Here is a 112,198-nt window from a genome sequence, read left to right on the forward strand (position 1 = left end):
CGAAAGCCGCGACTGTAAACGATGCGAGCAGCATCTGACGTGGTGACGAATGGCGTATGTGTCTCATGCTCCAGGACTGGTGCCAAGGGGAAAGCTCCAGTGCGACCTCCTCCTTTACGGAGGATGGCAGGTGGTTGGAGGATGGGCGACCGCTTCTGGTGGTCAGGTCTGGGGAAATGCGCAAGAACGGTGTGGTGATCCGGGGGTTCGGATCATGGGGTTGTCAGAACGGACGAGAGAGGCCGGATCGGGATCCTGGTCATTCCTTATGGCCGTGTAACCTGCCGAAATCCTGGTGTAACGGGGCGGTCGTACAGTGGGCCGGCATGAGGATCGTGGTGGATGATCTGTCCGGGGCGGGGATCGGCGAGTTTCTCGATGAGCATGTGCGGCAGATGCGGGCCCTATCGCCGCCGGAGAGTACGCATGCGCTCGATCTTGACGAGCTTCGCCGGCCGGAGATCACTTTCTGGTCCATGCTCGACGGTGAGACGGTGGTCGGCTGTGGGGCGGTCAAGAGGCTGGACGCGGGGCATGCCGAGTTGAAGTCGATGCGGACCGCGGTGGATCGTCAGCGCGGTGGTATCGCGTCTCGGTTGCTGGAGCACATTCTCGGTGAGGCCAAGGGCATGGGGTTCGGGAGGGTGAGCCTGGAGACGGGGTCGGAGGAGTTCTTTCTTCCGGCGCGCAGGCTCTATGAGCGGTTCGGGTTCCGTTATTGTGATCCGTTCGCCGGTTACCGGCCTGATCCCAACAGCGTGTTCATGACCCGGCTTCTCCTCGGAAGCCTGTCGTCGTGATCGGGAAGGACGCCGCAGGAGAAGAAGCTTCTCGAACAGCGTCCGGTACTCCTCGTACGCGGCGAGGTTGGCCGTGATGATCTGGGGGTTGTGGCGCATCGTGCGCATTGTCGATCGTGACTATGTAACCGTATAGAAGAGCGAGTACTGACTGCCGGAGCCGGTGAATTTCGCCTCGCGCTGTCCCTGGCCCTGCTCGGATGATCGTACTGTGTGCGTGCCGAGGCTATCGTCCGGATCGATGGGCTCGGTATCTTCGTCGACCAGTTCAATGGTCATGGTGTCCTGGTCCAAATGGAAGCTCTTGGAGATCGTGACCGTGTGCCCCGGTGAAATCGGGGTCGCACTGGAGTTCGGCCACACTCGCGAGCCGTTTACTTTGATGTACACCTCGTCTTCCTCACTGTCCTCCGTGCGAAGACACGACAGATGTGTCAGATTAACCGAGGTCATGATGGAATTCCCTTCTTGCCTGCCGGTGAAAAGTGCCGAGAGTGTCCCTCGTCCGAGGGTGGAATACCCTGCACTCGCCATGGCAACGCCCAACGAACTCGACTATCGAATCGAATCGAATGAGAAGTGGCCGCTGCTTGACTGTCGGGCTCCAGATGGGAGCACTCCTTGACCTGGCAAGAGCTCTATGCGAGCTAAAACAGAGGCCGTGCCTGGGTTGTGGTCAATAGGCCAGACGCGCGGAGGTTCTTCGCTATCGTCGTGATCGGGAAGGACGGTGTATGAGGCAGAGGACGCCGCAGGAGAAGAAGCTTCTGAGCTACGCCAAGGACCGGCGCAACGCTTACGGTGAGAATGACAAGAGTTCTCGCAAGAACATCCGCCGCAACAAGCGCATCCCCCACCGGGCCAACAGGCACCGGGCCCACCAGATCCTGGAAGCCGCCATCGGCGCTGTGGACCAGGTCGTGGAGGAGCAGGTCGAGCTGCGTGTCGGGCGGCGGCGTCCCAAGGGGTGGCGGAAGGTGGCGGACGTTCCGCTGGGGGAGATCGTGCGGGCCAAGCTGCCTTGAGGAGTGCGCACACGATCGAGATGGGACCTGGCGTGGTCGTCAAGCGCTACAGGTCCGTCGAGCATGGGGCAGCCGGAGCGGGAGTGGCGGGCGCTGGGGTTGCTCGACCGGTACGCGCCCGCGCTGGTGAGCGCCCGATCTGGACAACGAACCGCCGGGTGGGGTGACGTCCCGGATCGCCGGCTGCTCAGCCTGCTCTGGTGGGGACGAGGGTCCAGCCGGCGGCCTGTTCGCGTTGCCGCCAGTAGCCGGCGAAGCGGCCGTCCAGGGCGAGGAGTTCGGGTAGGGTTCCCGACTCCACCACGCGGCCGGCCTCCAGGAACACGATCTGGTCGGCGCGGGCGATCGTGCTGAGGCGGTGGGCGATGATGAGCGTCGCCCGGTCCCGGCCGGTGGACTCCAGGGCGCCGATGATGGCGCGTTCGTTGTTGGTGTCCAGCGCGGCGGTGGCCTCGTCGAGCAGGAGCACGGGCGCGTTCTTGAGCAGGGCGCGGGCGATGCTGACGCGCTGGCGTTCGCCGCCGGACAGGGAGGTGCCGCGTTCGCCCACGCGGGTTTCCCAGCCGTTCGGGAGACGGGCGATGACCTCGTCGAGCTGGGCGGCCGTGGCGGCGGCGCGGATCTCGTCCTCGGTGGCGGCGGGGTTGCCGAGGCGGACGTTGTCGTACAGGCTCGCGTCGAACAGGTACACGTCCTGGAAGACGATGCCGAGCTGGCCCATCAGGACGGCGGGGTCGTAGTGGCGGACGTCGTGCCCGCGGACGTGGACGGCGCCCGCGGCCACGTCGTGGAAGCGGGCGATCAGCGCCAGCAGGGTGCTCTTGCCGGCGCCGGAGGGGCCGACCACCGCGGTGGTGGTGCCGCGTTCGACGGTGAAGGAGACGCCGTCGATCGTGTCCTGCCCGGGTTCGTAGCCGAAGTGGACGTCGCGCAGCTCCAGTGCGGCGGCGTCGTGGCGGGGCAGGATCTCCGCGTCGCCGTGGAGCGGGTCCAGGGCGGGGGCGTCGAGGATGGCGTGGACGCGGGTGAGGGTGCCGCGCATGTTCTGCAACGCGGGGGACAGGTCGGCCAGCGTCGTGAACGGCTCGATGAACCGGACGATGACGATGATGACCGCGACCACCTCGGCCGCGTTCAGCTCGCCGGAGACGCCCAGGGCGACGGCGGTGGCGGCCAGCCCCAGGAGCGCCGCCTGCGTGGCGAATCCGAAGACCAGCTGGCCGGGGATGCCCAGTCCGATCAGCCGCAGTGCGGCCTTGCGCTGGCGGGTGAGTGCCCGTCCGATCGCGGTGCCTTCGACGCCGGTACGGCCGGCCGTACGCAATGCCGGTTGTGACTGCGCCAGCTCGATGATGCGCTGAGCGACCTCACCGGAGGCGGCGTCGTAGGAGGAGTCGGCGGCGCGCAGCCAGCGCCCGCTCAGCCACAGCGCTCCCAGCAGCAGCGGGACGGCGGCCAGCGCGACCAGGCCCAGCGGCCACGCGACGAACAGCAGTCCGGCCCCGATCAGCGCTGGCAGGGCGAGGGCGTTGACGGTCGGAGTGAGCAGGTGCGTGATGCCCTGGCAGAGTTCGCGGCCGGAGGAGGTGAGGGTGCGCTGCGCGCCGGTCCGGCGCTCACCGGTGAACCAGCCCAGCGGGATGCGCTGGAGCCGGTCCACGATCCGCGCCTCCAGGTTGTTGAGCAGGCCGAAGCCGATGGCGAAACCGGCCCCGGTGACGGCGTAGTCACTGGCCCATCCGGCGGCGACGAGCACGGCCAGGGCGGCGATCCACGGGAGCGCGCCGGCGGGGGTCGCGGAGAAGAGCGCGGACAGCAGCGGCACCAGGCTCAGCATGGCGCCGGCCCGGAGGAGAGTGCTCAGCGTGAGCAGGCAGGCGTAGCGCACGGCGGCGCCGCGGTCGCCGGCCAGGCGGAGGGTCTGGAGGATCATGCGGAGGCCTTCGGCTGCTCGATGATGGAGGTGGCCTGCCACAGCTCGCGGTAGAGGCCGGGTTCTGTGACGAGGCGCGTGTGGGCGCCCTGCTGGACGATCCGCCCGCCGTCCAGCACGACGATGGTGTCGGCGCCGGCCACGGTGTGCAGGCGGTGCGCGATCACCAGCACGGTACGGCCGGCCACCAGGTGACTCAGCGCCTCCTGAACCTGGTGCTCCGATTCCGGGTCGGCGTAGGCGGTGGCCTCGTCGAGCACGAGCACGCCCGGGTCGGCCAGCAGCGCCCGCGCGATCGTGAGGCGCTGCGCCTCGCCGCCGGACAGCCGGGCCTCGTCGCCGAGCACGGTGTCGTACCCGCCGGGCAGCCGGATGATCCGCTCGTGGATCTGGGCGGCGCGGGCCACCCGCTCCACCTCCTCGCGGGTGGCGTCGGGGCGGGCGAGCGCGATGTTGTCGTGGACGCTGCCGCGGATCAGCGCGACGTCCTGGAAGACGAAGCCGACCGTCCGGTACAGGTCGGTGAGGGGGAGTTCGCGCAGGTCCACGCCGTCGATGGTGATACGGCCGGCCGTGACGTCGTGGAAGCGGGCCAGCAGCGCGGCGAGCGTGGACTTCCCGGCGCCGCTCGGGCCGACGAGGGCGGTGACGGTGCCCGGCCGCAGTTCGAGGTCGATACCGGACAGGACCTCGTGCTCCGGGGTGTAGCCGAACGAGACGCCGGAGAAGCGCACCGGGCGGCCTTCACCGGCGGGGAGGGGCCGGGGCGCGTCGGGTTCCGGGAGTTCGGGCTCGTCGAGGAGCAGTCCGATCCGCTGGGCGGCGCCGAAGCCCTCGCGGGCCGAGCCGAGCCCGTACCCCGCGGCGAGGAGCTGCGCCCCGAACGTGACCCCCAGCAGCAGGAACGGCAGCAGATCGGCGGCGCTCAGCACCCCGCCCGCCACCATCAGGCCGCCCGTCACGATGATCAGCAGCAGCGAGGTCAGTGGCCGGGTGACCAGGTCGACCACGGTCTTGCGGCCGCCGAGCGGGCGCTGCCACGCGTCGAGAAAGCGGGCCCGCTCCTCCAGCGTGGCGCGGAAGCCGCCGGCGGGTCCGGCGTCGTAGGCGCGCACGACGGCCAGCCCGTCCACGTACGCGACCGCCTCCGAGGCGACCCGCGTCTCCCAGATCGAGAACCGCGGCAGCGCCGCGCTGGAGGCGGCCACCATGCGCCCGGTCAGGACGCCGTAGAAGGCCAGCGGCACCAGCAGGATCGCGGCCAGCCCCGCGGAGACGGAGAACAGGTAGCCCAGGACGGCCAGCGGCGTGACCACCGCCGCCACGATGTCGAGCACCGCGTGCGTGACCAGGTAGTGCACGCTGGCCGCGTCGTCCTGCACGGCCTGCTTGATCTTGCCGGAGGTGCGGTCGGTGAACCAGCCGAGCGGCACCCGTGCGAGCTTGCGCACCACGCTCGCCCTGACGTGGTGGCCGAATCCGGCGTCGAGCGCGTGCATGGCCACCACCAGCACCCCGGCCAGCGTCGTTCCCACGCCGAGCAGTACCACCGCGAGCAGTCCGAGTTCCGTCACGCCCGCGGCCACGGCGCCGCCGGCCAGCAGGCGGCGGCACAGCTCGGCCAGGATGAGGTACGGCGCGAGCTGCAGCAGCGAGACGACGGCCTGGAAGACACCGGCCAGGATGAGCCGCGACTTCAGCGGCGCCAGCAGCCGGGCGCCGGCCCGCGAGCGCCACTTCCCGGTCCGCTTGGGGGCGGGAGGCGGCGTCTGCGGACGTTCCTCGCTCTCGGTGGGGCGGTCCACGCCCATGGCCTTGCCCTTGATCCAGTACGCCCGCGACTTCACGTCGGTCTTCGGGAAGCCGAGCTCCTTCAGCCGTTCGCGCACCCGCTTGGTGGCGGCGGACTCGGCGGTCACCCACGCGTACCAGTCGGACCAGTCACGATCCTCCACGGCGCGGGCGAGCACGGAGTCGTCGCCGGTCGCCGGCACCCACGTGACCCGGGCGCGGGGGTGGGCGGTGAGCGGGATGTCCAGGTCGTCGTCGTGGAAGCGCTCCAGGATGACCTCGACCGGAGTCGTCTCGGGCACCGCCGCCAGGATCGCGTTGATCCCGGGCAGCGCGGCCGCGTCGCCGACCAGGAGATAGCCGTCGGGCTCCGGCGTGGGCACGGTGAACTGGCCGGAGGACCACCGGCTCACCTGGACGGTGTCGCCGATCTTCACCTGGCGCGCCCAGACGCAGGCGGGGCCGGCCGGCTCGTGCAGGACGAACTCCAGGCTGACCTCGCACGTCTCCGTGTCGGGGGCGACCAGGGTGTAGCCGCGCTGGTGTTCGCGGCCTTGGCGTTCCGGGTCGGGGGCCCACATGCGTACCCAGCTCGCCGGCTCGATCGGCGGGCCGTCGAACAGCGTCGGCGCGTGGAAGGTGATGCGCCGGAAGTGCGGGGTGATGTCGGCGTACGACACGACGGTGAGCGTGTGCTCGTCGGCGCCGAACGCCTTCATCACCACCCCGCCGTAGCCGCGGGCCATCTCAGTGTTCCTCTCGTAGTGTGGCGGCGAGTTCGGCCACGTCGCGGCCGGGCGGCAGCTTGGCCACCAGCCCTTCGGCGAGTGAGGCCAGGACCAGCTCGAAGTAGTCGTCGGCGGTGTGGGCGGGGATGCCCGAGGTGGCCGCCCGCACCAGCGGCGAGCCGGCCATCGCGGCCAGGGCCTCGCGGGTGTTCTCCTCGGTGCCGGGAGGGTCGAGCCGGGCTTGTGCGTCCTGGGCCTGTTCGGCAGCGACGATCCCGATGGTGACCGTGGCCACGGCGGAGCTGAGGACGGTGGCGGCGGCGGGGGCGTACCCGCGCCCGGCCAGGGCTCTGATCTGCGTTTCGAGCAGCCGGACGCCGGACGGGCCGCGTGGGAACAGCCGCTGCAGGTACTGGGCGGTGCCCGGGTGGGCGAGCGTGAACTGCCGCAACTGGCGGCCGAACGCCACCAGATGCGCGGCGGTGGGGCGCTCCGGGTCGTCGTGGAGCGTGAGCTCGTTCAGGATGGCCTCGCCGACCAGGGTCTCCAGCGCCGCGCGGCTCGGCACGTGCCGGTAGACGGCGGTGGGGGTGACGCCGAGGGCCTCCGCGACCGCCTGGACCGTCAGCTCGTGCAGCCCGATGCGCACGCCGGCGGCGACCACGTCCTCGTGGCTGAACGTGGCCGTCCGCCCACCAGTCCGCATCGCTCACTCCCTAGGTAAGGCTAACCTTAGTTATGGCCCATAACTTAGGAGACGGGCAGGCGTAGCGCAAGAGGCGCGGACCGGGGATTACAGTGTGGCCATGCCTCGTTTCCGCGCCATTTTGGACACCATGCCCGCGTACAAGGCGGGCAAGGCCGTCGTCAGCGCCGACGGCCGCTCCCACAAGCTGTCCTCGAACGAATCCCCCTATGACCCGCTGCCTTCGGTCGTCGAGGCGATCGCGGAAGGCGCGCGGCAGATCAACCGCTACCCCGACCCGGCGTCGGCACGGCTGACCGAGGCGCTCGCCGGGCGCTTCGGCGTGCCGGCCGGGCACGTGGCCCTGGGGCCGGGCTCGGTCACAGTGGCGCAGCAGCTGTTCGAGACCGTGAGCGAACCGGGCGCCGAGGTGATCTACGCCTGGCGTTCGTTCGAGGCCTACCCGCTGCTGGCCGACCTCGCCGGGGCGGTCTCGGTACGGGTGCCGCTGGTGAACGAGGAGCACGACCTGGACGCGATGGCCGACGCCATCACCGACCGGACCCGGATGATCTTCGTCTGCACCCCGAACAACCCGACCGGCGTGCCCATCGGGCGGGCGCGGCTCACGGCCTTCCTGGACCGGGTGCCCACGAACGTCCTCGTGGTGCTGGACGAGGCGTACCGCGAGTACGTGCGCGACGAAGACGTCCCCGACGGGCTCGACATCTACCGCGAGCGGCCCAACGTCTGCGTGCTGCGCACCTTCTCCAAGGCGTACGGCCTGGCCGGGCTGCGGGTCGGCTATCTGATCGGACATGAGCCGGTGGCCGCGGCCGTACGCAAGGTCACCATCCCCTTCGCCGTCAACAGCCTCGCCCAGATCGCCGCCCTCGCCTCGCTGGAGGCGGAGGACGAACTGCTGGCCAGAGTGGACGCGGTGGTCAAGGAACGTACGCGGGTGCGGGAGGCGCTCATCGCCCAGGGATGGGAGGTACCGCCCACCGAGGCGAACTTCGTGTGGCTGCGGCTGGGAGAGCGGACGTTGGACTTCGCTTCGGCATGCGGGCTGGAGGGCGTGGCCGTCCGGCCGTTCGCGGGGGAGGGGGCACGCGTGTCCATCGGGGACCCGGAGGCCAACGACACCTTCCTCAAGGCGGCTGCCGCGTTCCGCTGACAAAGGCAAAGGGCGAGGTGCTTCGCTTCGCTCCGCGCGTGTTTCCAGCCGGGCCGTGGCCCCGGCCCCTGCGGGTCCTCGCTCCGCTCGGGCTGCCTGTCTTTGCGCCTCCGGCGCGCGGCTCGCGCGAGGCGGAGAGGGCAGAGCCGCTGGTCAGCCGAGGGCGGCGGCTCGACCACACTCCGAAGGTGCTGGCCCGCGAACCCGGCACGCAGTCCAGGGCCACCGCGTCGTAGCGGCCCGCTGGTCGGCCAGCATGCTCGGCTTGCGCCGCGCCGGGGTCGGGGGCATGCCGCAGCCGCGGCGTCGGAGGAAGGGCAGTTCGTCGAGTTCGCCACGGGTGGCTGGGCGAACATGAGCGGCTGCCCTCCCGACGCGCGAGCCGCGCCGCAGGCGCGCGTCATCAAGGCGCCCGAGCGAAGCGAGGACCCGCAGGGGCCGGGGCTACGGCCCGGCTGGAAAACACGCGCGGAGCGAAGCGGAGCACCTCGCACTCTGGGCGGGCTCCAACTGCCCAACCACTTGGCTGGGTAAGGGGTGGGGCCCTCGGTAAAGCGCCCGACCGCAGGGAGGACCTTGCCCTTAGCCTCGGGCGAGCAGGCGGGACAACGTGATCAGGTGGGAGGAGCTGGTGGGTGTGAAGTTGGTGTACTTGGCTGCCACCAGCGCCTTCACCTGCGGGTCCCACTCGGTGAGCTCGATCCACGAGTGCAGGAAGTAGTCGGTTCCGTTAGCCGCTCCGGTGCCGTCCACTCGCAGGCTGAAGACCGGCGCCGTGGCGGAGCCGTTCCACATCTTGAGTTTGAGGGTGTTCTTGAGGGCGATCATGTCGGCGGTGGTCATCACCTGCCCGCGCCGGTAGGACTCCAGGAACGCCGACAGGTCCACGTTCGCGTGTGAGAGGTCCTCTTTCATGGTGGTGTAGGTGCCGTAGTTCCAGATGTACGCGCCACCGGAGTTGACCAGGTTCGATTTGGCCCACTGGGTGACCGCGTTCGCCCGGGACAGGTAGGCGGGGTCGCCGTTGATGCTGTGCAGGACCGTCAGCAGGTTGGCGAAGCCGAGGGCCATGTTGAAGGGCAGGTCGTTGCCGGTGCCGGTGTGGGAGAGGGTGTCGACGTTCGGGGGCTGGCGGAAGGTGGTGCCGTTCCACGTGTTGCCCAGGTAGGTGCTCTGTTCCCAGCGGGGCACGATCTCTGTCTCCAGGAAGTCCCGATACACCGCCGCTTTCGCGCTATATCCGGACAAGGCGGGGGTCTGGGTGACGAGCCTGGAGAACTCGGCCATGGGGATGCCGATCATGGCGTCGTGCACCATGTACGGGAAACGGCCGCTCAGCTTCACGTCGTCGAAGGACGCCGATCCGGCCACCGTGTAGGAGGCGTGCTCCAGCCACACCCGAAGCTGCGGCCCGCCGGTCGGCAGCTTGCACTCGACCTGCTTGAACGTCCAGCTCGTCGAGGTGTAGTCGAGCGCGCAGATCGTGGTCGACCCGTTGCGCAGCACGATCCGCCCGGTCACCGACCCGGCCTTCTTGCCCCAGCCGCGCAGAACGTAGGTGGATCCGCCCTCGTAGGCGCTGTTGACGTTCTGGTAGAGCTTCTTCCACTTGGTCTGATCGGAGACCACCCGCACCGACTGCGTGCCCACGACCGCGTCGGTCGTGCGGTGGACATGGCTGCCGGTGTCCTGAAAACGGGTCCACGAAGTGGGAAGCGCACCGTCACCGCTCTCGAAGCCCGTGTTGGCGATCTCGACCGGCGAGTACCGCTCGGTGCTCCACCCGAGGAACCCGTCACCGTCCACGTCGTCGGCGTTGGCGATCACCGTGTCGGCGTGGGTGACGAGCTTGTCCAGCCAGGCGGTGTCCTGGGTGACCCGGTAGACGTCGAGGTAGCTGCGCATGATGTAGCTCTCGCCCCAGGCCAGGGTGGCGCTGCTGCGGTCGTTGTAGACGGACGCGCCGATCTGCGCCTCAAGCGCCTTGTACTTGGTGAGCCAGACGCTCTCCAGCGAGAGCGAGTGCGCGCCGCTCAGCGCGAGCGTCCCCGCCATGACCAGGTTGAGCAACACTACGACCCCCTTCGGGCGTGCCAGTTGAGGTAGGCCACACAGCCCAGATAGGAACCGAGCTGCGGCTGTACGGCACGGCCGTCATAGATGGCCCGCGAGTGCGTGAACACGGTCTCGTCCCACTGCGCCACCGCCATCCACCGCGGCGCCTGCAAGTACTGCCCGGCGGAGGTCGTGCTGCCGGTGCCGTCGACGCGCTGGTAGGCGGTGGCGATGCCGTCCGCGCCGGGTGGCGCGACGAGGTTCTTGCCGTAGGTACGCGCGAAGCGCGCCATGTCGGCGCCCTTGTAGAACAGCCGGTTGCGGAAGACCGCGGCGGCGAACTCCACGTCGATCGCCCCGTGGCTGAGGTCCTCGATCTGCCGCGCAGGCCCGCCGGAAGGCGTGAACTCCGAGACGCCGTCGGCCTTGGCGAACCCGTTGTAGGTCCGCCCGAACGCCGGCCAGTACGACCACACGTAGGCGTCGTCGGCGTCGGCCTTGACCTCACGCAGGAAGGTCCTGGCCATGCGCCGCGCCCGGTCGGCGTAGAAGGGGTCGCCGGTGGCGGCGGCGAGTTCGGCGTAGGTCTGGCCGAGCGCGAGACCCTGGTTCGTGGGCTGCTCGGTGCCGTCGTAGGCGAGCGGCGTGCCCTTGTTCCACACGAAATACCCCCGGCCGTCCTCGGTCTGCCGCCACTCGTCGTCGTGGATGGCCGCCGCGTCCCGCGCCGCCTTCAGGTACTGCAGCGCCTTGTGCCGATATTTCGGTACGGCCCGCAGCCGCGGACTCCGCAGCACGAGCTTGGCGAACGACGCCATCGGATAAGTGATCATGCCAGTGTGCACCGTGAAGATCACCGGTTGCGACACGAAAGGCGTGGCCCCGAGCGCGGGTACCGCGTTCCCCGCGGGCGCGGCCCGCAGTTCCCGGGCCGTCACCAGCGTCGGCGTCGGATAGGCGTCGAGGATCCGCCGGGCCGCGTAGTCGGGCGCCGCCGGATCCAGCGAAAGGTCGGTGAAGGTCGCCACCAGGTTCGTCCGGTTGTTGCGCACCTCCAGCGTGAACCGGTCGGCGGAGCTGCCCGCCCGTACGGTCGCCACCGCGTTGTCGGCGTAGGTCAGGGCAGTGCGGATCTCGATCAGCGCCTGCCCGCCCGCGTCCTTCAGCGTCACCAGGCCGACCGTGTAGGGCGCCATGGCCCGCCAGCCGGGCAGCGAGCGGCCCCGGTGGTCGGTGACGCCGCGCACCGAGTCGCGCCCGGCCAGCACCAGGTCGATGTTGTGGATGAGCCGGTCGAGGTAGTGGGTGTCCTGGTAGGCCTCATACATCCGGACGAAGCCCGCAAGCACGTACGACTGGCCCCATGCCAGGCCGCCGTGCTCGTTGGTGTCGGACGGCTGGCCGGCGCTGCCGCTCTCGTGGAAGGTCCGGTCGAACAGGTCGAAGGTCTCGCGGGCGGTGTAGTCGTGGGCTGCGGCGGCGCGAGCCGTACCGGGGAAAACAGCCGTGCCGGGGAAGACGGCCGTGCCGGAGAGGGCGAGGGCGCCGAGCGTGAACTGGCGGCGGGACAGACGCATCAGGACCTCCGGGCGAACCAGTTGAGATAGGCGACGCTCAGCAGCGTGGAACCCGCCTGGGACTCCACGGCGTGGTCGTCGTAGACCTTGCGGGCGTGCGTGAAGAGGCCGGGGTCCCACTGAGCGACGGGCATGAAGCGGGGCGCCTGCAGGTACTGCCCGGGCGGGGCGAGGCCGCCGCCGCCGTCGACGTACAGGAACGTGGTGGCGACGCCGTTGTCGCTCGTGGCCAGGTTGCGGGTGTAGGTGCGGGCGAGGCGGGCCATGTCGCGGCCGCGGAAGCCGAGGCCGGCGCGGTGGGCGGCGCCGGCGAACTCGATGTCGATTCCGGCGTGGCTGAGGTCCTCCATCTGCTGGGCGCCCACGGGCGGCCTGCCGTACGACGGTGTCCATTCCGAGATGTCGTCGGCCCGGGTGTAACCGCGGTACATCACCCCGGACGCCGGCCAGTAGGGCCAGACGTAGGCGTCCTTGTCGTTGGTCCGCAGGTCGCGGCCGAACGTGCGGGCCATGGCCCGGGTGCGCTCGCGGTAGCGGCGTTCGCCGGTGGCGGCGGCGAGTTCCGCGTAGGTCTGGCCGAGGCCGAGCGACTGGTTGTGGGGCTGCTCTGTGCCGTCGTAGGGGACCGGCATGTGCTTGGGCCAGATGAAGTAGCCGCCGTCGTGCCACTCGCGGTCGTGGATGGCCGCGGCCTCGCGGACGGCCTGGAGATACTCACGCGCCTTGTCCCGATATTTCGGGATGCGTTGGAGTCTGGGGCTCTGGCGGACCAGACGGACGAAGGCGGCCATCGGGTACGTGATCATGCCGGTGTGCACGGAGAAGTGCACGGGCGCCGCCGCCATCGGGAACGTGCCGTGCGCGGGCGGGCCGGCGGCCAGCCGTCTGGCGGTGACCATGTTGGGGGTGGGGTAGGCGGCCAGGACACGCTCGGCCGCGTCGTCCATGGTCAGGTCGGTGAAGGTGGAGACGCGCTTCTTCTTCGGGTTGTCCACCACGATCGTGAAGCGTTCGGCCGAGCTGCCCGCCTTCACGGTGACGACGGCGTCGCTGACGTTGGTGAGCGCGCTGCGCACCTCCAGGACCGGCGTGCCGGCGGCGTCGAGCAGGCTCACCCCGCCCGCGGTGTAGCTGGTGTTGCGCCAGCCCGGCAGCGACAGCCCCCGGTAGTCCGTCACGCCGCGGACCGAGTCGCGCCCGGCCAGCACCAGGTCGGCGTTGTGGATGAGCCGGTCGAGGTAGTGGGTGTCCTTGTAGGCCTCATACATCCGGATGAACGCGCACAACACGTACGACTGGCCCCAGCCGAGGGCGCCCAGTTCGTTGGTGTGCGTGGGCTGCCCGGTCAGCCCGCTGTCGTGGAAGACCTTGTCGAACAGGTCGAACGTCTCCCGGGTGGTGTAGTCGTAGCCTGCCGGGCGTGCGGTGAGGGGTAACCCCAGCGCCATCGCGCCCAAACCGAACTGCCTGCGGGTCAACATCGCGGTCAGCCTTTCACTGCGCCTCGCATGCCTTCGAGGACGTGGCGTTGCATGAGCATGAAAACGACGACCACCGGGATGATCGAGATGATCGTCCCGGCGGCGAGGGTCCTGACGTCGGTGCCGGTGATCCCGGCCAGATAGGCGATCCCGAGCGCGATCGGGTACTTGGCCGAGTCCTTGAGCACGACCAGCGGCCAGATGAAGCTGTTCCAGACGGAGATGAAGCCGAAGATGGCGAGGATGGCCAGCGTGGGCCGGGCGGCGGGCAGCATCACATGCCAGAAGATGCGCAGCTCGTGGCAGCCGTCGGTGCGGGCGGCGTCCACGATCTCGCGCGGCACCCCGGCGAACGTCTGCCGGAGCAGGAAGATCCCGAACGCCGACAGCAGGCCGGGCAGGATCACCCCGGCATAGGTGTCGGCCATGCCGAGCTGCGAGACCACGAGGAAACGCGGGATGAGCATGACCTCGCCCGGCAGGAACATCGTGGACAGGATCGCCAGGAAGATCAGGTTCCGGCCGCGAAAGCGCAGCCGCGCCAGCGGGTACGCGCACAGCGCCGAGACCAGCACGTACGCCGGGACCATCGCGCCCACGTAGATGACCGAGTTGAGCAGATAGCGGGGGAACGGGATCGCCGTCCACGCCTCCTTCACCCAGTCCAGGACCGGCGGCCGGGGGATGATGTCGGGCGGGAAGGCGAAGACCGCCTGGCCGGACGGCTTCAGTCCCGACGACAGCAGGATGAGGAACGGGCCGACGAAGACCAGGGCGATCGCAGTGAGCAGGACGTACATCCCGATGTTGCGTGTTCTCACGACTTCCCCCTGGTGAGGCGGTGGTTGAGTATCGCCAGCGCGATCATGACCACCCAGAGGACGAGGCCGATGGCGCTGGCGTAGCCCATCTCGTAGTGCTCGAAGCCGGCCGACCAGATGTAGTAGCCGAGGGTCAGCGTCGCGTCCTGCGGTCCGCCCCGGGTCATGACGTACACCGAGGTGAAGGCCTGCATCGCGTCGAGCATCTCCATCGTGAACGCGACGGCGATGTACGGGATCATGAGCGGCACGGTGATGCGCCGCAGCCGGTCCCAGGCGGTGGCGCCGTCGACGCGGGCCGCCTCGTAGAGCGAGGTGTCGATGGTCTGCAGCCCGGCGAGGTAGATCATCATGTAGAAGCCCATGCTCTTCCAGCCCTCGACCAGGATGAGCGCGGGCAGCGCCCAGAACGGGTCGAGCAGGTACTGGATCGGCTGGTCCAGCAGGCCGGCGCCGGTGAGGATCCAGTTGAGCACGCCCTGCTGGTTGAAGACGTACTCCCAGGCCACGGCCACCGCGACCATCGAGGTGACCACCGGCAGGTAGTAGAGCATCCGGAAGGTCCTGATCCCCGGCAGCTTCTGGTTCACGAGTACGGCCAGCAGCAGCGGCAGCACGACCAGCAGCGGGAACAGCCCGATCAGGAACAACACCGAGTTGAGCGTCGCGGTCCAGAACTTCTCGTCGCCCAGGAGGCGCACGAAGTTGTCCACTCCGACGAAGGCCGGCGGCGAGACCACGTCGTACTTCATGAACGACAGCTGGATCGCGGTGACGGCGGGCCAGACGAAGAAGACCCCGAACAAGGCCAGGGCCGGGAGGGCGAAGAGGTAGGGGGTGTACCACCGCTGTCCGGGCATTGGTAGTCCTAAAGATGGATAACGGCGGGCCAGAATTTTCTGCAGCGTACATAGCCCGGGGATTGACGGCAAGAGCGCGTCCTGCCATTGTGCCGAAAGTAGCGATTAAGGACGGCCACATGTCAAGCAGAAGCTTCTTAGTAGCGGCTCTCGCGTTGTCCCTCTTCGCGACCGGCTGCGTCGCCGGTACCTCCGGAGCCGCGGAAGGCGGCGACGACCAGCCCTTCGAGGGCGAGGTCGAGTTCTGGACGATCAACCTGAAGAAGAACTACAGCGACTACATCAACGGCCTGATCGCCGACTACCAGAAGCAGCACCCCCAGGTCACGGTCAAGTGGGTCGACGTGCCCGGCCAGGAGAGCGCCACGAAGCTGCTGGCCGCCGTGGCCAGCGGCGAGGTGCCCGACGCGGTCAACGTCAGCTCGATCGAACTAGGCCGTTTCACGCCGTCGCTCGAACCGCTCGACACCTACTTCACCCAGACCGACCTCGCCGACTTCCAGCCGAACCTGGTCGAGCCGCTGCGTACCGGCGGAAAGCTCTACGCCGTGCCCTGGTACAACGGCGGCGCGCCCGTCGCGATGTACCGCAAGTCGGTGATGGACAAGGTCGGCTTCGACCCCGCCAAGCCTCCGGCCAGCTACGACGAGGCCCTCGCACTGGCCGACAAGGTCTACGGGAAGACCAAGGTCAACGGGTTCAACGCGATCCCCGACCACAACACGCTGCGCTACTACGGCGTCGAGCTGCTCAGCCCCGACAAGAAGAAGGCCGTGTTCAACACGCCGCAGGCCGCCGAGGTGCTGGAGAAGTTCAAGAAGAGCTACGCGGCCAAGGGCATCGCGCCCGGCGCCGTCTCCAAGGACATCCGCAACCTCCCGCAGACGCTGGAGAACGGCCAGGTCGCCTTCAAGGCGCACGCGAACGCCGCCGAGCTGCTCAACGTGCAGAAGAACGCGCCCGACGTCTACAAGGACCTGCTCGTCACGGCGCCGGTCCAGATGAGCACCGGGGGCAACCTGCTGCTCGCCCAGCAGGCCTTCTCCATCCCCAAGGCGTCCACGAACAAGAAGGCCGCCGCGGAGTTCATCAAGTACTTCACCAACGGCGCCAACCAGCTCGCCTTCTGCAAGATCGTGCCGATCTATCCCTCGACGGTCTCCTCGACCAAGGACACGTTCTTCACCGGCGTCTCCGGCGACGACCCGATGGCCATGGCCAGGAGCGTGATCGTGAAGGGGCTGCCCCAGCTGAAGTACACCCCGATCGGCACCAACAAGGACGCGGAGCTGGGCGAGCTGCTCTCCGAAGAGGTGAGGGCCTTCCTCACGGGTACCAAGAGCGCGAAGGAAGCGCTCGACACTGCAGAGAAGCGATGGAATGACGCACTTGCCTAAGCTCAGAGTAGGGATCATCGGCGCCGGGATCATGGGCCGCGGGCACGCCGAGGTGCTCACCGCCCACCCCGACGTCGAGCTCACCGCGGTCTCCCGCAGCCCCCTGGGAGAGGCGGCCGTCTACTCCGACTACCGCGACCTGATCGCCTCCGGCACGGTCGACGCCGTCTCGATCACCACGCCCGACCACCTGCACGCCGACATGATGGTCGCCGCCGCGCGGGCCGGGCTGCACATCCTGGTCGAGAAGCCGTTCACGACCACCGTCGCCGACGCCGACCGCGCGGTCGCCGCCATCCGCGAGGCGGGCGTGGTCGCGATGTGCCTGTTCAACCACCGCTGGGTGCCCGCCTACGCGCAGGCCAAGGAGCAGATGGCGCTGGTCGGCGAGCCGGTCGTGGGGTACGCCCGCAAGGACGACACCATCTACGTGCCCACCGAGATGATCCGCTGGGCCGACCAGACCAGCTGCGCCTGGTTCCTGTCCAGCCACGACATCGACCTGCTCAGCTGGCTCTACGACGACCGCGTGGTGGAGGTGTTCGCCACCGCCCGCCACGGCAAGCTGCGCGGCATGGGCATCGAGACCCCCGACGCGATGCAGATCCAGGCCCGCTTCGGCCGGGGCGCCGTCGCCACCTTCGAGTCCGCCTGGATCTACCCGAACACCTTCCCGACCATGGTCGACAGCTACGTCACCGTGGTCGGCGAGGACGGCGTCATCCAGCTCGACCGTCAGAAGGAGAACATCCAGGTGGCCACCGCCAAGGCCTACGCCTACCCGCGCAACATGCTCCAGCGCGTCGTGCACGGCGTGCCCGCCGGAGCCTACCGCGACGCCATCCACCACTTCGTCGACTGCGCGCGCACCGGGACCGAGCCGCTGATCAGCGTCGAGAGCTCGCGCGACGTGACCGCCGTGCTGGCCGCCGCGCACGAGTCCGCCCGCACCGGGCTTCCGGTGAGGCTCGCATGACCGCCTATGTGGAGAAGCCGCCGCATGTGCACCCGACCCGGATGCGCCACATTCCCGACGCGGATCTGCCGGAGCTGGGCCGTACCTGGAGATGGCGGGCGCCCGTCCCCGCCGGCATGCCCGCGGACGCCGCCGACGACCTGATCGGCATCGAGGTCGACTTCCTGGACAAGGGCCACGGCCGCTCCCGCCTGTACGGTTTCCACTACCTGCGCTGGATGACCCCGCTGATCGCCGCCTACACCGAGACCGGCGAGCAGCGCTACGCCGACACCTGGGAGCGTCTGTTCCTGCAGTGGTACGCCGACCGCGACCGGGTGCGCGGTGACTGGCCCGGTCTCGACGTGGTCTGGTACTCGCTCGGCGTGTGCGCCCGCGGCATGTACCTCACCCACGCCCTGCACGTCTTCGGCACGGCCCTGGGCGAGCGGTGCAGAAGGGAGATGCTGAAGACGGTCATCGGCGGCGCGCGCTGGTCGGCCGAGGAGCACGACGAGTTCCGCCACGGCAACTGGCAGTTCGCGACCGTCTGCGAGCTCCTGCACCTGGCCCGCGTCTTCGCCGACCTGCCGGAGGCCGAGTCGTGGGCGGAGGTGGCGCTGGCCCGCATCCACGAACACCTGGAGCGCGACGTACGCGCCGACGGCGGCCACCACGAACGCTCGCCCGGCTACCACGGCATGTGCCTGGACGCGCTCAAGCGGGCCGCCGCCGTCGAGCCGTCGCTGGCCGCACACCCCCGCTACCCGCTCATGCACGACTGGCTGGCCGCGCTGACCACGTCGGGCGGCTGGGTGCCGCACCTGCAGGACAGCGGTGTGGTCTGGCCGGTCGGCATCGACCCTTTGCCCGGTCCGGTCAACCTTGAGGCCAGCGGGTACGCGGTGCTGCGGGGCGGCGGCTTCCACACCGTGATCAACTACGGGCCGTATGTCGGGCATGAGCTGGAGCCGCACAGCCACCACGCCGCGCTCGACTTCGTCATCGAGGGATGGGGTGTGCCGCTGGCGTGGGAGGGCGGCGGGCCGCCGTCGTATGACGACCCGGGCTACTACGACTGGTATCAGGCGACCAGGGCGCACAACACGTTGCTGGTGCCCGGACAGGAGTACGAGGAGGATCGGCGGGCTTCGTGCGACCTGTTCCGGATTTTTCGCGATAGGCAGGTCTTCGAGGGACATCATTTCGGCTACGGGCAGCGCCACGACCGGCAAATCGTCTTCGTACCCGACCCCGGCTACTGGGTCGTCTCCGACCGCATCGACACGGAGGCGATCTGGCAGCTCCACGCCCTGTCGCCCTGGCGCCGCCACGGGGACGGGTTCGTGACGGAGAAGGGTCCCGGGCTGCTGGCCGTACCCCTGGAGGCGCCCGACGAGGTCCTGCACGGGAACGGTCCCGCGCGCATCCCCGACCCCAAGGCCAGGACCGCCGAGTACGGCGAGATCCACACCCTCGGACTGCGCCGCGCCGACGGCCGGTTCACCGTCGGCCTCTTCCCCTTCCGCGACCAGCCCCCCACGATCCCCGACGGATGGACGGTTCATGCTGATCGACGCTGACGCGATGCTCGGCCGGCACCCCCGCAGGGACGTCGGCCAGGGCACGGTCACGCAGGCGCTGGCCAGAATGGACCGCTTCGGCATCGCCGAGGCGCTCGTGAGCCACAGCTGGTCGTGGCTGCACGACCCGCACCAGGGCAATCTCAAGATCGTCAAGTTGACCGAGGGACAGCCCAGGCTGCGCCCCTGCTGGGTGATGCTGCCCGACACCTGCGACGAGACCGCGAACTTCGTCACCTCCGCCCTGGACAACGGCGTCGCCGCCGTCCGCGCCTACCCCGCCGACCACGGCTACGACCTCGCGGGCAAGGACACCGCCCGCGTGCTCGACGCCCTCGCCGAGGCCGGGCTGCCGCTGCTGCTCGACGCGCCGCAGGCCGGCTGGCCCACCGTCGAGGCCGTCGCCGCCGCCCGCCCCGGCCTCGCCGTCGTCGTGGGCGGCCTCGGATACCGCCTGCTCAGGCAGGCGGCGGGCGTGCTCGCCCGCACACCCAACGTCCATCTCGGGCTGGCCAACCTCTCCTCCCATTGCGGCCTCGAATGGCTCGTCGAGAGGTACGGCCCGCGCCGCCTCGTCTTCGGCACCGGCGCCCCCACCAGAGACCCGGCCGAGGCGCTCACCCGGCTCCTCTGGTCGGAACTGGACGACGAGAGCGTGGCCGCCATCGGCTCCGGCAACGTGCTGGGCCTGCTGCGTCAGGAAGCGAGGGCCGCGTGAGCATCGAGACCGCCGTGTGGAGCCGCCGTCCCCAGACCGGGGTGCGGATCGTGGACGCGCACGCGCACGCCGGGCCGTACAGCCTGTTCTTCATTCCCGAGGCCGGGCCCGAGGCGATGGTGCGGGTCATGGACCGGTGCGGGGTCGCGCACGCGGTCCTGTCCAGCCACCTCGCCATCCAGCTCGACGCCACCGAGGGCAACGAGCGGACCGCCGAGATCGTCCGGGGCGCGCCCGACCGGTTCACCGGGTACCTGACCGTCAACCCCTGGCAGGATCCCGTGGGGGAACTCGGGCGGTGGGGGGACGATCCGTGCTTCGGGGGGATCAAGCTCCATCCCGACCTGCACGACTATCCGCTCACCGGGCGGCGGTACGCGCCGGTGTGGGAGTTCGCGCAGCGGACCGGGTGCCCGGTGCTGACGCACAGCTATGACGGCTCGCCGTACAACGATCTCGGGCAGGTGGAGGAGGTGGCCGCCCGGCATCCCGGGGCGACCATCCTGGCCGGGCATGCCGGGGCCACGCCGCTGGGCTTCGACCTCGCGATCGAGGCGGCGCAGCGACAGCCCGGACTCATCCTGGAAGTCTGCGGCTCCTTCAACAGCGGGCCCGACATCGTCAGAATGGTGTCGGAGGTCGGAGCGGGCCGGGTGGTCTACGGCTCCGACTTCCCGTTCATCGATCTTCGCATGTCGCTCGGCCGGGTAATCTTCAGTGGCCTCGCCGAGGAGGACCGTGCGGCGGTCCTCGGCGGGACGATGACGCGACTCCTGCAGTGGCGATCCGGACTGGAGAGATAACGATCATGGATCGGTTGCGATCCGAGACGCGGTCGAGGGTGGCCATCGGGGTCGTCGGGCCGCCCGACCTGGTCGAGCAGATCATGATGATCGGCGCCGACCTGCCCGCCGCCGCCGACTGGCGGCTGGTGGGCGCGCCGCTGGCCGGTGAGCACGAGACGTACGAGAAGTTCTCCAAGATCGCCGACAGTATTGACGTGGCCCTGTTCACCGGGCCGCTCCAGTACGACCTCGCCCGGCAGGGCGGCGAACTGCCCATGCCGGCCACGTTCGTGCCCATGAGCGGGGCCAGTCTCTATGCCGCCCTGCTGCGCGGGGTGCTCGCCGACGGCATCGATCCGGCCAGGGTCAGCATCGACTCGTTGCCGGCGGCCGACGTCGAAGAGGCCTACGGGGAGATCGGCGTCAGCACCGCGGGGGTGCACCTTTCCGAGTACGACCAGCCGGAGTCCGCCCGCGGGTTCATCGGCTTCCACGAGCAGCTTCATCGGCAAGGGGTGACCACGGCCGCGCTCACCACGATAAGGAGTGTGGCCAAGGCGCTCACCGCCGCCGGGGTGCCGGTGCTGCGGATGCTGCCCACCTCCCACACCTTGAGGCTGGCGCTGAACACGGCGGCACTTCTCGGTACGGGGAGCCGGCTGGAAGAGGGGCAGATCGCCATCGCCGTGGTCGAACTGGCCGCCTCCGCTCGGCCCAGCTACTCAGGGCCCGGCAACTACTGGCAGCAGGAACTGAAGCTCTCCCTTCACCAGTCGCTGCTGGCAGACGCTCGGGTGATGGGTGCCACCGTGGTGCCGCGCGATGAGAACAGCTACGTCGTCACCGCCACGGTCGGTGCGCTCGCACAGGCCACCGATGGGTTCCGGGTCGCACCGTTCATGGACCGGGTGCGGTCGGAGGCGGGGGTGCCGGTCGAGGTGGGGATCGGGCTCGGTACCACCGCGCGGGACGCCGACGCCAACGCGCTGGTCGCCGTCGAGAAGGCCAGGAACGCCGGGGCGGCGGCGGCCTACATGGTCAGCGGAGACGGGACCGTTCTTTCCCTGCCGCTACGGCAGCGCAGACGGGCCGAAAGCGAGCCGGTCACCGCGACCAAGGGGGGCAAGCTCCTGGAACGCCTGGTGGCGGGGCTCGGCGATGGGCCGGAGGCGCTGGTGGTGGACGCCGAGATCGTGGCCGACGTGCTGGCGGTGGCGCCGCGATCGGCCCGCCGGGTTCTGCAGAGTCTGGCGGAGGAGGGGCTGGCTTGGCCGATGCCGCCGGTAAAGGGCTCCCAAGCGGGCCGCCCCCGCCAGCCGTACCGGTTGGTCCGCCCCTGAAGGACAAGGTCCTCGCTCCGCCCGGGCGTTCTGCCTGGCCCACCCGTTGCCTGCTTGGGTGGTCGGCCAGTTGGATCCCGCCCCGGCCGAATGGTCCTCGCTCCGCTCGGGCGTTCTGCCTGGCCCACCCGTTGCCTGTCTGGGTGGTCAGCCAGTTGGATCCCGCCCCGGCCGATAGGTCCTCGCTCCGCTCGGGCGTCCTTGATCGAGCGCGCCTTCGGCGCGCGGCTTGCGCGTTCTGTTGAGCAGGGAGCTTGAGACGCCGCCTTGGCCGACATCAGGCTGACTCTCACCGGCCGAACCACCATGGGACCTACGACTGGCCAGATCCCGCCATCGGCAAAACGCTCTAGTTGGAGGCCTTGCGCAGCCCGGAAAGCAGCCGGATGCCCCAGCCTTCCTGGTGATCACCGCGAACGCCGATGTCCTCGGCCTTTCCCTCGGCGAGGTGTGGGGCAGGGATCAGCCGGCCCGGCGGCGGGGCCGACCCGTGCCCGGCCGGCTTCGTGAGACGCCTATTCGAGCTGGTGGTCGGCCCAGACGTAGCTCGCGGGCAGGAGTTCGGTGATGGGCACCGTCCGCAAGCCGTTCTCGCCGCCGATGATCACCCTGATGCCGGGGAAGTAGTCGAGGAGGACCTGACGGCACCGGCCGCATGGGGGCACGACGCCGCGCTCGCGGTCGCCGACGGCGACGATGGTGTCCAGCTCGTACGCGCCCTGGGCGGCCGCCGTCCCGATGACGACCAGCTCGGCACATGGTCCGCCGGTGAAGTGGTAGGCGTTCACCGCAGTGATGATCCGGCCGTCCCGGGCACGGGCCGCGGCGGCCATGGTGTGGTTGTCGCCCCGGCAGTGCGTTCGGGCCACGTGCGCGGCCGCCTGGATGAGTTCGTCGTCGATGCCGTGAGTCTAGGTCAGGCGTCGCCCAGGCGCGCCGCCCCGCCAGCCGTACCGGTTGGCCCGTCCCCAAAAGGGCAAGGTCCTCGCTCCGCTCGGCCGCCTTGTACGGCCGTTGCCTGCTTGGGTGGTCAGCCAGTTAGATGCCGTCCCGACCGATAGGTCCTTGCTCCGCTCGGGCGCCTTGCCTGAGGCCCACCCGTTGCCTGTCTGGGTGGTCAGCCAGTTAGATGCCGTCCCGACCGATAGGTCCTCGCTCCGCTCGGGCGCCCTTGATCGAGCGCGCCTTCGGCGCGTGTGGTGAGGCACCCAGGTTCACCGGGAGCCGGCCGACTTTGCCAGACCGAATCGCCCTGAAGACCACGGGCGGCTACGGTGCGTCACCGGAGCCTGTGCGGCATGCGGACCCGAAGACGAGCCGCGCGGCTTCTCGGCTGGTCGATATCGGGGACTCACATGGGCAGCCGGATCATCGGGTAGAGATCGCATGCGTCCCCGCACATCGTTCTCTAGGCTGTGGCTTGAAGGGAGGTGGCAACGATGGTCGTACGCGGCGGCAGGCCCGGTCCTGGCCTGATCAATGACTTCCGCTACGTCACTCCCTTGTACACCAAAGGGCAGGCAGCTGACCTTATCGGCGTGCCTCGGCAGTCGTTCCGCAACTGGGCGGTGGGATATGCCTACAAGCATGTGGACGGCCTGGTCGTGGCGGCCGATCCGCTGGTGACGACCGCGGGCGCGAAGGGGCCGACCGTCCCCTTCGTCGGCCTGGCCGAGGCGTACATGCTCGCTGCCTTCCGCAGTGCCAACGTACCCATGCAGCGGATCCGTCCGGCCATCCGCTGGCTGGAGGAGAACATCGGCCTCGGGCAGGCGCTGGCGAGCGAGAGGCTGATGACCGACGGTGCCGAAGTGCTGTGGGACTTCCGGGAGCGAACGGATGATCCCGCCGAGCGGGAAGCGATCGACGGGCTTGTGGTCATCCGCAGCGGCCAGGGGGTGTTCCGGCCGGTTGTCCGGGACTATCTACGTCGTGTCACGTACCAGGATGGATGGATGCGGGTGATCCATCTCCCCGCGTACGAGCGTGTCGATGTGACCGTCGACCCCTGGATCAACGGTGGTCAGCCCACTCTGGCGCGGCGCGGTATTCGCGTTGCGGACGTACTGAGCCGCTTGGAGGCCGGAGAGGACAGCCGAGAGGTCGCCGAGGACTATGACCTGCGTCTGAACGAGGTTAACGCGCTGCTTTCCCGAGCCGCTTAGGAGACGAATGGCGGGCGAGGCGAGAGAGTCTGGGCTGACCTTCTTCCTCGATCGAGGTTTAGGTTCACGGATTGTGCCGAACGCCCTTCGCGCCGCCGGGTGGGTCCTTGAGACCATGGACGAGCGGTACGGGAAGGATGAGTCTCAGCAGATCGAGGACGTGCGGTGGATTGAGGAAGCCACACTGCGCGCAGACATCCTCCTGTGCAAGGACTTGGCTATCACGCGTAACCTCGTCGAAGCGCGGGTGATCTATATGAGTGGTGCTCGAATTTTTGCCCTCTCCAATGCCGGCGTTGTCGGAAAGGAGATGGCCGGGATCTTTCTCGCCAACGAAGCGAAGATCATCCACATGGCGCAGAGGGTAGCTGAACCCTTTGTATTCGCCGTGGGAGCCGATGGCCTTCGGCGGGCCCGAGTGCGATACCCGGTCGAGGGTTCTGATCTTTGAGCCGCCTTGCCGCCGCACGGTGAGGATGCGCCGGCCGTTGTCGCGGAGCCGCACGATTCCGGTGATGATCCGGAGCCCGATACCGCGGCCGTAGCCGTAGCGGATGCGTGAAGCTGGTGAGATCGAGCGGGCGACGCGGGTCATGGAGCTAAGGCGCACACGTCTCGCCCAAGCACTCGAAGTGCGGCTCAACGTCCAGTTCCAGCCACTCCAGCAGGCATGCTGACCCCGGCCCGCGCCGGATCCTCTCCGCATCCCTGATCAAGGTGCCCCTGTGACAACCGTTCACCCACCTCGTGGACCGTGGACTCGTGCGGCGCGGGTCAGCCATCCGGGCCGTCCGGGAGGGGTCAGGCGTCGCCCAGGCGGACTCGGGGGCCGTAGGTGCGCAGAAGCGCCGCGTTGTGGGCGTCGCCGCCCGGTGTGTTGGCTGAGCGGAAGATCGGGGGAGCTACTCCGGCGTTCAGGTGGTGGCCGACGACTTCGGCCACCAGCATCTGGGCTGCCAGTACGCCGGTGAGGTTGGAGATCGGGCAGATCGTGGTGCCGTCGGGCAGGGGGAGGGCGGCGTCGCCGTACGGGGCGCCGTTGTCGATGGTGACGTGTGCGAGGTCGGCGAGGCGCGGGCCGGAGGGCAGGCGGGTCGTGTGCGCGCGGGAGGTGATCGCGATGACCTGGTGGCCGTGGTTCACCGCCAGCTGGGCCATCTCGACGATGGCGGCGTTGCCGCCGGAGTTGGAGATGATGACGAAGATGTCCTCGGGCCGGATGGGGGCGAGGGCCCAGATGCGGGCGGCGAGGCCGGGTTCGCGTTCGATCTTCGGGTCGAGGATGTCGGCGGGGGAGGCGTCGCCGTAGTAGGCCACGTCGCGGATGCCGAGCTGGTTGGCGGGGACCAGGCCGCCGGCCCGGCCGACGAGTTCGAGGGCGATGGAGCGGGAGTGGCCGGTGCCGAACGCCTGGAGCACGCCGCCTGCCCGCAACGACTCGTAGATCAGGGTGCCGGCGCGGGCGATCGTGTCCCGTTCCTTGGTCACCAGCCGGTCGATGGCCGATCTGGCGACCTCCGCGTACGCGTCCTGATCGATCACGCTTCCTCCAGTAGCTGTCGTGCGGTGTCGGCGAGCGTCTCGGCGCTGCCGGGGGCGACGGCGCTGACCAGCACCTCGTAGTCGGACCGCCCGTACGCCTCGGCGGTGGGCAGGTAGCCGGGATAGCCGTTGACGTAGCCGAGCACGGCGGTCGGGCCGCGCCCGTTCCTGATGCTCTCGGCCACTCCGAGGAACGGCTCGCCGGGCAGCCCGACCAGCCCCAGCGCCCCGACTCTGGCCACGCTCACGTCCACGGGGATGGTGTCGGTGTTTGACGGGGTGCCGAGGGCTCTGGCGCGTACGCCTTCCAGCCTGCTGCGCGCCAGCCGGGCGGCCACCGGGTCACCCGCGGCCGTGGCGTGCTCGTAGGCGGTGGCGAGCGAGCCGGGGTCGGCGTCCCGCCGGGCCCGGCGCAGGTCGCGGCGTGCCCGTGCCGTCCCGATCCGGTCGGTACCCGTCCAGGCCCGGTCACCCGGCTGTGCCAGCAGTTCGACGCAACGGTCGGCGACCAGGCCGCCGAGGCGGTCCAGTTCGGCGGCGTCCTGGCCGAGGCGGGTGAAGCGGGTGCTGACGTTCCCGGCCGCGCCGGTCGCCACCATCACCCACGTGCCGTCCCCGAGCCGCGCCCGCAACGCCCTGCGCACCGCCCCCGCCAGGTCCGCGCTGACCAGGAGGTTGCCGGCGGGCAGCACGGTCGGATGCACCGGCAGCACCACGACGACCCCGGCCGGCCCGCCGTCCTCCCACACCGCGATCACGTCCAGCGGCACCGTCCTGGCCGCGTCCGGCCGGCTGCGGTCGGCGCCGACGCCGTGCAACTCACCGCGATGAGCCGTCCCGTCCGCCGCCCGCTCACTTTCCACAGCCCTGTGTACGGCGGCGCGCACCGCCCCGGAAACCCGCTCCAGCCACGGCCCGGGGGTGACCCCGCCTCCGGGCACACACCCGGTCTCGGGACCCGCGTGGGTGTGGCTGGCCGCCAGCCAAAGCTCACACGCAGTGGTCCGCCGAGCGTGCTCGTCCAGGTTCACGGCCCGGCGGGCGTACTCGGCCAGGTCGGTGTTGACGCAGATCACGTCGGCCACGGCCAGGGCGAAGCGGCGCTCGCCGTCGGACCAGGTGACCGCGCTGACCCGGAGCGGGTCGAGGGTGCCGGTGGAGGGGCCGGGGCGGTCGATGTACCCGCCCATCGGGGTGCCGCCGGGCACGGGCAGTTCGGCGAAGCCGTATCCGACTCTCACCGCGCCGCCTCGCGGTGGCCGACGGTGGCCAGGGGCGCGTAGGGGCCGAGGTCGGGGGCGGCGGCCAGGTGGGCGGCGCCGGTCAGGCTGTCACCGGCCGCCCGGCCGATGCGGGCCAGGGGCAGACGGGCCGTCAGCGCCGACTCGAACCCGGCTCGCAGCCGTTCGTCGCGCAGCAGGCGTCCGGTCCAGGCGACGGGTACCTCGCCGGTGAAGTGGCGTGCGGCGGCGGCCACGGTGCCCGCCAGCTCCGTGGCCGCCGAGTCGACGATCGCGCCGGCCACCGCGTCGGTGGCGGCCAGCTCGAACACGTGCGGGGCGAAGCGGGCGATCCGCGCCACCGCGTCGGGTGCGAGGTAGAGGCGGTGGGGCAGCGTGGCGAGGTCACCGAAGACCTCCCGCGCCCGCGCCGTCAACGGCCCCGCCGGCCCCCGCCCGTCAAAGCCCCGGTAGGCGGCGTCCAGCGCTCGCCGCCCGATCCAGAACCCGCTCCCGGCATCCCCGAACAGAAACCCCCACCCATCCACCTGCACAGCCCCGCCCGGCTGCCGGCGGGGTGGGATGCCGAGGGCGATCGCGCCGGTTCCGGCGGCCAGGACCACGCCGGTCCCGGCCGGAAAGGCGCCCGCGTGCGACGTGACCACGTCCGTGGTGATGATCACCCGCCTCGAACGCTCCAGCAATCGCCGGGCCAGCCGATCGGGCGAGTCCAGGAGGGTGGTCAAGCCGAGGCAGACGGTGTCCACACCTTCGGGGACCTCCAGGCGGGCGAGCACGGCGTCCACAGGCGACCCTTCGGCGTACGAGAGCCCGGCCAGCTCCCTGACCTCTCCTACCCGCCCCCGAGAGGCCAGCGCGACACGCAGCCCGGTCTGCCCGCCGTCGATCGCCAAGTCCATGACACCCCACCCTAGTTACGGTCCGGGCCGAAATCTAGCCCTGCGATACTCCGTGGGCGAACACCCCACATGCCGCCGAAACGCGCTGCGCAATGCCTTCGTGCTCGGATACCCGGTATGCGCGGCGATGACGTCGACAGGCAGCCCCGAACTGGTCAGCAACCGCCGCGCATGCCGTAGCCGCAACCCGGTCAGGTGCCGCAGAAACGTGGTCTGCCGCTCCTCCGCGAACAGATGCGAGATATAGAACGGGCTCGCGCACACGGCGGCCGCCACGTCAGCCAGCCGCAGCCCCGGATCGGTGTAATGGTCGGCGAGGTAGGCCTCGGCCAGCCCGAGGATGTCGCGCCGCGGGGTGGCGGGCAGCAGCCTGCCGAGCCGTTCCTTCAGCCAGATGTGCAGGTAGGAGCGTTCGTGGATGTCGCCGACCGTCACGATGTCCTCGATCGGCAGCCGCGCGCTGGCCTCCACCCAGTCGGTCGAGCCGTCGGCCAGCCGCGCCGGCCCCGCCACGTCCACCACGAACAGCAGTTGGCCGATGAGCCAGTTGCGCAGAATACGCGGGTCCACGCCGGGTTCGCGGGCGCACCGGTCGATCCATCCGGCCAGCAGCCCGGCGGCGCCGTCGCGGTCGCCGGCCCGCACCCGGCGGGTCAGCTCCTGCTCGATGCGCACCGGCGGCGAGGGATGGTCGCCGTCGAAGGCGGGCAGCGTGATCACGCGGTCGCCGCCGAGCACGAGCTTGTAGTCGTTGGCCCGCCTGGCCTCGCGCTCGGCCTCCAGCGGGCCCGATCGGGGCGGGCCGATGCTCACCGTGGCGGTCCAGGCCGTTTCGCGGACGATCCGCGCGCGTACCTCCTCCGCGAGTGTCGCCGCCTCGGACATCAGCGCGTCGGGGTCCGCGCCGGTGAGCAGCACCAGCCACTCCTCCGGCGGTTCCGGGCGCCACGTGACGCCCGGACGGCAGGTCGCCGCCTCGGCCACGGCCCGCGAGGCCCGCCTGAGCTGGCCCTGCGCCCATGGCCGGCCCTGGGCCTGCTCGGAGGCGATGAAGTCGTCGATGTCCACCAGGGCTGCGACGGCGTAGGTCATGCCCCTACTTTAGGCGGACCGAAATTTGACCGTATTGACGAGCGTGCCGACGCCCTCGACCGTGGCCCGCATGGTGTCGCCGTCCTTGAGCGGGGCGATGCCGGCGATCGTCCCGGTGGCGATGAGGTCGCCGGGCATGAGCGTCATCCCGTCCGACAGGTCAGCGATGAGCCGCGGGATCCCGAAGACCATCTGCTTGGTGTTGGCCCGCTGCCTGACCTCGCCGTCCACCTCAAGCGTCAGTTCCAGCGCCTGCGGGTCCTGCACTTCGTCCACGGTCGCGAGGTACGGCCCCGCCGGCGCGAACGTGTCGAACCCCTTGGACTGGTCCCAGGGGACGTTCCTGGAGATGTTGGCCAGTTGGAGGTCGCGCGCGGTCATGTCGTTGATCACGGTGTATCCGGCGACCGCCTCCTTCCAGCGTTCGGCGGGCAGGTCGCGGGTCCGGCGGCCGATCACCACCGCCAGCTCCACCTCGTGTTCGAGGTGCCGGGTGCGGGCGGGCGCGATCACCGGCTGGTTGTGCCCGGTCAGCGCGGAGGGCGGCTTCAGGAACAGCACCGGCTCCGGCGGCACCTCCATGTTGCTCTCCTCGGCGTGCGCCGCGTAGTTGAGCGCCAGGCAGCAGATCTTGGTGCACGTGGCCACGGGCGGCTCGAACAGCACGCCGGCCTCGTCCAGGACCGGCCGGCGCCGTGCCACCTCCTCGGTGAGGCGGTCGAGGCCGTAGGAGTCCAGGAGCGCGACGGGGTCGTCGGTGCCGAGGTCGGCCAGGCTGATCAGGGCGCCGTCGCGCTGGGCGACCAGCTCGACGGGGGCGGAGGCGGTCCGCCGGATGCGTCCAAGGAACATGGTTCTTACCCCATCAAGCCCGCTGGCCGCCCACAAGAACCGAAATTTGCGGTGACGACCCGCTTCTTGCCCTCTTACTGGTGGCCGGAGGGGAGCATCCCCTTTGATGGTCGGCATGAGCCGCACCCTGGACGCCAGCCGCGACCTCTACGCCACCGCCCGGCAGTACATCGCCGGAGGTGTCTCCAGCGACGCCCGCCGTACCTCGGGAGTGCCCCTCTACGTCGAGCGCGCGGCCGGCTCGCGGCTGTGGGACGTGGACGGCAACGAGTACGTCGACTACGTCCTCGGCCAGGGCCCCGCCCTGCTCGGACACTGCCCGCCCGAGGTCGTCGAGGCCGTCGGCGCCCAGGTCGCCCGCGGCATCGTCTACTCCGCGCAGCACGCCGCCGAGGTCCGCGTGGCCGAGCGCCTGTGCGCGATGATCCCCTCGGCCGAGCGCGTCCGCTTCAACACCGTGGGCTCGGAGGCCGCGCACGCCGCCTGGCGCCTGGCGCGCGGCCACACCGGCCGCCGGAAGATCCTCAAGTTCGAGGGCCACTACCACGGCTGGCTGGACCCGGTCCTCTACAGCGTGCACCCCGCCGTGGATCTCGCCGGCCCCGCCGACGCGCCCGTCCCGGTCTCCGGTACGGCAGGCCAGCCCGAAGCCGCCGACCTGGTCATCGCTCCCTGGAACGACCTGGAGACCCTGACCAGGATCATGGACGCCCACGCCGGTCAGATCGCCGCCGTGGTCTGCGAGCCCGTGCTCTGCAACACCGGCGCCATCGCGCCCGAGCCCGGCTACCTGGAGGCCGTACGCGAGCTGTGCGACCGGCACGGCAGCCTGCTCATCTTCGACGAGATCATCACCGGCTTCCGCCTGGCGCCCGGCGGCGCGCAGGAGTACCTGGGCGTCACCCCCGACCTGTCGGTCTTCGGCAAGGCGATGGCCGGCGGCATGCAGGTATCCGCGCTGGCCGGACGGGCCTTCGTCATGGACTCCATCTCCGGCGGCAAGGTCGCGCACGCCGGCACGTTCAACTCCCAGCCCGTCGGCATCGCCGCCGCCGAGGCGACCCTGCGCATCCTGGACGAACGGCGCGAGGAGGTCTACGGCACCCTGTACGCGAGGGGGCGGGCGTTGATGGAGGGCATCCGCGAGGTCGCGGAGAAGGCGGGCGTGCCGCTGCTGGTGGACGGCCCCGGTCCGGTCTTCCAGACGTACTTCACGGACGCGCCGGCCGTACGGGACTATCGGGACTTCGCCCGCACGGACCGCGCCAGAATGGCGCTCCTACACGCGGCGCTGCTCGAGCGGGGGGTCAACATGGTCCCCAGGGGGCTGTGGTTCCTGTCCACCGCGCACACCGAGTCCGACCTCGCCTTCACCGTCGAGGCCTTCGACGGCGCGCTGCGATCGCTTCCGCTCGGTTGAGATCACCAGCGCGACGCCGACCAGGATGACGAGGCCACCGACCATGATCTGGGGCGTGATCACCTCGCCCAGCACGAGGGCGCCGAGCGCGACGGCCACGGCCGGGTTGACGTAGGCGTAGGTGGCGACGAGCGAGATCGGCGCGTTGCCCAGCAGCCACGAGAACGCCGTGAACCCGATCAGCGACCCCACGAGGATCAGGTAGACCAGCGCCAGCCACGACCGGGAGCTGACCGCGGTCACGTCGAGCCGCTCGCCCAGCCCGGTGCCGAGGATCGCCAGCCCGATCCCGCCCACGAGCATCTCCACGGTGGAGGTGGCGAAGGCGTTGGCGGGCATGGCGATCCGGCTGGACAGGAACGACCCGATGGCCCACGACACGGAGGCCAGCAGCACGATCACGATGCCGCCCGTGGCGGCCGCCTCGCCGCCGGTCAGCGAGAGCGCGGCCACACCGCCCAGGCCCACCAGCACGCCCGCGAGCGTCAGGGCCTTGGGCCGGTCGCGCACCACGAACCTGAACACCACCAGCCACAACGGCACGGAGGCGACGAGCAGCGCCGCGAGTCCGGTCGAGATGTACTGCTCGGCGACGGCCAGCATGCCGTTGCCCAGCGTGAGCAGCAGCAGGCCCGCGACCGCGGCGCCGGTGAACTCACGCCCGGTCATCCGGAACGCGCTTTTGCCCTTGCGCAGAAGCAGGAACCCGCCCAGCAGCACCGCCGCGGTGATGAACCGCATGGACCCGCTCAGCATGGGCGGAAGAGTCTCGACCGCGATGCCGATGCCCAGGTAGGTGGATCCCCAGACCACGTAGACAATCGCGAGTGCGCCCCACACCAGGAGCGAGGCACGCCGGTCAGTGGCGTTTGCTTGCATAGCTCATGACAATAGCGCCGCCGACCGACATTTCGGGCCTTGGCGGGATATTAGCGGTAAGAGGCATCTGCGCCACTCGTGGGGTCGCGCGTGGACCGGCAGGATTTCGGACATCGTCCCGAGAAAGGAACCCCGGAGATGTCCGCCGTCACCAGCGTCGCGCCCGCCCCGAACGCCGCCGCCCTCGCCCACTTCGCCGCCCGCCTGGCCTTCGAGACCGACGTCTCCGACGTGGCCGCGGACCTGGAGTCGAGCGCCCCGGGCGTGGCCGTGATCGACTCCCGCAGCGGGGAGAGCTGGGACCAGGGCCACATCTCCGGCGCCCTCCACCTGCCGACCGCCGAGATCGCCACCCGCGCCCGCACCCTGGTCCCTGAGGACGTGACGGTCGTGACCTACTGCTGGGGACCGGGCTGCAACGGCGCCACCCGGGCCGCGCTGGAGTTCGCCAAGCTCGGTTACCGGGTCAAGGAGATGATCGGCGGCTTCGAGTACTGGGCCCGTGAGGGCTTCCCGGTGGAGACGTCCGATGGGGTGGTCCGCAACCCCGTGGACGCACTGACCGCACCGGTCTCGGGCATCGCCTGCGCCTGCTGAGACGGGCGGAGAAGGATTTGGTGCCCCCGTCCGAATCAGTCGATCGGGGGCGAAGAAAACATACCCCACCCGGCCGCAATCAACCCCGATCATCCCCTCGGCGAGTCGCCAAAACCCTCACCCCAAACCCCTGAAACCCCACCACCAGGCAAGACCCCCAAACCGGCCCACCCCGAAACCCCGCACCAGCCCCGCGAACCGAGCTCCGGAGCCTCCCACGCCCCGCGAACGGACCTCCACCTCCCCGCCAGTCCCGCCGGGCCGGCCCCCGCGCCCCGGCGAGTCGCCAAAACCCTCACCCCAAACCCCTGAAACCCCACCACCAGGCAAGACCCCCAAACCGGCCCACCCCGAAACCCCGCACCAGTCCCGCGAACCGAGCTCCGGAGCCTCCCACGCCCCGCGAACGGGCCTCCACCTCCCCGCCAGTCCCGCCGGGCCGGCCCCCGCGCCCTGGCAAGGGCAAGAGACGGGACCCCGCCTCCCACGCCTCGCGAACGGGCCTCTACCTCCCGGCCAGCCGTTGGCCGCGCGTTGCCTCCTGGCATGGGTCGTTGGCGGTGCGACGCCTCCTGGCGTCGGTCGTTGGCCTCGCCTTGCCTTCCGGCCGGAGCCGTAGGTGGGGCGCTCCTGGTTCATGCCACGTCTGTGGGTCGGGCTCCCGGCATGTCCGTGGGGCTGGGCTCTGTGTCCTGGCGGCGGCGATGGGTGGGCATCGGCCGTAGAAAGGGGCTCTGCCTCTGGGTGAGGGTCAAGCCGGTTCTCTGGGGGGTGAAAGGCCGATCCCGCCTCCTGGCAGATGGGCCGGGAGGCGGGATCGGGTTAGGGCCGGGTCCGCCGGTGACGGGGGCCGTTGCGGTGGGGATCACGTCCGACGTGAGAAGCGATCCCCCCGATCGGCGCCCGCCGACGTCGGCGGGTGGCGTGGGCGGTGGCGGCGCCGTAACGGAAAAGGCTCGTTACGAGCAGAACGCCAAGCGGCGCCGTGACGGAACTGCGCGTCACAAGCAGGCCGCACCGAACACCTCAGAGAAGGAAGAAAGGCACCTCCAGGAGATCGTCGGGGTCCGCCGTCCGCGAAAGGGGGAAGGGGGGACGGCGGACCGTTCAGCGGGGACCGAGCTTTTCCACGATCAGCCGGTAAAGCTGGCGGGGACGGCCAGGCTGTGGAGTGCGGTTGGGCGGGAGCGGCCACGCAAGCCCCTCGTCAACCAACGTGCGCAGCAACCGCCGGGCGGTACGCGGCGTGACGCCGAGCATGCGCCCGGCTCCCTCCGCGTCCACCACTGTGTCCCCGCCCTCCAGCTTGGCCGCCAGCCGCGCCAAGACCTCCACGCCCTTGGGTTTGAGCGTGGTGGATCCCTGCGGCGGCATCCTGGGCGCCGGGATCAGCGCGCGGCCCTCGCGGTCCACGGCGAATCCCTGCGCCTGTTTGCCCGCCTGCGTGCGCGCCAGGGCTGCCCTGGCGTGCGACTCGGCGTCATGCGTGGTGCGCCCCATCCCGACGCCCACCTCTACCGCCAGCCCCAGTTCCTCGCGGATCCTGGAGGCGAACGGCAGCACCCTGAATCCGTCTGTCGCGGCCGTGATCGAGCCTCTGGTGGCGGTCACCAGGTAGGCGTGATCGTCGATCGGCCAGACGGTGGCGTTGATCCGGTTCGCTTCCTGGACCAGGAGCCGGTGCAGTGACAGGCGTAGCTCGTCGCGCCAGTAGCGGGGTGCCGCGCGCCGCACGGGTTCGCGCAGCGTAGGCACCTCCACCAGCACCACGGTCAGTTGCGACTCCTCGAGGCGGTGGTGCGCGCCGAGGAGTGCGGCGGTGTGCAACGCTGTGCGCACCGCGCCCGAGGTGGGCCTGATCCTGATGACCGGGACGCCTGCTGTCTGCAGGCGTTCGGCCACTGTGGGCAGGCAGGTCAGGGCGCCTGTGGTGGCGCCCTGCCGCAGCAGACGCTCGTGGTAGGCCGCGATCGTCCCGGTGGCTCCGGGTTCGTCGCGGCTGTGCACATCTGTGGCTGCGATGCCGAGGTCGGTGTAGGCCTCTTCGACCTCGGCCCGTGAGACCACGTCGATGCTGACCCGTTTGGGGTCGATCCGAGTGTCCAGCGCCGCCTTGGCCAAAGCAGCCACCAACGCGCTGCCGCCAAGCTGCACGTAGGTCGCCGGCATGGTCAACACGCCTGATCGCCGGGCCAGGTCATAAGGGACCGGGCTGGCGAACAGGCACGCGTCCACACCGGGACCCAGCCGTGTCACCTTGTCGGGCGCCTCCTGCTCATCTCGATAGGCGGCGGCCACAAGGCGGCACGGCAAGGGCGCGGCTGCGTGACCCATCAGCATGACCCGCTCGACCAGATCGTGCGGGCCGACCACGCCAATGGTCAGATCCGGTGTCATGGCGCCCGGGCGTGACACTCGGGGAGTTTCTTCGGCCCTCTCGACCAATGTTCGTCCCATCCTGCCGTCCGTTGCAGTGCTCTCTTTTGGAACGATCGCTCGCGGGGGCCGTAATGTCACGCCCGACTTTTCCGGAAAGCCGTTCTGGTTGACCGCCCGGTGAGCTGTTTTAGCAGCTCACAGCGTATTTCACTGGCTTTTTCAGCGTCCTGAAATCTCTCGCGTAATGTCCGCTCCCAGGGCCCGCATTCGCTCGGCGAGATGGGCGTGGCCGCGGTCGATGAGGTATCCGGACTCGATGACCGTCTCGCCCTTCGCGGCCAGTCCGGCGAGAACCAGGGCGATACCGGAGCGCAAGTCATGGGCGGTCACCTGTGCGCCGGTGAGCGGGGTGGCGCCGCGCACGATGGCTCTGCTGCCCTCGACCTCGACGTCGGCGCCCATCTTGTTGAGCTCGCCGGCCAGCGCGAAGCGGCCGTCGAAGATGCGCTCGTGGATGTAGCTGACGCCCTCGGCCAGGCACGCGACGGTCATCATCGGCGACTGCAGGTCGGTGGCGAAGCCCGGGTAGGTGTCGGTGATGATGTTGATCGGCCGCAGCGGCTGGCGGTCGCAGCGCACGTGCAGCACGGCGCCCTGCGTGGCGAACTCGACGCCCATCTGCTCCAGCTTGTAGCGCACGACGCCCAGGTCGAGGCCGGTGCCGACGAGGCTGACGTCGCCGCCGGTGAGGGCGGCGGCCATGGCGAACACGCCCGCGTCGAGCCGGTCGGGCATGACCGTGTGCTCGACGGCGTGGAGTTCTTCGACGCCTTCGACGGTGATGAAGCCGGTGCCGCCGCCGCTGATCTTCGCGCCCATCTTGGTGAGCATGTCGATGACGTCGAGCACCTCGGGCTCCAGCGCCGCGTTCTCGATCACGGTGGTGCCCTTGGCCAGGGCGGCGGCCATGATGAGGTTCTCGGTGCCGGTGTGGGAGGGCGTGTCGAGGTAGAGGGTGGCGCCGGTCAGGCCGGAGGCCTTGACGTGGATGACGGTCTCGCCCTCGTCCACGATGGCGCCGAGGCGCTTGTAGCCGAGGTAGTGGAAGTCGAGGTTGCGGCTGCCCAGGTTGCAGCCGCCGACGCCCTCCACGATGGCCTCGCCCAGCCGGTGGAGCAGGGCCGGGGTGAACAGCACGGAGCCGCGGAAGCGCCGCGCGATCTCGGCGGGAAGCACCGGGCTGGCCAGGCTGGAGGCGTCGATGACGAGGGTCCGCTCGGACTCGTGCAGCTCGACGTAGGCGCCGATGGCCTCCGCGAGCTCCACTGCCCGGCGTACGTCCTCGATGATCGGCACGTTGCGCAGGACCGTACGGCCCTTGGGGGCGAGAAGAGCCGCACCGATCATCGGCAGCACGGCGTTCTTCGCGCCCTGGATGAAGGCGGTTCCACGCAAAGCGTTGCCACCGCGCACGCGGTATCGGACCATCCGTGCGGCTCCTCGGGAAGTTATGGGTCAGGCTTGAACGGGCCAACAGTAGCCGCTCGCCACGCCTGCCCCGGCCGAATCACCCGCTAAATGGCGTACCAGTGAGCCGCTCGTATGCCTCGAGATAACGCGCTCTGGTGCGATTGACTACTTCGTCCGGCAATGCGGGGGGAGGGTTTCCAGAGGATTTGTCCCAGCTTGAATCGGGTGACGTCAACCAATCACGGACATACTGCTTGTCAAAGGACGGTTGAGGACCGCCGGGCTTCCATTCAGAGGCCGGCCAAAATCGCGAGGAATCGGGTGTCAGGACCTCGTCGGCGAGCGTGAGAACACCGTCGTGGTCGCGGCCGAGCTCGATCTTGGTGTCGGCCACGATGATGCCGCGCTCGCGGGCGATCTCGGCGCCGCGGGTGTAGACGTCAAGCGTGATCCGGCGCAACTCGTGCGCGGTCTCCTCGCCGACCTTTTCCACGACCTGCTCGAAGGTCATCGGCTCGTCGTGCTCGCCGACCGGCGCCTTCGTGGTGGGGGTGAAGATGGGCTCGGGGAGCTTGGAGCCGTCCTCCAGGCCGGGCGGCAGCCGTACGCCGGAGACCTCGCCCGTGCGCCGATAGTCGAGCAGGCCCGAGCCCGTCAGGTAGCCGCGCGCCACGCACTCGACCGGCACCATCTCCAGCGGCCTGCACACCACGCTGCGCGCGTCCGGACCGTGGGTCACCAGGTGGTTGGGCACGACGTCCTTGAGCTGCTCGAACCACCACAGCGACAGCTGGGTCAGGATCGCGCCCTTGTCCGGGATCTCGGGTTCGAGGGCGTAGTCGTAGGCGGAGATGCGGTCGGAGGCGACCATCATCAGCAGGCCTTCGTCGGTGACGTAGAGGTCGCGTACCTTGCCGGAGTGCACGTGCTTCATCGGGCGATGTCCGTCCTGTAGTGCGAGCCGCGCAGGTTCACCCGCGCGACCAGGTCGTAGGCGTTGGCTCTGGCGCTCTCCTGGTCGGGGCCGGTGCCGACCACGCTGAGGACCCGCCCGCCCGCGGAGACCACCTGGCCGTCGACGAGCTCGGTGCCGGCGTGGATCACGTAGGCGTCCGCCGTCGGCTCAAGACCGGTGATCACGTCGCCCTTGACCGGATCGGCGGGATAGTTCTCCGCCGCGACGACCACGGTCACCGCCGCGCCCTCGCGCCAGGCGAGCTCACCGGCGGCGCCGAGCGCGCCGGTGGCGCAGCTGAGTAGCAGCCCGCCCAGCGGCGTGGCCAGCCGGTCGAGGATCACCTGGGTCTCCGGGTCGCCGAAGCGCGCGTTGAACTCGATGACCTTCGGCCCCTTGCCCGTCAGGGCCAGACCCACATAAAGCACTCCCCGGTACGGCAGGCCGCGCCGCCCCAGCTCCGCGATCGTCGGGTGCACCACCTCCCGCATGACCTGCTCGGTGAGGTCGTCGGGCACCCAGGGCAGCGGCGTGTAGGCGCCCATGCCGCCGGTGTTGGGCCCTTCGTCGCCGTCGTAGGCCCGCTTGAAGTCCTGGGCCGGCCGCAACGCCACCGCGTCGTGTCCGTCGCACAGCGCGAACAGCGACACCTCGGGCCCGTCGAGGAACTCCTCGATCACCACCCGCTCGCACGAGGCGGCGTGCTCCAGTGCCGCCTCCAGCGAGCCGGTCACCACCACGCCCTTGCCCGCGGCCAGCCCGTCGTCCTTGACCACGTACGGCGCGCCGAACTCGGCCAGCGCGGCGGCGGCCTCCTCCGGCGTGGCGCAGGTGCGCGAGCGGGCGGTGGGCACCCCGGCCGCGGCCATGATCTCCTTGGCGAACGCCTTCGACCCCTCGATCATCGCCGCCTCGCCGGAGGGCCCGAAGACGGGGATGCCGGCCGCCCTGACGGCGTCGCCGACGCCCGCGACCAGCGGCGCCTCTGGCCCGATCACGACGAGGTCGGCGCCGAGGCGGACCGCCAGCGCGGTGACCGCCGCCGGATCGGTCGCGGCGACGGGATGGGTGGTGGCGACCTGCCGGACACCCGCGTTGCCGGGGGCGCAGTGAAGGTCGCTGACCTGGGGATCGAGGCTGAGAGAACGGCACAGGGCGTGCTCACGCCCGCCGGAGCCGATGACTAGAACGCGCACGAACCCCATTGTCCCAGGCCCGCGCCGTCCTGGCCGCCGAGGGCAGACTTAGGCGGCAGCATGGGGAAGTTTTGTGGAGTTCTGCCGGTTCCCCTGGGCTGTTGGCGAGTATCGTCGGCTGGGTTGACCCCCCTGTGGTAAGTTAGGGCGGCTTTGCGGTGTCTCTTGTGATTGGAGGTGGTCCGGGATGAATCCTGGTGATCCCAGCAGTACGTGCTCGTCCACGTACGCCGTGCATACCCCCGACCACTCCAATCCGGCAGCCTGATCGTGCCACCACGCCATTTCCTTGATTGAGGTGACTCTTCACTACGCGTGGGCAGGCCCAGGTCGGGCGGAAAGGGACTGCCATGCGCTCGTCCACCCTTTTCCGTCGTATCAACCGCCACCCCGTCAAGAAGCCCCACGTAGCGCGCCAGCTCACCAAGCCCGTGCGTGAGGCCTGTGTGCCACCGGTCGACTCCATCGTCGAGTACGGCGCCTACATAGGCGGCGAGAAGGTCGTCGCCCCGGGCATCGTCGAGTCCCTTGAGCTGGTGCGCGAGCACAACAAGACCGGGTCCAGGGCGTTCGTCTGGGTGGGCCTGCACGAGCCGGAGGCTCCCGAGGTGGAGTGGCTGGCCGAGGTCTTCGGCCTGCACCCCCTGGCCGTCGAGGACGCCGTCAAGGCGCACCAGCGTCCCAAGGTCGAGCGCTACGGCGACTCGCTGTTCCTGGTGCTCAAGACCATCGCCTACCTCGACCACGACGAGCTGACCGCCACCAGCGAGATCATCGCCACCGGCGAGATCATGGTCTTCCTCGGCACCGACTTCGTGGTCACCGTGCGCCACGGCGAGCACTGCCCGCTGACCGAGGTGCGCGACAAGCTGGAGAGCCGCCCCGACCTCCTGGACCGCGGCCCCGCCGGTGTGGTGCACGCCATCTCCGACTACGTCGTGGACCGCTACCTTCAGGTGGCCGACCTGATGCAGCTGGAGCTCGAAGAGGTCGAGGCCACGGTCTTCGCCGACGTCAGCTCCCGCGACATCAACCGGATCTACCAGCTCAAGCGGGAGATGCTGGAGATGAAGCGGGCGGTCACCCCGCTGCAGTCGCCCATGGCGGCGCTGCCCCAGCGGCGGGTGATCCCCTCGGAGATGCGCGAGTACTTCCGCGACGTCAGCGACCACCTCGCCCGCGTGTGCGAGCAGGTGGAGTCCTCCAACGAGCTCGCCAACTCGATCCTTCAGGCCGCCCTGGCCCGCTCGAACACCCTCGCCAACGAGGACATGCGCAAGATCTCCTCATGGGTGGCCATACTGACCGTGCCCACGATGATCGCCGGGATCTACGGCATGAACTTCGACTTCCTGCCGGGCTCGGACCAGATCTGGGGCTATCCGGCGATCGTGACCCTCATGATCACCGTCTGTACTCTGCTCTACCGCGGCTTCCGGCGTAACGGCTGGTTGTAGAGCTACCCTGTTGCCGGTGTCAGTGCAGCGAGTCCAGACCGAGCGCTGGTTCGTCCGCCACGGTGTCCCCACGATGATCGAGGGCTACGCCTTCCGGCGCGACGTCCTGCCCCGGATGATGCCGCCGCTGGTGTTCGTCGCCCTGGTCTCGTTGCTGTGGCTGGTGCCGCTCAAGAGCATGGGGTCGGGCCTGTGGCTGCTGCTCGGCTGGGTGATCGTCGTGGCGGTCGCCGTACGCCTGGCCGGGGTGGTCTCGGCCCGGAGGCTGACGCTCATCTCGCCCAGGATCACGGTCGTGGTCCTGGTCGTCTACGCGCTGATGCCCGTGGCCGTGCCGCTGCTTCAGGTGGCCGTGGACGGCGACGTCACACCGCCGGCCGGGCGGTGGCTCGGTGTGCTCGGGTTCGTGCTCTTCTTCGCCGCCGCCTTCGCCGCGACCCTGCTGGGCACGACGTACGGCTTCGGCGCGCTGCTGGGCCGGACGGTCCGGCGTACCCTCTCCGACCTGGGCAACAGCGTCCACCTGCTGGGCCGGGCGCTGCCCGCGCTGTTGTTCGTCACGTTGTTCCTGTTCTTCACCGGTGAGCTGTGGCAGGCCGTCAACCGCCTGGAGTGGTGGCGCCTCGCCCTGGTCGTCGTCCTGTTCGCCTCGGTCGCGGTGCTCGCCTCGGCCTCGCGGCTGCGGGAGGAGATCGGCCGGGTCGAGCAGGACTTCAGCGCGTCCAGGCTGGCGTCGGCCTGCAGGAACACGCCGCTGGCCGAGGCGCCGTTCGAGGAGCTGACGCGGGACGGGCCGCTGCGCCCGGTGCCGCTCACCGGCCGTCAGGAACGCAACGTGCTGCTGATGCTCGCCGTCCGCCAGCTCGTGCAGGCGGCGGTGCTGGGCGTGGTGCTGTTCGGCTTCTTCCTCATCCTCGGCCTGCTCATGGTCACGCCGGAGACGGCCGAGCAGTGGATCGGCTCGCGGCCCGTCCCCTCGCCGCTGATCCCCCTGCTGCCGGTGGCACTGCTGCGCATCGCGACGCTGTTCGCCGGGTTCGGCAGCATGTACTTCGTCGTCACCTCGATGAGCGACAGCGACCACCGCCGGCAGTTCTTCGCGCCGATCATCGACAAGATCGAGCGGGCGCTGGCGGTACGCGCGGTCTACCTGGCCATCGGCAGGTGAGGAGCCCGGTCAGACGGCGACGGGCTTGAGCGGGCGGACCGGCTTCGGCAGGTCCAGGCCACGTTCGGCCCACAGCGTCCGCATCCTGTCGGGGTAGTCGGTCACCACGCCGGCCACCCCCAGGTCGAGCAGGCGCGCGGCCAGGGCGGCGTCGTTGACGGTCCAGACCGCCACGTCGAGCCCGGCGCCGGCGCACTGGGCCATCAGCGCCTCGTCCACCATCACGTGCTCGGGCGAGAGCGTCGTCGCGCCGGCCGCGGCCGCCGCGGCGGGGATGTCGTCGCCCAGGCAGCCGTGCCAGTGGAGCGTGTCGAGTTCGATCAGCGCGAAGCGCCTGGTGTCCTGCGCCTTCTTCGCGGCGTGGGCGATGATGCGCCAGTCGAAGCTCAGGATCGCCGCGTTGCCCAGGCGGCCGTGCCGGTCGAGCTCGTCCAGGACCAGGTCCGTGAACAGCTCGGGGTCGGGCGTCAGCTCGGGGCGCGTCGGGTCGGACTTCAGCTCCACGTGCAGCCGGACGCCGTCCGCCTCGTAGGCGTTGACCAGGCCGAGGACCGCGCCGAGCGTGGGCATCCTGGTGTCGGGGACGGCCACCTGGGTCAGGGCGAAGGGGTCGTCGGGGTGGCGCGGCAGCCGTACGCCGACGTCGAGCATGCGCAGCTGGGCCAGGTTCAGGCCGTTGATGGGCTTGCCCACGTACGGGTAGTCGGGGTCGCCGGCCGTCAGCGGCCGGGTGTCGGCGCTGGTCACGGCGGAGACGGTGAGATCGTGGGTGAGCACCAGCCGCCGGTCGGAGGTGAGCGCCACGTCGAGCTCCAGGGCATGGACCCCGAGCTCCATCGTGCGGCTCAGCCCCGGCAGGGTGTTCTCGGGCCAGAGCCCCCGGGCTCCCCTGTGTCCATGAATCTCGACGCGCAGCACACCGGGGACCATACCCTCCGCCCGTGCCGGGCAGGCGGTGCCACGCCGCGCTGGTGAGATTGCTCGCACCAGGAACTTCCGAGCCAGAAAAGCGGATATATCAACCTAAGCTGGTCTGTCATGAGCGTAGACATCGTACGGGCCTGGGCACGGGGCTGGGCCGTCTCACGCGCCACCGAACAGCCGGTCGAGGAGCTCTGGGGTCTCCGCGTCGACGTCGGCCTGCCTGGACACCTCGTACGCCACATCCTCCCGAAAGCCTCACCAGCGGTTCTGCGCCACCTGGCGGGCACACTCGACACGCCCGGCACGTGGCTCAAGGTGTGCGCGCCCGCCGAGCAGGTGGCGCCCTCGCTCACCCCGGCCTGGTCGGTCCAGATGCCGGAGTTCATGATGACGGCGCGGCTGCGCCGTACCGAAGTGGCCGCGCCCGGCGGCTACACGCTCGCCGTCGTCCAGCGCGGCCAGGTCGTCACCGCCCGGCTGCTGACCGGCGACGGCGAGGTCGCCGCCCGCGGCCAGCTCGCGCTCACCGGCGCCACCGGCGTCGTCGACCAGGTGGAGACCGCCGCCGGCCACCGCCGCCGCGGGCTCGGCAGCGTCGTGATGAAGGCCCTGTCGTCCGCGGGGGCCGAGCGGGGCGCCGCGACGGGCGTCCTGCTGGCCACCGCCGACGGCAGGGCCCTCTACTCCACACTCGGCTGGCGTCTTCACACCGTGGTCACCGCCGCCGTGGTCACAGCCTGACCAGCATCTTGCCGACGTTCCCGCCGCCCAGCACGTCCAGGAACGCCTGCGGCGCCCGCTCGATGCCCTCGGCCACCGTCGACTCGGTACGCAGCGAGCCGTCGGCCAGCCAGCCCGCCGCCTTGCCGATCCACTCGGGGAAGCGGTCGAGGTAGTGGCTGACCAGCATGCCGCGCAGGGTCGCGCTCTTGTGCGCCAGGCTGAACAGGTTCGCCGGGCCCGGCACCGGCTCGGTCGCGTTGTAGCCGCTGATGGCGCCCACCATCGCGATCCGGCCGCCGACCTTGAGCGCGTCGATCGCGGCCACGAGGTGGTCGCCGCCGACGTTGTCGAGGTAGACGTCGATGCCGTCCGGCGCGGCCTGCGCCAGTTGCCCGGCCACCGAGCCGGCCCGGTAGTCGATCCCGACGTCGTAGCCGAAGTCGGTCACCAGCCGCTTGGCCTTGAACGGCCCGCCCGCCGAGCCGATCACCCTGGCCGCGCCCAGCTTGCGGGCGAGCTGGCCGGCGACGCTGCCCACGGCCCCCGCGGCCGAGGAGACGAAGACGGTGTCGCCGGGCCGTACCGGGGCGACCTCGGTGAGCGAGACGTAGGCGGTCAGGCCCGTGGTGCCCAGCACGCCCAGGTAGGCCTCCTCGGGGGCCAGGTACGGGTCCACGACCGTCGCCTGCGCGGCGTCGACCACGGCGTATTCACGCCAGCCCAGGAAGTGCACCACGGTGGCGCCCACCGGGATCTCCGTGGCACGTGAGTCCACCACCTCGCCCACGGCCGAGCCGTCCAGCGGCTGCCCGATCTGGAACGGCGGGATGTAGGACTCCACGTCGTCCATGCGGCCCCGCATGTAGGGGTCCACGGACATCCACGTGTTGCGCACCAGGACCTGTCCCTCGCCGATCTGCGGGACGTCGGTCGTGGCCAGTTCGAAGTCACGCAGCTCCGGCTCTCCGGAGGGACGGACGGCCAGGCGGATCTCGCGGTTCATGACATTCTCCTCAAGGGTGTCGAGCAGTCGCTCGGCTTCGCTGTCTTCGGGGTTCTCGTGGTTGTGGAAGAGCACCGGCTCGCCGGCGCGGACGGCGCCGAGGCAGGCGAAGACCGGCTCCAGGTGCTCGACGGCCCGCCGTCCGCCGGACTCGCCGCCGTAGGCCACGAACGCGACGGGCTTGCCCCGCCACTCCTCGCGGTACCAGTCGATGGCGTTCTTGAGCGAGGCGGGGTAGCTGTGGTTGTACTCGGGCGTGACGATCACGAAGGCCTCCGCCCGAGCGAGCCAAGGCCGCAGATCCCGTACGGCCGGCGGCTCCGGCCCCCCTCGCTCCGGCAGCACCGTGGGCAGCCACGCCTCGGCCAGGTCGATCACGTCGACCTCCAGGCCGGACCGCCGGCCCGCGCGTTCCTGGATCCACTTCGCCGCCGTGGGCCCGAACCGGCCCTGCCGTACGCTCCCGATGATGATCGCGACCCGCATCTCCGCCTCCTCTCCCGTGTGGCTGTGGGTCCACTGTGCGCCTGGGCCCGCACGGACGGCTGGGGGTTGGCTGGGGGTAGCGTGACCTGGTGCGATTTGGTGTGCTTGGCCCGCTCTCGGTGTGGGCCGACGACGGTGAACCGGTCCGCGTGCCCGAGCTGAAGGTGCGCGCGCTCCTGGCCGACCTGCTGGTCCACGAGGGCCGCCCGGTCCCGGCCGACCGACTGGCCGACGACCTGTGGGGCGAGGACCTGCCCGGCAATCCGGCCAACACCCTGCAGACCAAGGTCTCCCAGCTGCGCCGCGTCGTGGGCCGCGACCTCGTCCGGTACGAGCCCGCCGGCTACGTCCTGCGCGCCCGCGACGTGGACGCCCTCTCCTTCGCCCGCCTGCTCACGCGCGCCCGCGCCGAGGACGACCCGCGCGCCCGCGCCGCCCTGCTGGCCGACGCCCTGTCCCTGTGGCGCGGTCCCGCCTACGCCGACTTCCGCGACGAGGAGTTCGCCCGCGCCGCCGCCGCCCGCCTCGACGAGCAGCGCCTGACGGCCCTCGAAGAACACGCCGAGGTACGGCTGGCGCTGGGCGAGCACACCCGGCTGGCCGACGAGCTGTCCGAGCCGGTCGCCGGCCATCCGCTGCGCGAGCGGCTGCGTGCCGTACACCTGCGTGCCCTGTACCGGGCGGGGCGCCAGACCGAGGCGATGGCCGGGTACACGGCGCTGCGCGAGCGGCTGGCCGACGAGCTGGGCGTGGACCCCGGCCCGGAGCTGGTGGAGCTCTACCAGTCCATCCTCCGCCAGGACCCGGCCCTGGCCCCCGCGCCCACCCCCGCCACCTCCTCCGCCCGCCCCCGCACCAACCTCCCCACCCCCCTCACCCCCTTGATCGGCCGGGAGGCGGCCGTGGCCCGGGTACGAGCCCTCCTGGGCGACGTGGGTGCCGGGCCTTCCGCGCCGTTCGGGGATGCCGGGTCTTCTGGTGGTGCGGGGGGTGCCGGTGGGTCGCGGCTGGTCACGTTGACGGGGCCAGGCGGGGTGGGGAAGACCCGGCTCGCGCTGGCCGCCGCCGCCTTCCGTGAGAACGCCTGGCTGGTGGAGCTCGCCGGGCTCAGCGCCGAGGACCCGGCGACCGTCGCCGAGGTGGTGGCCGATGTCCTGGACGTGCGGGACGAGGCGGTGGCCCGATCCGGCAGGGCCGCGCTGCCCGAGCGCCTGGCCGACGCCCTGAGCGGCCGTGAGCTCCTCCTGGTCCTGGACAACTGCGAGCACCTCGTCGAGCCGGTGGCCGAGCTGGTGAACCTGCTGCTTCGTACCGCTCCGGGTCTCCGGGTGCTGGCCACCAGCCAGGAGCCGCTGGCCATCCCCGGTGAGGCCGTGTACCCGGTGTCCCCGCTGGCCGCGCCCGACGCCCTGAGCCTGTTCGCCGCCCGCGCGGGCGTGACGCCGGACGCGGACACCATGCCGTGGGCCGAGGCGATCTGCCGCCGCCTGGACGGCCTGCCGCTCGCGCTCGAACTGGCCGCGGCCCGCGTGCGCGCGCTCGGCGTGCGGGGGGTGGCCGAACATCTCGACGACCGCTTCCGGCTGCTGTCGGGGACCACCCGCGGCCTGCCGGCCCGTCAGCGGACCCTGCGCGCGGTGATCGACTGGAGCTGGGAGCAGCTCACCCCGCCGCAGCGGGAGGCGCTGAGCGCCCTGGCCGTCCACCCGGGCGGCTGCACGCTGGAGGCCGCCGGGATCGACGCCGACCTCGTCGACCAGCTCGTCAACCGGTCGATGGTCGTCGCCGAGCCGCCGCGCTACCGGCTGCTGGAGAGCATCGCCGCCTACTGCCTGGAGCGCCTGGCGCCGGACGACCCGCTGTTCGCGCGGCGCGACGCGTACTACACCGGCCTCGCCGACCGCGCCCGCCCCCACCTGTACGGCCACGCCCAGCGGGAATGGCTGGCCAGGCTCGACGAGGAGATGACCAACCTGCGCGCCGTGGACACCGGCGAGCGGCTGGCCTGGTACCTGTACCTGCGCGGGCGGTACACCGAGGCCCACCGCCTGACCGGGGGAACCGCCTGGGAGCCGGGGTTCGCCATGTTGCTCGGCCTGCCGTACCGGGAAGGGGGCGGTGAGGCGGCCGCACGGTCGCGTTGGTTCACCGCGCACGCCCACCTGCACCTGGGCGACGTCGCCAAGGCCGGGCCGCTGATCGACGGGGCGCTGGCCGGCTTCCGCGCCACGGGCGACCGGTGGGGTGAGGCGGCGGCGCTGATGGGACGGGCCAAGCAGGCGATCTTCCAGGGGGAGTTCGCGCGGGCCGCGCGCAGCGGCGTGGAGAGCCTGGAGATCTTCACCGAGCTGGGGGACCAGTGGGGCCGGCTACAGGCCAACGACCAGCTCGGCTACCTGGCCGAGATCGGCGGCGACTATGAGCGTGCCGCGGCCCTGCACCGCGAGGGGCTGCGGATCGCCGAGGACCTGCGGTTGTGGACGGACGTGTCCTATCGGCTGTCCAGCCTGGGGCGGATCGCGCTGCTGACGGGGGAACTGGAGCGCTCGCGGGAGTTCCACGAGCGGGGGATGCGGCTGGCGGCCGAGCAGTCGAACCGGTTCGCGGAGGAGTTCGCGCGGGTGGGGCTGGGGCTGGTGGCCCGGCGTTCCGGTGACCTGGACGAGGCTGAGCGCCTGTTCCGGGCCTCGCTGGAATGGAACCGCCGCCTGGAGGCCGACTACGACGTGCCCTTCTACGGGGTGACGCTGATCCTGGCCGAGCTGGGGTTCGCCGCCGAGTCGCGTGGCGCCGCCGTACCGGCGAGGAAGCTGCACGAGGAGGGACTGCGGGCCGCACGCGCGCTCGGCGACCCGCGCTCGGTGGCGCTCGCGCTGGAAGGACTGGCCGGAGTCGCCGTCCTGGAGGGTGAGCCTTCGCGAGCCCTCGACCTGCTGGACGAAGCGGCGGAGCTGCGCGCCTCGGTCGGCGCTCCGCTCCCACCGGCCGAGCGCGGCGACGTGGACCGCATCAGGAAGGCCGCCACGGGCTGACGCGAGGCCGCGTCAGGAAGGCCGCCACACGCTGACGCGAGGTCGCGTCAGGAAGGCCGCTTCGCGCTGACGCGAGGCCGCCTCAGGACGGCCGCCACGGGTTGGGGCGCGCCAAGCGGCGCGCCCCTCCGCACGTCACACCAGCGAGCGCAGCGAGATCGTCTGGTCGCGGCCGGGGCCGACGCCGATCGCGGAGATGGGCGCGCCGCTCATCTCCTCCAGCGTGCGCACGTACGCCTGCGCGTTGGGCGGCAGGTCGTCGAACGTCTTGGCCCCCGTGATGTCCTCCTGCCAGCCGGGGAACTCCTCGTAGATCGGCTTGGCGTGGTGGAAGCCGGTCTGCGTCATCGGGATCTCGTCGTGGCGCTCGCCGTCCACGTCGTAGGCGACGCAGACCGGGATGCGCTCCAGGCCCGACAGCACGTCGAGCTTGGTGAGGAAGAAGTCGGTGACGCCGTTGATGCGGGTGGCGTAGCGGGCGATGACCGCGTCGAACCAGCCGGTGCGGCGGTTGCGGCCGGTGGTGACGCCGTACTCGCCGCCGGTGGTGCGCAGCCAGTCGCCCATCGCGTCCTCGAGCTCGGTCGGGAACGGCCCGGAGCCGACGCGGGTGGTGTACGCCTTGAGGATGGCGATGACCTTGGTCAGGCGCTGCGGCGGGATGCCGGAGCCCGCGCACGCGCCGCCGCTCGTCGGCGAGGAGGAGGTCACGAACGGGTAGGTGCCGTGGTCGATGTCCAGCAGCGTGCCCTGACCGCCCTCCAGCAGCACGAACTTGCCTTCGTCGAGTGCCTTCGACAACACCAGCGAGGTGTCGGCGATGTGCGGCTTGAGGCGCTCGGCGTAACCGAGGTACTCCTCCAGCACCTGGGCGTGGTCGAGACCGCGCCGGTTGTAGATCTTGGTGAGGATCTGGTTCTTCTCGTTGAGCGCGACCTCGATCTTCGCCGACAGGATGCCCGGGTCGAGCAGGTCCTGGACCCTGATGCCCACCCGGTAGATCTTGTCCCCGTACGCGGGCCCGATGCCGCGGCCGGTCGTGCCGATCTTGGCCTTGCCCAGGTAGCGCTCGCTCACCTTGTCCAGGGCCTTGTGGTGGGGCATGATCAGGTGCGCGTTCGCCGAGATCAGCAGGCGTTCCGCGGACACGCCCCGCGCCGCGAGCGCGTCGATCTCCTGGAGCAGGACGCCCGGGTCGATCACCACGCCGTTGCCGATGACCGGCACCACGTTCGGCGACAGGATGCCCGTGGGCACCAGGTGGAGCGCGTACTTCTGGTCGCCGATGACGATCGTGTGGCCCGCGTTGTTGCCGCCCTGGTAGCGGACGACATACTCAACGGCGTCGCCGAGCAGGTCAGTGGCCTTTCCCTTGCCCTCATCGCCCCACTGGGCGCCCAAGACAACGACAGCCGGCATGGTTCTATCTCCCCAGCACACGGCGATGGATCCGCGGCGCAGCGACTGCGAGCGGGCACGCCAATAGACACGGAAACCCCTGGCGCAAGCGCGACAGGGGCTCTTGCGTAGAGAGACTACCCGATTGGGCTATTCGTCCCCAAGGCTCACTTGGCCAGCGCGTCGTAGGCGGCGGGGTCGCTGTCCTTGAGGAACTGCATGCACCGCTCGGCCTCGTCCTTCTCGCCGATCGACTGGGCCGCGCGCGCGAGCGAGTACAGGCAGCGCAGGAAGCCCTGGTTGGGCACATGCTCCCAGGGAATCGGACCGTGGCCCTTCCAGCCGTTGCGGCGCAACTGGTCGAGACCGCGATGGTAGCCGGTCCTGGCGAAGGCGTATGAGGTGACCGCGTGACCCTTTGCGAAGTACTCCTCCGCGAGAGCCGCCCATGCCGCCGGGTAGGCGGGGAAACGGGCGGCCACGTCGGCGGCCTTGGCACCGGCCTCGAGCGCCTGCCTGGCCTCGGTCAGATCCGGCAGGAGGGTCGGGGGCGGCCCGGCGAGAAGGTTATCCATACAAACAGTCATACCCGCCGGGCCACTCGTGTGACTAGGTGATCTTCGTGCCGGCGGACTTCAGGTCCTGGCACGCCTGGGCCACACGGGCCGCCATGGCCGCCTCGGCCGACTTGCCGTAGGAGCGCGGGTCGTAGACCTTCTTGTTGCCGACGTCACCGTCGACCTTGAGCACGCCGTCGTAGTTGGTGAACATGTGCGCGGCGATCGGGCGGGTGAAGGCGTACTGCGTGTCGGTGTCGATGTTCATCTTCACCACGCCGTAGGTGATCGCCTCGTGGATCTCCTCCAGCGCCGAGCCGGAGCCGCCGTGGAAGACCAGGTCGAACGGCTTGTCCTTGCCGTACTTCGCGCCGACCGCGTCCTGGATGTCCTTCAGCACCGGCGGGCGCAGCTTCACGTGGCCGGGCTTGTAGACGCCGTGGACGTTGCCGAAGGTCGCGGCCAGCATGTACCGGCCCTGCTCGCCGATGCCGACCGCCTCGGCCGTGGCCAGCGCGTCGTCTGTCGTGGTGTAGAGCTTCTCGTTGATCTCGCCGACGACGCCGTCCTCCTCGCCGCCGACGACGCCGATCTCCATCTCCATGATGATGTTGGCGCGGTGGCACTTGTCGAGGAGTTCCTTGGCGATCTCGAGGTTCTCCTCCAGCGGTACGGCGGAGCCGTCCCACATGTGCGACTGGAACAGCGGGTCCAGGCCCTTGGCCACGCGCTCCAGCGAGATGTCGACCAGCGGCCGCATGAAGCCGTCGAGCTTGTCCTTCGGGCAGTGGTCGGTGTGCAACGCCACGGTCACCGGGTACTTGGCGGCGACCACGCGGGCGTACTCGGCCAGGGCGCTCGCGCCGATGACCATGTCCTTCACGGTGGCGCCGGACAGGAACTCGGCGCCGCCGGTGGACACCTGGACGATGCCGTCGCTCTCGGCCTCGGCGAAGCCGCGCAACGCGGCGTTCAACGTCTGGGAAGAGGTCACATTGATCGCCGGGTAGGCGAATCCGCCTGCTTTGGCCCGGTCGAGCATCTGCGCGTAGACCTCTGGGGTGGCGATGGGCATGATTCATCTCCTAGAACGTTCGGCTTCGCGGTGCCCAGTATCGCGGCTCGCCAACCCCCGTGGTAGTGACACCGCCCGGTAAGCTCCACTGCGTGGACTGGCTTCTCAATCTCCTCGACCCGACATGGTGGCTGACCATTCTCGGGGCGTTCGCCACGGTCGGCGTGCTGGCGATCATTTTCGCCGAGACCGGCCTGCTGCTCGGCTTCTTCCTGCCGGGCGACTCGCTGCTGGTGGCCGCCGGGATCTTCAGCTCAGCCTCCGTGGCCGTGGGGATGGGCATCGAGCCGATCTCGCTGCCGGTCCTGCTGATCGGGACGCCCCTGTGCGCGATCGCGGGCGCGCAGCTCGGCCACTTCCTGGGGATGAAGTTCGGCCGGAAGATGTTCGACAAGCCCAACTCGCGGCTCTTCAAGAAGGAGCACGTGCTCAGGGCCGAGGAGTTCTTCGAGAAGTTCGGCCCGGCGAAGGCCGTGGTGCTGGCGCGGTTCGTGCCGATCGTGCGTACGTTCATGAACCCGGTCGCCGGCGTGCTGGAGATGAGCCCCAAGCGGTTCTTCATGTGGAACGTCATCGGCGGCATCGTCTGGACCGAGGGCCTGATCCTGCTCGGCTACTTCCTGGGCAGCAAGGTCGACCCCAAGCAGATCGACAAGTACATCCTGCCCGGCGTCTTCCTCATCGTGTTCATCTCCCTCATCCCGATCATCGTCGAGTTCGTGAAGGGCCGGCGGGCGGCGAAGGCCCTGCCCACGCCCAACGGCAAACACCACAGGGTCAACACGAAGCAGTAAGAAACAGACCCTGTGCCGGGACCGGGTCATCGTGTTGGTGTTCAAGAGGGCAAGACAAGGTTACCAACGGGTACGCTCCGGTGTGTGGGACGCCACAGGACAGACCCGATGGGCCTCGCGAGGCTCGCGCTCGCCGTGCTCGCGGTCGCGCTCGTGGTGGCGCTGGTCGTGATCGGCGCGCGGGCCCTGCTCGGCGCGCTCGACACCCCGGAGCCCGTCTCGGCCGACCGCGGCACGGCCACGCCCACCACGAGCGCGCAGGTGCCGACGGTGCGCATCGAGTGCGTGGCCGAGACCTGCCCGCTCGTCACGGTCCGGGTGCCCGGCGGCGACGTGCTCCAGTACCGCGACATGAGCAGGGGCGAAGAGGTCAGCTACTTCGAGCCTGAGCTGTCGGTCGTGCTGTCCGACGCGGGCACCGTACGCGTGGCGGAGAACGGCAAGGCGCGCGCCCCCGGAAAGGCGGGCGAGCGCGAGGCGTTCACGGTCCGCGGCGGCCCGTGAATCAGATGCCGCACTCCTCGGCCGTGTAGGCGTAGCGGTACTCCAGGCCCTCCTCGGCCAGCCGCGGGGCCGCGCCGCGCTCGACGATCGTGACCACGGCCACGACCTCGGCGCCCTCCTCGCGCAGCGCCTCGACCGCGGTCATGACCGAACCGCCGGTGGTCGAGGTGTCCTCCAGGGCCAGCACCCGCCGGCCCTTGACGTCCGGTCCCTCGATACGGCGCTGCAGCCCGTGCACCTTCTGCGACTTGCGCACCACGAACGCGTCCAGCGTGCGTCCCCGCGCCGCGGCGGCGTGCAGCATCGCGGCGGCCACCGGGTCGGCGCCCAGCGTCAGCCCGCCCACGGCGTCGTAGCCGAGGTCCGCGGTCAGCTCCAGCAACACCTGGCCGACCAGCGGCGCCGCGACGCCGTCGAGGGTGATCCGGCGCAGGTCGAGATAGCTGTCGGCCTCCTGTCCCGACGACAGGATGACCTTGCCGTGCACCACGGCCTTGTTCTTGATCTCGGCAAGCAGCTTCTCGCGATCCGTCATGGGTCCAAGCTTAAGGTTCGCAGCAGGGTGAGAGCCTGCTCGTAACCGTCGGGCAGCCGGTTGACCGAGACCCGGAACACCTCCAGCGGGGTCAGCCGCGGGACCAGCGCCGGTCCCGCCCTGGCCAGCGCGCCCACCCGGGCGGGCGCGAGCTGCGCCAGCGTCTCGTCGCCGGCGAAGGCCTCCCGCGCCGCGCCTGCCAGCGCGAGCATCGCCGCCAGCCGTCCCGCCAGGTCCCCCGGCCGCTCGTACGGCTCGGCCACCACCAGCCGGTGCTGCGCGGCGAGCGAGCCCCGGTAGACCTCCGCCAGCCGGGTACGCAGGTAGGTCACCGTGGCCAGCCCGGTGAACGGGTCCTCGCAGCAGAGCCCGTTCACCGGCGCGAAGCTCGCCTCGGTCCAGCCCACGGCGAAGGATCGCGCGGCGGTGAACGGCGGCTCGCCGAGCCCGAGCGCGGTGAAGAGCGCGGCGAGGTCGTTCATGCCCTCGCCGATGCCCACCCCCGCCCGTGCCCGTGCGCCCCCGAGCGCGGCGCACGCGCGGATCAGGTCATGGCCCCTGTTCACGGCCTTGATCGCGTGTTCGACCGCCGGCGTCCACCAGTCCTCGGGCAGGGACCAGCCGGCCTCCAGGCTCCTCTTGCGCCAGCGCGAGCGCAGTGATCCTGGAATGTCCTCGTCCATCTGTCCTCCGAAAGGGTTTCAAAGGCAAAGACGCGCTTTCGGGTTAGTCATGACGCGGAATGCGGAATGATTCGCCGGGGCAACCCCGCGTAATCGTGAGGTCACTATGAGTGTCGAATCGCCGCAAAGCGATGCAGATCTACTCGAAGCGGTACGAGGCGGCAACGCCGCCGCCTATGGCGTGCTCTACGAACGCCACGTCGTCGCCGCCCGAGCCCTCGCCCGCCAGCTGGTGCGGGGGGAAACCGACGTCGAGGACGTGGTCGCCGAGTCCTTCACCAAGATCCTCGACCTGGTGGGTCGCGGCGGCGGTCCCGACGCCGGGTTCCGGCCGTACCTGCTGACGGTCGTGCGCCGGACGGTCTACGACCGCGGCCGGGTCGAGAGCCGTCAGGTGAGCACCGGCGAGATCGAGCTGTTCGACCCCGGGGTGCCCTTCGTCGACCCCGCCCTCACCGGGCTGGAGAAGTCGCTGATCTCCCGCGCGTTCCTGTCGCTGCCCGACCGCTGGCGTACGGTCCTGTGGCACACCGAGGTGGAGGACTCCAAGGCCGCCGAGGTCGGCCCCCTGCTCGGGCTGTCGGCCAACGGCGTCGCCGCCCTGGCCTACCGGGCCCGCGAGGGGCTGCGGCAGGCGTACCTGCAGATGCATCTGGCCGCCTCGCCCCAGCAGGCCTGCCGTCCGGTGCTCGGCAAGATGGGCGCCTACGTCAGGGGCGGCCTGGCCAGGCGCGACTCCAAGTCGGTCGACGACCACGTCAGCGGCTGCGCCGAGTGCAACTCCGTGCTGCTGGAGCTCACCGACGTCAACCGCGGGCTGCGCGTCATCGTCGGACCGCTCTTCGTCGGCCCGGTCTTCGCCGGGTACCTGGCCGCGCTGGCCAAGGCGAGCGCGGCGGCGGGCGGCGCCGGCGCGGGCATCATCCACGCGATCGGCTGGATCCGCCGCGCGCCCAAGAGCCAGCAGGCGGCCGTCGCGGGAACCGTGGCGGCCGGGGTGGCGGTCGCCGCCTTCCTCCTGGTCTCGGGGGAGGAACCGATCAAGAAGCCCCCGGTCGCCGCGGCGCCGAGCCCCACCCGCCAGGAGCCCCCGGTCGTCGAGCCGCCCAGCGAGAAACCGGCCAGGAAACCCGAGCCCAAACCCACTCCCACACCGACGCCGACCACGTCCAAGCCCGGCAGGGCCAAACTGTCGGCGACCATCGGCGCGCTCGGCTCCCTGGTACGCGCCCAGCCCGGCATCATCGGCATCCGCCTGCGCAACGCCGGCAAGGGACCCAGCGACGAACTCGCCGCCACCGTCGCCCTTCCGGAAGGCGTCACGCTCATCACCGGCGGGAGCAGGGGCAGCTCCGTCACCGCGGTCAAACCGGTTGGCACGGTCGACGGCTGGTCGTGCAAGGTCGCCCAGCGCGGCGCCCAGTGCGTACGGCGGCCGCTCAGGGGCGGGTCGGCGACGGCGGTGTTCCTGCGCGTACGGGTGGCCGCCTCGGCTCCGGAAGGCGCCGGGCCCGCGGTCCGGATCAAGGCGGGCGGCGTGCAGGTGAAGGCGGTCTCGCCGATCGGGGTCCGCGAGGACGGCGCGCCCGCGCGCTTCGCCACCGACGGGAAGGTCGTGGTCAGGGCGGTCGGCAACGCGCTGCTCACCTGCCCGCCCAGCCGCCAGGGCTGCCCGGAGGCGCTGCGCAGGCAGGGGCAGCGGCGCGACAACGACCTTTGGACCATGCAGCCGCTCGACCGCGACCAGGTGGCGAGCACCAAGGCGTCCAGCGCGGCCAGGCTCGACCTGCCGGCGGGCGGGCAGATCGTGTGGGCCGGGCTCTACTGGTCGGCCAGCACCAAGACGGCGGGGCCGATCAAGTTCCGGCCGGCCGGACGGGACGGGTACGTGAAGATCCGGCCTAACCAGGTCATGGCGCGCGAGCTGCCGGTGGGGCCCGCCTACCAGGCGTTCGCGGACGTGACCGGGCTGGTCAGCAGCAGCAAGAAGAAGGGGATGTGGTGGGCGGCGGACGCACCCATGAAGCCGGGGATCTCGCAGCATGCCGGGTGGAGCCTGGTGGTGATCGCGACCGATCCGGCGCAGCCGTACAGTCAGGCGGTCGTGCTCGACACGGCCACGCAGATCGGCGGGGAGAAGGACGCGGCGGGACGGCTCGACGTGCCGCTGGGCGGGCTGATCCCGGCGGCCGCCCCCGCGCGGCTGGAGCTCGTCACGTGGGAGGGCGACGCGGACCTGTCCGGCGACAAGGTCTCGCTCGGCGGCTCGGCGATGGTGCCGGAGGCGGGCGGGCGGGACGCGGGCAACACGTTCGACGGGTCGTCGAACGGGGCGAGCGGGCTCACGTTCGGTGTCGACGTGGATACCTTCAGTGCTGAGCTGGGGGAGCGACCGCGGCTGAGCATCGTCTCCAGAAGGGACGCGGTGTTGTTCGGTGTCGCGGCGGTGAGTGTCCGCGCACGGTCGTGACCGTGAACGGGACAGACTGGTACGGTTCGCGTAAATCCTCTGGCGTAACGTCGGGCGAGGGCGGAATCGTCGGGATTAACCCTCGCACGATCATTGGCTTCATTACCCTGGTAAAGGGCCGCCGAGTCCGGCTCTGACGGTGCAGAGCCAGAAGGTCGGGCCACCTAGAAAGGGGCGGTGTCGCGTGGATCGCTGCGCGCTGTTCGTGGACGCTGGCTATCTGCTGGCAGACGGCGCGATGGCCGTTCATGGGACTCGCCATCGCGAAGCGGTTTCCTGGGATTATCCCGGCCTGCTGCAGCTCATGACGAACCTGTCACGCGAGCGCACGGGTCTGCCGTTGCTGCGTTGCTACTGGTACGAGGCGACCGTCGAGGGCCGCCGCACGCCCGAGCACGACGCGCTCGCCGACATCCCCGGCCTGAAGCTGCGCCTGTCGCGCATCAGGCCCGGCCGCCGCGAGGGCGTCGACGCGCAGGTTCACCGCGACCTGATGACGCTGGCCCGCAACAGCGCGATCTGCGACGCCGTCGTGGTCAGCGGCGACGAGGACCTCGCCCAGGTCGTCTGCGACGCCCAGGATCTGGGCATCAGGGTGACCGTCGTGCACATCACCGCCGACGGCAGCTGGGCGGTCTCCCGGACGCTGCGCCAGGAGAGCGACGACCTCATCGAGATCGGCGGCGGCCACCTGCGCCCGTACGTCAACCTGGTCACCGGCTCCGCCGAGGCCGCCAACGGCCACCAGCCGGTCAGCAACGGCCAGGCCGCGCACGCCTCCCTGCCGCCCTCGCCCCCGCCGTCGCTGCCTCCGGCCCAGAGCGCGATCCCCGCCCAGCCCACGCCCCCGGCCCAGCCCAGCCCGGCCGCGCCCGCCTCGCCCGGCAATCGCCCGCCGTCGCTGCCCACCTACACCTACCAGCCCGAGCCCCCGTCACCGCCCCAGCAGCAGCAGCCAACCCCGCCGCAGCCGTCCGCGGCCCCCGTCACCGGGCCCATCCAGGCGCAGCCACCGTCCGCCGGCCAGTACGGGACGCCGTCGCCGTACCAGCAGCCGTCCCAGCTCGGCCCCTACACCGGCCCGCAGCCCGCCCCGGTCTCACCGACCCCGGCCGCGACCGGCGGCGCCACCACGCTGGCCGACGCGGTGAAGGCCGCACACCGCGAGGGGCACGACTTCGGCGAGTCGGTGGCCAGGGACGCGCCCGCGTTGTGGCTGGAGGCGGTGCTGGCCCGCAAACCCCGCATGCCGTCCGACCTGGAGGCCCGGCTGCTGCAGGGCTCCTCCCTCCCGATCGACTTCCTCCTCCACGACGAAGTCCGCCACGCGCTCCGCCGCGGCTTCTGGGACGCCCTGGAACGCGCCCGCCACTAGCTTTTCCTTCTGAGTCCCTTTCGGTGCCCCGCCCGCCTCCTCGCGCGGGCCTTTTGCTTCTTCGTGCGGGCCTCTATCTTCGTGCGGGCCTCTCTCTTTGTGCGGGCCTCTCTCTTTGTGCGGGCCTCTCTCTTCATGCGGGCCTTGTTTTTCCGTTACGGCCAGCCCCCGCCCCCGCCACCCGCCGACGTGGGCTGGCGCAGGTCGGGGGGATCGCTTCTCACGTCGGACAAACGCCCCACCGCAACGGCCCTTCGTGAGCCCTCACCCACGGGAAGGCCCGCCGGCAACCCCCCGGTTGGCAGGTTCACCCGCTGCCCATGCCTGTTTGGTCTGGCGGTGTTACCAGCGGAGGAGGGCGGCTACTCCGTTGTAGTTGGTCAGGGCTTCGGCGCCGGTTGTGGTGAGGATCGTCAGGGTCACGCCGGTGTTCAGGGCGGCCTCGATCATGCGTTCGCCCAGGTCGGGTTCGGGGTCGGAGGGGACGCCCGCCGGTGCGTGGTCGTACAGGTAGCCGTCCAGGCCCTTGAAGCCCGACCACTTCGCCGACTCCTCCAGCAGCAGGTGGTCCACCCGGCCTTCGTTGAGCAGGGCGAGGGTCTGGTTGAGGCCCAGGGAGCCACGGCCGCCGGACTTGGCCGCGTCCACCGCCCTGGCGGCCAGGGCGGCGTCGCGGCGTTCGCGGGTGGCGGCCAGTTCCGGGGCCACGTGCTTGGCCGCCTCGGCGGGCGGGAGGGTGTCGACGATGGTGTCCACCTGGACGACGTCCAGGGGGTGTACCGCCCCGGCCAGCACCTCGGTCAGCTCCACGTCGCCGATCAGCAGGACGTCCGTCCAGCCACGGGACCTGGCCTGCCGGGCGATCTCCGGGGCGCTGCCGTGGAGGTTGCGGCGCAGGCGGTCCTCGACGCGGCGTTGGAACCGGTCCGTCTGGGTGGAGTTGGACTGCGCGGTTCCGCCCGGACCTGGGCCGCGCATGGGGCGCCAGTCCTCGGTGTCGATCTCGTAGGTCTCGTGCTTGATCTCCTCGGCGACGCCGTACCGGAGGTCGATGAGGCGCACGCCGTCCCGTGAGACGAGCACCAGACCGGCGGGTGCGCTGGTGGCCATGGCGGTGAGCAGCGGGCGGACGTAGGCGGTGGATTCGAGCACGGCGCAGTCCTCGATCGGGACCTGCAGCTTGATCGTGCGGACGTCGTTGTCGCCGACAGAGGCGAACAGCGCCCGTCCGATGCCGGATTCGGCGGCATCGAGAAGTTCGACGATGTCCGGCTCCAGTGCTTCGAGCCGGCGGAACACGGCCTCACGGCGTTCGCGATCCGGCCAGGTGTTGACGTGATCCCGAATCGCGGCCAGCTCATTCCTGAGCCGGATCCCGCGGGCGGGCCGGGTGGAGGCCTCCTCGCGAGGGTCGGCGGTGGTGTACAGCGACACCACGCCCGCCTCGTCCTTCATGGCGGCGAGCTCGCGGAGGAAGGTCTGATCGAACACGGCAGTTCTCCGTTCTCCGGCATCGAATCACTACCGACTCTAAAAACCCCAACCCACCACAAACCCCACCTCTACCGGATATTTCCCCGCGTTTTACCCCCGACCCCGCCCACTCCCTCACGGCGCAACCCGGCCACTCCCGTGCGCGGCGCAACCCGGCCGCTTCCTCGTGCGGCACGAGCTGGCCGCTTCCTCGCGCAGCGCAACCCGGCCGCTGGTCGTCGGGCAAAGGCGCTTCGGGCCGTCCGTGTCGGATGCGGCTCCTGAGCCACCACCTCCACGCAAGGCCTCCAGACCTCGCCTGGCGGCGCATCGAGGCGCTCCAGCCTCGGGTGACGGGCTCCCGGGGTTCCGCCTGGGGTGGTGCCTCGGGGTTTGGGCGTGGCTGCCGACCAGCAGAGTGACGAGGGGGCCGGTGTCCGCGGGAAAGGGCCGGCGAAGGGTCGTGACGGTGGGGACCCCGTCCGACGTGACAAGCGATCCCCCCGACCTGCGCCCGCCCACGTCGGCGGGTGGCGTGGGCGGGGGCCGGCCGTAACTTGGAGGCGAAAAGGGCCTATCGGCGGACGGACGCACGCCACGGCGGGTGTGGAAGCCGGGAGCACCCCCTACGAGAGCGCGTCGAAGCCGGCGCGTAGGTTGGCGAGGCGCTCGGTGAGGTCGGTGAGGGGGGCGGTGAGCACCGGGTCCTGGGACTTGCGGGCCAGTTCGCGCACCCTCGCCAGTTCGTCCTCCACCGCGGCCAGCCGGCGGGAGAGCTCGGGGAGCACCGAGCCCTGGACGGAGGCGCCGGGCGGGAGTTCGGCGGCCATGCGGTCGCGCAGCAGCGACGCCTGCTCGGCCAGGCGCTTGTTCATGTTGTAGAGCTCGGCGAACACCGACACCTTCGCCCGCAGCACCCACGGGTCGAACGGCTTGGTGAGGTAGTCGACGGCGCCGGCCGCATAGCCGCGGAAGGCGTAGTCGGGGGCGCTGTCGACCACGGTCAGGAAGATGATCGGGATGTTCCGGGTACGCTCGCGCCGCTTGATGTGGGCGGCCGTTTCGAAGCCGTCCATGCCGGGCATCCGCACGTCCAGCAGGATGAGCGCGAACTCGGTGTTGAGCAGCGCCTTGAGGGCCTCCTCGCCCGACTTGGCCCGTACGGGCACCAGGTCGAGGGAGCTGAGGATGGCCTCCAGGGCGATGAGGTTCTCCTCCCGGTCGTCGACCAGGAGGATCTTCGCTCGTTCCGGCACTCGATCACGATCCTTCTGCTGAGTCGGTCGTGCTCACCCGCCCACGGCTGAGCCAACCGCGCAGCCGTTCGAGCAGGCGGTCCACGTCGACCGGCTTCGGCACGTAGTCGGAGGCACCTGAGGCGATGCTCTTCTCACGATCGCCCCGCATGACCTTAGCGGTCAACGCGATGATCGGCAGGTCTGCGAACTGTGGCATGCGGCGGATCGCCGAGGTCGTGGCCCAACCGTCCATCTCGGGCATCATGATGTCCATCAGGACGAGAGCCACATCCTCGTTGCGCTCCAGCTGCTCGATGCCCTCGCGGCCGTTCTCGGCGTAGACGACGGTGGAGCCGTGGCGTTCGAGGACGCTGGTCAGGGCGAAGACGTTGCGGATGTCGTCGTCCACGATGAGGATCTTGGCGCCGGACAGCGGGTCGTCGCCCTTCCACTTGCTGGTCTCGACCTGCTCCGACAGCTCGGGCAACTGGAGGTCCATGGGCAGCGGCGGTTCGGGCATCGTCACCGTGGGCTCCTCCACCGGCATCGCCAGCACCTGGCGCCGGGCCGTGCCGCCGTCTCCGGCCGGGAGCGGGCCGTTGTAGGCGGCGGGCAGGTAGAGGGTGAACGTGCTGCCCTTGCCGAGTTCGCTGTCGACGTGGATCTCGCCGCCGAGCAGGCGGGCGATCTCGCGGCAGATCGACAGGCCGAGGCCGGTGCCGCCGTACTTGCGGCTGGTGGTGCCGTCGGCCTGGCGGAACGCCTCGAAGATGACCTCGCGCTTGTCCGGCGCGATGCCGATGCCCGTGTCGACCACCTCGAAGGCGAGCAGGTCGTGGGCCTGGCGCAGGATCGCGTCGTCGTACTCGATGCCGGACGGCGCGCGTACCACGCGCATCTTGACCTCGCCCTTCGGCGTGAACTTCACCGCGTTGGACAGCAGGTTGCGCAGCACCTGCTGCAGCCGCTGCTCGTCGGTGTGAAGCTCCTGCGGTACGCCCTCGTCGACCTCGACGCTGAAGGCCAGGCCCTTGTCCTGGGCCAGCGGCGCGAACGCCGCGTCGACGTAGTCGACCAGCTTCGGCGTCGAGAGCGTGGCCGGGTGGATGTCCATCCGGCCCGCCTCCACCTTGGACAGGTCGAGCATGTCGTTGATCAGCTGCAGCAGGGCCGAACCGGCACCGTGGATCGTGCGGGCGAACTCCACCTGCTGCGAGGTCAGGTTGCCCTCGGCGTTCTCGGTGAGGAGCTTGGCCAGCACGAGCAGGCTGTTGAGCGGCGTACGCAGCTCGTGCGACATGTTGGCCAGGAACTCCGACCGGTAGCGGTTGGAGACCGCCAGCTGCTCGGCCCGCTCCTCCAGCGTCCGCCTGGCCTGCTCGATCTGGAAGTTCTGGATCTCGATGGCGCGGTTCTGCTTGGCCAGCAGCCCGGCCTTGTCCTCCAGCTCGGAGTTGGAACGGCGCAGCTCCTCCTGCTGCCGCTGCAACTCGTCCGAGCGTTCCTGGAGCTCACGGGTGAGGCGCTGGGAATCGGTGAGCAGGTCCTCGGTGCGGGAGTTGGCGATGATGGTGTTCATCGTGACGCCGATGGTCTCGACGAGCTGGGTGAGGAAGTCGAGGTGGACCTCGCCGAACGGCGTGAAGGAGGCCAGCTCCAGCACGCCCAGCACCCGGCTCTCGAACAGGATCGGCAGCACCACGATCTGCGCCGGCGTGGAGGAGCTCAGGCCGCTGTCGATGGTGATGAAAGCGGCCGGCACGTTGTCGAGGATGATGTGCCTGCCCTCGGCCGCCGCCTGGCCGACCATGCCCTCGCCGATGGCGAACATCTGCCTCGGGCCGCGGTCGGGGCGGACGCCGTAGCCGCCGATGAGGACGAGGTCGTGCTCGCCTTCCGGGGCGCGGCCGTAGAAGGCGCCGTAGCGCGCGGAGACGAGCGGGGTCAGCTCGCTCATGATCAGCTTGGCCACCTCGAACAGGTCGCGGTGGCCCTGCATGAGGCGGGAGATGCGGGCCAGGTTGGACTTGAGCCAGTCCTGCTCCTGGTTGGCCTGGGTGGTCTCGCGGAGGTTGGCCACCATGTAGTTGACGTTGTCCTTGAGCTCGGCCAGCTCGCCCTGCGCCTCGACGGCGATGGAGCGGGTCAGGTCGCCCTGGGCCACGGCGCTGGTCACGGTGGCGATGGCGCGTACCTGCGTGGTGAGGTTGCCGGCCAGCTCGTTCACGGACTCGGTCAGCCGCTTCCAGGTGCCTTCGACGCCTTCCACGCGGGCCTGGCCGCCGAGGCGGCCTTCCGAGCCGACCTCGCGGGCGACTCGGGTGACCTCGGAGGCGAAGGACGAGAGCTGGTCGACCATCCGGTTGATGGTGGTCTTGAGCGCGAGGATCTCGCCCTGGGCGTCCACGTCGATCTTGCGGGTGAGGTCGCCGTTGGCCACGGCCGTGGTGACCTCGGCGATGTTACGCACCTGGTAGGTCAGGTTGTTGGCCATGAAGTTGACGTTGTCGGTGAGGTCCTTCCAGACCCCGGACACGCCCTGCACCCGTGCCTGGCCGCCCAGCTGGCCCTGCGTGCCGACCTCGCGGGCGACTCGCGTCACCTCGTCGGCGAAGGACGAGAGCTGGTCGACCATCGTGTTGAGGGTGTCCTTGAGCTGGAGGATCTCGCCCTGCGCGTCGACGGTGATCTTCTTGGACAGGTTGCCCTGCGCCACCGCGGAGGAGACGGCCGCGATCTGCCGCACCTGGGAGGTGAGGTTGTTGGCCATGAAGTTCACGTTCTCCGTGAGGTCCTTCCAGACCCCGGACACGCCGCGTACCTGGGCCTGGCCGCCCAGCTGGCCCTCGGTGCCGACCTCGCGGGCGACTCGGGTGACCTCGGAGGCGAAGGACGAGAGCTGGTCGACCATCGTGTTCATGGTCGACTTCAGCTCCAGGATCTCGCCCTGGGCGTCCACGTCGATCTTGCGGGTGAGGTCGCCGTTGGCCACGGCGGTGGTGACCTGGGCGATGTTGCGTACCTGGTAGGTCAGGTTGTTGGCCATCGAGTTGACGTTGTCGGTGAGGTCCTTCCAGACGCCGGAGACGCCCTTCACCTCGGCACGTCCGCCCAGCTTGCCTTCGGTGCCGACCTCGCGGGCGACCCGGGTCACCTCGTCGGCGAAGGACGAGAGCTGGTCGACCATGGTGTTCATGGTCTCCTTCAGCTCCAGGATCTCGCCCTCGGCGTCGACGGTGATCTTCTTGGACAGGTTGCCCTGCGCCACCGCCGTCGCCACGGTCGCGATGCTGCGGACCTGGGAGGTCAGGTTGTTGGCCATGAAGTTCACGTTGTCGGTGAGGTCCTTCCAGACCCCGGACACGCCGCTCACCTGCGCCTGGCCGCCCAGCTGACCCTCGGTGCCGACCTCGCGGGCGACCCGGGTCACCTCTTCGGCGAACGCCGAGAGCTGGTCGACCATCGTGTTCACGGTGTTCTTGAGCTCGAACATCTCGCCGACCGCGTCGACCGTCACCTTGCGGCTCAGGTCGCCCTTGGCCACCGCGGTGGTCACGACCGCGATGTCGCGCACCTGCGCGGCCACGCGCGAGGACATCGTGTTCACGGCCTCGGTGAGGTCGCGCCAGCTTCCCGACATGCCGCGCAGGTTCGCGCTGCCGCCCAGCCGGCCCTCCGTGCCCGCCTCGCGGGCCACCCTGGTCACCTCGGAGTTGAACAGCGCCAGCTGGTCGACCATGCCGTTGATGGCCTTGCCCAGCCTGCGTACCTCGCCTCTGGCCGAGCGGTCGAGGTCGATGCGCCGTGACAGGTCACCCTTGGCGACGGCGTCGATCACGTCGGCGGCGCCGCTGACCGGGCTCACCAGCGCGTCGATCAGCATGTTCACGGACTCGACGCTCTCGGCCCACGCTCCGACGCCGGGGCCCGGCGTCAGCCGTTCCCCGAACCGGCCCTCCTTGACCACTTCCTTGCGCACGCGCACCAGCTCGTTCGCCAGGTGCTCGCGACGGTCGGCCACCTCGTTGAGCAGCAGCCGCACCTCGCTGAGTATGCCCGCGGGAGCATGCGGGACACGACGCCGGAAGTCGCCGTCGCGCCAGGAGAAGAGGGTTTCCAAGATCGGTACTAGGTCCGCCTCGGTGTAGGTCCTCTCCTCCGGATTCGGCGCGATCTTGGCCGTGGTCATGGGGCCTCCTTCACTCCCGGGGTGCCGCCGCGAGTGATTCAAGTCTGTCACGATGAGTAGCTCGTAGTCCTGTCCTTGGATTTACCCCATGTCAGCGGTAATTGTGGTAGGCACGGTGGGATGACTGCATCTCCCCACGCGCTGCTCGCCGCGACGTTCGCGCCGGGTGAGTCGGCCGTGCCCGCGGCCAGGAGGTTCACCCTTGAGGTGATGACCGCCTGGGCGGTCGCCGCCGTGCTGCCGGACGCGGAGCAGATCGCCGGTGAGCTGGCGGCTCAGGTCGCGGACGAGCCGTTCGAGGTGATCTGGAAACATTTCGGCGACGCGGTGCAGGTCGAGCTGCGGCAGCGCACGGCTCCCCAGGCCGACCCGAAGGGTCCTTCGGTCGAGGTGGAGGAGTGGGGGATCACCTTCGCGGGCGATTCCCGTGTCCATTGGGCAAGGCTCACGCTACCGGGTTCGTCGGAAAGAGTCGCAGCCGAATGGTCGGAGGACACCTCCAGGGGCCCCCACTGGCTGGGCTTCCTGGCCGACGCCAGCGACCTTCTCGCCGGGACGCTCGACCCCGACATGGTGCCCGCGATCATCGCCCAGATCGTCGTGCCCAGGCTGTCGAGCTGGTGCGGCGTCTACACCACTGACGGGGCGGTCGGGCCGCTGCGGCTGGCGTATCTGTGGCACGCCGACGAGGCCCGCATCGACGGGCTGCGCGAGGAGCTCGCCGGCATCGGCATCGACGATGCCGACACGCGCGCCACCTCCATCGTCCATCTCGACGGCTCGCAGGTTCTCGCCGTCCCGCTCACCGCGCGTGGCCGTCAGCTCGGCATGATGTGCCTCGGCCGTACCGACCGCTTCCCCGACGAGGTCGTGCAGTTCGCCGACGACATCGCCCGCCGCGCCGCGCTCGCGATGGACAACGCCCGCCTGTACGCCCAGCAGGCCGCCGCCAACCGGGCCCTGCAGCGCAGTCTCCTGCCGCCCAACGAGCCCGAGGTGCCCGGCCTCGACTACGGCGTCGTCTATGAGCCCGCGGGTGAGGCCAACGAGGTCGGCGGCGACTTCTACGACCTGTTCGCGGCCGAGGACTCCTGGCGCTTCGCCATCGGCGACGTCTGCGGCACCGGCCCCGAGGCCGCCGCCGTCACCGGCCTGGCCCGCCACACGCTGCGCCTGCTCGCCCGCGAGGGTTACGGCGTGGCCGCCGTCCTGGGCCGCCTCAACCAGGCGATCCTGGAGGAGGGGGAGCGGGCCCGCTTTCTCACGTTGCTCCACGGCGACATCACGCCCATGCCGAGCGGCCTGGAGGTACGCCTGGTGTCGGCCGGCCACCCCGAGGCGCTGCGCCTCAAGCCGAGCGGGGTCGTGGAGGTGGTCACGACGCCGCAGTCGCTGCTCGGCGTCTTCTCCGAGGTGCAGTTCGAGGCCGACACGATCCACCTCGACCACGGCGACGTGCTGCTGGCGGTGACGGACGGGGTGACGGAGCGCCGCAGCGGGGGACGGCTGCTGGATGACGGCGGCGGGCTGGCCAAGCTGCTGGCGGAGTGTGTGGGGCTGTCGGCGCGCGCGGTCGCCGAGCGCATCCGCCGCGCGGCCGAGGACTATGCCCCCGAGCCCAGCGCCGACGACCTTGCCATCCTTGTCCTGCGTGCGCGCTGACTCTTTTCCCAGGATTTTGCGCCAGTCCTAATGGCGAGTATGTTTCCGGGCAAAATCCAACTGGAGTGCCATTTGCGCAATACGCTCCGACACCACGAGTGAGCCCCGCACCGCGTCATAGGTGTAGATCTCGTGCTCGCGCCCATGTTCGGCGAGTTTCGCCACGTACTTCTCGATCTGCCGCAAAGGACAGCGTGTGTCGTTCTCGCCCGCGAGAATCAGCACGGGCCCCTTCACCCGGTCCACATAGGTGATGGGCGAGCTGGCCGCGTAGCGTTCCGGCTGCTCGTCCGGGGAGCCGCCGAACAGCGAGCGCTGGTAGGCGCGCAGGCTCTCCGCCTCGTCCTCGTAACAGGTCTGGTGGCAGGCGATCGGGACCGCGGCGATGCCGGCCCGCCAGTGGTCGGGCTGGATGCCCATGCCGAGCAGTGCCAGGAAGCCGCCCCACGCGGTGCCGGCGAGCACCAGCCGCTCCGGGTCGGCGACGCCGCGCGCCACCACCCACTCGCGCACGGCCGCGACGTCGGCCAGTTCGATGTGCCCGACGTCGCCGTGCAGGGCGTCGCGCCAGGCGGTGCCGTAGCCGGTGGAGCCGCGGAAGTTGACCCGCACCACCGCGTAGCCCGAGTCCACCCACGCGGCGACCTCGGGCGAGTAGGAGTCGCGGTCCTGCGCGGTCGGGCCGCCGTGCAGCAGGAACACGGTGGGGTACGGCGCGGCGCCGTTCTCCGGGCGGGAGATGAGCGCGTGGACGCGGCCGCCGGGGCCCTCGACGTCGATGTCCTCGACCGGGACGCTGGGCGGGGCGGGAGGACCGGCCGGGTTCATCACGACCTGCCCGTTGCTGGAACGCACCACGGGTGGACGCGAGCCGCTCGACCAGGAGTACTCCACGTGGCCGCCGGGGCGCGGAGCCGCCTCGTCGATCACGCCGTGCGGGGTCTCGATCGGGGTGAGGCCGCCGCCGCCCAGGTCGTAACGGTGGAGGTAGCTGCGGGCGCGGTCCTCGCGGGTGATGAGCAGGGCGCGGCCGTCGGCGTACCACTCGGCGTTGAGGTCGCCCGGGTCCTTGAGCCAGATCTCGCGCTGCTCGCCGGAGGCCGGGTCCCAGACCAGCGGTTCGTGGCGGCTGCGGCGCTCGTGGAGCGTGAGCAGGCGGCGATCGCCCATGATGGGGGCGAACCTGAGGCCGACCACGCCCTTGTCGGGGCCGTCGTAGAGCTCGGCGACGGTGTCGCCGCTGGGGCGGACCACGCGCAGCGCGGGGCGGCGGAAGTCGCCGTACTCGCCGTGGTTGATGGCGATGAGGGAGCCGTCGAGGGAGATGTCGGCGACCCAGCCGGCCTCGGTGTGCTCGTAGATGAGCGCGGTGGGTTCGCCGGGCTGGACCAGGTGGATGCGGAAGGAGCCCTCGCCGGCGAGGCTGATGGCGGCGGCGCCGGTGGCCGAGAGCATGATGCCGCCGGGGTGGCCCGCGCGGATGGACGGGTCTACGGGCTCGTCCGGCCCGCCGTTGAACGGCTGCCGCATCCACCCGCCGAGCTCGTCGCCCTCGGGGTCGGCGAACCAGTAGATCCACTGGCCGGTGGGGTCGATGGCGGCGTGGGCGGTGCCTTTGGGCTGCTCGGTGACCTGGCGGGTGACTCCGGCGGTGCGGTCCCAGGCGTAGAGCTCCCAGGTTCCGGTGGCGTTGCTCCTGTAGATCGAGCGGTTCGGGGCCTGGCGCGCCCACGTGGGCAACGTCATTCTCGGCGCCCGGAACCTGGCCTGCCAGCGTTCCTCCGCCTTCATCCGGCGCGTCCCCTCCCTCTGGCACCGCGCGCTTCCCGGGCGCGGTTGGCGTCCAGTATTGCGCCTGTGTCGCGGAAATACTTGAGGAATGTGGGGGAATTTCGGACTAAATACCCCATCAGTAACACGGGTCGCATATGTCCGTCAAGGAACGGGCCTTGATCGTGGTCCTGTCACGAAGATAGACAGTTCAAATGCCACTTGGGTTGACACTTTCCCCAGGTTTTTCTCAGCGAAGAGCCGGGAAATCCTGGCCCGGAGAACATCATCCTCCAGATGCCAGGCGCTCGGGCCCATGCGGACGACTTCCGCGACCTCGTCCGGGCCCAGCTCAAGATCGTAGGTGAGCAGGCTCTGCCCGGCCAGAGTGAAGTCCGGCAGACCGCGCGCCACCCGCTCACGCTTGTCCTCGTCGACCGTGAGCAGCCCGAGCTTCTCGACCAGCGGCCGCAGGTGCCCGCTCGCGGGCGTCACCACGACCAACCGGCCGCCCTCACGCAGGACGCGGGCGAACTCCGGCCCGTTGCGCGGCGCGAAGACGTCGAGCACCACGTCGGCGACGCCGTCGGCGATCGGCAGCGGCTGCCACACGTCACCGACGAACGCCCCGGCCCGCTCGTGCGCCCGGGCGGCCCGCTTCACCGCGTGCTTGGAGATGTCGAAGGCGATCCCGATAGCGGAGGAGCCGAGTGCTCGCGCGAGGTAGTAGCCGGTCCCGGCCCCCGCGTCCACGACGACCGAGGCGCCGGAGCAGATCGAGGCCAGCTCACCGGCGAGCGGAGCGTAGTGGCCGGCGCCCAGGAACGCCTCCCGGGAGGCGACCATCTGGGGCGTGTCGGCGGTGCCCGGCGGCTTCGAGCCGGTCAGCAGGCTCACATACCCCTGGCGCGCGATGTCGAAGGCGTGACCGGAGGCGCACCGCACCGTGCCCGGCAGCAGTTCGAGCGCGCCCCTGCAGACGGGGCAGACGAGGTACGGGACGGCGTCGGCGAGCATCCGTCCATTGTGGACCTCAGGAGGCGGCGGCCTGGAGGAGGAAGGCCGCGTTGGAGGGAGTCTCGCGGAGCTTGTCGATGAGCAGTTCCGTGCCCTTGCCCCGGTCGAGCGAGGTGAGCATGCGGCGCAGCTTCCACACGATCTGCCGCTCGTGGCCGTCGAGCAGGATCTCCTCGCGGCGCGTGCCGGAGGCGTCGAGGTCGACGGCGGGGAACAGGCGCTTCTCGGCCAGGTCCCTGGTCAGGTGGATCTCGCTGTTGCCGGTGCCCTTGAACTCCTCGTACAGGCTGTCGTCCAGCCTCGAACCGGTGCCGACCAGAGCGGTGGCGAGGATGGTGAGCGAGCCGCCGTCGAGCACGTTGCGCGCGGCGCCGAAGAAGCGCTTGGGCGGGTAGAGGGCGGCGGCGGCCAGCCCGCCGGTCAGTACGCGCCCGGTGCCGGGCGAGAGGTTGTTGTACGCCCGCCCGAGCCGCGTCAGCGAGTCGAGCAGCACGACCACGTCCTCGCCCTGCTCCACCAGGCGCTTGGCGCGCTCGATGGCGAGTTCGGCGACCGCGGTGTGCTCCTGGTCGGGGTGGTCGAAGGTCGAGGAGTAGACCTCGCCGGCGATCGTGGTGCGCATCTCGGTCACCTCTTCCGGGCGCTCGCCGACGAGCAGCACGATGAGGTGGACCTCGGGGTGGTTGGCGGTGACGGCCGCTGCCAGCGCCTGCAGGACCATGGTCTTGCCGGCCTTGGGCGGCGCCACGATGAGCCCGCGCTGCCCCTTGCCGATGGGCGCGAACAGGTCGATGACGCGGGTGGTCAGGGAGTCGGTCTCGACGGCGAGCCGTTCCGTGGGATAGATGGGGGTGAGGTCGGCGAAGTGCGGACGCTCGCGCCAGTCGGCGCGGCCGTTGACGCTCTCGACCGAGGTCAGTTTGGCGCCGGACGCGACGCCGACGACCTGGTCGCCGTGGCGCAGCCCGAGCTGCTGAGCCCGGTCGGCGGCGATGCGCAGATCGCCGAGGCGGGCGGTCTTCCCGCGGATGTCCAGCAGGCCGGTGACCTGCCGGGCGGGGGCTTGTGACCGCTGCCTGGGAATGGTTTGGACAGACATGATGACCCTCCTTGAGGGCATGCCGACGCAGGTCGGCTAAGGTGTTGATAGATGGTGGGCCGGACCCTCAACACGGGCGGGGCCACCGAAAGGGGAGTGCAGCGGAGCCATGAGCTCGACGCTGCTCGAAACGTATCACACGTTCCGATCCCCAGAACGTCTAGCCCTTCGGTGCTATTCCCGGGGGGTCTTCGCTTGTTCGCCCCCCAGGTGTGAAGCACGACGGCGTAGAACGTGTCAAGCGGGCTGCAGGGCCGCTGCAATCCGCTGAGGCTTTCATAGATGTGAGAGAACGTCCTAGGGGGACCGCCATCATGACCAGCATCCAGTGCCCGAGGTGTCAGACCGAGCTCGACGAGGGCCCGATCATGTACCGCTGCTCCACGTGCCGCCGCGCCGTCTACGCCGCGGACCTGGAGAACGACTACGTCGCCAGGCACTCGGTGGCCGCTTAGCCCTAATCTGGGCGGATGCCCCACCCATCGACGACCGTGGCAGGCGTCGAGATCACACCACTGTGCGACGCCGTCGGCCCCATGGGCCCGGCTCTCCGCCTGCCGTTCCTGGAGACCTTCCCCGGCGCTCACGCCGACGAGGGCCCGTGGATCCTGCACTTCCACTGCTACCTGCTGCGCGGGCGGGACGGCCGGCTCACGCTCGTGGACACGGGCGTCGGCGCGGCCGACTCGCCCGCCGCGGCCTGGGCGCCGGTGCCCGGCCGCCTGCTCGCCGAACTGGCCGCCGCCGGCGCCGCGCCCGAAGACGTGGACACGGTCGTCATCACGCACCTGCACAGCGACCACTGCGGCGGCTCGGTGACCGGCGGCACGCCCGTCTTCGCCAACGCCCGCCACGTGGTCCAGCGCGCCGAGGTCGAGGCCGTCTCCGACACGATCAGGACCGCCGTGCTCGATCCTCTCGGCGACGGGCTGCACGTCGTCGACGGCGACACGCAGATCTCCCCCGGCCTGTGGGTACGGCTCACGCCCGGCCACACCGCCGGCCACCAGATCGTCGAGACCGAAGGCGTCACCGTGTTCGGCGACATCCTCCACCACCCGGTGCAACTGGCCGACCCGTCGATCCGCTACGTCTACGACGACGATTCCGACCTGGCGGCCAAGACCCGTCTGGAGCAGGTCGCCCGGGTGCGCGCGCGACACACGCTGCTCGCCACGTCGCATTTCCCCGAACCCTTCGTCCAGCTGTGACATCAAAGAGGGGACGGTTTTCCGTGAACGGGGGGATTTCCATGAAGGTGCTCGCGGGTTTCGTTCTGGGCGCGACGCTGGTGGTGCCGGTGACGGCCCAGGCGGCGGGCGCGGCGGCTCCGGAGAAGCTGGTCTATTTCTCCTACGACAAGAGCGGCAAGGTGCGGGCGTACGAGAAGGGCGCGGGCTGGAGCACGCTGGCGGGCACCGGCGCGATGCCGCAGATGGCGGCGGCGCCCGACGGCCGCAAGGCGGCCTGGATCACCCAGGGCGGCAAGCTGGTGGTGAAGGCGGGCGCCAAGCTCACCACGGTCGCGACGAAGCTCCAGGGCGGCACGCCCTGCCTGACGCCGACCTGGTCGGCCGACTCCAAGCAGGTCGCCTACGTCAAGGGCGAGACGGTCATGGCGGTCAGGGCCAACGGCACGGGCACGCGCAAGCTCGGCTCGTCCAAGGGCGTCTGCCACCTGGCCTGGTCGGCCGACGGCCGCTACCTGGCGGGCTACACCGGCGAGGCCAACGCCCTCTACAAGCTCGACGCCCACACGGGCAAGGCGGCCAAGGTCAAGGGCGTCAAGTGGGTCACCCACGTGCAGAGCCTGTCGCCTGACGGGAGCAAGGCGGTCGTCCAGGTCCCGTCGAACCCGGACGCGCTGGGCGACGGCGGCTGGCCGTCGGCGTTCACGCCGGTGCTCCTCGACACGACCACGGGCGCGAAGCTGGCGATCCCGGTGAAGGGCCGGCTGACCGGCGCCTTCTACCGGCCCGACGGCAGCATGGTGGTCAGGACGGCCGGCAAGATCGTCATCCTCGACCGGAACGGCAAGGAGGTACGCCGCCTGGCCGAGCCCGCGGGCACCAAGGACGCGGCCCTGCTCCAGGTCACCGGCTGACCAGCGGCGCGTGCTCGTGCAGCAGCCCGGAGGGCAGGGCGACGAGGGCGGTCAGGCCGCCGTACGGTGAGGGTCCGAGCCGGACCCTGATGTCGTGCCTGGCCGCCAGCCGAGCCACCACGAACAGCCCGAGCCGGTCGCTCTGCGCCAGGTCGAACTCGGGCGTCTCCTCCAGCCGCGCGTTGAGCTCGTCGATCTCGGCGCGCTGCAGGCCGAGGCCGCGGTCCTCGATCTCGATGGTCAGCCCGTGCGGCGTGGTCGTGCTGCGCAGGTCCACGCGGGTCCGCGGCGGCGAGAACAGCGTGGCGTTCTCCACGAGTTCGGCGACGAGGTGGGCGACGTCGGTGACCGCGGCGCCGGACAGCGCCAGAGAAGGCGGCTGGAGGATCTCCACCCGCTGGTACTCCTCCACCTCGGCGACGGCGGCGCGCAGCACGTCGAGGATCGGGACCGGGTTGCGCCAGCCGCGTCCCGGCGCCTGTCCCGACAGGATGATGAGGCTCTCGGCGTGCCTGCGCATGCGGGTGGTCAGGTGGTCGAGCTTGAACAGGTCGGCCAGCGCCTCGGGGTCCTCGGCGCCCCGCTCCATGCTGTCGAGCTGAAGGAGCTGGCGGTGCAGCAGCGACTGGTTGCGCCGGGCGAGGTTGACGAAGACCTGGTTGACGCCGTGGCGGAGCCTGGCCTGGCCGACGGCGGCCTCCACCGCGGTGGACTGCACGCTGTTGAACGCCTGCATGATGTCGCGCACCTCCGAGGTGTTGGCCGCGACTTCCAGCGGGATGACCTGGACCGGCTCGGGTGCCTGGGTCGTGGTGGCCTTCAACCGCTGGACGAGGCCGCGCAGCCGTACCTCCGCCAGCTCGGCGGCGGCGGCGCGGAGGGCGGCGAGCTCGCGCACGAGGCGGCGGCGGAAGCGCAGGGACAGCGCGATGGAGGCGATGACGGCGAGCAGCCCGACGCCGCCCGCGATGCCGATCTTGATCAGGATGGCGTTGGCGGCCGGGTTGACCCTGGCCACGATGCCCTGGACGGCGAAGGTCTGGTTGCGCTCGACCGCGGCCCACAGGTTGTCGGCGTCGGTGGGCCAGGTGGCCGCGCCCGCAGGCAGGCCGTTGATGGTGGCCGGGCCGCGCAGGAGGTCCTCGAGTTCGAGGAACTCACGGTAGGCCGGTCCCCGGGTCAGGCTCTCGTACGGCAGCCGCAACCCGGGATCGAGCTGGGCCAGCGCCTGGGTGTAGAGCAGCCGCCGGGTCGCCACCATCCCGGTGAACGCCTCGCGCTCGGCCTTGCCGACCTTGCCCGCGGCCAGCACGACCACGACCACGGCCCGTTCGCGGGCGAGCAGTTCCTTGGCCTCGCCGAGCATGGTGACGGCGTGCGCCTGCCGGTAGAGCGAGGTGTCGGGGACCAGGACCATGGCGTCGTGCAGACGGTAGACGGCGTCCACGATCCGGTTGTAGCCGATGATCACGTCGAGGGCGCGCGGGGCGCCGCCGGAGGTGATGCGCCGGATGTCGGGTAGCTGTTCCAGGGCGGTGTTGAGGCCGCGCAGCTGGGTGTCCATCTCGGGGGAGACGTCCCGCTGCTCGGCGGCGAGCCGGTGGAAGCGGGTCAGCGCCCGGTCGGTCAGCCCCCGCTGCTTGGCCACCTGCGCGCTCTGCCGCTTTCCGGAGACGTGCTCGACGGAAAGGTGCCGTTCCTGCTGGAGCTGGACGATGACCTGCTCGGCCGGGTCGGACAGGTTGGTGACCAGTTTGTTGATCTCCAGGAGGCGCAGTCCGTCGCCACCGGTCAGTCCCGCGGCGAACGCCCACAGGCCCACCAGCGAGATGAGCGGGACGAAGAGCAGGACGAGGAGCTTGAGCGCAATGGGGCGGCCACGCTGGGGGGGCATCCGACCTCCGGGTGCACGATGAGAGCGCCTCGCACGATACACCGAACACCCGGATAAATCCCTGGATAAATAGGGCTATGCCGGACGATCCTCCGGCCGCCGCTGGGCCGGTGCCCCGGCGACCAACTGGTCCTCGGAGTGGCGCTCGCGCTCCAGCTTGCGTTCGAGCTCGCGCTTCTCCTCCTCCAGCCGGGCGGCCTCGGAGCGGTTGTGCCGCAGCGCCCTGCGGCGCTTGGCCGCGCGGCGGGAACCGGAGTTGACCATCGCGATACCCAGCAGCAGGACGGCCGCGACGACGGCGCCCGCGACGAACATCTCCAGATGGTTCGGCGCGAAGCCATAGCCGAAGACGGTGAAGGAGGCGTCGGTGGCGGTCGCGCTCGGTTCCATCGACGCGACCACGATCGCGCCGGTGGCGATCAGGACTAGGACAAGACCCAAAACGATCATGTGAACTCACCTCGCCCGTCGCACTGCCCCGACAGGGCCGCGATATGCGGGACTCTGTCGTGTCGCCCGGCTTTCGGCCGGTCAGACCATCAGGATGGTGACATGAGACCCGGACCAGGACAGGTGCTGCACTTCTCGGAAGACCCGACCATCAAGCAGTTCGTGCCGCATGTCGCGAAGACCTCGGTACTGCGCGAGTCGTACGTCTGGGCCGTCGGCCCGGAGCGCTGTCCCGACTACTGGTTCCCGCGCGCCTGTCCGAGGGCGATGGCGTGGAAGGGCCCGCGCACGACCGGGCGCGACGCCGAGCGGATCATCGGCGCGGGCTCCGGCGAGCGCGTGCACGCGATCGAGTACGCCTGGCTCAAGGCGGTCATGGAAGTCCGGCTGTTCGCCTACCGTCTGCCCGCCGACCCCTTCGAGCCCATCGGCGACCCGCCGCACGCGGTGGTGGCCCAGGTCCCCGTGCTGCCGCTCGGCCCGCCCGAGCCGGTCACCGACCTCATCGACCTGCACGAGGAGGCGGGGATCCAGCTACGCGTGCTGGACAACCTCTGGCCGTTCTGGAACGAGGTCACCGCCAGCACGCTGGAGTTCAGCGGGATACGGCTGCGGAACGCTCGTCGATGAGCGCCTGAAGTTTGGCCACGGGCATCGAGCCGGGCGGCAACTTCTCGCGGGCCGCCCGGTTGGCCTCGCGCTGCAGCACCTCGTTCACCGGCGCCGGCCGGCCGAGCTCGCGCGCCAGCAGCACGATCTCGCCGTTGAGGTAGTCGGCCTCGATGCTGCCCGCGCCTCTGGCCAGGCTCTGCCAGGACGAGCCGCCGCCTCTGGCGACGCCGTCGATCGGGGCGAGGTCCACGAGGTGGCCGCGCACGCGCCGTTCGTCGTCCTGGGTGGTGAAGGCGATCCCGGCCGCGTCGAGCAGGCCCATCGCCTCGGTCCTGGCCTGCTGGTGGATGTCGCCGAAGCCGCCGGGCTCGCACAGGGCCTCGGCCGCGTTGCCGAGGTTGCCGAGCAGTTTGCCGTGCTTCCAGCGCATCACATCCGGTACGGCCCGCGCCACGAACCCGCTCCGGGTCAGATCGTCGGTCATCTCGGCCGCCAGGTCGTCCACACCCTGTGGATAACGGCCGACGTGCAGCATGCCGGGGTGCGGCGCGCCGTACGAGATGACCACGCCCGGCTCCAGGTGCAGGGCGGGCAGCCAGACGCACATGCCATAAACACGCTCGAACCTCCGCAGTGCGACAGGTTCGTTGCAGACGCCGTTCTGGGCCAGCACGACCGGCAGGTCGCGCGACCACGGGTCCAGGGCGGCGACGGTGTCCTGCGACTTGGTCGCCAGGACGATCACGTCGTCGTCGCCGGTGGGGACGGGGCCGTCGGCCACCGGGACGTCCAGCGTCTCCGCGCCGGACGGGGAGATCAGTTTCATGCCGCTCGCGCGGAGGGACTCGTAGTGGGCGCCGCGGGCGATCAGCAGCACATCATGGCCGCCCTGAAAGAGCTTGGCCCCGATGGTGCCGCCAACGGCGCCGGCGCCGATCACGATATAGCGCATGATCCGAGGCTACTAGGCGCCGGAGCGGCGACCAGTCCCCGGTTGCGCTCGCGCAGGATTGTCTTCAGCACGCGCCAGCCGTCGCGTACGGCGTGCAGGTTGCTCTCGCCGTGGATGCGGCAGTGCTCGTGGCTCGGTACTTCCTGGATGAGCAGACCGGCCTGGGCGGCCCGCACGTTCATCAGCGTCTCGATCTCGAAGCCGTCGCAGTCGAGCGCCATCGCGTCGAGGTGCCTGGCCCAGAACGCGTTGTAGCCGTAGCAGAGGTCGGTGTAGCGCGTTCCATAGAGCATGTTGGTCAGGCCGGTCAGGACCCGGTTGCCGAACGAGCGCAGCACGCTGATGTCGCTGGAACCGCCGCCGGGCGCGTAGCGCGAGCCCTTGGCGAAGTCGGCGCCCTCGATCAGGGCCTCGACGAACAGGCCGATCTCGCGGCCGTCGGTCGAGCCGTCCGCGTCGATCATGACGATGATGTCGCCCTTGGCGGCGGCGAAACCGGCGATGAGGGCGTTGCCCTTGCCCCGGCCGGTCTGCGTGACGACGTGAAGATCCGGACGGAGCCTGCGGGCGACCGCGACGGTGTCGTCGGTCGAGTTGCCGTCCACCAGGATGACCTCGTCGATCCAGGAGGGCAGCGTTGCGAAGACGTGGGGCAGGTTCTCGGCTTCGTTCATTGCCGGGACCACGACGGAGACGCTGGCGGAGAGCTTCATGTGAGCAAGGTCTCTCCAGGTGCCTGCAGGCGGCTTGACATTGCCTTGCACGTGCAAAGGATCTATAACCTTAGATCATGATTTCTGCCCAAAAAACGATAGAAGCGCACCTCGCCGCCATCGCCGGCTGCGATCTGGAGGCCTACGCGGAGACCCTGCACGACGACGTGATCGTGGTCCTCCCGAACGGCAAGACGCTCGAAGGCCGCGAAGCCGTCCTGGAGTTCCACCGTGAGTGGTTTTCCGAGCTTGACTGGACGCAGAAAATGTGCCGGATTTGGGAAAAGGAGACCGAAGGCACCCTGGTCTCGGTCTACGAGGCCGACTACCACGAAGGCGACTACCACGCGCGCAACCTCGTCAGCCTCGTCTTCACCCGCGTCGGCGACACGTGGCTCCTCCTGCACGACCAGAACACGCGGTTGTAATCTCCGCCTATGACGATGACCGTCGAACGGAACGGCATCAACGCGGTGCCGCCGGAAGAGCGCCACGGCAAGCCCTTCGACCTGGTCTGGCCCTGGGCGGCCGCGAACCTGTCCCTGTTCGGCATCGCCTTCGGCGTCTACATCGTCGGGCTCGGGCTCGGCGTCGTGCCCGCGATCGCCGCCGGGGCGCTCGGCTACCTTCTCTCGTTCGGGCTGGTCGGCCTCGTGGCCATCGGCGGAGCCCGTTCCGGCGTGCCGACGATGACGCTCGGCCGCGCCGCTTTCGGCGTGCAGGGCAACAAGCTGCCCGCGCTGCTGTCCTACGTCTCGAACGTCGGCTGGGAGACCGTTCTGGTCACGCTCTCCGCGCAGGGCGGCGCCGCCATCCTGACCCGGCTCGCGCCGGGTCTCGGCCAGACGAGCGCGCTGGCGATCTGCTTCGTGGTCGCCGCCCTGGTCACGATCGCCGTCGGCGTGTACGGCCACGCCATGATCATGACCGTCCAGCGGTACCTGACCTATGCCTTCATCGTCCTGACGGTCGTCTACATGGCGCTCATGCTGCCCAAGCTGGGCGTCTCCCTGCCCTCGACGGGCGGCCCCGGAGCCTGGGCGGGCGGCGTGATCTTCGCGATGACCCTGCTGGGCCTCGGCTGGGTCAACTGCGGCGCCGACTACTCCCGCTACCTGCCCGCCCGCTCCAAAGGCTCGGCGATCACGCTCTGGACCACGCTGGGCGGCGCGCTGCCGCCGATGGTCCTGCTGGTGTTCGGCGTGCTGCTGGCGGGCGGCGACCCCAAGCTGGCTGAGGCGGCCGCCGCCGACCCCGTGGGCGCGCTGGCCGCCGCGCTGCCGACGTGGTTCCTGCTGCCGTACCTGCTGGCCGCGATCGGGGGCTTCCTGGCCGGGGCGATCATGGACATCTACTCGTCCGGGCTGTCCATGCTGGCGCTGGGCGTACCGGTGAAGCGGCACCTGGCCGTGCTGTTCGACGGCGTGCTGATGATCCTCGGCGGCTACTACCTGCTGTTCGTCTCGGGCAACTTCCTGGCCACCTTCCAGGCGTTCCTGTCGATCATCGGGGTGGTCATGGCCGCGTGGGTCGCGGTCTTCCTGGTCGACATGTGGCGCCGCGGCAGCCGCTACGACGAGGGGCTGCTGCGCGCCGGCGGGCCGCCCTTCAACGGGCCCGGCCTGATCGCGCTCGTGGCCGCCTCGGTCACCGGGCTCGGCCTGATCACCTCCGCCGACCCGAACATCGCCAACGTCGTCGGCTTCCTCATGAGCGAGTCGATGCGGGCCGGCACGTTCGGGGCGGCCAACGTGGGCGTCGTCGTGGCGCTCGTGCTCGGCGGCCTGCTGTACTTCCTGATCACGCTCGTATGGCGGCCCCCGGCTGCCAGAATGGGACGATGATCGCAGACTGGGTCGCCAAGTTCGCAGACGATGTCATCGCCGAGGCGGATCGTCGCGCACCGGGCAAACCGATCGTCTGCGCCTCGGGCCTGAGCCCGTCCGGCCCGATCCACCTGGGCAACCTGCGCGAGGTCATGACCCCGCACCTGGTCGCCGACGAGATCCGGCGCCGCGGGCGGGCCTGCGCGCACCTGCTGTCCTGGGACGACTACGACCGTTTCCGCCGCGTACCGGCCGGCGTCGACCCGTCCTGGGCCGAGCACGTCGGCAAGCCGCTGACCTCCGTGCCCGCGCCGCCCGGCAGCGAGCACGCAAACTGGGCCGAGCACTTCAAGGCGCCGCTGACCGCCGCGCTGGCCGAGCTCGGCATCGAGGTAGAGGCCATCAGCCAGACCGAGCGCTACACCGCCGGCGCCTACCGCAAGCAGATCCTGCGCGCGATGGAGCACCGGGTCAAGATCGACGCGATCCTGGAGCAGTACCGCACCAAGGTCGTCGAGCGCTACTCGCCGTACAAGCCCTACTGCGCGCTCTGCGAGCGCGACCTCACCACCGTCACGGCCTACGACGACGAGAGCACCGAGCTGGCCTACACGTGCGCGTGCGGATTCGGCGAGAGTGTACGGCTGGCCGAGCACGACCGGGGCAAGCTGGTGTGGAAGGTCGACTGGCCGATGCGCTGGGCGTACGAGGGAGTGGTCTTCGAGCCGTCGGGCGTCGACCACCACTCGCCCGGATCGGCGTGGATCGTGGGCGAGCAGATCGTCGGCGAGGTCTTCGGCGGCGCGCAGCCCATCGGCCCCATGTACGCCTTCGTCGGCATCACCGGCATGGCCAAGATGAGCAGTTCCAAGGGCGGAGTGCCCACCCCGGCCGACGCCCTGGAGATCATGGAAGCCCCGGTCCTGCGCTGGCTGTACGCCCGCCGCAAGCCCGAGCAGTCCTTCAAGATCGCCTTCGACCAGGAGATCCAGCGCCTCTACGACGAGTGGGACGCGCTCGGCCGCAAGATCACGGGTGGCGGCGGCCTGCCCGCCGAGAAGGCCGCCCACACCCGGGCCACCTCCACCGCCGTCGCGGCGCTGCCCGCCACGCCCCACCCGGTCGCCTACCGCACGCTGGCCTCGATCGCCGACATCACCACCGGCGACGAGCGCCAGACCCTGCGCATCCTGGCCGACGTCGACGGCGTCGCCGCCCTGGAGGAGGTACGTCCGCGGCTGGATCGCGCCCAGCGCTGGGTGGACACGCAGGTGCCCGCCGAGCAGCGCACCCGCGTACGCGACAGCGCCGACGCCGAACGCCTCGGCGCGCTCGACGACGACAGCGCCGCGTCGGTGCGCCTGCTGCTCGACGGCCTCGACGAGCACTGGTCGGTCGAGGGCCTCACCACGCTGGTGTACGGCGTGCCGAAGCTCGTGGCCGGCCTCCCCGTGGACGCCAAGCCGACTCCCGAGCTGAAGCAGGCGCAGCGGGCCTTCTTCGCGCTGCTGTACCACCTGCTGATCGGGCGGGACACGGGGCCGCGGCTGCCGACCCTCCTGCTGGCCGTGGGAGCGGACCGAGTGCGTACCCTCTTGTCCCCATGAGAGCGGTCATTCTGATCACCGGTATCTCCGCTTCGGGCAAGTCCACGGTCGCCCAGGCGCTGGCCGAGCGGCTGCCGAAGTCGGTGCACGTGCGCGGCGACGTCTTCCGCAAGATGGTGGTCAACGGCCGCGCCGAGATGTCGGCCGAGCCGTCCGAGGAGGCGCGACGCCAGCTCCGCCTGCGCTACGCGATCGCCGCCGAGGTGGCCGACCGCTACTTCGAGGCGGGGTTCACGCCGGTTCTGCAGGACGTCGTGCTGGGTCCGGAGCTGGAGACCGTCACCAAGCTGATCCGCAGCCGCCCGCTCCACGTCGTGGTACTCGCGCCTTCGGCGGAGTCCGTCGAGCGGCGCGAGCGCGAACGGCCCAAGACGGGCTACGGCGACTGGACGGTCGCCCAGCTCGACCAGGTGCTGAGGACGCGGACGCCGCGCATCGGGCACTGGATCGACTCCGGCGGCCTGAGCGTGGACGAGACCGTGGGGGAGATCCTGGCGGCGCTGGACAGCGGCGAAGCCCGGAGCTGACGGCTCCGGGCTCCATGTTTGTGCATCAGATGGCCAGGGCCTCCTCGCGCTCGGTGGGCGCCGGCTTGGGGTCGGCGGCGGGGGCGTTCGTGGCCGGGACCTTCCTGAGCATCGTCAGCGACAGGACGATCGCCACGGCCACCAAAGCGGCCGCGATGCCGCCCGCCACGTTGAGCCCGTCGGTGTAGGCGGCCCGCGCCGCGGCCACCAGGGCCTCGCCGGTCTGGCCCGGCAGGCTCTCAGCCGCCGTCAGCGCCCCTGAGAGCGTGTCTGGGGCCCCCGCGGGCATCGCCGCACGGTAGACGGCCGTGCCCACGCTGCCGAGGACCGCGACGCCCAGAGAGGTGCCCAGGTCGCTGGCGGTGGTGTTCACCGCGGAGGCGGCCCCGGCCTTCTCCGGCGGCGCCGAGCCGATCACCAGAGCGGTGTTCAGCGCCATCGCCGGGGCGATGCCCGGGTAGAGCACGAAGAAGCCGGTGAGCAGCATCGGCAAACCGGCGACGCTGCCGACCTGGGTCATCAGCAGGTAGCCGATCACCGACAGGAACGCGCCGCCGCTGATCACGTACGCCGGCCGTACCCGGCGGGCGATGACCGGCGACAACGTCGAGACGGCCACCAGCGCGAGCGCCGCCGGCAGGATCCACAGACCCGCCTCCAGCGGCGAGAGGCCCGCCACGAGCTGCAGGTACTGCGTGAACAGCAGGTACACGCCGCCCAGCGCGACCGCGCTCAGCATGAACACGCTCAGGGCGCCGCTGAAGACCTTGTCGGCGAACAGCCGCACGTCCAGGAGCGGATTCTCCAGCCGCAGCTGCCTGCGCACGAAGATCACGCCGAACAGCAGTCCGACCGCGAGCGTGCCCAGCGAGATCACGCCGGGGCCGGCCTTGGCCAGCTCCTTCACCCCGTATACGATCGGCAGCAGCGTCGCCATCGACAGAACCACGCTCAGCGGGTCCAGCCCGCCGCTCTTCGGCGCGCGGTACTCGGGGATCAGGAACGGCGCGCCCACCAGCACGAGCACCATCACCGGCACGCCCGCCAGCAGGGCGGCGCCCCACCAGAACGCCTCCAGCAGCAACCCGCCCACCAGCGGGCCGATCGCCACGCCGACGGAGATCGAGGCCGCCCACAGCCCGATGGCGGTGCCGCGCTGCCTGTCGTCCTTGAACATGTTGCTGATCAGCGACAGCGTCGAGGGCATCACCGCCGCCGCGCCCACGCCCATCACCGCGCGGGCCGCGATCAGCAGCTCCGCGTTCGGCGCCAGCGCCGCCAGCAACGAGGCCACGCCGAAGGCCGCGGCGCCGAACAACAGCACCTTCCTGCGTCCTATGCGGTCGCCCACGGTCCCCATCGCCACGAGCAGGCCCGCCATCATGAAGCCATAGATGTCGTTGATCCACAACAGCTGCGCGCCGCTCGGGTCCAGGTCAGCCGCGATCTGCGGCGTGGCCAGGAAGAGCACCGTCATCGCCAGGAAGAGCAGCACGGTGGGCAGCAGAAGTATCGAGAGCCCGAACCACTGCCGGGGTCCAGCCTTGTTCATGAGAATTCCTGTCTGAGAAGTCTGAGGAGCATGCGATCGAGGGCCGACGGGATCAGCAGCGCCGGGTCGCTCACGAGCGCGACCGGCTTGCCCCGCCACGCCTCGGCGCACCAGAACACCGCCTTGCGCAACGACCAGGTCCGGACCGCGACCACCACGAATCCCTCCGCCGCGGCGAGCCAGGGCATCAAGTCGTGTACGGCCGGCGGCACCAGCCCCCGGGCGGGCGCCGGATCCGGCAGGCACGCGGCCTCGAGATCGATCACGTCGACCTCCAGGCCGTGGCGCGCACAGGCTCGCTCAGCGATCAACATGGCCGCCGAGTGGTCAGAGCCTGTGACCACCGCCAGCCGCGGGTGTCCGTCGTTCATGTCCTGGACTGTGCCTGCGGGCGCTCCAGGTTTTCTCCAGCTCCACTACCGTGAGGCTCATGCGTTTCGGGGTACTTGGTCCGCTCGCGGTGTGGGGACCGGAAGGTGCGCAGGTCAGAGTGCCTGAGGTGAAGGTCCGCGCCCTGCTGGCCCACCTGCTCATCGACCCGGGGAAGGTGGTGCCCGCCGACCGCCTCATCGACTCGCTCTGGAGCGGCGCGCTGCCCGCCAACCCCGCCGGCGCCCTGCAGACCCGCGTCTCCCAGCTACGCAGGATCGTCGGCAAGGGGAGCGTGGTGTCCGGCGCCTCCGGATACCGGCTCCAGGTGGAGCCCGGCGACGTCGACACCGGACGTTTCCAGGCGCTGCTGTCCGAGGCCCGCACCGGCGGGCCGGAAGCCAGGGCGGCGCTGCTGGCCGACGCGCTGGCATTGTGGCGCGGGCCCGCGCTGATCGACTTCGCCGACGAGGAGTTCGCCAGGCCCGAGATCGCCCGGCTGGAGGAACTACGGCTGACCGCGCTGGAAGACCACGCCGAGACGCGGCTGGAGCTCGGCGAGCACGCCCTGCTCGCCGATGAGCTCGGTGACCTGGTCGGCCGGCACCCTCTCAGGGAACGGCTGCGCGCGGCCCACATGCGGGCCCTCTACCGGGCCGGCCGGCAGAAGGAGGCGCTGGACAGTTTCCGGGATTTGCGGGTGCTCCTGGACGAGGAGCTCGGGCTGGAACCCGGTCCCGAGCTGGCCGGGCTGCACCAGGCCATTCTGCGGCAGGATCCTTCGCTGGACGCGCCCGTGCGGGAGGCCCGCCGTACGAACCTGCCCGTCGCGCTGACCGACCTCATCGGCCGCGACGACGCGGTGGCCGACGTTGTCGACCTGCTTCGGGAAGCCAGGCTGGTGACGCTGACCGGGCCTGGCGGTGTCGGCAAGACGCGGCTGGCCATAGAGACCGCCGGCCGGTTGACCTCCTCTGAGCCTGACGGGGTCTGGCTCGTCGAACTGGCCGGCGCCACCTCGGTGACCGAGGTCGTCGCGGCCACTCTGGGTGTGCGTGACGAAGGGCCTGATCTGGCAGGGCGGCTGGCCGAGGCATTGCGCGGCAAGCGGATGCTGCTCGTTCTGGACAACTGTGAGCATGTGACCTCGTCCGTCGCCCGGCTCGCGGCCCTGCTGCTGCGGACTGCGCCTGAGTTGCGCATCCTGGCAACCGGGCAGGAGCCGCTCGGGGTTGCCGGTGAGCAACTGTACAGCGTCCCTACTTTGCCGCAGGAGGACGCTGAGCGGTTGTTCGTCTCTCGTGCTGCCGCGGCCGCGCCTGGTGTGGCCTTGGATGGTGAGGCCGTCGCCGCCATCTGCCGGCGGCTGGACGGGATTCCGCTGGCGTTGGAGCTGGCCGCCACCCGGGTGCGGGCCCTTGGCGCGCGGGAGCTCGCCGCGCGGCTGGATGACCGGTTCCGGGTGCTGGAGGGGTCCAGGAACGACGTGCCCGCCCGGCAGCGGACGCTCCGGGCCATGATCGACTGGAGCTGGGAGCTGCTCGGTCCCGCTGAGCGGCTGGTGCTGCGGCGGCTGGCCGTACACGCTGACGGGTGCACGTTGGAGGCGGCCGAGGCCGTCTGCGGCGACGACGCCCTGTCCGTGCTGCCCCGGCTGGTGGACCGGTCGCTGGTCGTGGTGGGCGACGGGCCCCGCTACCGGCTGCTGGAGTCCGTCGCCGCCTACTGCCAGGAGCGGTTGGTGGAGGCGGGGGAGAGCGAGGAGACGCGGCTGCGGCACCGGGAGTACTACCTCGGGGTGGCCGAGCGGGCCGAGCCGTACCTGCGCGGGCCCGAGCAGCGGCAGTGGCTGCTGCGGCTGGACGCCGAGGCGGCCAACTTCCGCGCCGCCCTGACCGCGGACGACGGGGAGACGTCCGAACGGCTGGCCAACGCGCTGGCCTGGTACTGGGTGCTGCGCGGGCGGCTCGGCGAGGGCCGCAGATGGCTGGCCCAGATCGCCGGTCCCGGTGACATCACGCGGATGTGGCTGGCCGCCTTCACGCTGCGTACCGGCGAGGCGGTCACCGCGATCCCCAGTGCGGTCCCCAGTGCGGTCCCCAGTGCGGCCCCCAGTGCGGCCCCCACCGCGGTCCCCAGTGCGGCCCCCACCGCGAACCCCGCCTCCGACCTCGGCGAACTCTCCGGCCTTGCCCGCGCCCAGGCCTTCCTCTCCTCCGCTCGGCTGGGCATCGGTGACCGGGAGCACGCCGAGCAACTGGCTGACCAGGCCCTGTCCGGCTTCGCCGTGATCGGGGACCAGTGGGGGATCGCGTTCGTCCGCGCCGTCCAGGCCCGACAGGCATTGCTGCGCAGCGACCTGGAGCGCGCTGACGCGTACGGCAGGGAAAGCCTGAAGCTGTTCGCCCAGCTGGGTGATCGCTGGGGCCAGTCCCACGCCGGGTTCGCGGTCGCCTGGCACGCCGAGATCGTCGGCGACTACGCCGAGGCGGCCCGCGTACACCGAGAAGGCCTCCGCATGTCCGAAGAGCTCGGCCTATGGACCGAAGTAGCCGACAAAATGTCGTTGTTGGGTCGTTTGGCGCTTTTGAGTGGCGCTTTCGACCAGGCCGACTCCCTCCACACCCGGGCCATGGCCCTGTCCGCCGAACAGGGTTACACGGTGGGCGAGGAGTTCGCCGCATTGGGCCTGGCCCTGAGCGCCCGCCGCCAGGGCCGCCTCGATGAGGCGGAGGCGCACCTGCTGGCCTGGATCGACTGGGACCACGCCCTGGACTCCGACGCGGCCCTGGCCTTGATCTTCGCCGAACTGGGCTTCATCGAAGAGATGCGCGGCGCGTACCCGGCCGCCGAAGCCCGCCACAAGGAGAGCCTGACCCGAGCCCGAGCCGTCGGCGACCCCCGAGCCGTAGCTCTGGCCCTGGAGGGCCTGGCCGGAGCTACGGCCCTGGCGGGCCTGGCGGGTGCGGCCCTGGAGGGCCTGGCCGGCGCTGCCGCCTCGGAGGCGGACGGCGCCTACCTCCTCGGCCAGGCAGCCGCCCTGCGCCTGTCCGTCGACGCCCCTTTGCCGGAAGGCGAGCGCTTCGACGTCGACCGGATCACCACGCGACTACGGGCCTCCTTGGGGCCGGACTTCGACCCCGCCTACCACCGCGGCCTCCTCAACCCGCCGACGTGAAAGCCCACGCCCGGATCACTCACAAGAACCCTTGGCCCGCGCGAGAACCTGACCCGTGCGAGAACCCTGACCCGTGCGAGAACCCCGACCCGTGCGAGAACCCCGACCCGTGCGAGAACCCCGACCCGTGCGAGAACCCTGACCCGTGCGAGAACCCTGACCCGTGCGAGAACCCTGACCCGCGCGACCCGCGCTGTGACGTCGACCGGATCTCGAGCCCTCACCCCGCAGCGATGACCTCGACCTCGACCAGCCATTCGTCGGCCAGCGTCTGCGCGACAATCGCCGTCGTCGGCACAGGACGCCCATGGAGAGCCGTCACCCGAGCCGCCGCATTCGCAGCCGCATAGGCCGGATCGCGCAGATAACTAGTGACCCGAACGATGTTGTCCACGGTCATACCGGCACTGCCAAGAATCGTCCGGATATTTGCCCATATAAGCCCCAGCTGCTCCTCCAGCGTGGCCCCGGGCCGCCCCTCACCATCCAGCCCCATAGTCCCCGCCACAAACAGCAACCGCTCGGCTCCGCGAACCTCGATCGCATGAACATAGTCCCCAGTTGCCGGATACACCCCGTCGGCCGGATTACACGTCCTGATCTCCATAACCCGCACGCTACCTGCACAACCTTCCCTCCAACCCCCGCCGATTGGCCGGTAAATTGGTCATGGCCAGGTGGAGATTTCCATAACCGGTTGCGACGAAATTTATACGGAGAGTAGTCTCAGTCATGCGAGGCAGCGCCCAAGTCGGGGGACAGGCGCTACCATCCGCGGTTGCCGCAACCAGAAGTAACCTCGCCAGGCGCTCTACCGAGCGCCTGGTGAGGCGCTCCCAAACCCCCTGACTGCCCGGATGGCCACAAGCGTCCCGAATCCCCCCGCCGAAATCCGGCATCACGCCGTCGTCCAGGACAAGGGCCGGGTTTATGGCGTGAGGCGCGTCCGCTCATAACGCCGCTCGCGCTGCCGACCCGAACCACCCAGTTCGTCTTCGAACTAATCCGCACAGTCCGACAAACCAGGCGATAGACCATTGGATTAGAAGTCCGATGCTCTGAGGGAGAACTGTTACCCGCGGAAACTTGGCGCACCACCCCATGACCTGGCATATTCGCCTCCCACAACCCCCTCCGGCAGCGGAGAATGATGGTTGTGACCCAGAGCGTGATCCCCCAGCCGGGCATGTGGTTCGAGCATGCCTTGAACTTCTTGAACGACCGTCCGGCACTGTACGTGATCACTCAGATCGCTGACCCCGGCCCCACCGCTCTCCCTCAGGTTCACTACCAACGTCTCGGCGCCGCACCCGACGACATGGAGGAAAGCATCGACGCCGATCTGTTCGATGACATCGTCCTGCGGTGGCTGACTCCTGAGGAAGCAGTACGGGCAGAGATCCATGCCCGCTACCACCCCGACAACTACTGAGGCCGACGCCGGCGCCGAGTGGCGGGGGAGAGTCCCTCCTCCGTCACCCAGGCGTGGAAATGATCGTCTTCCACGGCCACCTCGTCGCCAACCTCAGCGACCCCACCGCGTCCTGCCCGGCTCGAGGGCCTGCCGACCCGGCCTGGCAGCGCCACCAGACCGGTTCCCGGAGGCGTCCTCAAGGAGCAGGTGAACTGGGGCGGTGCCCGGGTCTGTGGCAGCGCCACTGTGCCCATGGCTTTCTGGCTTCTCTGTCGAGGCGATGCAGCCAGCCGGTCACGGCGAGCATCGGAGGACGGACGAAGGCGTTGGAGTGAGCCGATCCTTGAACTGTCAGTAGCGACAGGGCCGGCCCCGGGTATAGAACTTCGGTGTGATCACGCCCCTGGATGATGACTTGGACAGTCGGATACGAGCGGCTGCCATGGCTTGGCTCCGTCAGCGTTGCACACCGGAGAATCCGGTGGTCTCACGCGCGGAACTCCTGGGCTTCAAGTTCGAGGGGCGCTCGTTTCCACTGGTCGATAATCGGTTGGGCATTCGCAAGCCGAAAGAACTAACCGCCGCGCTGTCCATTCTCACTACCTATACCTCTGACGGAACGCGCGCGCCGTACGAAGATGAGGTGGGCGATGATGGCCTGCTCCGCTACAAGTTCCAAGGCGACGACCCTAATCTTTACACCAATGTCGGACTCCGCCGCGCCTACGAGCGCGACGTGCCCCTTATCTGGTTCTTTGGTGTGAAGCAGGGCCTGTATCTGCCGTTCTTCCCGGTGTGGATTCGGGCTATGGAAGTCGACCAATTGCAGGTGGCGGTTGCTCTGGAAGAGGCACAGCGACACATCGCCATTCACGGGCCGGTGAGCGAGATCGAGCGGCGCTACTCCGTAAGCATGACCAGGCGGCGGCTGCACCAGCCGGTCTTCCGACAGCGGGTGATCCACGCATACGAGACCAGCTGCGCGATGTGTCGTCTTAGGCACCCGTCGTTGCTGGATGCCGCCCACATTATCCCTGACCGTGAGGAACGCGGTGTCCCAGCGATCTCTAACGGGATGGCGCTGTGCAAGATTCACCATGCCGCCTATGACGAGCACATCTTGGGCGTCCGCCCCGATCTAGTGATCGAAGTGCGGTCGGACATCATGCAAGAGATCGATGGGCCGATGCTGAAGCACGGTTTGCAAGAGATGCACGGACTGGGCCTGGTGCTGCCTCGACGTAGAGCGGATCGGCCGAAGCCGGAGCTCATCGAGGAACGGTATGAACGGTTCCGTGCCGCTGGATGATTGTGTAGTACGGCGGGAACGCGTCCGCGTATTGCTTGGACGTTGATCTCCGTTCAGAATTCGCAGCCCGTATCTAGCCAAACACTTCAAGGAGCCTCGGAGACCTAGAACGAGAAGCGTTCGCTCGGGCGACCAAGGATCCTCTTGATTGGTTCGGACGACCTGCGCTGCGGATGCTTCCTTGTTCAGAACCTGTATCGGCAGTTTCGGGCGTGTGACACACGCTCGAACTTGATGCTGATGGCCTTGAGTTGAAGTCGGAACAGTTGGTAGAGGAGGCTTGGCGCGGAGGACAATGCGTGATGGCATGTTGTCGCTGCGGTGCAGTCACTCAGCCAACAAGTAAGGCCGCTTCCGATCTTCGGAAGCGGCCTACTAGCGGTACATCTGGGTCGGGGTGGCGGGATTTGAACCCACGGCCTCTTCGTCCCGAAGCAAAAGACGCGCCCCGCTGATCATGCCTTTTGCGCTCTGACCTGCACGGGACTGTCCTCCAGCGTCTCAGTGAGTCTCACGTCATCTCTGGCTGTTGCTGTACTTCGTGGCTGTATAGCAGAAGATGTCCAGTCGGTTGGTATCCGCAGGTAGTGACCAGAAAGAGCCTGCTGGAACAACGCGGGGGTGCGAGTGCACCGCCCCTCATTGGTTCAGCCAGCTGTAACATTTGGTTACTCTTCGCGTGCTGCCGGTACACAGTGCCCCAATGTTGCAGCCGTGTGTTGGCGCGAAGCGCCCCTCAGTTGGCGCGCGAAGCGCCTTATGCTCTTCGGTTTTTCCCGGGGGCCGCGGTCGCGACCCGTCCGCGACCGGTCGCGGACGCGCGACCCTGCCCGCGACCACCTACACCCGCGCTGATCAGTCCATATACCCGCAGGTCGCGGGTAGCGGACAGGGCTTCCCCGCCCGAAATTCGCCCTTAGGGCGTCGGTGAGGCCCTTCCGTGCCGCGACCGCGACCCGGTGACTCGCCCCCGACGCGGCCGGCCACTGTTCGTGCACACCAGGGCGTCCAACCGGTGGGCTGAGTCCGGGGGAAACTGCCGTGTGCATCTCTAGCCCCCCGGTTGGACGCCTGCTAGCGCTAGCGGCCTACGCTGCTAGCGCTAGCACCTCTGCTAGCACTGGAAACCTCTGTCTACATGGGAGTTAGCAAGCTAGCGGGCTAGCGTTCCATCCCCAGCTGGGGGGCAGAACCCCGCGTTTCGCGGGGGCATCAAGGTGCTAGCGCCCCAAGTTGGACGCGTTGAACGAGCTACCTATCCCGCTGACTGCACGTCCATTGCGGCGTGCCGTCGTGAGCATGGGCAAGGGTAGGTCGGGGGGTTCAACCGCCGATATCACTCTCTGGGCAAGGCCAAGAGCCCGGATTGGGTCTGAACCCGTCCCTCATCGAAGAAGAGTTGACGAACAGCTTCTCGCACGTCTACAGAGCGAACTCGCCTTAGGAATTCGTCAGGCGTATCTCCACACAGCTCTTTTAGTGCGGCGGACTCACCTAGGAGTGTAGCTATCAGTGTCGTCTGATCCGTGAGCCGTTTGGGGTTTCCGTTGGCATCGATCAGGCAGCCATGCTTGCCTACGTAGATGAAATACGACGGAACCGAGACGCCTGATTCCAGCGTGGCTACGTACTCGTTTCCACTAACGCAACGTCGCCAGTAGTTTGGTTCAGTAGCGTCGAGGACCTCGAACTCTTCCTCATCTAGCCATAGGACAAACAGGCGCGAACGTTCCTCGTTCACTTCAATAGGTGCGGCCGGTATGTACCCCGGTTTGCTAACATGCGCGGAAATGCCTGGAGCTATTCCCGTAATACTGGCAAGCGTCATCGGGACGACCGTCCGAACTTCGCGTGAAAGGAATTTTCGGCGCATCTGACTTGGAGAGGCATTAGAGCCAACGGCCACGACAGGAAATCGCTTGCTCATAGGCTGGCAATCGAGCTGAACCAATAGTTGGGATAGCGTCGGATTCCCTGAAAGGTTTGCTATCCACTCGTTCGCTGGCCTACCGGCCACAGGTAGTAGAGGGACGTAAGCATCCTCTGTGAGAATTCCTGACGTAGTGGGAATCCTCCCTGGGTAGGTCAACGGTTGCGCGATGGGGTCATCGCGAAATAGGTCGGTTGCTTGTGCGTCACTCATTTGGGTTCCAGCTCGTAAACAAGAGTGTGGCGGTCTCCGGGGATAATGGACACCATAACTCGCACTGGCTTGCCAGCTTCGTTGTATCCCGTTCGGATGTGCTCGGCTACTGGACTCCCTGCGGGAAGATTTAGTTGATCCGACTCTTCTTTGGAAGGCATTCGGATCTGGATTTCGTCCAAGAGCTTCTTTTGTGCATGGCCGATTGAGGCCAATATGCCCCCCGGCGTAGAGACGTCGCCTGGCCTCATTAGAAGCGTTCCCTCTGCTACATCCATCGGGAAATAGCTGTCAGCCAGCTGGAATGGCATGTCATCAACGTAGCGAATTCGCCGCCGGACCACTACAGGCTCGTCCAGGTCGATTTGCAGGCGTTGAGCTATTTTTTGTGACGGAGTATCAATATTAACGGTGACGTCTTGACGCGGCTCGTGGCCCTGTTCGCGAACGTCGGTGTTCCAGGCGTCCCCTTCGACGCTATGGCGTGTAGAGCTTTCGTAACTAGAAAGCTGCCAGTGTAGGCGCGTTTGTGAGCGAACCTTGCGGCCTCGCCCTCGTCCGCTAGTGAGCAAACCCTCATTCGTAAGTTGCTGAAGAGCCTGGCGCACGGTCTGACGAGAAACGCTATGTAGTTCGGCTAGTTCCTGTTCCGGGGGAACCATATCCCCCGGCTTCAATTCCTCCCGCTCGATCGCGATTCGCAGCGCATCTGCCACGCGCTCGTATAGGGCGCGGGCGTCGGATGATCCTGCCCTCATCGTGCGACCTCCCATGACCAGCTTGTACGTACTCACCGTACCAACCCTCTTGACAGGCAGCCAGTCGCAGGTCAGTGTACGTACACACAGCAAAGTACATAGAGTACGTACTTAGCTGAGCATGAACGGTACGCACTGAAGCCGGGGCGCGACCCAGTCGCCAAACCGTCCGCACCCCGGCACATCGCGATCAGTTGGGAGACCGAACGATGCGCAATCACGCTACCCCCGCAGCGAACCGCCCCACCTCCCTCGCGGGCTTCACCGTCGAAGAGGCCGCGCTGACTCTGATGGCCTTCTCCACGCACTACATCAACGCCCCGGCCGCGAGCCGTTCCCTGACCGCAGACCAGGTCCGTCAGGAGCTTTCGGAGATCCTGGCCACCTACCCGATGTACGAGATCTGGGAGGCCATGGCCCTCATCGCCAGGGCTGAGGGCGGCCCTCACCCGGATGACATGGCGCACCTGGAGTGGTGGCGGCAGACCGCTACCGCGGTCGCCTCGCAGCACGCTCGCCAGCTGACGGGGCCGTCGCTGTGATGACCGCCAACGCCACAATCGCGGACGCCACGATACGGCGCGTGCTCGGCCACGACTGGAACAAGCCCGTTCGCCCCGAGGACATTGCCGACGTGGCGGCCGTCTTCGAGGCCGCCCTAATCGCAGCACGCCCGTGCGCGCACTGTGACGCTCCTGCCAGCGCGGGTTGCCCCTGCCGTATGGACGGGGCGCTCTCATGATGAGCCCGCTGCACGCCGAACGGCTTCGCCGTGGCTGGGGCCGTGGCAAGCTGGCCTGCCTTCTCCAGACGGCCGCACAGGCGAACGATGTCGGCCCGATCGCCACCCGCCCCAGCCTGGTACGGATGATCCAGCGCTACGAGCGCAACGACCTCATCCCCGCCGAGCCTTACCGGTCACTGCTGTGCGAGGTGTACGGCAAACCGCCGGCCGCGTTCGGCTGGCTCGATCCCACCGCTTCGGCGTTCCCTTCGGCCAGCTGGCCGCTTCTGTGGGGGTGAAGCATGGCTGACCCGGCCGCCGTGGATGACTGGACCGTCGTGCACCTGGTGATGGTGGAGCTGTCGCGCCGAGGCGGGATGACCCGCTACAGCGCCGACCAGATCGCCGAGGCACGCAGCATCGCCACCGATCTACTGTCCGCCCTCGGCGCCGACCCGCGATCGATCGATCGTGATGCCGCCTCGATCGACAGCCCCCCGCTTGATCGATTGACCGGGGTCGGTCTCGATCGATCGACGGAAGACGGCCCGCGTTCGCCCTGTACGTAAGGCCAGTAGCCCCCCGGAGTAGGGGCCGCTGGCCGCCGGAGTACACCCGCGGTACGGCCCCCTTTCTCGCCGCTTCATTCCTGCTGACTCCCGTACGGCTTCCGCCGTGCGGTCCGGCCTCTGATCAAGGCCGCCCGGATCACCGGACGGCTTGAGTAGCCCCACAGGAAGGAACCCCCGTGGCAGCACCTACGCCACCGATCACAGTCAACGGCCGCCGCCGCCAGCTGGCCGCCGCCCTGCTGCCCAACCCCAGCACCGAGCCACCCAATGAGGCGGACGAACGCGGGGACCGACCGCCCAATTTGGTGGCGGTCCGACCGCCGGACGAACCGTCCGACCCCGCCCGGACGAGCGCGCGGACGCTGCGCCTGACTCCCGCCTCAACCGTGAAGATTCGCCCGGTGCGCTGGCTGTGGGCGGACCGCATCCCGGCCGCCGCCATCACTCTCATCCCCGGCCGCGAGGGCATCGGCAAGTCGCTGTTGCTGGCATGGATGACCGCGCGGCTGACCCGCGGCGAGATGCCCGGCGCCCACCTGGGCACGCCCCGTCCGGTCATCTACGCGGCCACTGAGGATTCCTGGCCCCACACCATCGGACCGCGCCTGATCGCCGCGGGGGCAGACCTTGACCTGGTGTTCCGCGTGGATGTCGAGTTCGGCGACAGCACCGAACAACTCATCCTGCCGCGCGACTGCGACGCCCTGGCCGAAGAGATCCGCGAACGCGACGTGGCGATGCTGGCCATGGACCCAGCGCTGTCGCTGATCTCCTCCACGATCAACAACAGCCAGGATCGCGAACTGCGCACCGCCCTGGAACCGCTGTTTCGCATGTGCGACACCACCGGGTGCGCGGCGGTCGGGCTGGCCCACTTCAACAAGTCCACGACCGCCGACCCGCTGACCGCCATCACCGGTTCCCGCGCGTGGGCGGCCGTGGCGCGGGCCGTGCTCGCGGTCGCTCGGGACCCGCAGGCGGAAGACGGCTCGTGTGTGCTGTCACAGGCCAAGAGCAACCTGGGACGCCTGGACGTGCCGTCCCTGCGCTACCAGGTGCGCACCGTCGAACTCCCTACCGCCGAGGGTGAGAGCGCCCACGTCGGGCTGCTGGAGTTCACCGGCGAGTCTGAGCGCAGCGTGGAAGACATCCTCGCCGAGAGCGCCACTCGTGACACCTTCGACCGCGCCGAAGCTGGTGAGGCCGCCTCATGGCTGGCCGCCTACATCGCCGACCAGCCCAGCCGCGAGGCCAGCGCCCAACAGGTGTTCACCGAGGGGCAGGCCGCCGGGTTCTCCAAGGACCAGCTCAAGCGCGCCAAGCCTCGCGCCAAGGTCGTCTCCCGCAAGTCCGACTTCGGCCAGGGCTGGGTCTGGGCACTCACCACCGCCCCCGGAACCGAAGGGGGCGCGGCATGAACCACAGCCACGCCCCGAAGGGAGCGAAGAGCGCGAAGGGAGCGAAGGGAGCGGGGACCAGGGAGTGCGCTCTTGGCGCTCCCTTCGCACCCCGCCATTCCCGCCGCGAGCCGTCGCACAGGGCCGCGCGCGACGCGTCGTGTCGCACCGGCGGAACACGACGGCTCACACCACCGGCCGCGCCTGCGAGGGGGGTTGGGGGGAGGGTTACAGGTCAGCGCGGGGGCCACCGACCGTGGCCCCGGCGTGGCCCCCTCGCGTGGCCCCCCTCGTGGCCCCTGCCGTACCGGGGCGTGGCCCCCCCTCGTGGCCCCCCATTCCAAGATCAAAAGGAAACGCGCGCATCAGCCCACGCGCAGCCGCGCACGCGCGCCCACCGCCGCCCACGAAGGGAGCGCCAAGAGCGCACTCCCTGGTCCCCGCTCCCTTCGCTCCCTTCGCTCCCTTCGCGCTCTTCGCACACCAGTTCACCCCGCCCCAACCGCCCGCTCAACTCTCCGGGAGATCTCCGTGCCTACGCCCGACCAGATCGCACTCGCCGACCAATTCGCCGCCGCCGAAGCTGAGGCTGACATGCGCCTTGCCGACTTCGACGGGGAGGAGACCCACCTCCTGCCCCTGTCCGGAACCTGGCTGTACGAGTACGTCACCGCCATGGAACAGGCCGTCAGAGAGAAGACCGGCCGCGTCTGCGCCCACCTCGGCCGCTCCCCGGCGGTCATGTACACGGCCGTGTGGATGCCGACCACGCTCGTCTGCCTGACCTGCACACCCGTGCTGGCCCTCAGCGACCCCCAGCGCATCCACTGCTACCGCTGCGACAAGCGCAAGTGGCCCCTCAACGAGGGCATCGCTCGCGCCGGCAACGTCCTCATGAGCTTCCTGATCTGCGACCCGTGCGGCCACATCACCGGAGTCATCACCCAGAAGGGAGTGCCCGCATGACCACACCGCCGCTGGAAGACCTCCGCCTCTACGACGTCAACGAGGCCAAGGAGATTCTCAACCTCAGCCGCGCCACCCTCTACCGCGTGATGCAGTCCGGCCGCCTGCGCACCGTCCACGAGGGCCGCGCCTGCCGCATCACCGCCGCCGCCATCCGCGACTACATCGCCCTACTCGAACAGGAAGCCGCAGCCTGATGAACCTCCAGTTCGCCCACCAATGGATCGCCCTAGACGAAGTCCTCCACGATCTCACCGTTGACCGAACCGAATGGCTGTCCTGGGTCGCCAACGGCGATGCCCCCGATGCCGTGCTCTGGCTCGACAGCGACGGACTCCTCTCCCGCGACACCTACGAACAGTGGTGTGTAAGCCGCACCGTCGAAGGGGACGGCTAGCCGTGACCGAAGAACCGCCGAATAAGCGCAAACCTCGCACACGCGCCAACGGGGAAGGCTCCATATTCCCCTACCGCAACAACTACGCCGCTTATGTCTGGGTCACCACACCCACCGGCGAGAAAACCAAGAAGTGGGTCTACGGAAAAACTCGCGAAGAAGTTCACGACAAGTACGTGAAGCTGCAAAACGAAGCCAAGAAAGGACCTGTCAGTACCTCGATTCCTCTCCTCATGCAATACCTCGCCTATTGGCTCAAAGAAGTGGTGATTGAGCCCGACTTCGCACCATTGACCATCGCCACGTATGAGACGTTCACACGCCTCTATATCATCCCCTATCTCGGACGTAAGCGACTCGACAAGCTTACGATTCGCGACGTGCGCGGTTGGATCAACAAGCTACGAAAGCTCTGCCAATGCTGCGCCCAGAGCAAGGATGCGCGTAGAGACAAGAACAAGCAGAAATGCTGCGCTGTCGGAAAATGCTGCGAGCAAGTAGCTTCCGAACGAACGGTTCGCGACGCGCTAACCGTCCTCCGTAGCGCACTCAGCTACGCCGTAGGCGATGAAATCATCGGCAAGAACGTGGCCGCCGGTCTCCGTATTCCGCGCCTACGGAAGAGACGCAAGGTCAAGCCGTGGAGCGTCGCAGAGGCGAAGCAGTTCCTAGAAAGAGCCCTAGCGGATGCTGACGGGCTTTATGCCGCCTACGTCCTCATCCTGGTACTTGGCCTGAGGAAGGGTGAAGTGCTCGGTCTCAAGTGGGACCTCATCGACCTCGACGCTAAGGAACTGTTCGTAGGGGAACAGCTCCAGCGCGTCAGGCGTCAACTTCTCCGCCGCGAAGTCAAAACGGAATCCTCCGAGGCGGGGCTCCCTCTTCCAGAGATATGCCTTGCCGCTCTCAAGCTGCGCCAGGAACGCCAGGAAAGAGATAAGGAAGCGCACGCCCAGCGCCAGGAAGGAAACGGAAGAAAGCCGCCCGAAGAGTGGAAAGAAACCGGGCTCGTCTTCACCACGCGGAACGGGTCGCCGATCGAACCCCGCAACTTCAATCGGAGATTCGACTACCGCATAGCGCAAGCTGGTGTACGCAGAATCACGGTGCACGGAACACGAGGAACGTGCGCAACCCTTCTGGCCGCCCTCGACGTGCATCCGCGGGTCGCGATGCGCATTCTTCGGCATAGCGACATCAAGGTCACGATGGAGGTATACACCGAGGCGACCGACGAAGCGACTCAGGAAGCCCTGAAAAGGCTCGGGCAAACGCTCGGCGCCTAGCATCCCCCTCCCTCCCTGTTCAAGCCAGTCCTTTCAAGTCTCTGTGTGAAGAGGCGAAGAGCTGCTTGAACAGGGAGGGGTTCCCCTCGCGGCCTCCCAGCGCGCGTAAGGCGCTCAGATCCTCTCTAACAAGAGCATCTTCGTCCTGATGTCCTGTCATCAGAATCGACATCTTCGGCGGTCTGAGGGGCATCTGAGGCCTTCCTCTTCCGGGGGGATAGCCCTCTAGACCTAGAGATGTCCTGGTCTAGGTCTAGAGGCTGCTCTAGAGCCTGGAGGCGTGATCCACCTGCGGGCTAGCGCCTAGAGGCAACCTTCTGGAATCCCCGCCAGATCCACATAGGACGGCCGCCAGCTGGCCCAACGGAGTGGGCTCTAGCTGTACTTCGTAGCTGTATGGCATGCAAAAAGGCCGCTTCCGATCACCGGAAACGGCCCTCTAGCTGGGTCGGGGTGGCGGGATTTGAACCCACGGCCTCTTCGTCCCGAACGAAGCGCGCTGCCAAGCTGCGCTACACCCCGGTCGCACGCCGGTCTTGCGCGTGCTTGGGAAAGTCTAGCGGACTTCGCGGGTGCTTGGGACCGCATAATCCGTCAGCGGCGCGGTACCAAGGTGAGCAGGGTCGCCTCCGGGAAGCAGGCGAAGCGGACCGGGGCGTACGGGGAGGTGCCCAGGCCGGCGGAGACGTGGAGCCAGGCGGAGTCGTGGGTGCTCAGGCCCTTGACGCGGGCCCGGTCGATGCCGCAGTTGGTGACCAGGGCGCCGTAGAAGGGGACGCAGAGCTGGCCGCCGTGGGTGTGGCCGGCGAGCAGGAGCTGGTAGCCGTCGGCGGCGAAGCGGGTCATGTTGCGGGGCTCGGGGGAGTGCATGACGCCCAGGCGCAGGTCGGCGTCGGTGGGGGCGGGGCCGGCTACCAGGTCGTAGCGGTCGCGGTCGATGTGGGAGTCGTGGATGCCGGCCACGGCCACGTCGAGGTCGGCGACCTTCAGGCGGGCCGTCGTGTTGTTCATGTCGAGCCAGCCTTCGGCGGCCATGCCTTCGCCCAGTTCCCGCCACGGGAGCGACGGTACGTGCTGGCGGCGCTCGTTGCGGGAGGTGCGCCACAGGTAGCGGGCGGGGTTCTTGAACACGGGCGCGTACAGGTCGTTGGAGCCGTACACGAACAGGCCGGGGCGGGACATGAGCGGCTCCAGGGCGTGGAGCAGCGACGGGACGGCGTCCGGGTGGGCGATCGAGTCGCCGGTGTTGACCACCAGGTCGGGTTCGAGTGAGCCGAGCGAGCGTACCCAGTTGATGAGCTTTTTGCGGCCGGGTGTCAGGTGCAGGTCGGACAGGTGGAGGATGCGCACCGGGCGCTGCCCCCGGGCCAGGACCGGAACGTCGAATCGGCGCAGCCGGAACCAGTTGCGCTCGACGACCGAGGCGTACCCGAGCCCGGCGATGCCGAGACCCAGCAGGGACAGTGGTATGGCGGCGGCTTTCCTCACGTACTTATGATGCCCGACATCCGGCACGAGAGGTGCCGCTCAAGCGGCAAGATGGACCGCATGAGCGCATTGAAGGACAAGCTGAAGGCCGATCTGACGGCTTCCATGAAGGCCAAGGACGAGGTCCGCCTCCGCACGATCAGGATGGTCCTGGCGGCCGTCAACGTCGAGGAGGTTTCGGGCAAGCAGGCCAGGGAGCTCAGCGACGACGAGATCGTCAAGGTGCTGACCAAGGAGGCCAAGAAGCGCCGCGAGGCGGCCGAGGCGTTCGGCAACGCCGGGCGCGCCGCGCAGGCCCAGGCGGAGCTGGACGAGCAGGCGGTGCTGGAGGAGTACCTGCCGGCGCAGCTCTCGGACGAGGAGCTGAACGCGCTGGTCGACGCCGCGATCGCGGAGAGCGGCGCGACCGACCCGAAGGCGATGGGCGCGGTCATGAAGGTGCTCAACCCGAAGGTCGCCGGCCGCGCCGAGGGCGGGCGTGTCGCCGCCGCCGTGCGCGCGCGCCTGTCCGGGTGATCAACCGCGTGTGATCAGAGAGCCATCCGTTACGGCAAAGCCGCCGCCACCCACCACCCGCCGCCGCCCCGCGGGGCCGCGCTTCCACGCCCGGCAGTCTGACGGGCGGCCCGCCGTGACGTCGCCTCCTTGACCGGCAGCCTCGGCAACCGGCAGCCCGGCAACCGAAAAGCCCGGCAACCGAAAGCCGGGCACCGAAAAGCCCGGCAGCCGGAAAACGCGAGGCAAGGCCGTACCGGAAAGGCTCCCAAAACGCGTTGAGAGGCCTCCCAGAGGCCTCTCAACGGTTCGGAGGGCTAGTTGCCCGGGGTGATGGGCCCGAAGTCGCCGTCGTCCGCGTCGAACATGTCGAACGGATCGCCGCCCCGATCGTCGGGTTCGCCGTCCCCGCCCCGGTCCTTGTCCTTCTTGACCGGCTTGGGCGCGCAGATGTCGCCGCAGCCGCCGAAGCGCTCCATGTTCACCGGAGTGAACTCCGCCGCTTCGATCCCCTTCAGCGCCTGCATCATCGACTGCTTCCAGATGGGGCCGGAGATGGAGGCGCCGTAGACGTAGCTGTAGCCGCGGCCGCCGATGGTGACGCCCATCAGGCGGTTGTCGAAGGCGCCGCGCGGGTCGCCGATGCTGACGGCGGAGGAGAGGTTCGGGGTGTAACCGGCGAACCAGGCGGCCGTGTAGCCGTCGGTGGTGCCCGTCTTGCCCGCCGCGTCCCTGCCGATGCCGCCGACGCCGCTCATGGTGCCCTTGGTGAACACGCCGGACAGGATGCCGCTGACGGCGTCGGCGACCTCCTCGTCCATGACCCGCGTGCACTTGGGCTTGAACCGCTTGGCCTTGCCGTAGCGGTCGACGATCTCGGTGATGGCCAGCGGCTTGCAGGACTGGCCGCGCGAGGCGAAGACGGCGTAGGTGCTGGCGACGGTGACGGGGTCGGTCTCGTTGATGCCGAGCGTGAAGGTCTCGAACTCGCGCAGCGGCTGCCCGTCGGCGCGCTTGAGCCCGAGCTTCTTGGCCATCTTGACGGTCTTGCAGAGGCCGACGCGCTCTTCGAGCTTCATGAAGAACGTGTTGACCGAGCCCCACGTGCCGGACTGCAGCGTCTTGAAGCCGCCGCCGCCCTCGCTGGAGTTGCGCACCTGGTGGGACGGCTCGCCGACGCGGTTGCCCTTGCAGTCGCGGAAGGCGCCGTAGCTGGGCGCGTTGTAGCCGGCAGGGGAGGGGAAGCCGTCGCCGTACTTGTAGCCCTCTTCGAGGGCCGCGGCCAGCGTGTACGGCTTCGCCGTCGATCCCTGCTGGAACCCGCCGCCGCCGCCGTGCTTGGCGTCGGCCACGACGTTGTAGCTGATCTCGTTCTTCTTCTTGTTGTTGCCGAACTTGCGGCTGGCGGCCATCGCCTTGATCTCACCCGTGCCCGGGACGATCATGGCCTGCGAGGCGACCGGCTTGTCCTTGGTGCTGACCCAGTTCTTGATCGCCTTCTCGGCGGCCTTCTGCATCTGCGGGTCGATCGTGGTCTTGATCGTCAGCCCGCCGCGCTGCAGGAGTTTCTTGCGTTCCTCGGGGGTCTTGCCGAAGTCCTCGTTGTTGAGGATCTCGTACTGCACGTAGAGGCAGAAGTACGGATACGGGCTGGTCTCACAGCCACCCGGGAACTTCGTGTCCTTGTAGCCGAGCTTGGTGGCCTTGGCCGCGTCGCGCTCCGCGGGAGTGATCTTGCTGAGCTGCGCCATCCGGTCCAGGACGATGTTGCGCCGCTCCAGGAGCGCCGCGCGCGACTCCTTGCTGACGTTGGGGTCGGTCCTGTTCGGATTCTGTACGGCTCCCGCCAGCGTGGCCGCCTCGGCGAGGTTGAGCTCGGCGGCCGACTTGCCGAAAAAGCGCTTGGAGGCGGCCTGGACGCCGTAGGCTCCTGCACCGAAGTAGGCGATGTTGAAGTACTTCTCCAGGACCTCGTCCTTCGTGTACTTCTTCTCGATCGCCAGCGCGTAGCGCAGCTCGTTGAGCTTGCGCGAGACCGTGGGCGCGATGGCGGCGGCCCGCTCGGCATCGGTCTCGGCGGCGTTGAACAGCACCTGCTTGACGTACTGCTGCGTGATCGAGGAACCGCCCTGGGTCACGCCGCCGGAGGTCATGTTCTTGAGGAGGGCGCGGATGGTGCCCTCGATGTCGATCGGCCCGTGCTCGTAGAAGCGGAAGTCCTCGATGGAGATCAGCGCCGTCTTCATGATCGGAGAGACCTTGTCGAGCGTCACCGACTGCCGGTTCTCGAAGAAGAACTGGGCGATCTGCTTGCCCTTGGCGTCCTTGAGCACGGTGCGCTCGGGCAGCGGAGGTTCGTCCAGTTCCTCCGGCTTGAGGTTGAGATCCTCCATGGCTGACTTGGCCGTCACCCCGGCGCCGCCCACGGCGGGCAGCGCGATGGCGGCCGTCAGCACACCCGCGGCCGCCCCCGCGGCGATGAGCCGGATGACGTTCGTGACTGGTGATGAACGATCTTTGCCCTGAGCTTGCACAGGACCAAGAGTACGTCGAAAGAGTGTCGTTATCGGTAACCGAACCCCATTTCGCCTTGACTGGAAGGGGTGACTAGTCATTCCCGGTCAACACTCGGGCGAGAAATTGGTCCTCTGGGGTCTGTCGGCCCGAACGTCTCGTTGCATACGTTCTCCTCTGCGGCAACTGAATACGGAGGCTCGGCGCCCGCGCCCGTCGGCCCCAAGTGACGACTGACCACCTAAGGGGAGTGGGGTCGAAATGTGGATCACGGATTGGACCTCCCGTGCCGCCTGTCGAGGTGCGGATCCGGACGCGTTGTTCGTCCAGGGAGCCGCGCAGAACAGGGCTAAGCTGATCTGCCGAGGATGCCCGGTCCGTACCGAGTGCCTCGCCGATGCGCTCGACAACCGCATCGAGTTCGGGGTGTGGGGCGGTATGACGGAGCGGGAACGGCGGGCGCTGCTGAGGCGACGGCCAGACGTGGACTCGTGGCGGGAGCTGCTCGAGTCTGCGAAAGAAGAGTACGAACGGACAAACGAGCTGATAGCGGGCTAACCCCGCCCGGGAAGCACGGCCGGCGAGCGTCGGCCGTGCTTTCATGCTCCCGAAGCCAGGAGCTCCCCGATCTGGTGCAGACCCGCCAGGTCGTGGACGTCCTCCGACATGGCGCGGACCTGGACGACGGGCACCGTGGGATGCGCGGAGACGAAGTGCTCCTGCTCCCGGTGCTCACGGGCCGCGAGCTGCATCCGCCCGGTGTGGAGCCGCAACACGGCGGCGGTCAGCTCGTGCTCGCCCTTGGACTCCAGGTCCTCCGCCGCGGCCGCGCTGCGCGCCGCCGAGATGCCCGCCGCGGGTGAGAAGTGCACCCGGTTGACCACGAGCCCGGCCAGCGGCATGCGCTCCTCCGCGAGCCGTTCGACGAAGTACGAGGCCTCCCGCATCGCGTCGCGCTCGGGCGCGGCCACCACCACGAAGGCGGTGCCGGGCGCCTGCAGGAGCCGGTAGGTCATCTCCGCCCGCTGCCTGAACCCGCCGAAGACGGCGTCCAGCGCGGAGACGAAGGTCTGCAGGTCCTTGAGCACCTGCGCGCCCAGCAGCTTGGTCATCGCTCCGGCCACGAGCCCGAACCCCGCGTTCAGCAGCCGGAAGGCGCTGCGGCCCCCGGCCTTGGCGGGCGCGGTGAGCAACTTGATGAAGCGCCCGTCGAGGAAGCGGCCGAGCCGTTCGGGGGCGTCGAGGAAGTCCAGCGCGGAGCGTGAGGGAGGGGTGTCGACGATGATCAGGTCCCACTCGTCCGAGCGGCGCAGCTGCCCGAGCTTCTCCATCGCCATGTACTCCTGCGTGCCGGAGAAACTGGACGACAGCGACTGGTAGAAGGGATTCGACAGGATCTGCCTGGCCCGCTCGGGGTCGGCGTGGGCCTCGATGATCTCGTCGAAGGTCCGCTTCATGTCGAGCATCATCGCGAACAGCTGGCCACCGCCCTCCTCGGCGGTGTGCACCAGCCTGGGGGTGTTGTCCAGCTCCGAGAGGCCCATCGACTGCGCCAGCCGCCTGGCCGGGTCCACGGTCAGCACGACCGCCCCCCGGCCGCGCTCCGCGGCCCGCAGGCCCAGCGCGGCGGCGGTCGTGGTCTTGCCCACGCCGCCGGCGCCGCAGCAGACGATGATGCGGGTCCCGCGGTCGTCGAGGATGGCGTCGACGTCGAGGGGGGCGGGCTTCTTCACGCGGCTCCCTGGTTTCGGATGCTTGCGGCCAGCTCATAAAGGCCGGCCAGATCTACACCGTCGGCCAGCAGCGGGAGCTCGTATCGGGGCAGATCAGCCTGGTCGAGAGAGGCCCGCTCGGCACGCTCGATCGCGGTACGGCGGGCGTGCTCGACCACCTCTCCCACGAGGGATTCGGCCACCACCGCCGCGTCGGCCCCGTCGGCGAGACCGGCCGCCTTGAGGCCCAGTGTGAGTTCCCCCACGTCGAATCGGCCCTTGACAGCCGAGTCAAGTACGGCCTGCGGAAGCAGTGATTCACGGACCATATTGATGAAAATTCCGCCAGGCGGAAGACCGGCAGAACGCAATTCGGCGAGGCCGTCCAGCGTCTCCTGAACCGGCATCTCCTCCAGAAGCGTGACAAAGTGCACGGCCGTCTCGGGAGACTTCACCACCCCGCTCACCAGGTCGGAGTGGTTCTTGATCGGCCCGACCTTGGCCAGTCCAGCCACCTCCTGGGTGACGTTGAGGAAGCGGGTGATCCGGCCGGTCGGCGGCGCGTCGAGCACCACGGCGTCGTAGACGCGCCTGCCGTTCTTGGCCCGCCTGCGCACGGCCTCGGTGGTCTTGCCCGTGACCAGGACGTCGCGGAAGCCCGGCGCCACCGTGGTGGCGAAGTCGACGATGCCCATCCGGGTCAGCGCGCGGCCGGCGCGGCGCATGCCGTAGAACATCTCCATGTAGTCGAGCATGGCCTCTTCCGGGTCGATGGCCAGCGCGTACACGTCGCCGCCGTCGGGGGCCACCGCGATCTTGCGCTCCTCGTAGGGGAGTGGTGGCAGGTCGAAGATCTGCGCGATGCCCTGCCTGCCCTCCACCTCCACGAGCAGCACCTTGCGCCCGCCCGCGGCCAGCGCGAGTGCCAGCGCCGCGGCCACCGTCGTCTTGCCGGTGCCGCCCTTGCCGGTGACGACGTGCAGTCGCACGCCGTCCCAATCGGTGTCCCGAGAGTCCACGATTCGAGGCTACCTGGCGGTCACTTACGGAAACCTCCTGCGGGGCCTTTGAGCTCCGTCACACTACGCTGAGCCGCATGAAGAAATGGGAGTACCTCACAGCCCCGCTGCTGATCCACAACACCAAGATGATCCTGGACAACTTCGGCTCCGACGGCTGGGAACTGGTCCAGATCGTGCCGGGCCCCAACGCCGAGAACCTGGTCGCCTACTTCAAGCGGGAGAAGGCATGACCCCCGAGGAGAGGATCGCCGCTCTCGGGCTGACGCTGCCCGAGGTCGTGCCTCCGCTGGCCGCCTACACCCCCGCCGTACGCACCGGCGACCTCGTCTACACCTCGGGCCAGGTGCCCATGGTGGAGGGCAAGCTGGTCGGCTCCGGCAGGGTCGGCGCCGACCTCACGGCCGAGGAGGCCGCCGGTCACGCCCGCATCTGCGCGCTGAACGCGATCGCCGCCCTGAAGTCGCAGGTCGGCGACCTGGCGAAGGTCGTGCGGATCGTCAAGGTCGTGGTCTTCGTGGCCAGCGCCCCCGACTTCACCGGCCAGCCGGGCGTCGGCAACGGCGCCAGCGAGCTGCTGCGCGACGTCTTCGGCGACGCCGGTGTGCACGCCCGCAGCGCCGTGGGCGTGGCCGCGCTCCCGCTGGGGGCGTCGGTCGAGGTGGAGCTGATCGCCGAGGTTTCCTGACGGACCGGATATGTCACCATGACCGAGTGATGTTCTAGTTGGAGGTCATTGTGACTGGTATCCCCCTGCCGAAGGATCTGGCCGGCCGCGCGCGCGACATCAACGCGGGACGCATCGAACCGGTCCCCGCCCGGGACGCCGCCACCGTGGTGATCCTCAGGGAGGGACCGGGGCTGGAGGTGTACCTGCTGCGCCGCAAGACCACCATGGCCTTCGCCGCGGGCGCCTACGTCTTCCCCGGCGGCTCCGTGGACCCGCGTGACACCGACCACGCGGTCGCCTGGGCGGGGCCGTCCCCCCGGCAGTGGGGTGAGGTCTTCAACGCCGACGAGCGCACCGCCCGCGGACTGGTCTGCGCGGCGGTCCGCGAGACGTTCGAGGAGTCCGGGGTACTGCTGGCCGGGCCCGGCACCGATTCCGTGGTCGCCGACACCACCGGCGCCGACTGGGAAGCCGACCGCCTGGCGCTGATCGACAGGAGCCTGGCCTTCGCCGACTTCCTGGCCAAGCGCGGCCTGGTGCTCCGCTCCGACCTGCTGAAGCCGTGGGCGCACTGGATCACCCCCGAGATCGAGGAGCGCAGGTTCGACACCCGCTTCTTCGCCGCCGTGCTGCCCCCCGGCCAGCGCACCCGCGACGTGGGCGGCGAGGCCGACCAGGTCGCCTGGAAACGCCCGTCCGAGGCGCTCGAACTGGCGGCCGGCGGCGAGATCTTCCTCATGCCGCCGACCTACCAGACGCTCAACGAACTGGCCGCCTTCGCGTCGGTGGGCGATGCGCTGGCCGTACAGCGAAAAATCATCACAATTCTCCCGCGAGCGGTAGAAATCGAGGGAGAGATGCGGTTGATGGTGTCATGAGCGGTCTCTACATCCCGATCGACACCCCCGACGGATCCCGTACGGCTCACGCCGAGAACCTCCTCGCCCCCAACCCCGGCATGATGACGCTCGACGGCACCAACACCTGGGTCATCGGCACCAACGAGGTGATCGTCGTCGACCCCGGACCCTCCGACGAGGCCCACCTCCTCCGCGTGGTCGCCCACCTGGGCGAACGCCGGGTCCGCCATATCCTGCTCACCCACGGCCACCACGACCACAGTGGCGGCGCCAAGCGCTTCGCCGAACTCGTCGGCGCGCCCGTCCACGCCCTGGACCCGCTGCACCGCCTGGGCTCGGAGGGCCTGACCGACGGCGACGTGGTGCGTGCCGGCGGCGTGGAGCTCCACGTGTACGCCACGCCGGGGCACTCCTTCGACTCCCTGTGCTTCTGGCTGCCGGTCGACCGCGCGATGCTGACCGGCGACACCGTCCTGGGCCGCGGCACCACCGTCATCGCCCAGGACGGCGGCCTGACCGACTACCTCCACAGCCTGGACCGCCTCAGGAAGACCGCCGAGGACCTGGAGGCCGACGCCCTCCTGCCCGGCCACGGCCCCGTCCTGGCGAACCCGCTGGCGGCGCTGGACGGCTACGTCGCGCACCGCCGCGAACGCCTCGACCAGATCCGCCAGGCCAGGAAGAACGGCGCCAGGACCCCGCGCGAGGTCGTCGAAGTGGTGTACGCGGACGTGGACCGCTCTCTGTGGCCGGTCGCCGAGATCTCCGTCCGGGCCCAGCTGGACTACCTGGCCGGCGAGTGAGCGCTCAGGGCTGGACGAGACCGACGGCGAACGCGTAGTCGTCCAGGGTGAACTGGGTGATGCCGTTCATGCGCAGGGCCTGTACCCGGACGGTGTAGGCCCCCGGACCCAGGGGAGCGGAGAAGCGCTCCAGGGCGTGCGCCTCCTCGGCGTCACCGGGGCTGTCGAACCTGTAGTCCGTGCCCGCGACCGGGTGCAGTTCGGTGGTCGTGCCCGCGGAGTTGACCACGACGACGCGCACGGAGCACCACGCGCTCGCGGCGCCGACGCAGACGGACTCGGCGGTGAAGCGGGCGTCGACGAATCGCGTCGTCCCCGCGGGCACGGTGACGTTGACCGACGCCGTCGGAATGTTCCCCCAGGCTCCGATCGTCTGGGCGGTCCAGGGGCTGTTCTCGCCGGTGAAGGACTGCGCGCTGGTCTGCGTGCCGTTCTGGGAGCTGGGTACGGCGCCGGCGGACGTGGCCAGCAGCGCGAGCGCACCGGACAGCGCCGCCGTGGTGAACGCGGACTTGATGAGTCTGGACAACGGGATTCCTCTCTGCCGTCGCGCAGCCGTGCGCCCCGCGACCGGTCGTTTCTGGAATCACGCTGACAAGAACGTTGTGGCTGGTGAAGCCGTCGCCGAATTATCCGGACAAGTCCGTACGGGGCGGCTCACGGCGCGGGACGGGCACGCGGCGTGAAGAGCGCCGCCGCCACCACGGCGACGACGGTCAGCGGCACGCAGAGCAGGAGGATCCATCGGAAGGAGGCGTATTGGGCGATGATGCCGCCGATCACGGGCCCGGCGTTCAGCCCCACCAGGGTCACCACCGCCGGGATCGCGACCGCCGGCCACCACGTGGTGCCACGCAGGTGTGTCCTGGCGAGCTCGAACCCGGCCCGCAGCACGATCGCGGACGCCAGCCCCTGCCCGAACCGGCCGGCGACGAGCATGCCGCCGGTCACCGCGAAGGCGCCGGCGGCCGACACCAGGCCGAAGCCGGCCAGCCCCCACAGGAGCACGCTCAGGCGGCCCTTCACGGGGATCAGCACACCCAGGAGGGCCACGGGATAGGCGTAGGCCAGCATGACCTCGGTCGCCGGGGTGGGGGAGAACTCCGCGGTGATGATCGATCCGGCGGCGTTCAGCACGGTCCAGTTCACCGAGAAGATCGCCACGCATAAGGTCAGGGCCGCGACCATCTGCCATCGTCCAGTCATCGCCGGACCATATTCAGGCGCGGTTGACAACCACTTGCAACAACCCGCCCCCGCTGCCCGTAGGGCCTCCACGGAGAACCGCCCGCACGGCCCTTGCCCCCGGGCCGGTCAGCGGGAGCGGTTGTGGAGCCGGTCCATGTCGAGGATCACCACGGCCTTGGCCTCGATGCGCAGCCAGCCTCGCTGGGCGAAGTCGGCCAGTGCCTTGTTCACCGTCTCCCTGGAGGCGCCCACCAGCTGGGCGAGCTCTTCCTGGGTCAGGTCGTGGTGGACGCGCAGCCCGTCGTCGGTCTTCACGCCGAAACGTTCCGCCAGGTCCAGCAACTGCTTGGCCACGCGTCCCGGCACGTCGGTGAAGACCAGGTCGGCCAGGACGTCGTTGGTACGCCGCAACCGCTGGGCCAGGGCGCGCAACAGGTGCAGAGCCACCTCGGGGCGGCCGGTCAGCCAGGGGCGCAGGTCGTCGTGGCCCAGCCCGGCCAGCCGTACGTCCGTCAGAGCCGTGGCGGTCGCGGTGCGCGGCCGGGGATCGAACAGCGACAGTTCGCCGAACATCTCGCTCGGGCCGAGCACGCTCAGCAGGTTCTCGCGCCCGTCCGGGGACTGGCGGGAAAGTTTGATCTTGCCTTCGAGCACGACGTAGAGACGGTCGCCCGTCTCGTTCTCATGGAAGAGCGTCTGTCCCTTGGACAGCTGGACTTCGGTGATGCTCGTGCGCAGCGCCGCTGCGCTCTCACGGTCGAGCGCGGCGAACAGGGGGGCCTTGCCCAGCACGTCTTCGGTGTTCACTCTGCCTCCTCTGCTGCCATTGTGACTCACCCCACTCCCCGCCACGCACTTAGGCTAGGGAGATGCCCTCTGAGTCGAGACTCGCCCTGGTCCGCAGGGCGCGCCGGATGAATCGCATACTGGCGGAAACCTACCCCGACGCCCACTGCGAGCTCGACTTCGGTAACCCGCTTGAGCTGCTGGTCGCGACGATCCTCTCGGCGCAGTGTACGGACAAAAGGGTCAACATGGTTACTCCAACCCTTTTCGCGAAATATCCGACAGTCCAGGATTACGCCGCCGCCGACCGCGCCGAGATGGAAACGATCATCAAGTCAACCGGCTTCTTCCGGGCCAAGACCAACTCGATCATCGGCATGGCCCAGGCCGTCTGCGACCGCTACCGAGGCGAGGTCCCCGGCAAGCTCAAAGATCTCGTCACCCTGCCCGGCGTGGGCCGCAAGACCGCCAACGTGGTCCTCGGCAACGCGTTCGGCGTACCGGGCCTGACCGTCGACACCCACTTCCAGCGCCTGGTACGCCGCTTCGGCTGGACCGAGGAGACCGACCCGGTCAAGATCGAGCACGTCGTCGGTGAACTCATCCCCAAGCGGGAATGGACCATCTTCTCCCACCGGGTCATCTGGCACGGCCGCCGCATCTGTCACGCCCGCAAGCCCGCCTGCGGCGTGTGCCCGCTGGCCGTCCTCTGTCCCGCGTACGGCACCGGCCCCACGGAGGAGAAGGCCGCCCAGAAACTCGTCAGGCCCGGCCCGTTCTCCTGAACTCGGACAACCTCGGTGGGAAGCTGCGAGGGCTCGATCGCGTTGGAGGTGTTCGTGACGCAGGTGCCCGACTGGCTGGACCAACTGGCGGCGAAAGCCGTACGCACGCAACCTCCCCGGGACATGCACCCGCCCGCCAACGGCGCGGGCAGGCGGGCGGCGGTGCTGATGCTGTTCGGCGAGGGCCCACTCGGGCCCGACGTGCTGCTGATCCAGCGCAGCTCGCGCGGACGCAGGCACGCCGGTCAGCCCGCCTTCCCCGGCGGCGGCGTGGACCCGGAAGACGGCGGCCCGGTGCGGGCGGCGCTCAGGGAGGCCGAGGAGGAGACGGGACTGATGCCCCAGGGGGTGACGGTCGTGTGCACGATGCCCGAGGTGTACATCTGGCGCAGCGACAACCGCGTCACCCCCGTCCTGGGCTGGTGGCACGCGCCGTCGGCGGTGCACGCGGCGGCCCCCGACGAGGTGGAGTCGGTGGAGCGGGTGCCGGTCGCGGAGCTGGTCGATCCGGGCAACCGGGTGACGTTGCGCCATCCCGGCGGCTACGCGGGCCCGGCGTTCAGGGTGCGGGGGATGCTCGTGTGGGGCTTCACCGCGAGCCTGCTGGACGGGGTGCTGGGGATGAGCGGGTTCGCGCGGCCGTGGGATGCGTCAGTGACCGAGGACCTGCCGCCCGAGGCCGTCAAGCTGGCCCGCCGAGGTTAGGGCGGCGTGCCGTACGCCCGGATCGTCGTCGCCGACGGCCAGATAGCGCAGGATCGGCAGCGACCGGAGCCTGAACGCGCTCAGGTCGGCCATGATGTGCACCCCCAGCAGCCGCTCAGCCGCGCTCTCCGCCGCGCACAGGCGTCTGGCCAGGGTGAAGGACTCTGAGTCCCCACGCGCTCGCAGCGCGCTGATCGCGCGCTTTCTGACGGGTCCTGCAGGGTCGGGGTCGGTCAGGGCCGCCTCGACGATCTCGCGCACGCTCACGCCGTCACGCTAGCCCGGAGGGTAAGCCCGTCCTGGCCGAAGGCGTGCACACTTGACCCGGTTGCTGGTTACCTTTGAAGCGTGCGCGGTGATCTGCTTGACCTCATCTTGATCGGCCTCGTGATCGCCTTCGGGATCTCGGGTTACCGGCAGGGCTTCATCATCGGCGTCATGAGCTTCGTGGGATTCGTGGGCGGGGCGGTGCTCGGGGTGTTCATCGCGCCGCCGATCTCCAAGGCCGTGGTCAGCGGCCCGACCGAGCAGGCGCTGCTCGCCATCGTGATCGTCTTCCTGACGGCGACGATCGGCCAGTTCGCCTCCTCGACGATCGGCGCCGTCGTCCGCTCGCACGTCACCTGGGAACCGGCGAAGCTGGCCGACGCGGTGGGCGGCACGTTCGCCAGCGCGTTGTCGGTGCTGGTCATCGCGTGGCTGATCGGCTCGCTGATCGTCTCGACCTCGTTCACGCCCCTGGTCACCCAGGTGAAGGACTCGCTGCTGCTGACCACGGTCGACGACGCGATCCCGCAGGCGGCGCGCAACTGGCAGCAGCCGTTCAAGCAGTTCATCGACAACTCCGAGTTCCCGCCGGTGTTCGACGCGATCGGCGGCGACCAGCTGGTCAACGTCGCTCCGCCCGACGTCAGCGTGCTGCAGGGCGGCAAGCTCAAGAGGGCCCGCGCGTCGATCGTCAAGGTCCAGGGCAACGCCGAGAGCTGCAACAAGCACATCGAGGGCACCGGCTTCGTCTACGAACCCGACCGGATCATGACCAACGCGCACGTGGTCGCCGGCGTCACCCGCGACCTGGAGGTCATCGACCAGGACGGCAACAAGCACGCGGCGACCGTGGTCCGCTACAACCCGCAGCGCGACATCGCGATCCTGCACGTGCCCGGCCTCAACCTGCCCAACCTGGAGTTCGACGGCCAGGCCAGGAGCGGCGAGAGCGCGATCATCGCCGGCTACCCCAAGGGCAAGGGCTTCACCGCCGAGCCGGCCCGCATCCGCAGCAAGATTCCCGCCAAGGGCCCGGACATCTACCGCAGCATGAACGTCACCCGGCAGGTCTACCAGATCCGCGGCAAGGTGCTGCCCGGCAACTCCGGAGGCCCGCTGCTCACCGTCGACGGCAAGGTCTTCGGCGTGATCTTCGCCGCGGCCATCAGCCAGGAGGAGACCGGGTACGTCCTGACCGCCGACGAGGTCCGCCCCGACGCGTCGGCCGGCCGCACCGACGTCAGCCCGGCCAGCACCCAGCGCTGCGACTAGCCACACCCGCGCACGTCGTCAGCGCACGTCGAAGCCCAGCGCGGCGGCCACGACCGTCGCCTGGAAGGAGTCGATGATCGCCTTCTTGACCGTGGTGACCTGCGGGTCGAGCGCGGCCAGGTCGCTGCCGCGCAGGTCGCAGGCGGTCAGGTCGGCGCTGTGCAGCCAGGCGCCCGACAGGTCGCTGCGCAGGATCTCGGCCTTCTCCAGCCGCGCCCCCGTCAGGTCGGCCTCACGCAGCCGCACCCCGTGGAAGGCGCTGCCGCGCAGGTCGGCGCCGGGCAGGCCGACGAACGACCAGTCGCCGCCCTCCACCTTGAGCAGCCCGTAGCTACAGCCGTCGAACATGCTGCCGGTGAACTTGCACGCCCGGAACGTGGCGTCGAAGAACGAGCACCGCCTGAACGTGCAGTTGACGAAGCTGGAGTCGTCGTGCTCGGAGACGTTGAAGCGCACCTGCGAGAACGTGCACTCCTCGAACGCCGAGCCGCGGTTGATCATCTCGGTCATGTCGACGTCGACGAACAGCACGCGGCGGAACGTCTCATGGTCGAGGTCGCGGCCGTCCCACTCGCCTGACCTGATCGCGGACTCGGTGGGCGGGGCCGGCACCCCGTGCTTGCGTTCGGCCATGCCGTCAGGCTAGCCGCGGGCTACGACAGTTCGAGCTCGCGCAGGATCAGGGCGATGGCGGCGCTCGCGTCGCTGTCCTCGCCGAAGCCCGTCGCCGCCCTGCCCACCTGGTCGTACGGCGGGCCGTACCCCTGGATGCGGGCGGCGCCGCGGCTGAAGAGGGTCAGGGCCCCGCGCCCGTTGCCCCGTTGCAGGTGGGTGAGGCCGACGCAGATCTGCGCCAGGCCCTGCCACAGCTCGCGCTCCTCGTCGGGGGCGCACTTCCAGCGGCCCTCGAACACCTCGTGCGCGTGGAAGGGCTTGGACTCCGCCAGGAACCGGCGGCCGTCGTCGAGCGCCTGCTCGGTGGTGGGGGCGTAGTCGTCGGGGACGCGTGGGACCCCGGCCGTGCCGTACGGCAGGGGGCGGCCGAACTCGTCGCGGGGGCGCGCGTTGCGCGGCCTGCCCTCGCTGTCGCGGTCTCTCATCGATCAGGCTCCGGGTCGGCCAGCCACCCGAGCAGCTCTGCGTCGAACTTCTCGGGGGTCTCCTCGTGGGGGAAGTGCCCCGCTCCCTCGATCAGTCTCCAGCGGTACGGCGCGGCGACGTAGCGGCCGGAGCCCTGCGCGGTGCGCGGCAGGACGCAGGTGTCGAGCAGGCCGTGCAGTTGCAGGGTCGGCGACTCGACTGCGGTGCGCATGGCCCTGGCGTAGCGCATGCCGTCGGGCCGCAGCTGGGAGCGGCCGAACCAGCGGTGGTACTCCAGGGCGAGGTGGGCCACCGCGGGGATGCGGAAGGCCTCGCGGTAGGTGCGGCCGGTCTCCTCGTCGGGCCAGCCGGGCCGCGACCAGGCGTCCAGCAGGCTGCCCACGAGCGCGCCCTCGTGGGCGACGAGCCGCCGCTCGGGCAGGATCGGCAGCTGGAAGCGCAGGGCGTGGCGGTTGGCCCTGAACTGGCCGGGGCTGAGCAGCGTGCGGCGCAGGCGGCGCGGGTGCGGCGCGCCCACGGTGACCAGCCTGCTGACGCTCTTGGGGTCCATGACGGCCATGGTCCAGGCCATCAGGCCGCCCCAGTCGTGGCCGACGACGATCGCGCGGGTCTCGCCGAGCGCCCTGATCAGGCCGGTGGCGTCGCCGGCCAGGGTGGGCAGGTCGTAGCCGCGCGGCGGTTTGTCGCTGCCGCCGTAGCCGCGCAGGTCGACCGCGACCGCCCGGTAGCCCGCCTCTGCCAGGGAGACGAGCT

101 protein-coding genes, 1 tRNA gene and 2 pseudogenes (1 of these 104 cut by a window edge) are annotated in these 112,198 nt (G+C 69.6%); 50 read left to right on the forward strand and 54 right to left on the reverse strand.

Annotated elements, in window-relative coordinates; translation table 11 throughout:
* The first annotated feature begins 326 nt into the window (after positions 1 to 326).
* Positions 327 to 800 (forward strand): GNAT family N-acetyltransferase, encoded by a 474-nt coding sequence (locus tag ACIBKY_RS35220; RefSeq protein ID WP_397103603.1) that lies wholly within the window; start codon positions 327 to 329, stop codon positions 798 to 800.
* 120 nt (positions 801 to 920) lie between these two features.
* On the opposite strand, the gene ACIBKY_RS35225 is transcribed toward ACIBKY_RS35220, so the two are convergent.
* Positions 921 to 1,190, reverse strand: coding sequence for a hypothetical protein (locus ACIBKY_RS35225; RefSeq protein ID WP_397103605.1), 270 nt, complete (start codon positions 1,188 to 1,190; stop codon positions 921 to 923).
* Between the two features lie 344 nt (positions 1,191 to 1,534).
* Here ACIBKY_RS35225 and ACIBKY_RS35230 point away from each other — a divergent pair, with 344 nt between their 5' ends.
* Positions 1,535 to 1,825, forward strand: coding sequence for a hypothetical protein (locus tag ACIBKY_RS35230; RefSeq protein ID WP_397103607.1), 291 nt, complete (start codon positions 1,535 to 1,537; stop codon positions 1,823 to 1,825).
* A 187-nt stretch (positions 1,826 to 2,012) separates the two neighbouring features.
* Here the strand turns inward: ACIBKY_RS35230 and ACIBKY_RS35235 are convergent, their stop codons facing one another.
* Genes ACIBKY_RS35235 through ACIBKY_RS35245 form a run of 3 tightly spaced genes read right to left on the reverse strand, consistent with a single transcriptional unit; the run spans position 2,013 to position 6,983 of the window.
* Positions 2,013 to 3,758 (reverse strand): ABC transporter ATP-binding protein, encoded by a 1,746-nt coding sequence (locus ACIBKY_RS35235; RefSeq protein ID WP_397103609.1) that lies wholly within the window; start codon positions 3,756 to 3,758, stop codon positions 2,013 to 2,015.
* Positions 3,755 to 6,295 carry an ABC transporter ATP-binding protein/permease gene (locus ACIBKY_RS35240; RefSeq protein WP_397103611.1) on the reverse strand — a complete coding sequence of 847 codons (2,541 nt, stop codon included), beginning with the start codon at positions 6,293 to 6,295 and terminating at the stop codon, positions 3,755 to 3,757. The genes ACIBKY_RS35235 and ACIBKY_RS35240 overlap by 4 nt, the downstream gene beginning before the upstream one ends.
* A gap of 1 nt (position 6,296) precedes the next feature.
* On the reverse strand, positions 6,297 to 6,983 hold the full coding sequence (locus ACIBKY_RS35245) for a TetR/AcrR family transcriptional regulator (protein WP_397103613.1): 687 nt from the start codon (positions 6,981 to 6,983) through the stop codon (positions 6,297 to 6,299).
* Between the two features lie 100 nt (positions 6,984 to 7,083).
* Between ACIBKY_RS35245 and hisC the strand changes: the two genes are divergently transcribed.
* Positions 7,084 to 8,139, forward strand: coding sequence for a histidinol-phosphate transaminase (gene hisC, locus ACIBKY_RS35250; RefSeq protein WP_397103615.1), 1,056 nt, complete (start codon positions 7,084 to 7,086; stop codon positions 8,137 to 8,139).
* Between the two features lie 582 nt (positions 8,140 to 8,721).
* Here the strand turns inward: hisC and ACIBKY_RS35255 are convergent.
* Genes ACIBKY_RS35255 through ACIBKY_RS35275 form a run of 5 tightly spaced genes read right to left on the reverse strand, consistent with a single transcriptional unit; the run spans position 8,722 to position 14,933 of the window.
* Positions 8,722 to 10,212 carry a hypothetical protein gene (locus tag ACIBKY_RS35255; protein ID WP_397103617.1) on the reverse strand — a complete coding sequence of 497 codons (1,491 nt, stop codon included), beginning with the start codon at positions 10,210 to 10,212 and terminating at the stop codon, positions 8,722 to 8,724.
* Complete coding sequence (locus tag ACIBKY_RS35260) at positions 10,212 to 11,771, reverse strand: hypothetical protein (RefSeq protein ID WP_397103619.1); 1,560 nt, start codon at positions 11,769 to 11,771, stop codon at positions 10,212 to 10,214. The genes ACIBKY_RS35255 and ACIBKY_RS35260 overlap by 1 nt, the downstream gene beginning before the upstream one ends.
* The gene (locus tag ACIBKY_RS35265) at positions 11,771 to 13,252 is read right to left on the reverse strand and encodes a hypothetical protein (RefSeq protein ID WP_397103621.1); all 1,482 of its coding nucleotides are present in this window, start codon (positions 13,250 to 13,252) and stop codon (positions 11,771 to 11,773) included. The genes ACIBKY_RS35260 and ACIBKY_RS35265 overlap by 1 nt, the downstream gene beginning before the upstream one ends.
* 5 nt (positions 13,253 to 13,257) lie before the next feature.
* Positions 13,258 to 14,073 carry a carbohydrate ABC transporter permease gene (locus ACIBKY_RS35270; RefSeq protein WP_397103623.1) on the reverse strand — a complete coding sequence of 272 codons (816 nt, stop codon included), beginning with the start codon at positions 14,071 to 14,073 and terminating at the stop codon, positions 13,258 to 13,260.
* Positions 14,070 to 14,933 carry a carbohydrate ABC transporter permease gene (locus ACIBKY_RS35275; RefSeq protein ID WP_397103624.1) on the reverse strand — a complete coding sequence of 288 codons (864 nt, stop codon included), beginning with the start codon at positions 14,931 to 14,933 and terminating at the stop codon, positions 14,070 to 14,072. Before ACIBKY_RS35275 ends, ACIBKY_RS35270 begins: the two co-directional genes overlap by 4 nt.
* Before the next feature lie 155 nt (positions 14,934 to 15,088).
* Between ACIBKY_RS35275 and ACIBKY_RS35280 the strand changes: the two genes are divergently transcribed.
* From ACIBKY_RS35280 to ACIBKY_RS35305, 6 genes are read left to right on the forward strand one after another with little or no spacing between them, the layout of a single operon-like run.
* Positions 15,089 to 16,330 carry an ABC transporter substrate-binding protein gene (locus tag ACIBKY_RS35280; RefSeq protein WP_397103626.1) on the forward strand — a complete coding sequence of 414 codons (1,242 nt, stop codon included), beginning with the start codon at positions 15,089 to 15,091 and terminating at the stop codon, positions 16,328 to 16,330.
* Positions 16,314 to 17,306: a Gfo/Idh/MocA family protein gene (locus ACIBKY_RS35285; protein ID WP_397103628.1), complete on the forward strand. Its 993-nt coding sequence runs from the start codon at positions 16,314 to 16,316 to the stop codon at positions 17,304 to 17,306. Before ACIBKY_RS35280 ends, ACIBKY_RS35285 begins: the two co-directional genes overlap by 17 nt.
* Complete coding sequence (locus ACIBKY_RS35290) at positions 17,303 to 18,868, forward strand: heparinase II/III family protein (RefSeq protein WP_397103630.1); 1,566 nt, start codon at positions 17,303 to 17,305, stop codon at positions 18,866 to 18,868. The genes ACIBKY_RS35285 and ACIBKY_RS35290 overlap by 4 nt, the downstream gene beginning before the upstream one ends.
* On the forward strand, positions 18,852 to 19,586 hold the full coding sequence (locus ACIBKY_RS35295) for an amidohydrolase family protein (protein WP_397103632.1): 735 nt from the start codon (positions 18,852 to 18,854) through the stop codon (positions 19,584 to 19,586). The genes ACIBKY_RS35290 and ACIBKY_RS35295 overlap by 17 nt, the downstream gene beginning before the upstream one ends.
* Positions 19,583 to 20,389, forward strand: coding sequence for an amidohydrolase family protein (locus ACIBKY_RS35300; RefSeq protein WP_397103634.1), 807 nt, complete (start codon positions 19,583 to 19,585; stop codon positions 20,387 to 20,389). The genes ACIBKY_RS35295 and ACIBKY_RS35300 overlap by 4 nt, the downstream gene beginning before the upstream one ends.
* A 14-nt stretch (positions 20,390 to 20,403) precedes the next feature.
* Positions 20,404 to 21,711, forward strand: a complete 1,308-nt coding sequence (locus ACIBKY_RS35305; protein ID WP_397103636.1) for a GTP cyclohydrolase IIa — start codon at positions 20,404 to 20,406, stop codon at positions 21,709 to 21,711.
* A 515-nt stretch (positions 21,712 to 22,226) separates the two neighbouring features.
* On the opposite strand, the gene ACIBKY_RS35310 is transcribed toward ACIBKY_RS35305, so the two are convergent.
* On the reverse strand, positions 22,227 to 22,613 hold the full coding sequence (locus ACIBKY_RS35310; RefSeq protein ID WP_397104302.1) for a cytidine deaminase: 387 nt from the start codon (positions 22,611 to 22,613) through the stop codon (positions 22,227 to 22,229).
* A 537-nt stretch (positions 22,614 to 23,150) separates the two neighbouring features.
* Here ACIBKY_RS35310 and ACIBKY_RS35315 point away from each other — a divergent pair.
* Complete coding sequence (locus ACIBKY_RS35315; protein WP_397103638.1) at positions 23,151 to 23,876, forward strand: DUF433 domain-containing protein; 726 nt, start codon at positions 23,151 to 23,153, stop codon at positions 23,874 to 23,876.
* Positions 23,877 to 23,883: 7 nt separating this feature from the next.
* A complete protein-coding gene (locus ACIBKY_RS35320; RefSeq protein WP_397103640.1) occupies positions 23,884 to 24,327 on the forward strand; it encodes a hypothetical protein in 444 nt (147 codons plus the stop codon).
* Positions 24,328 to 24,677: 350 nt separating this feature from the next.
* Here ACIBKY_RS35320 and ACIBKY_RS35325 read toward each other — a convergent pair whose 3' ends face one another.
* From ACIBKY_RS35325 to ACIBKY_RS35345, 5 genes are read right to left on the reverse strand one after another with little or no spacing between them, the layout of a single operon-like run.
* The gene (locus ACIBKY_RS35325) at positions 24,678 to 25,418 is read right to left on the reverse strand and encodes a sugar isomerase domain-containing protein (protein WP_397103642.1); all 741 of its coding nucleotides are present in this window, start codon (positions 25,416 to 25,418) and stop codon (positions 24,678 to 24,680) included.
* Positions 25,415 to 26,659 (reverse strand): hypothetical protein, encoded by a 1,245-nt coding sequence (locus ACIBKY_RS35330; protein WP_397103644.1) that lies wholly within the window; start codon positions 26,657 to 26,659, stop codon positions 25,415 to 25,417. Before ACIBKY_RS35330 ends, ACIBKY_RS35325 begins: the two co-directional genes overlap by 4 nt.
* The gene (locus tag ACIBKY_RS35335; protein WP_397103646.1) at positions 26,656 to 27,558 is read right to left on the reverse strand and encodes a BadF/BadG/BcrA/BcrD ATPase family protein; all 903 of its coding nucleotides are present in this window, start codon (positions 27,556 to 27,558) and stop codon (positions 26,656 to 26,658) included. Before ACIBKY_RS35335 ends, ACIBKY_RS35330 begins: the two co-directional genes overlap by 4 nt.
* A gap of 15 nt (positions 27,559 to 27,573) precedes the next feature.
* Complete coding sequence (locus ACIBKY_RS35340) at positions 27,574 to 28,650, reverse strand: helix-turn-helix transcriptional regulator (protein ID WP_397103648.1); 1,077 nt, start codon at positions 28,648 to 28,650, stop codon at positions 27,574 to 27,576.
* 9 nt (positions 28,651 to 28,659) lie between these two features.
* A complete protein-coding gene (locus tag ACIBKY_RS35345) occupies positions 28,660 to 29,502 on the reverse strand; it encodes a fumarylacetoacetate hydrolase family protein (protein WP_397103650.1) in 843 nt (280 codons plus the stop codon).
* A gap of 115 nt (positions 29,503 to 29,617) precedes the next feature.
* On the opposite strand from ACIBKY_RS35345, the pseudogene ACIBKY_RS35350 reads away from it, so the two are divergent.
* A pseudogene (locus ACIBKY_RS35350) lies at positions 29,618 to 30,769 on the forward strand (aspartate aminotransferase family protein); the annotation flags it as partial.
* A 12-nt stretch (positions 30,770 to 30,781) separates the two neighbouring features.
* Here ACIBKY_RS35350 and ACIBKY_RS35355 read toward each other — a convergent pair.
* Positions 30,782 to 31,801, reverse strand: coding sequence for an EamA family transporter (locus ACIBKY_RS35355; protein ID WP_397103652.1), 1,020 nt, complete (start codon positions 31,799 to 31,801; stop codon positions 30,782 to 30,784).
* Positions 31,802 to 31,939: 138 nt separating this feature from the next.
* Between ACIBKY_RS35355 and ACIBKY_RS35360 the strand changes: the two genes are divergently transcribed.
* Complete coding sequence (locus tag ACIBKY_RS35360) at positions 31,940 to 32,398, forward strand: rhodanese-like domain-containing protein (protein WP_397103654.1); 459 nt, start codon at positions 31,940 to 31,942, stop codon at positions 32,396 to 32,398.
* A 1,107-nt stretch (positions 32,399 to 33,505) separates the two neighbouring features.
* Here the strand turns inward: ACIBKY_RS35360 and ACIBKY_RS35365 are convergent.
* The 4 genes from ACIBKY_RS35365 to purD form a co-directional block, all read right to left on the reverse strand.
* The gene (locus ACIBKY_RS35365) at positions 33,506 to 34,795 is read right to left on the reverse strand and encodes a transcriptional regulator (RefSeq protein WP_184958865.1); all 1,290 of its coding nucleotides are present in this window, start codon (positions 34,793 to 34,795) and stop codon (positions 33,506 to 33,508) included.
* Between the two features lie 201 nt (positions 34,796 to 34,996).
* Positions 34,997 to 36,265, reverse strand: a complete 1,269-nt coding sequence (gene murA, locus ACIBKY_RS35370; RefSeq protein ID WP_397103656.1) for a UDP-N-acetylglucosamine 1-carboxyvinyltransferase — start codon at positions 36,263 to 36,265, stop codon at positions 34,997 to 34,999.
* A 79-nt stretch (positions 36,266 to 36,344) separates the two neighbouring features.
* Positions 36,345 to 37,181: a phosphoribosylaminoimidazolesuccinocarboxamide synthase gene (locus tag ACIBKY_RS35375; RefSeq protein ID WP_397103658.1), complete on the reverse strand. Its 837-nt coding sequence runs from the start codon at positions 37,179 to 37,181 to the stop codon at positions 36,345 to 36,347.
* Positions 37,178 to 38,398, reverse strand: a complete 1,221-nt coding sequence (gene purD, locus ACIBKY_RS35380; protein WP_397103660.1) for a phosphoribosylamine--glycine ligase — start codon at positions 38,396 to 38,398, stop codon at positions 37,178 to 37,180. The genes ACIBKY_RS35375 and purD overlap by 4 nt, the downstream gene beginning before the upstream one ends.
* A gap of 350 nt (positions 38,399 to 38,748) precedes the next feature.
* On the opposite strand from purD, the gene corA reads away from it, so the two are divergent.
* Positions 38,749 to 39,855, forward strand: a complete 1,107-nt coding sequence (gene corA / locus ACIBKY_RS35385) for a magnesium/cobalt transporter CorA (protein ID WP_397103662.1) — start codon at positions 38,749 to 38,751, stop codon at positions 39,853 to 39,855.
* Between the two features lie 16 nt (positions 39,856 to 39,871).
* A complete protein-coding gene (locus tag ACIBKY_RS35390; RefSeq protein ID WP_397103664.1) occupies positions 39,872 to 41,023 on the forward strand; it encodes a hypothetical protein in 1,152 nt (383 codons plus the stop codon).
* 9 nt (positions 41,024 to 41,032) lie between these two features.
* On the opposite strand, the gene ACIBKY_RS35395 is transcribed toward ACIBKY_RS35390, so the two are convergent.
* Positions 41,033 to 41,941 carry a glycerophosphodiester phosphodiesterase family protein gene (locus ACIBKY_RS35395; protein ID WP_397103666.1) on the reverse strand — a complete coding sequence of 303 codons (909 nt, stop codon included), beginning with the start codon at positions 41,939 to 41,941 and terminating at the stop codon, positions 41,033 to 41,035.
* A gap of 120 nt (positions 41,942 to 42,061) precedes the next feature.
* Between ACIBKY_RS35395 and ACIBKY_RS35400 the strand changes: the two genes are divergently transcribed.
* A complete protein-coding gene (locus ACIBKY_RS35400) occupies positions 42,062 to 42,688 on the forward strand; it encodes a GNAT family N-acetyltransferase (protein WP_397103668.1) in 627 nt (208 codons plus the stop codon).
* On the opposite strand, the gene ACIBKY_RS35405 is transcribed toward ACIBKY_RS35400, so the two are convergent.
* Together ACIBKY_RS35405 and ACIBKY_RS35410 are read right to left on the reverse strand one after the other, a co-directional pair.
* Entirely contained in the window at positions 42,678 to 43,673 is a 996-nt protein-coding gene (locus ACIBKY_RS35405) for an NADP-dependent oxidoreductase (RefSeq protein ID WP_397104304.1), read from the reverse strand. The two genes, ACIBKY_RS35400 and ACIBKY_RS35405, sit on opposite strands and share 11 nt — an antisense overlap.
* Positions 43,674 to 43,754: 81 nt before the next feature.
* Positions 43,755 to 44,159, reverse strand: a pseudogene (locus tag ACIBKY_RS35410) (NADPH-dependent FMN reductase); the annotation flags it as partial.
* Between the two features lie 89 nt (positions 44,160 to 44,248).
* Here ACIBKY_RS35410 and ACIBKY_RS35415 point away from each other — a divergent pair.
* Positions 44,249 to 47,191, forward strand: a complete 2,943-nt coding sequence (locus tag ACIBKY_RS35415; RefSeq protein WP_397103670.1) for a BTAD domain-containing putative transcriptional regulator — start codon at positions 44,249 to 44,251, stop codon at positions 47,189 to 47,191.
* 135 nt (positions 47,192 to 47,326) lie between these two features.
* Here the strand turns inward: ACIBKY_RS35415 and ACIBKY_RS35420 are convergent, their stop codons facing one another.
* From ACIBKY_RS35420 to fbaA, 3 genes are all read right to left on the reverse strand, one after another.
* Positions 47,327 to 48,610: an adenylosuccinate synthase gene (locus ACIBKY_RS35420; RefSeq protein ID WP_397103672.1), complete on the reverse strand. Its 1,284-nt coding sequence runs from the start codon at positions 48,608 to 48,610 to the stop codon at positions 47,327 to 47,329.
* A 146-nt stretch (positions 48,611 to 48,756) separates the two neighbouring features.
* Positions 48,757 to 49,164, reverse strand: coding sequence for a DUF3151 domain-containing protein (locus ACIBKY_RS35425; RefSeq protein ID WP_379611254.1), 408 nt, complete (start codon positions 49,162 to 49,164; stop codon positions 48,757 to 48,759).
* 34 nt (positions 49,165 to 49,198) lie between these two features.
* Positions 49,199 to 50,221 carry a class II fructose-bisphosphate aldolase gene (gene fbaA, locus ACIBKY_RS35430; RefSeq protein ID WP_397103674.1) on the reverse strand — a complete coding sequence of 341 codons (1,023 nt, stop codon included), beginning with the start codon at positions 50,219 to 50,221 and terminating at the stop codon, positions 49,199 to 49,201.
* A 92-nt stretch (positions 50,222 to 50,313) separates the two neighbouring features.
* On the opposite strand from fbaA, the gene ACIBKY_RS35435 reads away from it, so the two are divergent.
* Entirely contained in the window at positions 50,314 to 51,015 is a 702-nt protein-coding gene (locus tag ACIBKY_RS35435; RefSeq protein WP_397103676.1) for a DedA family protein, read from the forward strand.
* A 108-nt stretch (positions 51,016 to 51,123) separates the two neighbouring features.
* Positions 51,124 to 51,519 (forward strand): hypothetical protein, encoded by a 396-nt coding sequence (locus tag ACIBKY_RS35440; RefSeq protein ID WP_397103678.1) that lies wholly within the window; start codon positions 51,124 to 51,126, stop codon positions 51,517 to 51,519.
* Between the two features lies 1 nt (position 51,520).
* Here the strand turns inward: ACIBKY_RS35440 and ACIBKY_RS35445 are convergent, their stop codons facing one another.
* On the reverse strand, positions 51,521 to 52,054 hold the full coding sequence (locus ACIBKY_RS35445; RefSeq protein ID WP_397103680.1) for an orotate phosphoribosyltransferase: 534 nt from the start codon (positions 52,052 to 52,054) through the stop codon (positions 51,521 to 51,523).
* Positions 52,051 to 52,737, reverse strand: a complete 687-nt coding sequence (locus ACIBKY_RS35450) for a hypothetical protein (RefSeq protein WP_397103682.1) — start codon at positions 52,735 to 52,737, stop codon at positions 52,051 to 52,053. Before ACIBKY_RS35450 ends, ACIBKY_RS35445 begins: the two co-directional genes overlap by 4 nt.
* A 106-nt stretch (positions 52,738 to 52,843) precedes the next feature.
* Between ACIBKY_RS35450 and ACIBKY_RS35455 the strand changes: the two genes are divergently transcribed.
* Both ACIBKY_RS35455 and ACIBKY_RS35460 read left to right on the forward strand, forming a co-directional pair.
* Positions 52,844 to 55,207, forward strand: a complete 2,364-nt coding sequence (locus ACIBKY_RS35455; protein ID WP_397103684.1) for a sigma-70 family RNA polymerase sigma factor — start codon at positions 52,844 to 52,846, stop codon at positions 55,205 to 55,207.
* A gap of 184 nt (positions 55,208 to 55,391) precedes the next feature.
* On the forward strand, positions 55,392 to 56,582 hold the full coding sequence (locus tag ACIBKY_RS35460) for an NYN domain-containing protein (protein WP_397103686.1): 1,191 nt from the start codon (positions 55,392 to 55,394) through the stop codon (positions 56,580 to 56,582).
* A gap of 342 nt (positions 56,583 to 56,924) precedes the next feature.
* Here the strand turns inward: ACIBKY_RS35460 and ACIBKY_RS35465 are convergent, their stop codons facing one another.
* The 3 genes from ACIBKY_RS35465 to ACIBKY_RS35475 form a co-directional block, all read right to left on the reverse strand.
* Positions 56,925 to 58,073 carry a VLRF1 family aeRF1-type release factor gene (locus ACIBKY_RS35465; RefSeq protein WP_397103688.1) on the reverse strand — a complete coding sequence of 383 codons (1,149 nt, stop codon included), beginning with the start codon at positions 58,071 to 58,073 and terminating at the stop codon, positions 56,925 to 56,927.
* Positions 58,074 to 58,681: 608 nt separating this feature from the next.
* Positions 58,682 to 59,311: a two-component system response regulator gene (locus ACIBKY_RS35470; RefSeq protein ID WP_397103690.1), complete on the reverse strand. Its 630-nt coding sequence runs from the start codon at positions 59,309 to 59,311 to the stop codon at positions 58,682 to 58,684.
* Positions 59,312 to 59,315: 4 nt separating this feature from the next.
* Complete coding sequence (locus ACIBKY_RS35475) at positions 59,316 to 63,482, reverse strand: HAMP domain-containing protein (protein ID WP_397103692.1); 4,167 nt, start codon at positions 63,480 to 63,482, stop codon at positions 59,316 to 59,318.
* 120 nt (positions 63,483 to 63,602) lie between these two features.
* Between ACIBKY_RS35475 and ACIBKY_RS35480 the strand changes: the two genes are divergently transcribed.
* On the forward strand, positions 63,603 to 65,144 hold the full coding sequence (locus tag ACIBKY_RS35480) for a PP2C family protein-serine/threonine phosphatase (RefSeq protein WP_397103694.1): 1,542 nt from the start codon (positions 63,603 to 63,605) through the stop codon (positions 65,142 to 65,144).
* A gap of 27 nt (positions 65,145 to 65,171) precedes the next feature.
* Here ACIBKY_RS35480 and ACIBKY_RS35485 read toward each other — a convergent pair whose 3' ends face one another.
* The 3 genes from ACIBKY_RS35485 to rho form a co-directional block, all read right to left on the reverse strand.
* The gene (locus tag ACIBKY_RS35485; RefSeq protein ID WP_397103696.1) at positions 65,172 to 66,935 is read right to left on the reverse strand and encodes a prolyl oligopeptidase family serine peptidase; all 1,764 of its coding nucleotides are present in this window, start codon (positions 66,933 to 66,935) and stop codon (positions 65,172 to 65,174) included.
* A gap of 144 nt (positions 66,936 to 67,079) precedes the next feature.
* Positions 67,080 to 67,931 carry a putative RNA methyltransferase gene (locus ACIBKY_RS35490; RefSeq protein WP_397103698.1) on the reverse strand — a complete coding sequence of 284 codons (852 nt, stop codon included), beginning with the start codon at positions 67,929 to 67,931 and terminating at the stop codon, positions 67,080 to 67,082.
* 16 nt (positions 67,932 to 67,947) lie between these two features.
* A complete protein-coding gene (gene rho / locus ACIBKY_RS35495) occupies positions 67,948 to 69,030 on the reverse strand; it encodes a transcription termination factor Rho (protein ID WP_397103700.1) in 1,083 nt (360 codons plus the stop codon).
* Between the two features lie 314 nt (positions 69,031 to 69,344).
* Between rho and ACIBKY_RS35500 the strand changes: the two genes are divergently transcribed.
* Genes ACIBKY_RS35500 through ACIBKY_RS35510 form a run of 3 tightly spaced genes read left to right on the forward strand, consistent with a single transcriptional unit; the run spans position 69,345 to position 71,134 of the window.
* Complete coding sequence (locus ACIBKY_RS35500; protein WP_397103702.1) at positions 69,345 to 69,485, forward strand: hypothetical protein; 141 nt, start codon at positions 69,345 to 69,347, stop codon at positions 69,483 to 69,485.
* 15 nt (positions 69,486 to 69,500) lie between these two features.
* On the forward strand, positions 69,501 to 70,241 hold the full coding sequence (locus ACIBKY_RS35505) for an MBL fold metallo-hydrolase (RefSeq protein WP_397103704.1): 741 nt from the start codon (positions 69,501 to 69,503) through the stop codon (positions 70,239 to 70,241).
* Positions 70,242 to 70,282: 41 nt separating this feature from the next.
* Positions 70,283 to 71,134 (forward strand): TolB family protein, encoded by an 852-nt coding sequence (locus ACIBKY_RS35510; RefSeq protein ID WP_397103706.1) that lies wholly within the window; start codon positions 70,283 to 70,285, stop codon positions 71,132 to 71,134.
* Here ACIBKY_RS35510 and ACIBKY_RS35515 read toward each other — a convergent pair.
* Positions 71,124 to 73,028, reverse strand: coding sequence for a nitrate- and nitrite sensing domain-containing protein (locus tag ACIBKY_RS35515; RefSeq protein WP_397103708.1), 1,905 nt, complete (start codon positions 73,026 to 73,028; stop codon positions 71,124 to 71,126). The genes ACIBKY_RS35510 and ACIBKY_RS35515 overlap by 11 nt on opposite strands.
* A gap of 75 nt (positions 73,029 to 73,103) precedes the next feature.
* A complete protein-coding gene (locus ACIBKY_RS35520) occupies positions 73,104 to 73,478 on the reverse strand; it encodes a hypothetical protein (RefSeq protein WP_397103710.1) in 375 nt (124 codons plus the stop codon).
* A 102-nt stretch (positions 73,479 to 73,580) separates the two neighbouring features.
* Between ACIBKY_RS35520 and ACIBKY_RS35525 the strand changes: the two genes are divergently transcribed.
* A complete protein-coding gene (locus ACIBKY_RS35525; protein WP_397103712.1) occupies positions 73,581 to 74,108 on the forward strand; it encodes a DUF6886 family protein in 528 nt (175 codons plus the stop codon).
* Here the strand turns inward: ACIBKY_RS35525 and ACIBKY_RS35530 are convergent.
* The gene (locus ACIBKY_RS35530) at positions 74,074 to 75,042 is read right to left on the reverse strand and encodes a ketopantoate reductase family protein (RefSeq protein WP_397103714.1); all 969 of its coding nucleotides are present in this window, start codon (positions 75,040 to 75,042) and stop codon (positions 74,074 to 74,076) included. The genes ACIBKY_RS35525 and ACIBKY_RS35530 overlap by 35 nt on opposite strands.
* Complete coding sequence (locus ACIBKY_RS35535; RefSeq protein WP_397103716.1) at positions 75,027 to 75,755, reverse strand: glycosyltransferase family 2 protein; 729 nt, start codon at positions 75,753 to 75,755, stop codon at positions 75,027 to 75,029. Before ACIBKY_RS35535 ends, ACIBKY_RS35530 begins: the two co-directional genes overlap by 16 nt.
* Before the next feature lie 77 nt (positions 75,756 to 75,832).
* Between ACIBKY_RS35535 and ACIBKY_RS35540 the strand changes: the two genes are divergently transcribed.
* From ACIBKY_RS35540 to ACIBKY_RS35555, 4 genes are read left to right on the forward strand one after another with little or no spacing between them, the layout of a single operon-like run.
* A complete protein-coding gene (locus ACIBKY_RS35540) occupies positions 75,833 to 76,183 on the forward strand; it encodes a YybH family protein (RefSeq protein ID WP_397103718.1) in 351 nt (116 codons plus the stop codon).
* Positions 76,184 to 76,192: 9 nt separating this feature from the next.
* Positions 76,193 to 77,599 carry a purine-cytosine permease family protein gene (locus ACIBKY_RS35545; RefSeq protein ID WP_397103720.1) on the forward strand — a complete coding sequence of 469 codons (1,407 nt, stop codon included), beginning with the start codon at positions 76,193 to 76,195 and terminating at the stop codon, positions 77,597 to 77,599.
* On the forward strand, positions 77,596 to 79,188 hold the full coding sequence (gene lysS, locus ACIBKY_RS35550; RefSeq protein ID WP_397103722.1) for a lysine--tRNA ligase: 1,593 nt from the start codon (positions 77,596 to 77,598) through the stop codon (positions 79,186 to 79,188). The genes ACIBKY_RS35545 and lysS overlap by 4 nt, the downstream gene beginning before the upstream one ends.
* Entirely contained in the window at positions 79,185 to 79,715 is a 531-nt protein-coding gene (locus ACIBKY_RS35555; RefSeq protein WP_397103724.1) for an AAA family ATPase, read from the forward strand. The genes lysS and ACIBKY_RS35555 overlap by 4 nt, the downstream gene beginning before the upstream one ends.
* Positions 79,716 to 79,740: 25 nt before the next feature.
* Here ACIBKY_RS35555 and ACIBKY_RS35560 read toward each other — a convergent pair whose 3' ends face one another.
* Positions 79,741 to 81,267: an MFS transporter gene (locus ACIBKY_RS35560; protein ID WP_397103726.1), complete on the reverse strand. Its 1,527-nt coding sequence runs from the start codon at positions 81,265 to 81,267 to the stop codon at positions 79,741 to 79,743.
* Positions 81,264 to 81,638 carry an NADPH-dependent FMN reductase gene (locus ACIBKY_RS35565; protein ID WP_397103728.1) on the reverse strand — a complete coding sequence of 125 codons (375 nt, stop codon included), beginning with the start codon at positions 81,636 to 81,638 and terminating at the stop codon, positions 81,264 to 81,266. Before ACIBKY_RS35565 ends, ACIBKY_RS35560 begins: the two co-directional genes overlap by 4 nt.
* A gap of 119 nt (positions 81,639 to 81,757) precedes the next feature.
* Between ACIBKY_RS35565 and ACIBKY_RS35570 the strand changes: the two genes are divergently transcribed.
* Positions 81,758 to 84,814 (forward strand): BTAD domain-containing putative transcriptional regulator, encoded by a 3,057-nt coding sequence (locus tag ACIBKY_RS35570; RefSeq protein WP_397103730.1) that lies wholly within the window; start codon positions 81,758 to 81,760, stop codon positions 84,812 to 84,814.
* 220 nt (positions 84,815 to 85,034) lie between these two features.
* On the opposite strand, the gene ACIBKY_RS35575 is transcribed toward ACIBKY_RS35570, so the two are convergent.
* Positions 85,035 to 85,421, reverse strand: a complete 387-nt coding sequence (locus tag ACIBKY_RS35575; protein WP_397103732.1) for a RidA family protein — start codon at positions 85,419 to 85,421, stop codon at positions 85,035 to 85,037.
* A gap of 549 nt (positions 85,422 to 85,970) precedes the next feature.
* Between ACIBKY_RS35575 and ACIBKY_RS35580 the strand changes: the two genes are divergently transcribed.
* Together ACIBKY_RS35580 and ACIBKY_RS35585 are read left to right on the forward strand one after the other, a co-directional pair.
* The gene (locus tag ACIBKY_RS35580) at positions 85,971 to 86,246 is read left to right on the forward strand and encodes a hypothetical protein (protein WP_397103734.1); all 276 of its coding nucleotides are present in this window, start codon (positions 85,971 to 85,973) and stop codon (positions 86,244 to 86,246) included.
* Between the two features lie 373 nt (positions 86,247 to 86,619).
* Positions 86,620 to 87,537 (forward strand): HNH endonuclease, encoded by a 918-nt coding sequence (locus ACIBKY_RS35585; protein WP_397103736.1) that lies wholly within the window; start codon positions 86,620 to 86,622, stop codon positions 87,535 to 87,537.
* Between the two features lie 2,139 nt (positions 87,538 to 89,676).
* On the opposite strand, the gene ACIBKY_RS35590 is transcribed toward ACIBKY_RS35585, so the two are convergent.
* Complete coding sequence (locus ACIBKY_RS35590) at positions 89,677 to 90,474, reverse strand: GntR family transcriptional regulator (RefSeq protein ID WP_397103738.1); 798 nt, start codon at positions 90,472 to 90,474, stop codon at positions 89,677 to 89,679.
* A gap of 173 nt (positions 90,475 to 90,647) precedes the next feature.
* Here ACIBKY_RS35590 and ACIBKY_RS35595 point away from each other — a divergent pair, with 173 nt between their 5' ends.
* The 8 genes from ACIBKY_RS35595 (at position 90,648) to ACIBKY_RS35630 (ending at position 95,780) form a co-directional block, all read left to right on the forward strand.
* The gene (locus ACIBKY_RS35595; RefSeq protein WP_397103740.1) at positions 90,648 to 90,980 is read left to right on the forward strand and encodes a hypothetical protein; all 333 of its coding nucleotides are present in this window, start codon (positions 90,648 to 90,650) and stop codon (positions 90,978 to 90,980) included.
* 196 nt (positions 90,981 to 91,176) lie between these two features.
* A complete protein-coding gene (locus ACIBKY_RS35600; protein ID WP_397103742.1) occupies positions 91,177 to 91,461 on the forward strand; it encodes a hypothetical protein in 285 nt (94 codons plus the stop codon).
* Between the two features lie 3 nt (positions 91,462 to 91,464).
* Entirely contained in the window at positions 91,465 to 91,731 is a 267-nt protein-coding gene (locus tag ACIBKY_RS35605; RefSeq protein ID WP_397103744.1) for a hypothetical protein, read from the forward strand.
* A 179-nt stretch (positions 91,732 to 91,910) separates the two neighbouring features.
* Positions 91,911 to 93,152: an AAA family ATPase gene (locus ACIBKY_RS35610; protein ID WP_397103746.1), complete on the forward strand. Its 1,242-nt coding sequence runs from the start codon at positions 91,911 to 91,913 to the stop codon at positions 93,150 to 93,152.
* Between the two features lie 510 nt (positions 93,153 to 93,662).
* Entirely contained in the window at positions 93,663 to 94,097 is a 435-nt protein-coding gene (locus ACIBKY_RS35615; RefSeq protein WP_397103748.1) for a hypothetical protein, read from the forward strand.
* Complete coding sequence (locus ACIBKY_RS35620; RefSeq protein ID WP_397103750.1) at positions 94,094 to 94,294, forward strand: helix-turn-helix domain-containing protein; 201 nt, start codon at positions 94,094 to 94,096, stop codon at positions 94,292 to 94,294. The genes ACIBKY_RS35615 and ACIBKY_RS35620 overlap by 4 nt, the downstream gene beginning before the upstream one ends.
* Positions 94,294 to 94,494 (forward strand): hypothetical protein, encoded by a 201-nt coding sequence (locus ACIBKY_RS35625; protein ID WP_397103752.1) that lies wholly within the window; start codon positions 94,294 to 94,296, stop codon positions 94,492 to 94,494. The genes ACIBKY_RS35620 and ACIBKY_RS35625 overlap by 1 nt, the downstream gene beginning before the upstream one ends.
* Positions 94,495 to 94,496: 2 nt before the next feature.
* Entirely contained in the window at positions 94,497 to 95,780 is a 1,284-nt protein-coding gene (locus tag ACIBKY_RS35630) for a tyrosine-type recombinase/integrase (protein WP_397103754.1), read from the forward strand.
* A 448-nt stretch (positions 95,781 to 96,228) separates the two neighbouring features.
* Here ACIBKY_RS35630 and ACIBKY_RS35635 read toward each other — a convergent pair.
* A tRNA-Pro gene (locus ACIBKY_RS35635) sits at positions 96,229 to 96,302 on the reverse strand.
* A 72-nt stretch (positions 96,303 to 96,374) separates the two neighbouring features.
* Positions 96,375 to 97,268 (reverse strand): metallophosphoesterase, encoded by an 894-nt coding sequence (locus tag ACIBKY_RS35640; protein ID WP_397103756.1) that lies wholly within the window; start codon positions 97,266 to 97,268, stop codon positions 96,375 to 96,377.
* 60 nt (positions 97,269 to 97,328) lie between these two features.
* On the opposite strand from ACIBKY_RS35640, the gene ACIBKY_RS35645 reads away from it, so the two are divergent.
* Positions 97,329 to 97,784: a GatB/YqeY domain-containing protein gene (locus tag ACIBKY_RS35645; protein WP_397103758.1), complete on the forward strand. Its 456-nt coding sequence runs from the start codon at positions 97,329 to 97,331 to the stop codon at positions 97,782 to 97,784.
* A 296-nt stretch (positions 97,785 to 98,080) separates the two neighbouring features.
* Here the strand turns inward: ACIBKY_RS35645 and ACIBKY_RS35650 are convergent, their stop codons facing one another.
* The gene (locus ACIBKY_RS35650) at positions 98,081 to 100,297 is read right to left on the reverse strand and encodes a transglycosylase domain-containing protein (protein ID WP_397103760.1); all 2,217 of its coding nucleotides are present in this window, start codon (positions 100,295 to 100,297) and stop codon (positions 98,081 to 98,083) included.
* Between the two features lie 241 nt (positions 100,298 to 100,538).
* Between ACIBKY_RS35650 and ACIBKY_RS35655 the strand changes: the two genes are divergently transcribed.
* Positions 100,539 to 100,835: a WhiB family transcriptional regulator gene (locus ACIBKY_RS35655; RefSeq protein WP_148036282.1), complete on the forward strand. Its 297-nt coding sequence runs from the start codon at positions 100,539 to 100,541 to the stop codon at positions 100,833 to 100,835.
* 41 nt (positions 100,836 to 100,876) lie between these two features.
* Here the strand turns inward: ACIBKY_RS35655 and ACIBKY_RS35660 are convergent, their stop codons facing one another.
* Together ACIBKY_RS35660 and ACIBKY_RS35665 are read right to left on the reverse strand one after the other, a co-directional pair.
* Positions 100,877 to 102,010, reverse strand: a complete 1,134-nt coding sequence (locus ACIBKY_RS35660) for an ArsA family ATPase (RefSeq protein ID WP_397103762.1) — start codon at positions 102,008 to 102,010, stop codon at positions 100,877 to 100,879.
* Positions 102,007 to 103,008 (reverse strand): ArsA-related P-loop ATPase, encoded by a 1,002-nt coding sequence (locus tag ACIBKY_RS35665; protein WP_397103764.1) that lies wholly within the window; start codon positions 103,006 to 103,008, stop codon positions 102,007 to 102,009. Before ACIBKY_RS35665 ends, ACIBKY_RS35660 begins: the two co-directional genes overlap by 4 nt.
* Before the next feature lie 77 nt (positions 103,009 to 103,085).
* Here ACIBKY_RS35665 and ACIBKY_RS35670 point away from each other — a divergent pair, with 77 nt between their 5' ends.
* From ACIBKY_RS35670 to ACIBKY_RS35685, 4 genes are read left to right on the forward strand one after another with little or no spacing between them, the layout of a single operon-like run.
* The gene (locus ACIBKY_RS35670; RefSeq protein ID WP_181019660.1) at positions 103,086 to 103,241 is read left to right on the forward strand and encodes a DUF4177 domain-containing protein; all 156 of its coding nucleotides are present in this window, start codon (positions 103,086 to 103,088) and stop codon (positions 103,239 to 103,241) included.
* Positions 103,238 to 103,696, forward strand: coding sequence for a RidA family protein (locus ACIBKY_RS35675; protein WP_397103766.1), 459 nt, complete (start codon positions 103,238 to 103,240; stop codon positions 103,694 to 103,696). The genes ACIBKY_RS35670 and ACIBKY_RS35675 overlap by 4 nt, the downstream gene beginning before the upstream one ends.
* A 59-nt stretch (positions 103,697 to 103,755) precedes the next feature.
* Positions 103,756 to 104,556, forward strand: coding sequence for an NUDIX hydrolase (locus ACIBKY_RS35680; protein WP_397104306.1), 801 nt, complete (start codon positions 103,756 to 103,758; stop codon positions 104,554 to 104,556).
* Positions 104,553 to 105,341 (forward strand): MBL fold metallo-hydrolase, encoded by a 789-nt coding sequence (locus tag ACIBKY_RS35685; RefSeq protein ID WP_397103768.1) that lies wholly within the window; start codon positions 104,553 to 104,555, stop codon positions 105,339 to 105,341. The genes ACIBKY_RS35680 and ACIBKY_RS35685 overlap by 4 nt, the downstream gene beginning before the upstream one ends.
* A 4-nt stretch (positions 105,342 to 105,345) precedes the next feature.
* On the opposite strand, the gene ACIBKY_RS35690 is transcribed toward ACIBKY_RS35685, so the two are convergent.
* The 3 genes from ACIBKY_RS35690 to ACIBKY_RS35700 form a co-directional block, all read right to left on the reverse strand.
* Positions 105,346 to 105,870 carry a hypothetical protein gene (locus ACIBKY_RS35690; RefSeq protein ID WP_397103770.1) on the reverse strand — a complete coding sequence of 175 codons (525 nt, stop codon included), beginning with the start codon at positions 105,868 to 105,870 and terminating at the stop codon, positions 105,346 to 105,348.
* 128 nt (positions 105,871 to 105,998) lie between these two features.
* The gene (locus tag ACIBKY_RS35695; protein ID WP_397103772.1) at positions 105,999 to 106,547 is read right to left on the reverse strand and encodes an MFS transporter; all 549 of its coding nucleotides are present in this window, start codon (positions 106,545 to 106,547) and stop codon (positions 105,999 to 106,001) included.
* A gap of 108 nt (positions 106,548 to 106,655) precedes the next feature.
* Complete coding sequence (locus tag ACIBKY_RS35700) at positions 106,656 to 107,336, reverse strand: Crp/Fnr family transcriptional regulator (RefSeq protein ID WP_397103774.1); 681 nt, start codon at positions 107,334 to 107,336, stop codon at positions 106,656 to 106,658.
* A gap of 107 nt (positions 107,337 to 107,443) precedes the next feature.
* Between ACIBKY_RS35700 and nth the strand changes: the two genes are divergently transcribed.
* Positions 107,444 to 108,100 (forward strand): endonuclease III, encoded by a 657-nt coding sequence (nth, locus tag ACIBKY_RS35705; protein WP_397103776.1) that lies wholly within the window; start codon positions 107,444 to 107,446, stop codon positions 108,098 to 108,100.
* 54 nt (positions 108,101 to 108,154) lie between these two features.
* The gene (locus ACIBKY_RS35710; protein ID WP_379611316.1) at positions 108,155 to 108,805 is read left to right on the forward strand and encodes an NUDIX hydrolase; all 651 of its coding nucleotides are present in this window, start codon (positions 108,155 to 108,157) and stop codon (positions 108,803 to 108,805) included.
* Here the strand turns inward: ACIBKY_RS35710 and ACIBKY_RS35715 are convergent.
* Positions 108,752 to 109,072, reverse strand: coding sequence for a hypothetical protein (locus ACIBKY_RS35715; RefSeq protein WP_397103778.1), 321 nt, complete (start codon positions 109,070 to 109,072; stop codon positions 108,752 to 108,754). The two genes, ACIBKY_RS35710 and ACIBKY_RS35715, sit on opposite strands and share 54 nt — an antisense overlap.
* Positions 109,073 to 109,153: 81 nt before the next feature.
* Here ACIBKY_RS35715 and ACIBKY_RS35720 point away from each other — a divergent pair, with 81 nt between their 5' ends.
* A complete protein-coding gene (locus ACIBKY_RS35720; RefSeq protein WP_397103780.1) occupies positions 109,154 to 110,344 on the forward strand; it encodes a MarP family serine protease in 1,191 nt (396 codons plus the stop codon).
* Between the two features lie 18 nt (positions 110,345 to 110,362).
* Here the strand turns inward: ACIBKY_RS35720 and ACIBKY_RS35725 are convergent, their stop codons facing one another.
* The 3 genes in view from ACIBKY_RS35725 to ACIBKY_RS35735 are tightly spaced (at most 20 nt apart) and all read right to left on the reverse strand, a layout consistent with a single transcriptional unit that may run on beyond the window.
* Positions 110,363 to 110,977 (reverse strand): pentapeptide repeat-containing protein, encoded by a 615-nt coding sequence (locus tag ACIBKY_RS35725; protein ID WP_397103782.1) that lies wholly within the window; start codon positions 110,975 to 110,977, stop codon positions 110,363 to 110,365.
* A 20-nt stretch (positions 110,978 to 110,997) separates the two neighbouring features.
* Positions 110,998 to 111,444 (reverse strand): DUF309 domain-containing protein, encoded by a 447-nt coding sequence (locus tag ACIBKY_RS35730; protein ID WP_397103784.1) that lies wholly within the window; start codon positions 111,442 to 111,444, stop codon positions 110,998 to 111,000.
* Positions 111,441 to 112,198 carry the 3' portion of an alpha/beta fold hydrolase gene (locus ACIBKY_RS35735; RefSeq protein WP_397103786.1) on the reverse strand. It continues 157 nt past the right edge of the window, so only the last 758 of its 915 coding nucleotides appear in the window; the start codon falls outside the window, past its right edge; its stop codon occupies positions 111,441 to 111,443. Before ACIBKY_RS35735 ends, ACIBKY_RS35730 begins: the two co-directional genes overlap by 4 nt.

The organism is Nonomuraea sp. NPDC050394 (genome assembly GCF_044459065.1).
Taxonomy (GTDB): domain Bacteria; phylum Actinomycetota; class Actinomycetes; order Streptosporangiales; family Streptosporangiaceae; genus Nonomuraea.

Bases quoted from the DNA above. Each gene is read 5' to 3' on its own strand.
- ACIBKY_RS35245 (WP_397103613.1), bottom strand. From the start codon at position 6,983: ATGCGGACTGGTGGGCGGACGGCCACGTTCAGCCACGAGGACGTGGTC.
- ACIBKY_RS35320 (WP_397103640.1), top strand. From the start codon at position 23,884: ATGGCGGGCGAGGCGAGAGAGTCTGGGCTGACCTTCTTCCTCGATCGA.
- ACIBKY_RS35265 (WP_397103621.1), bottom strand. From the start codon at position 13,252: ATGTTGACCCGCAGGCAGTTCGGTTTGGGCGCGATGGCGCTGGGGTTA.
- ACIBKY_RS35405 (WP_397104304.1), bottom strand. From the start codon at position 43,673: ATGAACCGCGAGATCCGCCTGGCCGTCCGTCCCTCCGGAGAGCCGGAG.
- ACIBKY_RS35445 (WP_397103680.1), bottom strand. From the start codon at position 52,054: ATGACGGATCGCGAGAAGCTGCTTGCCGAGATCAAGAACAAGGCCGTG.
- ACIBKY_RS35335 (WP_397103646.1), bottom strand. From the start codon at position 27,558: ATGGACTTGGCGATCGACGGCGGGCAGACCGGGCTGCGTGTCGCGCTG.
- ACIBKY_RS35285 (WP_397103628.1), top strand. From the start codon at position 16,314: ATGACGCACTTGCCTAAGCTCAGAGTAGGGATCATCGGCGCCGGGATC.
- ACIBKY_RS35670 (WP_181019660.1), top strand. From the start codon at position 103,086: ATGAAGAAATGGGAGTACCTCACAGCCCCGCTGCTGATCCACAACACC.
- ACIBKY_RS35220 (WP_397103603.1), top strand. From the start codon at position 327: ATGAGGATCGTGGTGGATGATCTGTCCGGGGCGGGGATCGGCGAGTTT.
- ACIBKY_RS35345 (WP_397103650.1), bottom strand. From the start codon at position 29,502: ATGTTCCTTGGACGCATCCGGCGGACCGCCTCCGCCCCCGTCGAGCTG.
- ACIBKY_RS35295 (WP_397103632.1), top strand. From the start codon at position 18,852: ATGCTGATCGACGCTGACGCGATGCTCGGCCGGCACCCCCGCAGGGAC.
- ACIBKY_RS35485 (WP_397103696.1), bottom strand. From the start codon at position 66,935: ATGAAGGCGGAGGAACGCTGGCAGGCCAGGTTCCGGGCGCCGAGAATG.
- ACIBKY_RS35725 (WP_397103782.1), bottom strand. From the start codon at position 110,977: ATGGCCGAACGCAAGCACGGGGTGCCGGCCCCGCCCACCGAGTCCGCG.
- ACIBKY_RS35260 (WP_397103619.1), bottom strand. From the start codon at position 11,771: ATGCGTCTGTCCCGCCGCCAGTTCACGCTCGGCGCCCTCGCCCTCTCC.
- ACIBKY_RS35545 (WP_397103720.1), top strand. From the start codon at position 76,193: ATGACGATGACCGTCGAACGGAACGGCATCAACGCGGTGCCGCCGGAA.
- ACIBKY_RS35515 (WP_397103708.1), bottom strand. From the start codon at position 73,028: ATGCCCCCCCAGCGTGGCCGCCCCATTGCGCTCAAGCTCCTCGTCCTG.
- ACIBKY_RS35500 (WP_397103702.1), top strand. From the start codon at position 69,345: ATGACCAGCATCCAGTGCCCGAGGTGTCAGACCGAGCTCGACGAGGGC.
- murA (WP_397103656.1), bottom strand. From the start codon at position 36,265: ATGGTCCGATACCGCGTGCGCGGTGGCAACGCTTTGCGTGGAACCGCC.
- ACIBKY_RS35685 (WP_397103768.1), top strand. From the start codon at position 104,553: ATGAGCGGTCTCTACATCCCGATCGACACCCCCGACGGATCCCGTACG.
- ACIBKY_RS35505 (WP_397103704.1), top strand. From the start codon at position 69,501: ATGCCCCACCCATCGACGACCGTGGCAGGCGTCGAGATCACACCACTG.
- ACIBKY_RS35645 (WP_397103758.1), top strand. From the start codon at position 97,329: ATGAGCGCATTGAAGGACAAGCTGAAGGCCGATCTGACGGCTTCCATG.
- nth (WP_397103776.1), top strand. From the start codon at position 107,444: ATGAATCGCATACTGGCGGAAACCTACCCCGACGCCCACTGCGAGCTC.
- ACIBKY_RS35450 (WP_397103682.1), bottom strand. From the start codon at position 52,737: ATGGACGAGGACATTCCAGGATCACTGCGCTCGCGCTGGCGCAAGAGG.
- ACIBKY_RS35375 (WP_397103658.1), bottom strand. From the start codon at position 37,181: ATGAAGCACGTGCACTCCGGCAAGGTACGCGACCTCTACGTCACCGAC.
- ACIBKY_RS35600 (WP_397103742.1), top strand. From the start codon at position 91,177: ATGATGAGCCCGCTGCACGCCGAACGGCTTCGCCGTGGCTGGGGCCGT.
- ACIBKY_RS35425 (WP_379611254.1), bottom strand. From the start codon at position 49,164: ATGGATAACCTTCTCGCCGGGCCGCCCCCGACCCTCCTGCCGGATCTG.
- ACIBKY_RS35420 (WP_397103672.1), bottom strand. From the start codon at position 48,610: ATGCCGGCTGTCGTTGTCTTGGGCGCCCAGTGGGGCGATGAGGGCAAG.
- ACIBKY_RS35455 (WP_397103684.1), top strand. From the start codon at position 52,844: ATGAGTGTCGAATCGCCGCAAAGCGATGCAGATCTACTCGAAGCGGTA.
- hisC (WP_397103615.1), top strand. From the start codon at position 7,084: ATGCCTCGTTTCCGCGCCATTTTGGACACCATGCCCGCGTACAAGGCG.
- ACIBKY_RS35595 (WP_397103740.1), top strand. From the start codon at position 90,648: ATGCGCAATCACGCTACCCCCGCAGCGAACCGCCCCACCTCCCTCGCG.
- ACIBKY_RS35510 (WP_397103706.1), top strand. From the start codon at position 70,283: ATGAAGGTGCTCGCGGGTTTCGTTCTGGGCGCGACGCTGGTGGTGCCG.
- ACIBKY_RS35620 (WP_397103750.1), top strand. From the start codon at position 94,094: ATGACCACACCGCCGCTGGAAGACCTCCGCCTCTACGACGTCAACGAG.
- corA (WP_397103662.1), top strand. From the start codon at position 38,749: ATGCGCTCGTCCACCCTTTTCCGTCGTATCAACCGCCACCCCGTCAAG.
- ACIBKY_RS35605 (WP_397103744.1), top strand. From the start codon at position 91,465: ATGGCTGACCCGGCCGCCGTGGATGACTGGACCGTCGTGCACCTGGTG.
- ACIBKY_RS35530 (WP_397103714.1), bottom strand. From the start codon at position 75,042: ATGCGCTATATCGTGATCGGCGCCGGCGCCGTTGGCGGCACCATCGGG.
- ACIBKY_RS35440 (WP_397103678.1), top strand. From the start codon at position 51,124: ATGGGCCTCGCGAGGCTCGCGCTCGCCGTGCTCGCGGTCGCGCTCGTG.
- ACIBKY_RS35360 (WP_397103654.1), top strand. From the start codon at position 31,940: ATGTCCGCCGTCACCAGCGTCGCGCCCGCCCCGAACGCCGCCGCCCTC.
- lysS (WP_397103722.1), top strand. From the start codon at position 77,596: ATGATCGCAGACTGGGTCGCCAAGTTCGCAGACGATGTCATCGCCGAG.
- ACIBKY_RS35480 (WP_397103694.1), top strand. From the start codon at position 63,603: ATGACTGCATCTCCCCACGCGCTGCTCGCCGCGACGTTCGCGCCGGGT.
- ACIBKY_RS35625 (WP_397103752.1), top strand. From the start codon at position 94,294: ATGAACCTCCAGTTCGCCCACCAATGGATCGCCCTAGACGAAGTCCTC.
- ACIBKY_RS35730 (WP_397103784.1), bottom strand. From the start codon at position 111,444: ATGAGAGACCGCGACAGCGAGGGCAGGCCGCGCAACGCGCGCCCCCGC.
- ACIBKY_RS35400 (WP_397103668.1), top strand. From the start codon at position 42,062: ATGAGCGTAGACATCGTACGGGCCTGGGCACGGGGCTGGGCCGTCTCA.
- ACIBKY_RS35275 (WP_397103624.1), bottom strand. From the start codon at position 14,933: ATGCCCGGACAGCGGTGGTACACCCCCTACCTCTTCGCCCTCCCGGCC.
- ACIBKY_RS35655 (WP_148036282.1), top strand. From the start codon at position 100,539: ATGTGGATCACGGATTGGACCTCCCGTGCCGCCTGTCGAGGTGCGGAT.
- ACIBKY_RS35575 (WP_397103732.1), bottom strand. From the start codon at position 85,421: ATGGAGATCAGGACGTGTAATCCGGCCGACGGGGTGTATCCGGCAACT.
- fbaA (WP_397103674.1), bottom strand. From the start codon at position 50,221: ATGCCCATCGCCACCCCAGAGGTCTACGCGCAGATGCTCGACCGGGCC.
- ACIBKY_RS35365 (WP_184958865.1), bottom strand. From the start codon at position 34,795: ATGACACCGGATCTGACCATTGGCGTGGTCGGCCCGCACGATCTGGTC.
- ACIBKY_RS35540 (WP_397103718.1), top strand. From the start codon at position 75,833: ATGATTTCTGCCCAAAAAACGATAGAAGCGCACCTCGCCGCCATCGCC.
- ACIBKY_RS35555 (WP_397103724.1), top strand. From the start codon at position 79,185: ATGAGAGCGGTCATTCTGATCACCGGTATCTCCGCTTCGGGCAAGTCC.
- ACIBKY_RS35355 (WP_397103652.1), bottom strand. From the start codon at position 31,801: ATGCAAGCAAACGCCACTGACCGGCGTGCCTCGCTCCTGGTGTGGGGC.
- ACIBKY_RS35240 (WP_397103611.1), bottom strand. From the start codon at position 6,295: ATGGCCCGCGGCTACGGCGGGGTGGTGATGAAGGCGTTCGGCGCCGAC.
- ACIBKY_RS35315 (WP_397103638.1), top strand. From the start codon at position 23,151: ATGGTCGTACGCGGCGGCAGGCCCGGTCCTGGCCTGATCAATGACTTC.
- ACIBKY_RS35560 (WP_397103726.1), bottom strand. From the start codon at position 81,267: ATGAACAAGGCTGGACCCCGGCAGTGGTTCGGGCTCTCGATACTTCTG.
- ACIBKY_RS35475 (WP_397103692.1), bottom strand. From the start codon at position 63,482: ATGACCACGGCCAAGATCGCGCCGAATCCGGAGGAGAGGACCTACACC.
- ACIBKY_RS35535 (WP_397103716.1), bottom strand. From the start codon at position 75,755: ATGAAGCTCTCCGCCAGCGTCTCCGTCGTGGTCCCGGCAATGAACGAA.
- ACIBKY_RS35230 (WP_397103607.1), top strand. From the start codon at position 1,535: ATGAGGCAGAGGACGCCGCAGGAGAAGAAGCTTCTGAGCTACGCCAAG.
- ACIBKY_RS35520 (WP_397103710.1), bottom strand. From the start codon at position 73,478: ATGATCGTTTTGGGTCTTGTCCTAGTCCTGATCGCCACCGGCGCGATC.
- ACIBKY_RS35565 (WP_397103728.1), bottom strand. From the start codon at position 81,638: ATGAACGACGGACACCCGCGGCTGGCGGTGGTCACAGGCTCTGACCAC.
- ACIBKY_RS35235 (WP_397103609.1), bottom strand. From the start codon at position 3,758: ATGATCCTCCAGACCCTCCGCCTGGCCGGCGACCGCGGCGCCGCCGTG.
- ACIBKY_RS35525 (WP_397103712.1), top strand. From the start codon at position 73,581: ATGAGACCCGGACCAGGACAGGTGCTGCACTTCTCGGAAGACCCGACC.
- ACIBKY_RS35695 (WP_397103772.1), bottom strand. From the start codon at position 106,547: ATGACTGGACGATGGCAGATGGTCGCGGCCCTGACCTTATGCGTGGCG.
- ACIBKY_RS35675 (WP_397103766.1), top strand. From the start codon at position 103,238: ATGACCCCCGAGGAGAGGATCGCCGCTCTCGGGCTGACGCTGCCCGAG.
- ACIBKY_RS35340 (WP_397103648.1), bottom strand. From the start codon at position 28,650: ATGACCTACGCCGTCGCAGCCCTGGTGGACATCGACGACTTCATCGCC.
- ACIBKY_RS35290 (WP_397103630.1), top strand. From the start codon at position 17,303: ATGACCGCCTATGTGGAGAAGCCGCCGCATGTGCACCCGACCCGGATG.
- ACIBKY_RS35490 (WP_397103698.1), bottom strand. From the start codon at position 67,931: ATGCTCGCCGACGCCGTCCCGTACCTCGTCTGCCCCGTCTGCAGGGGC.
- rho (WP_397103700.1), bottom strand. From the start codon at position 69,030: ATGTCTGTCCAAACCATTCCCAGGCAGCGGTCACAAGCCCCCGCCCGG.